The organism is Halomonas sp. XH26 (genome assembly GCF_024138895.1).
Classification (GTDB): domain Bacteria; phylum Pseudomonadota; class Gammaproteobacteria; order Pseudomonadales; family Halomonadaceae; genus Vreelandella; species Vreelandella alkaliphila.
The window spans coordinates 1,610,678-1,726,020 of the sequence record NZ_CP071889.1; the positions used below are offsets into that span (position 1 = coordinate 1,610,678).

Genomic DNA, 115,343 nt, shown 5'->3' on the forward strand with positions numbered 1-115,343 from the left:
CAGATCTAAACGTACAAAGCGCGCGAGGATTTACGTTTGGCGCGGGTTACCTGTTCACCGATAAGCTTGGCGCTGAACTGAACAGCTCCGAGAAGTTCGAACACGACCTCAACACCAGCCCTGGTGGCAGCGCAGGCAGTGTAGACCGTCTGCCGATTAATCTGTTGGTTAACTACTATCCGATGGGTGGTTTAGACTCTAAGGTTCAGCCTTATGTAGGCGTTGGCTTGAACTATACCCGCTTCTCAGGCGAGCCCACTGGATTAAGCGTTGATGAAAGCTATGGCGCGATCGGCCAGGCGGGGGTTGATTTAGCGGTTACCGATAACGTCATGCTAAATGGTTACGTTAGCTATGCAGACGTGAATGCTGACATCAATGCAGGTGGTAACAAGGTCGGTAAAGTAAACATGGAACCCGTTACTATCGGTGGTGGCGTTACCTACCGCTTCTAACGAGAAGTGCGCAGGGTGATCTTGCCCTCGATCTGATAGTCGCCCGGCCTGGGGAGTTGATCCTTGGGTCGGGCGTTTTGTTGATCAGGGGGTCAAGTTTTTGAAGCCACTCTCTGTGACAACGACGTTATCTTCAATACGGATGCCGCCACAGTTGGCTAACGAATCAACGACTTTCCAGTTAATCGGTAGTGCCTTGTCGCGCAATGGAGCCAGCAACATAGGGATATAGTAGAACCCAGGCTCTATCGTTACTACCATGCCAGGGCGCAGCGTACGGGTTAAACGTAGCGCTGGGTGCTGTGCAGGAGCGGGTGAGGGCGTTCCATCTGGATGGCGAAGCCCGGCCACATCATGAACCTGCAGCCCTAACGAATGCCCTAAACCGTGTGGGCAAAAAGCTCGCGTGATTCCCTCATCAATTGCCTGTTCTGCGCTGCCCTGAAAAAGGTCATTGGCAATCAGAATATCTGCCAGCAAACGATGCATTTGCTCATGTAACGCAATGAACTCGACGCCTGGAGCAACGCTTTCGACCAGCGTGTCTTTTACATGATGAATGCCGTCAATTAAATCACGATAGATGCCTGGCGCGTCAGGGCCTGCATAAGTGCGTGTAATATCCGCGCAGTAACCGCGAAAACGGCGACCAGCGTCAACCAATAGGCTATGTCGTTGCGTGGGACTGTTTAGGTCATAGTGTTGGTAGTGTAATACGCCCGCATGATCATTTAGCCCAATAATGTTCTGGTAGGGGACATCAGACTCCCTCTGTCTGCTGGCAGCCAGGTAGGCCAGTTGAATATCTAGCTCAGCCGATGCGCCAATAAAAGCAGCCTGCGCGGCTTGATGTCCTGCTATGGCAAGCCGGTTGGCTTCGCTTAAACAAGCTATTTCATAAGCTGTCTTCAACATGCGCAGTTCATCGAGGGCCCTAACCAGAGGTTCGGGCTGATACTGTGCGTCTAGTGCTTGGCGTGTGGTGGCCTCAATATCACCGATCACTGCCGCGCGACCGGCTAACGTTGGTGTGGTCTTTTCGCTACACAGGTGGATATCAAACTCAGTTACCCATGGTTCTTCAGGCAGGCGAGTAGGCAAATGCCAGAAATCTGCTGGCGCATACAGATACAGCTGTGGGCGCTTGCCGGCTTGAATCACCAACCAACTGTGCTGAATATCGGCCATGCCTACCCAGTGCATAAAATGGCCGTAAGTTTGGAAGGTTGGCGTTTGGTCGTCGCCAAAGTGTGCGCTAGCGTGGCCGCTATAGATGGCTAAGCTATCGAGACTGTGACTGGTTAACAGGTCTGCATAAGCTTGCTGTAAATGCGCTAAGTGTTCGCGCTGCAGGTTAAACAAAGAGGCTGACATGCAGGTGGTGTCCTTTTTTTCAATGGCGGCTTGGCTAGTGTCTCAGGGTACGGTATCAAGTCGGGCTATTGCTTTAACTACGGGCTTAACTGCGGGGTGGAGCAAGCTCACTCCACAGGCTATCCAGCTCTGCGTGATGCTGGTTTTGGTGCCGATATAGTCGTAGCTCCATCGGAACATCCCAGCGGCTATCGCCGGCTCTGATTAATGTGCCGTTGGCGAGCTCAGCGGCTATGTTGCGTTCGGGTAACCAGCTCATGCCATAGCCGAGAAGCACCAGCTCTTTAATACCTGCCGCATAGAGATTTTCACTTTGCGCCGTGAGGTAGGTGCTTTGCGGTAAGCGAGCGAGATGCGCCTTTACTGCTGAGCCCAATAAGCCGCGCTTTGGATAGGCCAGCCATGGCGCTGGCTGCTGTCGCGAGCCGGGTAGCAACGCGCAAGGTGTGCCATTCGCATCTAGTCCTGTGACAGGAATCAAACGCTCGTGGCCAATGACCCGATACGTGCAGGCACTGGTATCAATATCTAGATCGCAACGCCCGATTGGCCAATAGCAGATTGCAAGATCGCACTCTGCCCGACCAAGCGCTTGAAAATAGTCGTTTGCCACCCAGCCAGTTGCACGCAAATAGGGCTGTATGCGCTCTTGCCAGCCCGTAGCAGCAAGCCATTCTGGCAAGAACTGCGGGAGTAAGCTCTGTGGAGCAGCCACCATGATGCGGCGCTGCTGCCCGGCGCTAATTTCGCGCACGCGGTCACGCGTTAAGCGCACGCGATCAGTTACCTGCTCGCACAGCGTCAGGAACTCCTCTCCCGCGGGGGTTAGCGAAAGTGGCAACGTCTGCCGGTTGATCAGCGTCACGCCCATCTCTTCCTCTAGCAATTTAATGCGTCGGGAAAAGGTGGGCTGTGTAACGTGCTGCTCATCCGCTGCGCGAGAGAAGTGTCGCGTTCTGGCCAGGGCGATAAAGTCTTCTAGCCAGCGAATTTCCATGTCTTACCTCGTCGTGCTGCCAAACGTGATGCTGTCGTTAAAATTGGCGTCATAGGCGGCCTTCTTCAACAGCGTGGCACGCAACGCGAGTGCCGTCATCCTGCGTTTGCAGGGTAGGGATTTCCTGACGGCAGCGGGCGTTGGCATAGGGGCAACGGCCATGGAATACGCAGCCGCTCGGTAAGTTGACCGGTGTAGGCACTTCTCCGGTAAGACGAATATGCTGGGGGCGATCATCTTTTAAGCGTGGAATAGCGGATAGTAGCGCCTGGGTATAGGGATGGCGCGGTTTCGCAAATAGCGTTGCAGTTGTGGCCACTTCACACACCGTGCCTAAATACATCACCGCTACGCGGGTACCAAAGTGCTCAACCACTGCCAAATCGTGGGTGATAAATAGATAGGTCAGGTTACGAGCTTGTTGGGCCTCCATCAGCAGGTTGAGCACTTGCGCCTGAATGGAGACATCCAGTGCCGAAATGGGCTCGTCGGCAACAATAAACTCAGGATCAACGGCTAGGGCGCGTGCTATGGCGATACGCTGGCGCTGACCGCCGGAAAACTCATGCCCAAAACGTTTGCCCCAATCGGGGTCTATCCCCACGGACCCCATAACGTCTTGGACCTTGTCGAGTATCTTCTCTCGGTTCCAGTCTGGGTGGTGCAAACGCAGTGGTTCTTCCAGCGTTTGCTGAATCGTCATCCGTGGATTAAGCGAGGCATAAGGATTTTGGAAAATCATCTGCATGCGCTTGCGATAAGGCAATAGCTGACGAGAGCTCAAATTATCAATGCGCTGCCCGTCATAGCGGATTTCACCCTCTGTGGGGGTGAGTAAGCCCATTACCGTGCGTGCCACGGTGGACTTACCGCAGCCAGACTCACCCACCACGCATAGCGCTTCACCGCGTTTAATATCAAGGTTAACGCCATTAATCGCGTGTACATGCTCCTGGTGACGCACCAGCTTGCCGCCTTTAAAGCGCAGCTGTTCCAAAAAATCCCCTGATAATGAAAAGCGCTTCTTAAGGCCACGAATTTGTAGTAACGATTCGCTGCTCTCTTCATTTTGCGTGGGCGTAGCGTGGCGAGTTTCGACCTGAGCACTCATTGTGTTTCCTCCTTCAGGCGACGATCTTCAAGCATTTCAGCCACCATATGGCAGGCGACACGGCAATTGCCGGATTCGACAAATTCAGGCACTTGCTGGGTGCAGGCCGGCCGTGGTTGACCATCTGCCCTATTGATGAAGTCGCAGCGAGGATGAAACGCGCAGCCGCTAGGTAAGTTAGAGAGTGATGGCATGCTGCCACGGATCTGGTTGAGCTTTTCACCTGGGGTCGCCATTTGTGGTAAGGCGTTGATCAGCCCTTGGGTATAGGGGTGCTGAGGATCGTTGATAATTTCCCGTGTGAGGCCTTGCTCAATAACACGACCGGCATACATAACCAGCATGCGCTGGGTGACCTGACTCACTACCCCCAGGTCGTGAGTGATAAGAATCAGGCCGACGTTGTGCTGTTCGCATAGCTCAAGCAACAGCGCCATGATTTCCGCTTGGATGGTTACGTCCAGGGCGGTAGTCGGTTCATCGGCAATGATAATATCGGGATCGAGCAGTAGGGCGATGGCGATAATAATACGCTGACGCATACCGCCAGAAAGCTCATGAGGGTACTGGTCCAAGCGTGTTTCTGGCGATGGGATTTGTACCTGTTGCAGCTTGTCCAGGGCAATCGCGCGGGCTTCTTTGGTAGAGATCCGTCGATGGGCTTTTAAACACTCGACCATCTGCTCACCAATCGAGAGCACGGGGTTCAGCGTCATCATCGGATCTTGGAAGATCATCGAGATGCGGTTACCGCGTATTTTGCGCAGGCCGCGCTCAGACATGGTGTTAAGCGTCTGACCTTCAAACGTTATGCTGCCACCCGCGATAAAGCCGGGTTTGGCGATTAGGTTAAGTAGCGAGAAGGCGGCAACGGATTTACCCGCGCCAGACTCGCCTACGATACCTAAGCGCTCGCCGCGCTCCAGGGTGAAGTTGACATCGCGTAGAGCGCGCACTTCACCTTGGCGAAGGGCAAAACGTACATCGAGTTGTGAGACTTCAAGTAGTGCCATGGTGTCCTCAGCCTTTATAGAGTCGTGGGTTCATGACATCACGTAGCCAATCGCCCAATAGATTGATAGACAGCACCAGCACAATGAGTACTGCTCCAGGAATTAGGGTGATCCACCAAGACCCCGATTGGATATAGTCAAAGCCCGATTTGATGAGTGACCCAAGCGATGGGTGGGTTTCGGGCATTCCCAAGCCTAAAAATGACAGCGCAGCCTCTGAAATAATCGCGTTGGCAATTTGCACCGTTGAGATAACAAAAATCGGCGACATGGTATTAGGCAGCACATGGCGGAACATAATGCGTTTGCTACGTAGCCCCATAACGCGTGCAGCATCGACGTACTCTTTGTTTTTCTCAGCCAGCACCGAAGCGCGCACCGTACGTGCATACTGAGGCCACTCGGCTAACCCGATAATCAAAATAAGCATGAGTACGGCATATTGGCTGTAGAACGCGCTGCCCATAGTGGCTTTCACTAGAGCGCCCACCACGATAGCGACCATCAAGGTGGAAAATGACAGCTGGATATCGGCTAAGCGCATTAAAAAAGCATCAATGCGGCCGCCTAGGTAGCCTGCCATTAAGCCGAATGTTACGCCGAGCAGTGCTTGAAGTATGACCGCGCCAAAGCCAATCAGTAGCGATACGCGGGTTCCGTAGAGAATAATCGACCATAAATCGCGCCCCTGGGCATCGGTGCCTAGGCTGTAACGCTCATCGGCACCATCAATCCAAAAGGGTGGCAGCTCGGACGACATAATGTCGATTTGAGCCAGATCATAAGGATCGGTAGGGGCTAGCAATGGGGCTGAAAACGCTGCGATCACTAAGCAAATAAATACTGCGAGGCACAGTTGAGCCGTGCGGTCGCGTTTGAAGCTGTACCATAAATAGGAGTCGCGCAGGCGTTCCCAGCGGCTGGGTGCAGTCGTTGTTGTGGGCGTTGTCATGCGGGCTTACCTGTTAGTTTTACGGTGGGGTTAACGAAGCCGTAGATCAAATCCACAATGGTGTTCGTCACCACGAAAATGACGCCGACAATCATCAGGTAGGTAACAATCAGCGGTATATCGGCTCGGTTAATCGCATCAAGGAACATCAGTCCCATGCCCGGCCATTGGAAAACGGTTTCGGTCAAAATGGTGTAAGCCACCATGGTGCCGATCTGTACGCCGCCAACGGTGATAACCGGCAGCATGGTGTTCTTAAGCGCGTGCACAAAGTAAACGCGTCGCATTGAAATGCCTTTGGCTCGGGCATACTTCACGTACTCTGACTGCAGTACTTCCATCATTTCTGCGCGAATCAGGCGGATAAACAGCGGCAACATAATCGATGCTAGTGAAATAGCGGGCAGTACCAAATGCTGTAAACCGTTCCAAGTCGCCAGGTTGGTGTCCCAGTGGCCTACCACATGTACTAAGTCATAGCCACGGCCAAACGATGGCATATTGCCTTCTGTCGACAGCAGGCCATTTAGCCAAGCTCCCCAACTGGTACTTTCAGGAAACAGAGTGATAGTGATGCCAATCGCAAAAATCTGAATCAATAAGATGGCGGTCAAAAACACCGGTATCGAAATGCCGATGATCGAAGCGCCCATAAAAAAACGTGATATAGGAGAGCGAGGTTTTATCGCGCTATAAACGCCAATCGGTACTGAGAAAAGCACAATAATCAGCGTAGCCGCAAACACCAGTTCAAGGGTTGCGGGCAAATGCCGGGCGATAACCTCCAGCGCAGGTTCACGATAAAAATAAGAGTCGCCAAAATCGCCTTGAACGGCGTTTTTCGCAAAGCGTGCATACTGAACTATAAACGGATCATTTAAGCCCAAGCGCTCGCGAATGGCTTCACGCTCGCTTTCGGGAACCGACTGACCGACCATCTGTTGTACAGGGTCACCCAGGTTATCCTGGATGGCGAAGGCCAGTACACTGATGACAAACATCACCAATATCGCGTGCATCAGGCGCTTGATTAAAAAAGCAATCATGGCGTACGCCACCTATGTCATAGGTTTAATAGAGAGTTAATTGCAAGTTAGGGCGAAGCCTATGATGAGGCTGTTGACCACATACAACGCTTCGTCCCCCAAAGCTTTGGGGAACGAAGCATCCTTGCACGTGTGAAAGTAAGCGTGGCAATTAGCGACTAATTACCAGATCACCTAGATAGGGGAAGTCTAGGGCGTTAACAACCGGCTCGATATCAACGCCGTTAGCTGCACCATAGGCAAGGTTCTGCCAATGCAGCGTGATGTAGCCCACGTCTTCATAAAGCATGGCTTCGGCTTCACGCAGCATTTCATTGCGTTTTTCGAGATCGGTTTCGCTATCTGCCGCAGTCACAAGTGCGTCGATTTCTTCGTTGCAGTAGCTGCCGTAGTTGTACTGGCCAGCGCCAGTCTCTTCATCAATACAGAAAGAGAGGTATTGGAAGAAGTTGGCGGTGTCTTCGGTGTCAGCGTGCCAGCCAATCATCGCCATGTCGGAAGCGCGCTCGTCATACTCAGGCCAGTACTGGGCAAGCGGCATGGTGCGCAGATTAACGTTAATGTTAATTTGTGCCAGCATGTTTGCCACTGCTTGAGCGATCTGAGCATCGTTCACATAGCGGTTATTGGGTGCGATCATGTCAACGCTGAACCCTTCCTCGTAGCCCGCTTCTGCCATCAGCTCTTTGGCGCGTTCAATGTCATAACGAGGCACTAAGTCAGGGTTGTGGCCGGAATAGCCTGCGGGAGAGAACTGGCTTGCTGGCGTCGCGAAGCCGCGCATTAAGCGGTCGGCAATACCTTCTTGGTTAATCGCCAGATCAACAGCTTGACGCACACGTGCATCCTGGAAGGCTTCAACGCGCTCTTCGTTCATTTGGAAGCCAATGATGCGCGTACCATCCACTTCTACTAGGTTGGCGTTACCGGCTTCGCGAACACGGTCCAGGTCGTTGGGCGGGACGGCATCGATAAAGTCAACGCCGCCTGACAGTAGTGCCGCCACGCGTGAGGCATTCTCAGCAATAGGTGTCAGGACAATTTTAGAAACGTTGCCTTCGCTTTCGGTATCCCAGTAATCCTCAAAGCGTTCAAAATCAACGCGGACACCTTGGCGGCGTTCAGTGATAATAAATGGGCCTGTGCCCGATGCATTACGCGATGCAAATGAGTTGCCCGCTTTGACGATTTCTGCTTTTTCATTGCCGCTGTCCGTTTCACCCGTGTAGAACTCGCTATCCATCGGGAAAATGTAAGTCGCAAGGTTGAGCAGTAGCGGGTAGGGCTCAGTGGTTGTAATTTCGACAGTGTAATCGTCAACTGCTTCGGCGCCTGCGACGGGCTCAAAAATAGCGCGATAATCGGGGCTCTCTTTCAGGCGCTCAATGGTCCATACCACGTCTTTGGCGGTGAAATCGTTACCTGAGTGAAACTTGACGCCTTCACGCAGCGTCATGCGTGTCGTGGTTTCGTCTACCTGTTCCCATTCGGTCGCCAGACGCGGCTCAAACTCGAAATCTTTTGTCCAACGTACCAACGGGTCAAACGCTAAGTGTGAAAGGCGCAACATGCCGCCAGATAACTGCTCGTGGATATCGAGGGTTTCAGGATCGGCAGAGTAACCAATGCGCAGGGTTTCTGCGCTCGCGGTCATGGGCAGCATCGTCGTGCCTGCAACCACAGCACCAATAACAGAAGCCAGTAGCGTTTTCTTAAACGTCATAATGTTTCCCTTTGTATTGTTTATTGTTCACTTTGCTGGCCAAAGCAAGTGTGTTTAAAAACAGTGTGTTTAAAAGCTAAGTGCTCTTAAAAACCAGCAAAACAGACACGGTCAGCTTGCAAGCTGTTCTAACAATATTCTGTTCTCTTTAAACATAGAGAGTGGGGGGCGCGTCATACAATCGAAATAATGAGAGGTATCATTCATCTGCTGAATGACAGGGCTGGGCACGGCATTAAGAGGAAAGGAGATTAGACGAAGGTGTAGGGAGTGTGAGCCGCTATTTAGGCGCTTCTGCTCAATAGCGGCATCTGTATAAAGGTGTTTTAAGCGAAATGTTGGTGCAACCAGCGGTTAATGGCATCTGACTCGTAGAGCCACTCTTCACGGCCGTCTTCATGATTAATTTTTAAACAAGGAACTTTAACCTTGCCACCGCCTTCTTGAAGGGCTTTTTTATGGGCAGGGTCTAGCTGAGCATCGCGCAATTCGATCTTTAGGCCCAGCCGAGCGATTTCTTTGCGTACTTTGATACAGAAAGGGCATGTCCGGAACTGGTAGAGGGCTAGGTGTTCACAGGCGGCATCGACTTTCGCTTGCTCTTCCTCGGTACGCTCTACCGATTTAGGGGTTGAAAGCTTCTCTGAGATCAACATGACGGGGGCTAGAATAAGGCGAACACCTCTGAAAAAATAGCGAATTAAAACGCGCATCGTAAGCTCCCTCGGTAGCACTGACACTGGTCAGCGATAAGATATGTATGAATGATCGTATTTAAGAGATCATGAGCAAAAAGGTAGCCGCATCCTGCATCAAACTGGGCGTTTTGTCACTTCTGAACGAGCTTAGGCGCTAGCTTTAAAGCCAAGACCTGCCTTGAACTAGATGAGCAAGTTAACGTTGCATGCTAGTCTCAGCAGCTTAGTTAACTGGTTAAGTAAGGAGCGCTTCACCTATGCGTCTGCATATTATGGGTATCTGCGGCACTTTTATGGGGAGCCTGGCTTTGCTAGCGCGGGAGTTAGGGCATCAGGTGAGCGGCTCAGATACGAACGTTTATCCTCCCATGAGTACCCAGTTGGAAGAGGCAGGGATCACCTTGATGGAAGGGTATCGCGCCGAAAACCTTGCTGATCAACCTGCACTTGTCATTGTAGGAAATGCGCTATCGCGGGGTAATCCCGAAGTCGAGGCGCTGCTAAATAGCGGTTTGCCCTATACCTCAGGTGCTCAGTGGTTGGCTGAACATGTACTGCCTGGCAGGCAAGTCATTGCTGTTGCAGGTACTCACGGTAAGACCACCACTGCCAGCCTTTTAGCATGGCTATTGGAAAGCGCTGGCTTAACGCCTGGGTTTTTAATTGGCGGCGTGCCGCGTAATTTTGGCGTGTCGGCACGCTTAGGTCATCACGACAGCCCCTTTATTGTCGAGGCTGACGAGTACGATACGGCGTTTTTTGATAAGCGCTCTAAGTTTGTTCACTACCGCCCCCAGATTGCGGTGATGAATAACTTGGAGTTTGACCATGCCGATATATTCCCTGACCTTGCAGCGATTGAGCGCCAGTTTCACCATTTGGTGCGAACTGTGCCGAGCCAAGGCTGCTTGCTGGTTGCTGATCAACAGCCAGCGCTGGAGCGTGTTCTGGCAATGGGGGCATGGTCGTCGGTCGAGCATTTCGGCACGTTAGAGAGCAGTGAGTGGCAACTGCGTTTGGAACGTGCTGATGGTAGTCGTTTTCAGGTACTCCACATCGGGGCAAACAGCGAAGAGGACGGCGTGGTCGAGTGGGCGTTAACCGGTGAGCACAACGCGCGCAATGCACTCGCGGCACTTGCTGCAGCGAGCCGTTGCGGTGTGAATCTCGCTCGCGCTTGTGCCGCTCTCGCGCGTTTTAAAACACCCCGTCGGCGTCAGGAAATCATCGGTGAAGTGGACGGCGTACAAGTTATTGATGACTTTGCTCACCATCCAACAGCAATTGCAGCGACGTTAAAAGGGTTGCGCGCAGCCACCACCAAAGGGCGACTACTCGCGGTGATTGAGCCTCGTTCCAACACCATGCGTTTAGGCGCTCTACGTGCCCGACTAAACGAGAGCGTTGCTGATGCGGATGCAGTGTTCTGGTTTCAACCGGCAGGGCTTGATTGGTCAATGGAGGCGTTAGTGGCTGAACAAGGCGAGAGCGCTGAGCTATATAGCGATATAGATGCACTTGTTAAGGCGGTTGTTGCTCAAGCGTCACCACTCGACCGTATTGTTGTTATGTCTAATGGTGGTTTCGAGGGCGTTCACCAGCGTCTATTGAGTGCGCTATCTGCCAAGGAGCAAACTGAGTGACAGACTTTAAACCTCCGGTGACGGTGGCGCTGACAGGTGCTTCAGGGGCGCAATATGGCCTGCGCTTGATCGACGTGCTGGTGGCCTCAGGGCATGAAGTGTGGGTAATGATCTCCAAAGCGGCACACATGGTTATTGCCACTGAGACTGATGTGTCGTTACCCGCTCAGCCAAAACGCTTAGTAGAGGCGCTTACTGAGCAGAGTGGTGCCAAGCCCGGTCAAATCCGCTGTTTTGGGCGTGAAGACTGGATGGCGCCCGTGGCATCGGGGTCCGGCGCTCCCTCTGCGATGGTAATTTGTCCCTGCTCTACAGGTACGTTGTCTGCCGTCGCAACTGGCGCGAGCAATAACTTAATTGAGCGTGCCGCTGACGTTGCCATCAAAGAGCGGCGGACATTAGTCATGGTGCCGCGTGAAAGTCCATTTTCCCCTATTCACCTAGAGCACATGCTGGCGCTAAGCCGCCTGGGTGTCGTGATTTTGCCTGCGGCCCCCGGCTTTTATCATCGCCCAGAACGGATAGAAGATTTGATCGACTTTGTGGTCGCCCGGATACTCAATCAGTTAGGTATTGCCCACTGCCTTGTACCGCGTTGGGGAGAGGGCCATGAAACCACGTCGAACGATACAGATAACGAAGTAAACAGCACGGAAGAGTAATGATGATGTCATGGGCGACGCTGTCAGTGTTTGTACCCACTTTTTTGTTCGTTTCACTAACGCCGGGAATGTGTATGACGCTGGCCATGGTGCTGGGCATGACCCAGGGAGTGAAGCGAACGCTGTGGATGATGATAGGCGAGTTAGTTGGTGTTGGTATTGTGGCCGCCGCTGCAGGTGCTGGTGTGGCCGCGTTAATGCTACGACAGCCAGAGCTGTTCATTGCGTTTAAGTGGGTAGGCGGCGCTTACTTAGCTTATTTGGGCATTATGATGTGGCGCTCTAGAGGGCGTATGGCTATTCCTGCCGAACTGAATGCCGGACCTGCTGCAGGGAGAGTGCAGTTGGCTACTCAGGGATTAGTCACGGCAGTGGCCAACCCTAAAGGCTGGGCCTTTTTCATGGTGCTGTTGCCGCCGTTTTTAGATGGCAGTCGGCCACTTGCGCCTCAGTTAACCCTGCTGATTGCGGTTATTTTAGTGATCGAGTTTGCCAGCATGCTGGTGTACGCCACTGGGGGGAAAACGCTGCGTAACGTGCTAGGCAAAAGCGGCAATGTACGGTTGCTTAACCGTATTGCAGGGACACTAATGATTGGGGTGGGTGTCTGGCTGGCCCTGGGATAGCACCGAATGGCTAGACAGGTGGCATCAGGATAATTCGCAGGACTACCAGCGCGATGGTGGATGCCATTAGTCTGCCCCACGGGCAATGAGGTAAAGGAGCTCTAACGCGTCGCTGCCAATTCAGCCGAATGAGGGCGCATACCAGCAAGCCCAAGAGCGCGCCGCCGATGAGATCACTTAGCCAATGAACGCCTAATATCAAGCGCGATAACGCCATGGGTGTTGCTAAGATAATGGCCAGCCAATAAACCCAAACTCGTTGTTTGCGGTGCAATTCTGCTGCAATGAAAGCCGCTGCTAGCCCTACAACAACAACCGTCGTGGAGGTGTGTGCACTTGGGTATGAAAATGAGCCAATTAAGTACTCTGGTGTTGCTGGTCGAGCACGCTCAAAAACCATTTTTCCTATTGTGTTGAGCAGCGCAACGCCACCGATGGCAAAGACCCAATGGCAGAGAGCATCGATGCGTTTATGATGGATCAGCCAAACGACCAAAGGCAAAAGTAGTGCGCTAATCCCAAGTGCATCCCCTATTTTAGCTAAAACTAAGCTGATTAACTGAAGTGGTTCATTGGTTAACCAGCTAAACAGTCGCTGAGCTTGTAGGTCTATTGCCAGCGGGTCTTGATGATTGATTACTAGCAGAGTCCAGGCGGAGACACTTGCCAACGTGATCAAAAACAGCAGTAACGAGGCTAGTGGCACTTCATCATTAAGGCTCATTGAGAGCCACGATCGACGCATAAAGGGGATGCGGCGAATAAGGCGTGCTGTTGCCAAGTAGATAAAGCCATGGCGCCCAACCTGAGCTCTTCCCCAGGAAAAAACCACCGCAAGCACGACGATGCTGGCGCCTAATGTAATGATTGCCGTTTCAATGTTTTGGGGGAGGTTGAGGTGCTGTTGCCAGGTTCTTCCTAGTAAGTAGCCAGGCAGCACATAAGCGGGAGCCCACAGGGCTGCGGAGGTGATATTGGCCCACAAAAAAGTGCGCTTTGGCATCCGCATCATACCTGCAATAAGCGGAATAATGGGGCGGACTGGGCCTACGAACCGGCCAATAAATACTGAATGGATACCATAACGGTTAAAAAAACGTGCGCCGCGTTCCAGCCATTCTGGGTGCATGGATAAAGGCCAACGGTTAGTGACCTGTTCACGATGGTGATAGCCAAGCAGGTAGCTAATGCTATCCCCCAAAATTGCGCCTAGTAACGCAGCGCCGATTAGCCATGGTAGGGCAATGGCTTCATGTCCCGCCACGGACGAAGCTGCGGTAATTAACACAACACCAGGCACCAATAAGCCAACCAGCGCAAGGGATTCAAGCAGTGAAATCAGTGCAACCAGCAGTAATAACATGACTGGCGAGAGTGGCAGGGCAAAAAGCGTATCAGCCATGACGAGTACTGCTCCATTTTTTTATAAGCATCAAGCGATAGATAATGCCTTCGCACGTGCTTCCAAGCGATTTATATAGCGTTCAAAGCTCTCATTTCGGCATGGTAGGCAAACAGCAATGCGGGTTTCTAGCAGCCCAGTTTCCACTAGAACACGTTGTGATAGTGCGCGTTGAAGCCGCTCGCGCACCAACATAGCACCGCTCTCACTTGTGTCGGGCAGCACTAGCCAGAACGTGGCGTTGTCTGCCCGGCCTAACAGATCGTGGTCGCGGCAACGGCTATTGACTTCGTTACAGAGAGCGCCCAACAGTGCCGTTTGCGCGCGTGAGCCAAATTGCTCTTCCGCCATATCAAGCTGAGGTAAATGCATCACTAAGACTGCCAAGCGTTTGTTAAGCATTGCAGCGCGCAGAAACTCATTGTGAAGCCGCTCTTTTAGCGTATCAATATGGTAAGCATTGCAATCATTGTCGTTTGGGTCTGTCGCCCTCAGCAATGCTCTTTGTCGTGCGTGCTCCCATGGTGGTAAGGCCATCAGCAGAATGAGAGCGGTATAAGCAATAATTATCTCTGAGGATGCATCGCTGTGACGGGTTAGTAGCCACCACAAGGGGCTGGAAAATACCGTTAGCAAGAAAGCGTTCGATAGCGGTAGTAAAAAAAATGCAGCGGCCGTGGGCAGTCCGATCCAAATTGTCGAGATGCTAGGATGACTGTAGAAGGCAGCCAGGGTAATGATATAACTACTACCCAGCAAAATAGCACGGGGAAGAACCGGGTTTAACGCCTGACTGTGGTGCATTAGCAACGCAGTAAGTAGCAGCAGTGTCACAAACATTGGCACTAAAAGGTCGTGATATTTTCCCATGCCATAAAGCCAGAATGTGTACCCTGCTACTAGGATCACACTGGCAGTGTAGGCAAAAGTCATCAGGTGTCTTTGCCGCGGTTGATCAATCATCGTTACCTTCCCGTTGTTGAGGCGGGGGCTGAACCAGCGTTTCGATGGATAGGCCTGATAGCTCTATATCCATTAGTGGTAGATGGTGGGAGTGCTGTGTTTCTGGGAGGCCTGCACAGAGAAGCTTGCGGCGGTGGGCGGCTTCCTTTGGGTTATGCGACAAGGTCAAGGCGGCAAGCGTCTGATTATTTAAGCGATAAACGTGTTCAAAACTGTATATGAGGTTGCATAATTTTTGCGCCGCCGACCAAAGCTGATGGCGTTTTACTTGGATAATTAACAACTCTGCATAGATGGCTTCACGTTCAGATCGGGTTTGTTCTCGGCTCAGGTCTCTCAGCAGCTGTCCACTTGGCCATAGATTTAATCCGGGGATTAGCCGAAGGCGTTTGCGAATGGAGCCGTTAATATCGATTAACTGGCACGCTTTTGCACTGGACAGCACACCTAGCGTGATCAATGCCGCCAACAGTAGTAGCGCTTCGGGTAAGTTAAGAAGGGGGGCAATGAATGACCAGCTAATCAACGCAGCGCAGGTATTGAACACGGCCACCCAGCGTTTCTGAGGCAGCATAAACATTGCCGCCCAAGCCCATATTAAAAAGCTATGGCGCTCTGGAGCCACGGCAATAAGCCCCAGCAGTAGCGCCCCGGAGAGTGCTTGCCAAGGTAGGCCTTTAGAACGACGATGGCTAAAATCGAGCAATAGTGCAGTAACAAAAAGCCAGCCTACAGATAACCAAAGTACTAGCGCGGCCGCGGGCTGCGCCATATATGTCCAGGACGCTAATGCTAACGCCGCTGCGAACAAGTTGGCTCTTAATAGGCGTATTTTGTACTTGCTTTGCATGGTGGCTTACTATTCACCTTTAATTCAGGATTGCCCATGGAGCACTTTGACTAGGCGTGGGCGTCGAAATGTAATTATTAGTAGCGTCAGTATAACGCCCTAATGGCGTAACATACTGCCAAACACCTAGTACCACTACCATAGAATGCAACTTGCCTTGCATACGCAATAAGACAGGGAGAAAGTATGAGCGGTTCAAACGCACACCAAAACATAGCCCTACAGCAATTAGCTGCGGGGAATGTGCCCGCTTATATCCAGGTGCTCGGTCAAGGCGCTAGGGCAGCCGCCAGAGAGCTGCGTCGTGCTGATACAGGATTGAAAAATCGTGCGCTTGAAGCAATGGCATCGCGCCTGACGGCATCTAAACAATTAATACTAGAAGCTAATGCGCTTGATTTACAGCGTGGCAAAGAAGCCGGCCTAGACGCTGCATTGCTTGATCGTCTGGCGCTTAATGATGCGCGAATTGATGCCATGGTCGAAGGTCTTCACCAAGTGGCTGCACTACCTGATCCCGTTGGCGAAATTGACGATATGCGCTATCGCCCAAGCGGAATTCAAGTTGGCAAAATGCGCGTGCCTCTAGGGGTTATTGGCATTATTTATGAATCTCGCCCAAACGTTACCCTTGAGGCAGCAAGCCTGTGCTTAAAATCGGGTAATGCTTGCTTGCTGCGCGGAGGTTCTGAGGCCAGTGCGTCAAATGCGGCGATTAGTAGTTGTATCCAAGAGGGGCTAGCTGACGCTGGCTTGCCAGCTGAATCAGTGCAGGTTGTTGCCACCACCGATCGCGCTGCGGTGGGTGCGATGATTAGTATGCCCGAGTACGTCGACGTCATTATTCCAAGAGGTGGTAAGTCTCTGATCGAACGCATTTCCCGCGAAGCAACGGTGCCGGTCATTAAACATCTTGATGGGGTTTGTCACGTTTACATCGACACTACGGCAGATCCCGCTAAAGCGCTGGCCATCGCGGTAAATGCGAAAACGCATCGCTATGGCACCTGCAATACGATGGAAACGCTGCTGGTGGATGCGCCGATTGCTGATATCGTGCTGCCAGAGTTGGCTCGTGCCTACGCCGAGCACCATGTAGAGCTACGTGGTTGCGAGCGTACACGAGCATTGCTGCCCCAAGTGGCGTTGGCCACCGAAGAAGACTGGGGCGCTGAGTACCTTGCACCTATTTTAGCGATTAAAGTCGTCGATGGTATGGATGAGGCGATTCAGCATATCGAGCAATATGGCTCCCATCATACTGATGCCATTGTGACTCAAGACATCAGTCTAGCGAGACGCTTCATGGCTGAGGTCGACTCAAGCTCAGTCATCGTAAATGCCTCTACGCGCTTTGCTGATGGCTTTGAGTATGGACTGGGCGCAGAAATTGGTATCTCAACCGATAAGCTGCATGCGCGAGGGCCGGTTGGATTAGAAGGGCTTACAACGCAGAAATATGTGGTCTTTGGTGATGGGCAAATCAGGCAATGAGTTCAACACCCATGCGAATAGGCATGCTGGGGGGCACATTTGATCCTGTGCATCTGGGGCATTTGCGAAGCGCTGTTGAGGTTCGTGAAGCCCTTAAGCTTGATCGTTTGCACATGATTCCCGCACCTCAGCCGCCTCTGCGTGATACGCCTCAGGTGTCACCGGAACAGCGTTTTGAGTTGTTAAGGCTAGGTATTAGCGACACACCAGGGGTGGTGGCAGATGATCGGGAGCTACGCCGAGAAGGGCCTTCTTATAGCGTGGATACGCTTGCCGAGCTGCGGCAAGCGTATGGCGATAGCGCGAGTCTAGTGATGATTATCGGGTTCGATGCTTTTCTAAGGTTAGCCAAATGGCACAAAGCTAATCAGATATTCTCTTTAGCACATCTCGTTGTGATCGCTCGACCTGGCTATAACGCGCGGTGGCCTGAGGAATTAAGGGAACTGGTGGGTAATCGTGAAGTCGATAGTGTGGATGAACTGATGCGAAGCCCTAATGGTAATGTTCTGACGCTGGCCTTGCCCTCCATGATGGCGATTTCGGCTACTTATATAAGAGAGCGTTTAGAAAAGGGCAAAAGCGTTCGTTATCTACTGCCTGAGGCCGTCGAGGAAGCCATTCTGCGGCATGGTTTCTATCATTCTGGTGAATAGCGCTGGCAGTCAGGAAAGAAGCCGTTACAATGGCCGGCTAATTGACTGAATATCACTGAGCTTGCTTTTGCTGAGCTTACGACAACAAGGGGTTGCCTTTAGGAGCCATGCACATCGATACACTTAAAAATCTAGCGGTTGACGCCCTAGAAGAACTTAAAGCACGAGATATTACGCAGTTAGATGTTTCCAAACTGACTGAAGTTACTGATTTGATGCTGATCGCCAGTGGTACGTCTACTCGCCACGTGGCTGCCTTAGCGCAAAATGTTGTGGAAAAGGCCAAAGCGTCAGGCCTTGCGCCCCGAGGTGTTGAAGGTGGCGATAATGCTGACTGGGTATTGGTCGATTTAGGCGATGTGGTTGTCCATATTATGTTGCCTGAAGCGAGAGCCCTCTATGATCTTGAGCGCTTATGGGCAGACCTACCCAATGACGCTGGGGCTATTAGTGAGTCGCTCAAACGGTTTGAAGAGCGAGCCACGATGTCATGAAGATCCGGCTGTTAGCGGTGGGCACCAAAATGCCTGCGTGGGTTGAGGAGGGCATTGAGACCTACCGCAAACGGCTGCCTCGAGACTTCTCGCTTGAAATTGAAGAGATTCCACTCGGTCAGCGTGGCAAAAATGCTGATATAGCCAAAGCGCGTGCGCAAGAGGCTCAGCGTATACGTGACAAGCTTCGTGGCGACGAGTATATCGTGGCACTTGAGGTTAAGGGTAAAACCTGGAGTACCGAGCAACTTGCTGACGAGGCCGACGCTTGGCGCATGTTGGGCAAAGATATTGTGTTGTTGGTGGGAGGACCAGATGGCTTAGAGCCATCCCTTTCAGCAATGGCGGATAAAGCGTGGTCTTTATCGCCTCTCACGTTGCCGCACCCACTGGTACGTATAATGCTGGCTGAGCAACTTTACCGGGCGTGGACACTGTTAGTAGGTCATCCCTATCATCGATAATTGCTTTTTGTCTGATTTGAGAGTCATCGTTACCCATGCCTAAGCGCCGTGACACGCTTAAAAACCCTGAGCAAGAATTGCGTATTTTTCGTGTCAGGGCGCTACTTGCCGTTTTGGTGGTGGTTGTTTTGACGGGATTGCTGACTGGACGATTAGCATACTTGCAGATCGTTCAGCACGATTTATACAGTACTCGCTCCGAAAAAAACCGTGTCCGTGTCGAACCGCTGCCCCCCAATCGGGGGTTGATTTATGACCGCAATGGCGTCCTCCTTGCCGAAAATCGCCCTACCTATAACCTCACGTTGGTGCGCGAACGCGTTGATGATTTAGATGAAACGCTGGCGCTGTTAGTTGAGCTTCTAGACTTGCCCGAAGATGATATTGAAGCGTTCAATGTCCGTTCCCGGCAACGCCAACGCCCGTTTCAGCCTGCGCTTTTAATGAGTGATTTGAGCGAAGACCAAATCGCACGGTTAGCGGTGAATCGGCATCGTCTACCAGGGGTTGAAGTAGAGGCACAACTGCTCCGTTATTATCCTGATGCCGAAATGATGGCCCACTCACTGGGCTACGTAGGGCGCATCAACGCAGAAGAGATGCAAACTCTAGATGCTGGGCGATATGCGGGAACACACTTTATTGGTAAAACAGGGATTGAGCGCTTTTACGAGACGGAATTGCACGGGCAGGCGGGGCTGCGTAAAGTTGAAACGAATGCACGTGGGCGTGTACTTAGAGAGCTTGGTCGTACTGATCCGGTACCTGGGGAAAACCTTACTTTAACGCTTGATAAGTCAATGCAAATGCTGGCTTACGAGCTGTTAGATGGCAGGCGTGGATCTATCGTCGCGATCGTTCCTGGGACGGGTGAAATCCTCGCCATGGTATCGACGCCTGGCTTTGATAGTAATCAGTTCGTGACGGGAATTGATGTCGCTTCTTATCGCGGCTTGCAGGAAAATATCGACCTCCCGCTGTTTAATCGAGCAATTCGTGGCCATTATCCGCCAGGTTCGACCATTAAACCTTTTTTGGCGCTTGCGGGGCTGGTCGAGGGTGTTATCACTCCCGATAGCACGATTAATGATCCTGGTTTCTATCAGTTGCCCAACGACTCTCGTCGCTATCGTAATTGGTTGCGTTGGGGGCATGGTCGGGTAGACATGGAGCGGTCTATTGCTGTTTCAAACAATACTTACTATTACACCTTAGCTCATGATTTGGGTATCGATAATCTGCATGAACAAATGACCAACTTTGGTTTTGGCCAACGTGTTGCTCATGACGTGCAAGGTGAAAGCACTGGCCTGATGCCGTCTCGTGACTGGAAGCGGGCACGCTTTAATCAGCCTTGGTATCCCGGTGAAACACTCTCTGTGGGAATTGGGCAGGGTTACTGGCAAGTAACTCCGTTACAACTGGCTAGTGCAACGGCTACATTGGCTAATCGCGGTCATTGGGTAAAGCCACGTCTTGCGTTAGCAATAGGTGAAGAGCCCTTAGCGTTGGATTTGCCGGATACGCTGCCCGATATTCAGTTGGATAATGACAACTGGTGGGACCGTGTTTTCAGTGGCATGGAAAAAGTTATTAGCGGTAATGAAGGTACAGCACGCCGCACGGGAGTAGGGCTAGAGTACCGTATGGGGGGGAAATCAGGCACCGCCCAGGTGTTCTCGCTTGGACAAGATCAGCGTTACAACGCCGCAGAACTTGAGGAGCGCTTACGCGATCACGCTCTTTTTATGGCGTTTGCGCCAATCGACGACCCTCAAATTGCGGTCTCAGTCATTGTTGAAAATGCTGGAGGCGGGAGTACGCATGCCGCTCATTTGGCGCGTGCGATGACCGATGCATGGATATTAAGAGACGATGCGCCAGACGTTGAAGAAGTTAAAGAAGTATTGGAAGAAGATACTGCCAACGTGGAGGGTAACTAATGAGGTCATGGCAAACCCTCTCTCGCCCATTACGTCGTTATCCAGTACGCCCACCCGATAGTGGTATTGCTCGGCGCAAAAGCATCTGGGAGCGGATTCACCTTGATCCGTGGCTGTTAGGTTTGCTGCTGTTGCTGATGGGTGGTGGTCTATTAGTGCTTTATAGCGCTTCCGGGCAGCGTATTGATACCGTGATTGCTCAAGCTATACGTTTTGGTGTTGCCATCGCTGTTATGGTGGTTATTGCCCAATTATCGCCTTCCACGTTTCTGCGCTGGGCTCCCTTGGCTTACGGCTTGGGTCTAGCTATGTTGTTGGCAGTTGAAATAGCGGGTGATGTGGGTATGGGGGCAAAGCGGTGGCTTGAAATACCGGGTGTTATTCGGTTTCAACCATCTGAAATGATGAAATTAGCGGTGCCACTGATGGTGGCTGCCTATCTGAATCGTTGCCAATTACCGCCACGTTTCAAGCATATTTTTGTATGCGCGGTGATAATCGGCTTGCCGGTGGTGCTTACAGCTATTCAACCGGATCTTGGGACGTCGCTTTTAGTGGCCAGCGCGGCGGTTATTGTCGTGCTTTTGGCAGGTTTGTCCTGGCGCCTAATTGGTTTGATTGCTGCCTTAATTGCAGCAGGGCTTCCTGTTCTATGGATGAATATGCACAACTATCAGCGTCAACGGGTTTTAACATTCCTGGATCCAGATAGCGACCCCTTAGGGTCGGGTTGGAATATTATTCAATCAACAACAGCGATAGGCAGCGGTGGCTTATGGGGGAAAGGCTGGCTTGAGGGTACTCAGTCTCAATTAGAATTCCTGCCTGAGCGCCATACGGATTTTATTATTGCCGTGCTGGGTGAAGAGTTTGGTCTGGTGGGAATGCTCGTGCTGCTATCCCTCTATGTCATGATTGTGGGGCGAGGTCTTTGGCTGGCAACCTCTGCTCAGGACACCTTCGGGCGACTTTTTGCAGGCAGTATTATCCTGACGTTTTTTATATATGTGTTTGTCAATGTCGGCATGGTAAGTGGTATTTTGCCAGTTGTTGGCGTACCGCTGCCGCTAGTGAGCTATGGCGGGACTTCTAGCGTGACCTTGCTGGCAGGGTTCGGTATTCTCATGTCAATACATGCCCATCGGCGGTTGTTGCCGCGCTAGTATCGAATAGATAAGTAGCGGTGCTTTTTCACAGGAGTGGTTAGTTAATGAAATGGGCCCGAAATAAAGCAAGCGGCTGCATGGCAGCTATGTTACTGGCGTGTGCTTACACGGTTGCATGGGCTGACGACGCGTCGCCTTTTGATCCTCAGCAGCACGAAGGTACTCAACAGCTAGTTGACGAGTTAGCAGAACAAGGAATTCCTCGGCAATGGCTAACAGATGCTCTGAATCAAGCCAGCTTTAGCCAATCTGTTTTGGACGCTATGGAAGGTGCTGCTGAACGTCGCTTACGTTGGTATGAGTATCGCGATATCTTCTTAACTCAGCAACGTATTGAGGAGGGAGCCGACTTCATCAGTGAGTATGAGGATGCGTTTGCTCGGGCTGAGGATGTGTATGGTGTCCCACCAGAGATCATTGCTGCCATTATTGGTGTTGAAACCTATTACGGTAAGCATAAAGGGCGTCACCTTGTATTAGACTCATTGGCAACATTAGCCTTCAACCATCCTGTCCGTGGTGGCTTTTTCCGGGGCGAACTGGCGGCTTTTTTGAAAATCGCTCATGAGCAAGGCGTTGAGGTTGACGAGCTTTATGGTTCGTATGCAGGCGCAATGGGGTATCCCCAGTTTATTCCCACGAGTTATCAAGCCTATGCCGTCGATTTTGACGGTGATGGTAAACGAGATTTATGGGAGAATCCGGTTGATGCCATTGGCAGCGTGGCGAACTACTTTGCTGTACATGGTTGGCAGCGTGATGGGGCAATTTATCATGAGGCCGATGGCCCTGATTCAGCGCCTGAAACGCTTCCTATTAACCAAACCAGTAAGCCTGATGTGACTGTATCTGAGGCGATTGAAGCTGGCATTGAACCACAAAGTGCGCTTGATCCAGAGTTACTTGTGGTGCCTTTAAGGCTCGAGCTTGCCGATGATAGTATCCAATATCGCTTGGGGGAATATAACTTTTACGTTATTACCCGCTATAACCACAGCCATCTCTATGCAATGGCAGTGACAGAGCTATCAGAAGCGATTGCACGGCAGGTTGAGGGCTAAATATGAGAACAGTGCTGTCTGAGGCTCGTGGCATAGGTGGTGCGGTGATCATCATGGCGTTGGTTAGCGGCTGTGCCAGCCATGAAGCTCAACAAAATAGCGCCAATCAGCCTGCTAGTAAGCCTGCTGAAAGTGCGAGCGGGGCGCTCAGCAGTGGAGCAAGTAGTGGTGGTGAATCGACGGGGGAGCGCTATGCAATGACCGGCGACGCGTATCCGTTAGAGCCGCCGGATGTGAGCAAGGTGCCAAACGCTGAGCCTCGCATAGAACCGCTATCGCGTTCCGGTAATCGCTCCACTTATGAAGTGTGGGGTGAAACCTATCATGTATTGCCGGATGCAACGGGCTACGTGAAGCAAGGGACGGCCTCCTGGTACGGTGAAAAATTCCATGGCTATGCCACATCAAACGGTGAAATTTATGACATGTATAAAATGTCTGCGGCTCACCGTTCGTTGCCACTGCCAACATTCGCCCGTGTCACCAGTTTAGACAGCGGTCAATCTGTTATCGTGCGCGTCAATGATAGGGGGCCTTTTCATAGCGACCGTGAAATAGATCTTTCCTATGCAGCGGCTGCACGGCTAGGCTTTTTAGATAATGGTACTGGCGCCGTTCGGGTTGAGGCTATCGAGCCTGAACAATGGCTGGCTCAGCAAGGTAGGAGTAGCCGTCCAGTCGATGAGGTGCCTTCGGCATCTTCTACTGTGAATGCACGGCCTGTTCCAAATATTGCTGTTCAGCGACCAATGGCAGCGGATGACGCGATTTATCTACAAATTGCGGCACTGGGCAGTGAAGAAGGAGCCCAGCAGTTGCAGCAACGTTTGGTTAGTGAGCTCCCTCATAAAGTACGGGTGATGAGTGATGCAGATGTGCATCGTGTGCAGGTTGGGCCAGTGAGCCCTAATCAGGAAACCCAAGCACGTGAAGAACTCCGTCGGGCGGGCTTCCCACAAGTGTTTATCGTGAGATAGTTCACCCCATTTATTAGCTAAAATAACGTGCTTCGTTGACGTTTTTTCTTTGTTGTGAGAAGTAAGAGATGAATGTATTGATGTCTATTCGCCGTACCGCTGGGCTTTGTTTGTTTGCGGTTTTTGCCGTGGTGTCTTCACCGGCCGTAGCTCAGGTGATACCTCAGCCGCAAACGATTATTCCCTCCGCTCCTCAGCTAGCGGCGAGCTCATGGATTCTGATGGATGCCAACAGCGGTCGTATTCTTGCTGAGCATAATTCTGATGAACGCTTACCGCCAGCCAGCCTGACTAAACTCATGACCGCTTATTTGGTCGAGCGTGAGTTAGATCGCGGCACAATTAGCTTGACTGATATGGTTAATATCAGTGAGAAAGCTTGGCGTACCGGTGGCTCCAAGATGTTCATCGAGGTAGGCGATCAAGTCTCGGTCGATAATCTGCTGCATGGCATTATTATTGTATCCGGTAATGATGCTAGCGTGGCGATGGCAGAGCATCTAGCTGGTGGCGAAACGCCATTTGCCGATTTGATGAATCAGCATGCTACGCGCTTAGGAATGCACAATACTAATTTCCAAAATCCGACAGGTCTTCCTGGCGATAATCACTACTCCACCGCTCACGATATGGCGTTGTTGTCACAGCATATTATTAACGACTACCCTGAGCACTATACTATTTACTCTCAACGCAACTTCGCGTTTGGTGGCATCGACCAGCCAAACCGTAACCGGTTGCTATGGCGCGACCCGAGTGTCGATGGTTTGAAAACCGGTTGGACAACGGAGGCGGGCTACTGTCTTGTCTCTTCGGCCGAGCGTGATGGCATGCGGCTAATTTCAGTTGTGATGGGCACTAACTCAGAAGAGGCGCGAGCGCAGGAAACGCAAAAGCTACTCAGCTACGGCTTCCGCTTCTATGAAACGATGAAGCTCTATGAGCGTGGTGCAGTGCTTGCAACGCCACGGGTATGGGGCGGTGATAGTAATGAGTTGCGTGTTGGCGTTGATGATGAAGTGTTTATGACACTTCCGCGCAACCGTAATGAAGAGTTGCGTGCTCGCTTGAACCTGGATAGCGATCTTCAAGCGCCGATTGCCGTGGGTGATGATGTCGGTACGTTAGAAGTATATTTAGGTGAAGAAATGGTTGGTGAGCGCCAGCTAGTGGCGCTAGAAAATGTTGAAGAGGGTGGCTTGTTTAAGCGCCTATTTGACCAAGTAAGGCGTTTCTTCAGTGGTTTGATTAGCAACTTTACTGATAAGTAGCCACGAGCTTAAGCGCAGGATTTTTAGTATTTTGCGCTTAAGTTATTAATCTTATAAGGCTGTACTGCACTCGTACCCTGAGCAGAAGTATCTATATATTCCCGTGTAAAGGCGAGCTATGAAAAAAGGCGCGAAAAATGGGCTAAGAGATTTACGTCAGCCTGAAGTAAACGAGCCACCTAAAATCACTTTTCCCTGTGATTACTCATTGAAAGTGGTTGGCGATGCTGCTGAGGATTTTCCAGCCTGCGTGTGCCAAGTGATTGTTAAACATTCCCCAGAGTTTGATGAGACGTCGCTTCAAGTCATCGACAGCCGTAACGGCCGTTTTCAATCTGTGCGTGTCACTATTGTAGCCACTGGCGAACAGCAATTACGCCAGCTGTTTGATGATCTGAAGGCTACAGGTCGCGTACACATGGTGGTATGACCTTGGCTAGTCAACCTATTGAGTTGCATCAGCTTGGCCATCGTGCCTACTTGCCTGTGTGGAGCGCGATGCGCGAACTCACCGACACGCGAGACGAGACAACGCCTGATCAATTCTGGCTAGTTGAGCACGATCCCGTTTTTACTCAGGGGCAGGCGGGTAAGCCCGAACATGTGTTAATGCCAGGTGATATCCCTGTCGTGAAAACGGATCGTGGGGGGCAGGTAACCTACCATGGCCCAGGCCAAATTGTATTATATCCATTGCTGGACGTTAGGCGTGGCAAGATTGGTGTTCGTGAGCTAGTAACTGCGCTAGAAAATTCGGTGATTGACGTACTTGCGCTTTATGGCGTTTCTGCCTGGGCGAAACCAGATGCACCTGGCGTCTATGTCGACACGCAGCAAGGTGAGGCGAAAATTGCCTCGCTAGGGTTACGAATTCGGCGGGGCGCAAGCTATCACGGGGTTGCGCTAAACGTAGACGGTGACTTATCCCCCTTTGGGCGCATCAATCCCTGTGGCTATGCAGGTATGCAGGTAACGCGATTGGCTGATTTAGTGGCGCTGCCTGTCGCTCACCAAGTGGGGAGTCAACTAGCGTCTGCATTAGCTCAGCGGTTGGATCGTCAGTTGGTGGATGTATCCTTTACCCAATAATAAGCGATCTGCACGCAAGGCACTGTTGGAACTGATTTAGCTGTGCCAATTGCGTGCAGCTAGCCTAGACGATTTATCCGACGTTAAACGCAGGAATGCGGTTAGCGTCAGGCTCATGACCAGGAACCGCAGCAGGCGACGCGAGACCAAGATTGTTTTTCTCAAAAACACGGTCAGCGCGATAGCTAGAGCGAACCAGCGGCCCGGACGGCACTTCCATAAAGCCTTTTTCAAGACCAAGCACACGATAGCGATCAAACTCTTCTGGGGTGACCCAGCGCTCTACGGCTAGATGGTTTTTGGTTGGGCGCAAATATTGTCCAAGCGTCACGATATCAACGCCAATCTCTCTCAGGTCATCAAAGGTTTTAAGAATCTCTTCGTCTGTCTCACCTAATCCAAGCATCAAGCTTGTTTTGGTAATTATATCTGGCCGATACTGTTTGGCATGCGCTAAGACATTCAGCGTTTTGCGATAACCTGCACGTGGGTCGCGTACTTTGCTGGTTAGTCGCTCTACCGTCTCTACGTTCTGTGCAAACACTTCCAAGCCCGAATCGACTACCCGCTCAATGGCGGCTTTATCAGCGTCAAAGTCGGGTGTTAGGGCTTCTACAACTACTTCCGGCGTGCGGGATTTGATAGCCTTAATACAGTTGGCGTAGTGCGTAGCGCCGCCGTCGTCCAGGTCGTCTCGGTCAACGGAGGTCAATACGATGTAGCGCAGCCCCATCAACTCGACTGATTTTGCTGTGTTTTCCGGCTCATCTAGATCCAGCCAGCCTTTCGGATTGCCTGTATCCACTGCACAGAATCGGCAGGCGCGTGTGCATACAGACCCCATTAACATGATGGTGGCGGTGCCATTGCTCCAGCATTCGCCCATGTTAGGGCAGTGCGACTCTGCACAAACAGTGCTAAGACGGTGTGTAGAGACATTCTTTTTGACGGCTTCGAAGCGTTCGCCCCCAGGGATCTGTGCGCGCAACCATTTAGGTTTACGGTCAAGACTGGGAGACGCCTCATCTGACGACGTTTTACGCTGTTTCATGCCGTCTTTAATGACCGACATGCCATGCTCATTGCGGAATTTTTCGCCGCTAGGGACGCGCGTTGTGGGGTTATTGCTCATAGGAAAGAGCCTCTCTACTGTGCGGCAGGCAATGCCCAAACGTCGTGGCGTCTAACCATATGCTGTGGCGATGGCGTTTAAACGCCATGGCGTTGACAGTTGGATCGCCTGCGCGAATACATGCCAAACCCTGAAGATTCTGAATGATACGTAGGTAGTAGGCTAATGTAACATATCTGTTGGTTAACAAGACACTAAGCCCTCTTCATCGAACCGCCAAACAGACAGTCCAGCCAATCGATAGCCCACTATAGTGACAGTAAAGGTAGGCAGGAAACGCCGTGGCTAGGTAGTGGGCTAGATGGGGCTTGGAAATACCGACGAAAATCTGGCAGGTGTTCCCGTGTAAAGCGTAAAAAAAGATCAGCGACTGGTGTCGGAAAATGATCGCGACGATACACCGTGCACCACGAGCGCCGAATGGGGAAGTTAGGTAGCGGGAGCGCTGATAGCAGCCCTTGTTCTAGTTCAAGTTGAACCGCCAAGCGGGGCAAGACGGCAACGCCTAAGTGGGCCATAACGCCTTGTTTAATGGCTTCATTAGTGCCTAATTCAATGCGGTGGGGAAGGCCGACTTCTTGGTCAACAGCCAGTTGCTCAAATGCGATACGCACCCCAGAACCTGGCTCACGCATCAATACATAATGGCGCGCAAAGTCGGCTAATGTTGGTGCTTCCATGTGAAGTAGTGGGTGGTCTGGCCATACGAGAGCGATGAGTTCATTTTCAAGAATGGGCATGACTATCAGGTCGTCGTCTTCAGGCACCATGGCCATAATCACGACATCATCTTTTTGTTCTGCCAGTCTTTCCAGCGCTTGGCTGCGGTTGCATACCTTTAGACGAATACGTACGTCGGGATAGCGTGCTCGAAACCGTGCTAGTAAATAAGGCACCACATACTGGGCTGAGGAGACTGCTGCGATGTTCAGCTCACCGCTAATGCTGCCATTAATCTCCGAGAGATTCATTTGCAGTCTAGAGAGCTGTCCGAAAATCTCGCGTGTGGAGAGCGCTAGGGTATCCGCGGCAGGTAGCACGTGAAGGGTTTTACCGGCATATTTAAACAGCGGCTGACCAAGAGCGAGTTCTAACTGGCGAATTTGTGCGCTAACCGCAGGTTGTGTAAGCCCTAGCTGCTCGGCTGCGCGCGAGTAAGAGCGCTGGCGGTGAACTGCCTGAAATACCTGTAATTGTCGGAAGGTCAAACGGTTGAGTAGTGTAAGGGATGACATAACAACCTCTAGGTATACACCCTCCGAAGATAGAAAGTGCCACAAAACAAAAAAGTTTCAGCATTACGCTGGAAATGCTACCACCGATGATGTGCGGCGTCTTTATGACAACAATGATGAATTTGCAAAGGTAGGCATCGACGTTATGCAGTGAGTGGCCTAAACTATATTGCATTGCAGCATCAACGCTTCGGGACAGATGCTTTGCATCAACCCAATGGGAGAATTTATGAACTTTCTCGCTCATCCTTTGTTGCCTGGCAGCGCGCTGAAAAGCCTGTGGCCAGGAGCGTCTGATCAAATGGCTCCATTACCGGTCGGCGAGGCCTTTGCTAGCATGGTAGATCCGTTCGGATTCGGACGGGCTGCAGCGGGCTATTGGCGCGACAGTATTGAGCGTAGCGTCCTGTATTGGGATGTTATGCGCGAACGCGGAAATCAATATCTTGAGCATATGGAGCAAACCAAGCCGAACGTGCTTGGATTTGATACAGAGGTGCTCATTGATGGACGTACGCTTCCCCATCCAACCAATTATGAGCTGCTGAGAGTTCTTCCCCCCAGCCATATTCAGATTGACCCTGAGAAACGACCGTTTGTTGTCGTGGATCCTAGGGCAGGTCATGGCCCTGGTATCGGCGGGTTCAAGCCTGATAGCGAGCTTGGGGTTGCTCTAAAGGCTGGTCACCCTTGCTATTTTATTGGTTTTTTGCCTTTTCCTGAACCGGGGCAAACCGTTGAGGATGTGGTAGAAGCGGAAATTGCGTTTTTGCGTCATGTTATCGCTCTGCACCCAGAAACAGCTGAAAAACCAATGGTGGTGGGGAACTGTCAGGCGGGTTGGCAAATAATGATGGCTGCGGCACTTGAGCCGGATGTGTTTGGTCCGATTCTTATTGCCGGTGCTCCGCTTTCTTACTGGGCCGGGGAGCACGGTAAAGCGCCCATGCGCTATACCGGTGGTATGACCGGTGGAAGCTGGATTACTGCTTTAACTAGCGACATTGGTAACGGCCTGTTTGATGGTGCTTGGCTAGTGCAGAACTTCGAGCGTCTCAACCCAGCCAATACCTACTGGAAAAAGCAGTACCATCTGTATGACAACATTGATACCGAATCCAAACGCTATTTAGAGTTCGAGCGCTGGTGGGGTGGTCACGTTGTTTTAGGTGGCCAAGAGATCCAATATATTGTCGATAACCTATTTGTTGGTAATCGTCTCTCGACGGCCCAACTGGTGACTCGCGATGGCCGCCGGATTGATCTTCGCAATGTGCGCTCACCTGTTGTCGTATTCTGCTCGCGTGGTGACGACATAACGCCGCCGCCTCAGGCGCTGGGTTGGATTCGTGATTTATACGAAGGCGAAGAAGATATCATCGCCAACGAGCAGACGATCGTGTACTGCATGCACGACACAACAGGGCACTTAGGGATCTTTGTTTCCGGTAGTGTGTCGCGCAAAGAGCATGCTGAGTTCACGGCCAACATGGACTATATCGATGTTATGCCGCCCGGACTGTATGAGACAACGGTCTCGCATGTCAGCGAGCGAGATGATGCGGAGTTACTTGAGCGTGATTATTTGCTTGAGTTTACATCGCGTAACTTTGAGGAGCTGGATCAGGATGTAATGCATATCCCAGAGGATGATCGTCGGTTTGCAACGGTTGCACGTATTTCCGAAATCAACCTTGGTTTCTATCGGTTATACGTTCAACCCTGGGTGCAGGCCATGATGACGCCAGAAGCGGCACGCTGGATTCGTCGTATGCATCCTATCCGGTTAGGCTACAAGCTTCTATCTGATCGTAATCCGCTGACTGTTCCGCTGCCGGTGATGGCTGAAGCAGTACGCTGCAATCGTCAGCAAGTAGGTCAAGATAATGTTTTCAAAGCATTAGAAACGATGTGCTCCGATCAAATCGTTGCCAATCTCAATGCAGTACGAGATTTGCGCGATAGCACGACGGAAAGGCTGTTTATGGACATTTACGGACAGCCACTATTGCAAGCAGCGGTAGGTTTGTATGGCGATGCGCATGTGCATCGTCGTCGTCCTGGAGCCGAGCCAGAGCATCAACGTTTTGTTGAAAACCGCAAAAATGAGCTGCGCAATAAAATAGCCCAGGGTGGCGCTCATGAAGCCGTCATGCGCTCAGTTATCTATGTGCTAGGTGGAGCGCCAGCGACAGATGAGCGCAATTTCAAACGGTTACGTGCTTCCCGTGCTGAGTTAGAGCCTAGTTCAACGTTGAGTGAATTTAAGCGTTTGGTACGCGATCAGTTCTTTATCCTGAAATTAGATCGTGAGCGAGCGCTATCGTCATTGCCCGAGCTGTTAAAAGGGCAAAGCAGCAGTGACATCGACGGGCATATCGAGCACCTTAAACATGTGTTCGCTGCGAGTGGTGAATTATCCGAGCACGCAGCAGAGCGTTTTGAGCAGGTGAAGATGCTATTTGATCAAGCGAGGCCGCCGAAAGCCGCTCAACCAAAATCTACTCAGCCAAAAGCCTTGAGCGCACCCGCTACTGACACTAAGCAAGCAGGTGACCAGAAGGCGGCTATTGATACGCAAACCGCTGCAAGCTCTCTAGCTGAAAGCGTGTCGACAGAGACAGTATCGACGGAAAAGGAGGCTACCCAACGCGCATCTACTGAAAGTGTTCCTGCTACTAATAATGTAGCAGCAGATGCAGCTAAAGAAGCAAGCAAGCCTCAGCCAAGAGCGGCGTCGCGTAGGAAATCACCGCGCAAGCACTAAGCTTTGTAGCGTTTGTCTGCGCCCCTGTTTTGATACAGGGGCGTTTTTTTGTTTCCGTATTTTGGGTTGCCGTCTGCGTATTGGCAGTCTAGTGTCTAGCTACTTCATTATGAAAAATAGTACGGATAGACACCTTGCGCTTCAGCATTAGTTTGTTACTTATGCGTCGGTTGTTACTGGCGCTTGTTGCAGGCCTGGGGTAGGGTAGGCGCATTTTTCTCATGGTCGTCAAGTGGTAACGACAGGCGACAACGTATTCAGAGCATGGGCGATAGCGCCTGAGCATTAGGAAAGTGGAGCACTATGGGCAAGTCACTGGTCATCGTCGAGTCGCCTGCGAAAGCGAAGACGATCAATAAGTATCTCGGCAACGATTTCATCGTAAAGTCGAGCGTGGGTCACATCCGTGACCTGCCGACCAGCGGCTCAGGTAAGGCAGCCTCCGACCCGAAGGAGCGCGCTCGCCAGGCTGCGGCAACACGCAAGATGTCGGCGGAAGAGAAAGCAGAGTACAAAAAACGTAAGGCTCATGATCAGTTAATTCGGCGGATGGGCATTGACCCGGATAACGGCTGGGAAGCGCGCTATGAAGTGCTCCCTGGTAAGGAAAAAGTCGTTGCTGAATTAAAGAAGCTGGCTGAAAAAGCTGATGCTGTTTATCTCGCAACGGATTTGGACCGCGAAGGGGAAGCAATTGCCTGGCATTTGCGCGAGACGATTGGTGGTGATAACAGTCGTTATAAGCGCGTTGTATTTAATGAAATAACCAAAAATGCCATTCAGGATGCGTTTAAGTCGCCAGGGGCGCTAAATATTCCCCGGGTGGAAGCGCAGCAAGCGCGCCGCTTCTTGGACCGTGTTGTTGGTTTTATGCTTTCACCGTTGCTGTGGGCCAAGATTGCCAGGGGCTTATCAGCAGGTCGTGTTCAATCTGTCGCGGTTCGCCTGATCGTTGAGCGTGAACGCGAAATTCGTGCGTTTATTCCTGAAGAGTTTTGGGATGTCCATGCAGATCTCGCTTCCCCGGATGGCGAGCTGGTTAGATTTGCGTTGGTGCGTCAGGATGGTAAGCCCTTCCGTCCTACCTCCGAAAAGGACACGCTTGCACGCATTGAGCAACTGCGCAAAGCCAAGCTTGCGATTACCTCCCGTGAAGACAAACCGACGAGCTCCAAGCCTACTGCGCCGTTTATTACCTCAACATTGCAGCAGGCTGCCAGTGGCCGGTTAGGGTTCTCTGTTAAGAAAACCATGACCATGGCTCAGCGTCTCTACGAGGCTGGTTACATTACCTACATGCGTACCGACTCCACCAATCTTTCAAAGGATGCGGTAGAGAGTGTTCGCTCGTTTATTGGTGATGAGTACGGAGCACGCTATTTACCAGACTCTGCTAACCGTTACAGCAGCAAGGAGAGCGCCCAAGAAGCCCACGAGGCGATCAGGCCCTCTAGCGTTGAGCGCAAGGCCAGTGACCTCTCTGGAATGGAGCGTGATGCAGAGCGTCTCTACGAGCTGATTTGGCGTCAATTTGTGGCTTGTCAGATGACGCCTGCTGAGTACCTTTCCAGTACGCTGAGTGTTGAGGTTGATGGCTACGACTTGCGCGGCAAAGGGCGAGTGCTCAAGTTTGATGGTTACACGCGGGTGATGAAGCCATCAGGTAAAAATGAAGACCAAAGCCTGCCTGATTTGCCGAAGGGCACGGCGATGGCGCTTGAAAAGCTTGACCCGCAACAGCACTTTACTAAACCGGCCCCGCGTTATACGGAAGCCAGCTTAGTAAAAGAGCTCGAGAAGCAGGGCATTGGCCGTCCTTCTACCTATGCTGCCATCATTTCCACGATTCAGGATCGTGGTTACGTGAAGTTAGAAAGTCGCCGTTTTTATGCTGAAAAATTGGGTGATATTGTCACCGAACGGCTGAAAGAGTCTTTCCCCGATTTGATGGATTATTCGTTTACGGCTCGGATGGAAGATAGCCTGGATGAAGTTGCGGAAGGCGAGCGTAACTGGCAAGCCTTGCTGGATGCTTTCTATGGTGAATTCAGTCAGGAGCTTAGCAAAGCCGAAAGCGACGAAGGAATGCGCCCTAATCAGCCGGTTCCTACGGATATTGACTGCCCAAGTTGCGGTCGCAAAATGCAAATTCGGACGGCTTCCACCGGTGTGTTCTTGGGTTGCAGTGGTTATAACTTGCCGCCCAAAGAGCGCTGTAAAACCACCATTGATTTAATCCCTGGTGAAGAAGCTGTTGCAGAAGATGCAGGCGAAGAAGCAGAAACCAACGCACTCCGTGCCAAGCGTCGTTGCCAGAAGTGCGGAACCGCCATGGATAACTATCTCATCGATGAGGGTCGCAAACTGCATATTTGTGGCAATAGCCCTGATTGTGATGGTTATGAGGTGGAAGCGGGCAAGTTCAAAATCAAAGGGTACGACGGCCCCATTATCGAATGCGACAAGTGTGGTTCTGAGATGCAGCTTAAGTCAGGTCGATTTGGCAAATATTTCGGCTGCACCAACAGTGAGTGTAAAAACACCCGCAAGTTGCTTCGTAGTGGTGAAGTGGCACCGCCCAAAATGGACCCCATTCCCATGCCGGAACTGGCCTGCCAGAAGGTAGAGGATCACTACGTGCTGCGTGATGGTGCCAGTGGCTTGTTCTTAGCGGCCAGCAAGTTTCCTAAAAATCGTGAAACCCGTCCGCCGCTGGTAAAAGAGCTAAAAGCCCACGCCGACGAACTACCGGAAAAGTATCACTTTATCTTAAAGGCGCCCAGCGAAGACCCGGATGGCCGTCCTGCGCAAATTCGCTACTCACGGAAAAATAAAGAGCAGTACGTGATGACCGATGAAGAAGGTAAAGCAACCGGCTGGAAGGCGACATTTGAGGCGGGTAAATGGCACGTGGAGGATAAGCGCAAGTGAGCCCACGTTCTCGTACCAACCAACTGCTTTATCAAGCTGAGCTTTTGGTTGGTCTTCCAGCAGGTAATGACGAACATGCTCAGGCTCGTCAAATGGCGATTGAAGAGAGCGCCTTGGCGCTCTTTGAGCTGGCATTAAACTCGCTGCTCAAAGAAGTGACCGAGCATGCGCGTCTTAACGAGCATGGCTGGCAAGTGCTCCTTAATGAGAAGGGGCCTGCCGTTGCTGAGCTGCAGCGCTTAAGAGATATGCTGCACCAGCCGGATAGCTGGTTGCACTGGCTGGTAGGGCAAATTGAGAAACTGCACAGTGACGAGGGGGCTAGTAAACGCGCAGTTCAGAACCCCTCAATGATCGCTGTCGGCAGCCAAGTGAGTGTTGCTGACCAGCTGTTAGCTAACCTTCATGCTGCAAAACGGGATATTGCTGCGTTACGTGAAACTAGCCAAGAGTGGTAATTATAACGACAAACGTATTGCCTAGAGAGAGTGAATCGCAAGAGGAGATATAGATGCGCTATAACCAAGTCAAAGACTTCGTTGAATGGGCCGCGGATTATCATGGGCGCATGGCGCGTCAGTATCGTGCTGCGGCTGATTCAAGCGACCAACAACGTCTTGTCATGGCGTTAACGTATTTAGCCGACAGCGAACTCCGGATGAAGACTGGGCTGGAGGCGCTTTTTAGTGATGGCTTTAATCATAAAGAAGTGTTGGAAATATGGTTTGATGACCCTAATGACTTTCCTCAGCCTCCAGCCCTTGAGGCACTTGCTCAACAAACGATTGCAGACTCAATTGATGAGCTGACTCGTGTAGCGGTTGAGTCGCATCGCAAGCTACAGGATCTCTATGAGCATCGTGCATCACGGGCAAAAATAGAGCCAGAGGAAACTTTTTTTAACGCCTTGGCGGAAGGGCATCATGCTGAAGCGCGCAAGCTAGTAACGAGTATGCAAGAATTCGAAGATATCTAGGCAGGCATTTGAGGTGATTTAGATAGCGTTTAATAATGGCGCGGTTGCCATATTGTCGCACTGGCTTATTTTTTGGCTTTTTTGAAAGCACTGACATTTGGTGTGAGAATAAGGTATAACAACCGCCACAAATGCTTTGTTGGCTGGTGATACTGGCCTATATAGAGAACGATAATGATGCCTGTAAACCGTCGCCGTTTTTTAGCGTTGGCGCTGGGCTGGCCTGCTGTGGCCAGTGCAGCGACTTCCGGTACCTTAAATAATTATGAGCCCACAGATCTGGTTGAGACGCTGCTTTCGCGTGCGAGTATTCCGCGTCACAGCAATGAACTTTGGGTATTAATTGATGATAAAGACGCCACGTTGAGTGTTTACCGTGGTAATGCGTTGGTTGAGCACTACGCGCCCATATCCCTTGGGCGAGGTGGGGCGAAAACCCAGCGGATCCGCGGTGATAATGTGACACCACTTGGCGAGTTTCGAATTAATCGATTTAATTACGAAAGTCAGTGGCATATCTTTATTGGTATCGATTATCCTACGCCACCTCATGCGAGGATGGCGCTCGAAAAAGGCATTTATTCCCAAGCGGATTATGATGCTTATTTTGATCACTATCAGCGCCACGGCTCACCGCCGCAGAATACGGCATTGGGCGGTGCCATTGGCATACATGGTATTGGCGAGGGTGATCCAGATATTCATGGCCAGTACCACTGGACTCAGGGTTGTGTTGCTGTCACCAACGAGCAAATTGAACGCGTTGCGTCGCTGGTAGGTGTTGGCACTCGCGTAGTGATCCGATAAGCTATGTCGTTGAAGGAAGTTAAAGGTTTTAAATGCGTGGCTATAGACAACCGCTGTGGTCTATTATAAAACAGCGTTTGACTTGCGTGCATTGGTGTAATGCCATGGTACAAGTCGCTGTAAAGAACCTGCACCGCAGGTAGACAAAATTGAGCTAACGCTTTAGCCTTAAATTTGTCATACCCTTAACGTTGTACCCAAGGAAGACTCAAGGAGAACATTATGACTCTGAAGACTGCTCTGAAGATGACTGCCGCTGCTGCTTCACTGGCAATCCTGGCTGGCTGTGCTTCTACCAGCGCCCTGGAAGAAGTTCGCATGACTGCTGAATCTGCACAGGCTGACGCCGCAGAAGCACGCAGCATGGCTTCACAAGCAATGAACACTGCTAACCAAGCTCAGCGCGATGCGCAAGCTGCTCTGCAGATGTCTCAGCAGAACCGTGAAGAAATGAACCGCATGTTCCAGCGTTCCATGCAGAAGTAATTCTGCCTGGGCTCTAAGTGTTAAAACTTAGGGTTGCTGTAGATGTAAAAAAACCCCGCCTCGGCGGGGTTTTTTTATTTTGACTAAGGTTATGCTTCTTCCTCGGCTTGTGTCGCTGTTGTGAGCTCAATTTCTTCTAATAATCCATCAAGCTCCACAGGCTCTTCAACAGGGGCTGGTGCTGGTGCTTGGGGGCCATAAAGCGCTATAAGGCGACCATCCGGATTTTCTACTGCTAGTTTTACCTGGGCATAGTCAACTTCTGCTTGGTCTTCAGCAAGCTCGCTTACTCGTTCGATGGCATTAAGCAGTGGCTCAAAATCGCCAACGTTTTCTTCAAGCTGAGGGTAAGACTGCACAAACAGTGTGCCGTCCGCTGCCCAGCCTGCTTTAAACGGTGCATCCATCAAGTTGACTTGAGTGCCGGTAGGCATGCGCTCGTAGAGCGACTTGATATCTTCGGGGAACATGCGGATGCAGCCGCGGCTGACCCGCATGCCGACGCCTTCAGGGCGGTTGGTGCCATGAATCAGGTAGCTAGGCATCGCCAGTAATATAGCGTGACGACCCAGCGGGTTGTTAGGGCCAGCAGGCACAATAGAAGGGGCTGGCTCGCCACGTGCAGCTGCTTCACGACGCATAGAGGCTGGCGGCGCCCAGGCAGGATCTTTTACCTTCACTGTCGTGCGGGTAATGCCGATCGGTGTGGCAAATTCCTCACGGCCAACACTGACGGGATAGGTTTCAACAATGCCAGGGTTGTCGGCCGGGTAATAATAGAGTCGCAGTTCAGACAAATTTACGACCACGCCTTCGCGGGGTGCAGGCGGTAAAATATAGCGCGCAGGTATAACGATTTCTGTGCCTTCCCCAGGTACCCACATGCTGACGCCTGGATTGGCCATGCGAATCTCTTCGTAGCCAATGTTATGGCGTCGCGCTATATCGATGAGTGTGTCTTCAGGATCTTCTACGACGACGGTGTAGTGTTCTCCAATAATGTCGCCTTCTTCAGGAAGACGAAAATGGCCGCGGGGTAGTTCTCTTTGCTCAGCGAGCTGGTCAGCGCTGGTAAGCGCCTCTTCTGTAGCAGGGGCTGAGCCTTCAGCTGTATCGGCTGAAGACTGTGCATAAATAGGGGTAGAGAGGCTTGCTGTAAGTAAGACAGCTAAGCTCGTCGGGCCCCAGGCGTTACATAACTTACGAATATTCATGGTGGTTCCTAATTAATTTATGCGCCACATTGCTGCAAACTAGCATTGTCAAGGGCGGCAGTTAGAGGGCCGTGCGTAGGGCTTTCATACAAGTTTGCCCCAAGGTTCACGCCGCCGCTACTTTTTGATTGAGTGTTGTAAGCAGAGCTTCGACTTTATCAAAACGCTGTTCGGTGGTTTCCATTGGGAATTCAAATCGTAAAGTGTCTGAGCCATCCAGTCGGTAGTGCTGTGGCGATTTTTGAATGAGCGTCACAAGGGTTAACGGATCGACCTGGGTAGAGCCGTTGAAAAGCACTCGTCCACGGTTCTCACCGGCTTCAATGCGCGCTACACCCAGTTTTTCAGCGCGGTGGCGAAGCCTAGTCTGACGTATCAGGTTCTTCAAGGGCTGAGGAAGGAGCCCAAAGCGATCAATAAGCTCGACTTGTAGCTCCTTAAGCTCAGCGTCGCTCTGGGTATTGGCGATACGTTTATACATCACCAGGCGCTGCTGTACGTCGTGAATATAGTCGTCAGGAATCAGCGCCGGCAGATTGAGGCTAATCTCGACACCGGTGTTGAAGGGGGCGTCAATGTTAGGCGTTTTGCCCGCACGGATAGCCTTCACCGCGCGATCCAGCATTTCCATGTAAAGCGTGTAGCCGATGGTTTCCATTTGGCCGCTCTGCTCGTCGCCTAGAAGCTCGCCTGCGCCACGTATCTCCATGTCGTGGCTTGCTAAGGTGAAGCCAGCACCGAGATCATCAGAGGCGCTAATCGCTTCCAGACGTTTCACGGCATCTCGTGTCATTGCCTTGGGGGGCGGCGTTAGTAGGTAAGCGTATGCTTGGTGGTGGCTGCGTCCAACACGGCCACGCAGTTGGTGTAGCTGGGCCAAGCCGAACTTATCGGCGCGCTCAATTAGAATCGTGTTGGCGCTGGGCACGTCAATGCCGGTTTCGATAATGGTAGAGCACACCAGCACATTGAAGCGACGATGGTAGAAGTCTGACATGACTCGCTCAAGGCTGCGCTCGGGTAATTGGCCGTGAGCGACAGCAACCCGTGCCTCTGGCACCAGTTCGCGGATTTGTTCGGCAGCGTTTTCAATCGTTTTGACTTCATTGTGCAAAAAGTAGACTTGTCCGCCGCGTAATATTTCACGCAGCAGGGCTTCTTTAATGACGCTGCTATCTCGCTGTTGCACAAACGTTTTGACCGATAAGCGCCGTGCTGGCGGGGTGGCAATAATCGAAAGGTCTCGGATGCCGCTCATGGCCATGTTCAAGGTGCGCGGAATCGGTGTTGCCGTTAGCGTCAGAATGTCGATTTCGGCGCGCAGCGTTTTGAGTTTCTCTTTCTGCGCGACCCCAAAGCGGTGCTCTTCGTCGATAATTAAAAGCCCCATTTTGGGCAGCTCAACGCTTTTAGATAGCAGTTTATGAGTACCGATTACAATGTCGGTTTGGCCATTTTTGATGCTTTCCAAGGTTTGCGTCATTTCCTTGCCGCCTGTGAAGCGTGAAATAAGGCTAATATTCACAGCGGTGTCGGCAAAGCGGTCGCGGAAGTTTTCAAAGTGCTGGCGAGCTAATAGCGTAGTGGGCACAAGCACCACTACTTGGCGACCAGTCTGAACGGCTAGGAATGCAGCACGCATGGCGACTTCGGTCTTGCCAAACCCTACATCGCCACAAACGACGCGATCCATTGGCTGAGGAGAGATCATGTCGCTTATTACCGCTTCAATGGCTGCCTGCTGGTCAGGGGTTTCTTCAAACGGGAAGCTGGCAGAGAAGCGAACGTATTCATCGCCCGGCGTATCATAAATGAACCCTTCCTGAGCCTCCCGCCGGGCGTAGATATCGAGTAGCTCAGCGGCAGTGTCGCGGATTTTCTCAGCCGCTTTACGTCGTGCCTTTTCCCACTGATCTGAGCCTAACCGATGCAGCGGAGCGAGTTCGTCATCAGCGCCGCTATAGCGAGAAATAAGATGCAGGCTATCGACCGGGACATAAAGCTTGGCACCGTCGGCATATGAAAGCGCCAGGAATTCGTTAGCTTGACCGCCAGCTTCAAGGGTTTCCAGCCCCAAGTAGCGGCCGACGCCATGTGCTTGGTGAACAACCGGTGCGCCTTCTCGTAACTCAGATAAATGGCGCACGGCCAATTCGTTGTCGTCGGTCGCTTTTTCTCGCCGCCGACTCTGGCGCACGACATCGCCAAAGAGCTCAGTCTCGCTGATCACCACGACATTCGGTTCGGTAAGCCACAAGCCGCTGCCTACCAAGCTTTCAGTAATGGCAATGCGATCAGTGCTGCTTAAAAAGTCTTGGAAGCTGTCAATATGGGGCAGGTTTAATTTAAGCGGCGCCAGTACTTCTTCTAACGCTTCTCTGCGTCCCCGTGACTCGGCAACAAACAGTACCCGTGTAGCTTGCTGTGCATCCAGAAAGGTAGCCAGTTCGTTAAGAGGGTGTTTGGCGCGAGCGTTAATTGCCAGCGAGGGTAGTGCTTGGGCCTTCGGCGCCAGGGCATGGCGTTGCGTGTTGTCTTCGGTTAGTTCGATTCGGGGGCGGGCTTTTATCGCCGAAAAAACGTCATTAACGGGAATGAACGCGCGAAGCGGTGGTAAAAGGGGGCGTGTTGGATCAACACCCAAATTCTCGTAGCGTGATTCAATGGACTGCCAGTGTTGCTCAGCTGCTTCGAATACACTAGGCAACAGTGCTACACGGGTGTCATCGGTAACGTGCTCAAATAAAGAAGCGGTTTCGTCGAAGAACAGTGGCAAATATTGTTCCAAGCCCGGGGAGGGGATGGCTTTCAGTGCATCGTTATAGAGAGGGCACTGGCGCGGATCAACATCAAAAAGCGTTTCAAACTGTTCTCGGAAGCAAGCAATAGCGCTGCGACTGAGTGAATACTCATGAGCTGGGAGTAGCTCAATCACATCGACTTTATTGGTAGAGCGCTGATTGCCAGGGTCAAAATGGCGTAGCGTATCGATTTCGTCATCAAACAAATCGATACGAATTGGCTCATCCATACCCATGGCGAAAAGGTCGATAATTGCGCCGCGCATGGCGTATTCGCCAGGCTCGTAGACCGTTTCTACGGCACGATAACCTGCCCGCGATAGCGATTCGCGAAATGTTTCCCGATTTAGCTTGGCGCCCGCTTTTAGCGTCATCACGCGCCCAGCGATGTATGATACGGGAGGCAGACGCTGCATCAGCGTATTGATTGGCACCAGCACAATGCCGCGTACGCCATCCTGCAGTAAGCGCAGCGTACGCAGGCGTGACGAGATAATATCCTGGTGCGGGGAGAAGCTGTCATAAGGCAGTGTTTCCCAGTCTGGAAAGGGTAGAACGGGAACATTGCTATAGAATGCCAGATCCTGCTCCAGGCGCTGTGCGCTGGCAGTGTTCGGCGTAATAACCAATAATGGTGCGCTTAACGCGACCTGAGCCAGCGCCAGGGCAGTTGCACTGCCCGGCGGCGCTGTTAGGTAGAGCGTGTCGCGAATCCCTTTGGGTTGGGGCGGTTCGAGCAGAGAAAAAGAGGACATAGTCACGGTATCGTTTTGCGCTGAAACGGAATCTGGATCATACACGATCAGTACTTTCAGGCAGAGGCCTGCGCAAAGCAACCACTGGTAGTTAAGTAAGCCTTGTGGTTCCGATACACTATTGTGGTTTGTAGTCAATCCGCTTTTTCTGTAATACCCCTACATGTTGTGCGACTATCCATTCATTGCGGCATGTAGGTAAGCCCAGGATAATGCTCCAGGAAATTTCTTTTCACTACCCAATGAGGCCGCACGTGAGTCAGCAAGCTCTCGAAAACGTTTTTCAGGAATGGCAAAGCAACGAAGCTCTGGCTGAGCAAATGATTCCGCTAGTGGGTCAGCTGTATCGCCAAAATAATGTTGTCGCCACTATGTTTGGTCGTTCCTTGATTAAGCGGTCCGTCATTCGCATCCTCAAAGATCACCGCTTTGTACGCAAAATTGAAGGCACTGAGCTATCTGTTGAAGATACGTTCCCCATCGTAAAAGCGATGAGTGAGATGAACCTCGGCCCTGCCCATGTTGACGTTGGAAAGTTGGCGGTTAATTTTAAACGCCAGGGCGGTGGTGACCTTGATGCTTTCCTGCGTAAAGAACTTGCTGAGATCATTGATGGCTTTCAGCCAAACGGCAGCAAAGGTGAGCCTCAAGACGTTGTGCTGTACGGGTTCGGTCGTATCGGTCGTTTGCTGGCACGTGTAATGGTCGAAAAAGCGGGCGGCGGCAATCTGTTGCGCTTGCGAGCCATTGTCGTTCGTGGCCGCGGCGATGTGGCAAAAGACCTTGAGAAACGCGCCAGTCTGCTGCGTCGTGACTCGGTACATGGGCCTTTCGACGGCACAATTACTGTCGATGTTGAAGCGCGTACACTTATTGTCAACGGTAACGTGATTCAGGTTATTTACGCCGACTCGCCTAGTGAAATTGATTACACTGCTTACGGTATCGACAACGCGGTGATTGTTGATAACACCGGTATCTGGCGCGACGAGGCTGGATTGGGTCAGCATCTTGAGTGCAAGGGCGCTAAGAAAGCATTGTTAACGGCCCCCGGCAAAGGCGATATCAAAAATATCGTATTCGGCATTAATCATGAAACGATTGGCGATAATGACCGTATCGTGTCGGCAGCGTCCTGTACTACCAACGCCATCGTGCCAGTGCTAAAAGCGCTAAATGATGAATATGGCGTAGTGACAGGCCACGTAGAGACCGTGCACGCCTACACCAACGACCAAAACCTTATCGATAATTACCACAAAGGCGACCGTCGTGGGCGTAGTGCGGCGCTGAATATGGTATTGACCGAAACAGGTGCAGCAAAAGCGGTCGCAAAAGCGCTACCTGAACTTGAAGGTAAGCTCACAGGTAACGCCATTCGCGTGCCTACGCCCAATGTTTCTATGGCTATTTTGAATTTAACCTTGGAAAAGGGCACTGATGCAGAGGCGTTGAACGATTATCTGCGTCGCGTATCGATTGATTCCTCCTATCAGAAGCAGATTGACTTCGTGGATTCAGCAGAAGTTGTATCATCTGACTTTGTTGGCAATCGTCATGCGGGTATTGTCGATGCTAAAGCCACCATCGCAAACGGTAACCACGCCGTCGTTTATGTGTGGTATGACAATGAATTTGGCTATAGTTGCCAAGTTATTCGTATTCTTCAGCATATGTCTAATGTGAAGTTTTTGAAGCTGCCGCATTAAGCTGTTTGAGCATTAATGGCGTTTAAGCAGCAGTTAATGCGCTTTTAACCGCTAAGTTGTGCCAAAAGCCACCTCCGGGTGGCTTTTTTGTGTTGAAAGCGAGATCAGCTCAAGCGTCTATAGCACTTTAGGAGGCTGTCAGGGATGTGGTCATTGGCCGCGCTTATCTTTATAATACGATGGATTTTTCGGGGTGGTTCAAGCGTGCTTGAGCCTGACTGGTAACAATCTGAACAGACAATAAAAATTTACTGAACAGAAATAAGCATTCGAACCCCTTACCTTCGTATATCCGATCCATCAACTGGGCGAGACTATGATCGAAGTCAAAAAAGGCCTGGATCTCCCCATCACGGGAGCGCCCGAGCAGCGTATTGAAGATGCGCGGCCTGTGCGCCACGTGGCAATCCTGGGCACCGACTACGTTGGCATGAAGCCGACGATGGAAGTTCAGGAAGGGGATAAGGTCAAACTGGGCCAATTACTCTTCACCGATAAGAAAATTGATGGTGTACGCTTTACAGCGCCCGCCAGCGGTGAAGTAGTTGCTATTAACCGTGGCGAAAAGAGACGTCTGCTGTCTGTCGTTATTAAAGTCGATGAAAATGAAGAAGCGATGACATTTGCTTCTCATGATCGTGACGCTTTAGGGCAGCTTGAACGTCAATCTGTTGTTGATCAACTGGTTGAGTCAGGGCTTTGGACTGCTTTGCGCACCCGGCCTTTCTCTCGCACGCCAGCTATCGACAGCACACCTACCGATATTTTTGTTACTGCTGTGGATACTCATCCACTTAGCGCTGACCCTGCGGTAGTGATCAATGAAAACTCCCAAGCATTTGAAGACGGCCTCAAGGTGCTAACCCGCCTGACCGAGGGCAACGTTTTTCTGTGTACGGGTGCTAATGCTTCCATTCCTGGTGGTAATGTCAGCGGCGTAAAGACTGAGAGCTTTGCTGGCCCGCATCCGGCAGGTTTGGTAGGAACGCATATTCATTACCTTTCACCGGTAGCCCTGCACAAAAAAGTGTGGCACATCGGTTATCAGGATGTGATTGCGTTCGGCAAGCTGTTTGTAGAAGGCAAGCTTGATACGAGCCGTATCATTGCTGTCGGCGGCCCGCGTGCTGAAAATCCTCGTTTATTGCGCACCCGTATTGGTGCCAGTACGGAGGAACTCTTAGCAGGTGAGGTCATCAAACCCGATGACACCCGTGTTATTTCAGGTTCTGTGTTCTCTGGTGCCTCTGCTGAAGGGAGCTTGACTTACTTGGGACGTTTCCATAACCAAGTAAGCTTGCTTGAGGAAGGTAACAAGCGCACCTTCTTGGGATGGATGTCTACGGGCGCTAATCGGCACTCAGTCATGGGCATTTACATTTCTAAGATTAAAGGCCTGAGCAATTATGCACCAACCACGTCAACCAATGGCTCTGAACGTGCCATGGTGCCGATCGGTGCATATGAAGCCATTATGCCTCTGGATGTTATGCCAACACAGCTGCTGCGCACGCTGATCGTGGGTGACATTGAAGTTGCCATGCAACTTGGGTGTCTTGAGTTAGACGAAGAGGATTTGGCACTGTGTACCTATGTTTGCCCAGGCAAATACGAGTACGGCCCTATCCTGCGTGACAATCTCACCATGATCGAGAAAGAGGCCTGATGATGGGTATTCGACAAACACTCGATAATCTCGAGCCGCACTTCCATAAAGGTGGTAAGTACGAAAAGTTCTACCCGCTCTACGAAGCGGTAGATACTATTTTCTACTCTCCCCCCAGTGTTGCAAAAACCACCGCCCACGTGCGTGACGGTATCGATCTAAAACGCATCATGATCACCGTTTGGCTGTGTACTTTCCCGGCGATGTTCTTCGGTATGTGGAACGCTGGCTGGCAGGCCAACACCGCCATTGATGCAGGCTATGCATCAATGAACGGTTGGCGTGAAGCGATCATGATGACCCTGGCGGGTGGACATGACCCCAGCAGTTTATGGGCTAACTTTGTCCTAGGTGCGACCTACTTCCTGCCTATCTATCTTGTCACGTTTGCGGTGGGTGGTTTTTGGGAAGTACTGTTCGCCATCAAGCGCGGCCATGAGGTTAACGAAGGGTTCTTCGTGACCTCCGTGCTGTTTGCGCTGATTCTGCCGGCCACGATTCCGCTTTGGCAGGTTGCCTTGGGTATTACCTTTGGTGTCGTGATCGGTAAAGAGATCTTCGGCGGCACGGGTAAGAACTTCTTGAACCCTGCGCTGACTGGCCGTGCCTTTCTCTACTTCGCGTATCCAGCGCAAATCTCCGGTGACGCGGTATGGGTAGCAGCCGACGGCTATACGGGTGCAACGGCGCTCTCCATGGCGTTCCAAGACGGTATGAGCGCGCTGACTGATACCATGAGCTGGTGGGATGCCTTCCTTGGCTTTATCCCTGGTTCAGTGGGTGAGGTCTCGACACTGGCGATCTTCATTGGTGCGGCAGTGCTGTTGTGGACGCGTATTGCATCATGGCGAATCATGCTGGGTGTTCTTCTGGGCATGGTCGTCACCAGTACGCTGTTTAATCTGATTGGTTCTGACAGCAACCCCATGTTTGCAATGCCCTGGTACTGGCATTTGGTGATTGGTGGCTTCGCTTTCGGCATGGTGTTTATGGCAACGGACCCTGTGTCTGCTTCCATGACTAACCAGGGGCGCTTGGTGTTTGGTGCGTTGATCGGTGTGATGACCGTGCTGATCCGCGTGGTAAACCCGGCCTTTCCTGAGGGCATCATGCTGGCCATTCTGTTCGCTAACTTATTTGCACCGCTGATTGACCACATGTTCGTCCAGGCCAATATTAGACGCCGTCTCAAGCGGACTGGCGTAGCGGCCGAGGAGAATGCCTAATGGCACAAGGTAACAACTCCATCAAGAAGATCCTGATCGTAGCGTTTTCGCTGTGTATCGTGTGCTCGGTAATCGTTTCGACGGCTGCCGTTGCGCTGCGCCCTATGCAGCAGCTCAACCAGGAATTGGATCGTAAAACCAACATTCTTAACGTGGCAGGTCTTTATGAGCCCGGCATGGATGTTGAGGAAGCGTTCCGCACGCAAATTACTGCACGTGTAGTTGAGCTTGATACTGGTGAGTACACCGATCAGTTCGACCCAGCAACCTTCGATGGTTTCGAAGCCTCGAGTGATCCTGCAACGGGTCGTACGCTATCCGGCGATCGCGACATTGCAGGTCTGTCTCGTGTTGAAAACTTCGCGACTGTTTATCTTGTCGGTGATGCTGAAAATCCCGAGCAGATTGTTCTGCCCATTCGTGGGCAGGGCCTCTGGGGCCGCATGATGGGCTTCCTCGCGGTTGAGGGCGACGGTAACACCATCGTCAGTATCACTTACTACGACCACAGCGAAACGCCGGGTCTTGGTGCTGAGGTAAATAATCCGCGTTGGCAAGCTCAATGGGAAGGTAAGAAGATTTACGACGAAGAGGGCGACCTCTCACCGGAAATCCACCTGACCAAAGGCGGCGCAAGCAACGAGTACGAGGTTGATGCGCTTTCTGGTGCGACGCTAACCAGTAACGGCGTGACCAACATGTTGCAGTTCTGGTTCAGCGAAGAGGCTTTCGCTCCGTATTTGGCTAACTTCCGTAGTGGTACTGAACCAGAAGATGCCGAAGACACCGATACCGACTTCGACGACGTTGAGGGGGCCTGATCATGGCGGATGTAAATGCAAAAAGTGTTTTAACGGCGCCGATTTTTAAGAACAACCCCATTGCGCTACAAATTTTGGGGATCTGTTCTGCTCTAGCGGTTACCACCAGCATGAGCGTATCGCTGGTAATGGCGCTAGCGGTTATTTTTGTGACGGCCTTTTCGAACCTGTTCGTATCGCTGATCCGGAACCATATTCCGTCTTCGATTCGTATCATTGTTCAAATGACCATTATTGCGTCGCTGGTTATCGTGGTTGACCAGATCCTCAAAGCTTACGCATATGAAATGTCTAAGCAGCTGTCAGTATTTGTGGGTCTGATCATCACCAACTGCATCGTAATGGGTCGTGCGGAAGGTTTTGCGATGTCCAATACGCCGGGCATGTCGTTCCTTGACGGTATCGGAAACGGCTTGGGCTACGGCTTTATCTTAATGGTCGTTGGCTTCTTCCGTGAGTTACTGGGTGCTGGCAGTATCTTTGGTTTTACCATCCTGCCAACAGTGCAGAATGGTGGTTGGTATGTGCCCAACGGTCTGCTGCTCCTGCCGCCCTCTGCCTTCTTTATTATCGGTTTGCTGATCTGGGTTTTACGTTCAGTCAATCCTGAGCAGGTAGAAGAGAACGAGTTCAAAATGAAGCACAACACCAAGCCGAAGGAGGCCGTGTAACATGGAACACTATCTAAGCCTTTTCGTTGCTTCGGTTTTTGTTGAAAACTTGGCACTGGCCTTCTTCTTGGGGATGTGTACATTCCTTGCGGTATCTAAGAAGGTTTCCGCTGCATTTGGTCTCGGGATTGCCGTTATTGTCGTACTGACAATCTCGGTTCCGGTCAACAATCTAGTGTTTAACCTGCTGCTGGCTGAAGGCGCTTTGTCTTGGACTGGCATAAGCGGTGCTGAAAACATCGATCTTTCATTCCTGGGTCTTCTGAGCTACATCGGCGTTATTGCCGCACTTGTTCAGATTCTGGAAATGTTTCTCGATAAATATGTTCCTGCGCTATACAACGCGCTGGGCGTATTCCTGCCGCTGATTACCGTTAACTGCGCCATCCTAGGTGGCGTACTGTTCATGGTTGAGCGTAACTACAACTTCGGTGAATCCGTAATCTACGGTTTCGGTTCTGGTGTTGGCTGGGCGCTTGCGATTACAGCGTTGGCTGGTATCCGTGAAAAGCTGAAGTATAGCGACGTGCCTGGCGGTCTTCAGGGTCTTGGCATCACGTTTATTACCGTTGGCTTAATGTCGTTGGGCTTTATGTCCTTCTCAGGCATTCAGCTTTAATCGGAGCCGGTTTTCTCGGCAGCTCAGGCTGCCGAGGTATAGAAAACCTTCAGCAATAGGAAACCGACATGGTTGATACATCTGTCATCTTGCTCGGTGTTGTCATGTTCACGATCATCGTTATTAGCTTAACGGCGATCATTCTGGCAGCGCGCAGCAAGCTAGTGAGTAGCGGGGACGTGACGATTGAAGTCAACGGCGACCCCGAGCACACCCTGCAGACTCAGGCTGGTGGTAAGCTTCTTAACACCCTAGCTGCAAACGGAATCTTTCTTTCCTCTGCCTGTGGTGGCGGCGGTTCTTGCGCTCAGTGTAAGTGCCGAGTAGAAGAGGGCGGCGGCTCTATTTTGCCGACGGAAGAGTCTCACTTCACTATGCGTGAAAAGAAAGAAGGCTGGCGTCTGTCTTGTCAGGTTCCTGTGAAGCAGGACATGAAAGTAGAAGTGCCTGAAGAAGTCTTCGGCGTTAAGAAGTGGGAGTGTGAAGTTACCGCGAATCCTAACGTCGCGACCTTCATTAAAGAGTTGAACCTGAAGCTGCCCGAAGGTGAGGAGGTTGCCTTCCGCGCCGGTGGTTATGTGCAACTGGTAGCGCCGCCTTACGATATTAAGTTCTCCGATTTTGACATCGAAGAAGAGTATCGTGGCGATTGGGAAAAATTTGATATGTTCAAAATTTCCCATAAGAATAACGAGGAAGTTATTCGCGCTTACTCCATGGCTAACTACCCGGATGAAAAGGGCCTCCTCAAGTTCAACATTCGTATCGCGACGCCGCCTCCGGGTACAAGCCACCCGCCGGGCCTTATGTCGACCTATGTCTTCAGTTTGAAGCCTGGCGACAAGGTTACCGTTATGGGGCCGTTTGGTGAGTTCTTTGCCAAAGACACAGATGCGGAAATGATCTTTGTCGGTGGTGGTGCGGGTATGGCGCCAATGCGTAGCCATATTTTCGATCAGCTCAAACGCTTGAAGTCAGATCGTAAAATTACTTTCTGGTACGGTGCGCGCTCCTGGCGTGAAACCTTCTACAACGAAGAGTATGATCAGCTAGCCGAAGAGTTCCCGAACTTTGAGTGGCACCTGGCGCTTTCTGACCCGCAGCCAGAAGATAATTGGGAAGGGCCGACAGGCTTTATCCACAATGTATTGTACGAAAACTATCTGAAGGACCACCCAGCTCCTGAAGATTGTGAGTACTACATGTGTGGGCCACCCATGATGAACGCGTCTGTTATCAAGCTATTGCTCGATATGGGCGTGGAGCCGGAAAACATCCTACTGGATGACTTCGGCGGTTAACAACGTGATTGTGTAAGTTGCCTTCGGGCATGAGCGGGGCTGGCCTTTTGGTCAGCCCCGTTTGTATGTGAATGTTTGAAAAACGATGAGTTGCCTGATCATTTTGAAGTGGCTGAGGTACAATAGGCATTAAAATTCTACGGCACTTAACGACATGACCGTTGTCGGCAGGTGAGCAGTTAATGCAATGCTGGGAGGTGAGCATGACAATCTGGCTACTGGTATTTGGTTTTATGGCGCTGGTAATGACGGCAATGGCCGTTGGCGTATTAATGGGCCGCAAGCCTATTGCTGGTTCCTGTGGTGGATTAAATCAGTTAGGTCTAAAAGAAGGCTGTGACATCTGCGGCGGCAAAGATGAGGTTTGCGAAGAAGAAAACCGCAAGCGTGGAAGTGTACGTCGGCGTAGCGATGAAAGCCGTGGAGCTGACCTAGGTTATGACGCAACGCGTCGTTAATCTAGCAATTGGCTGCTCAGACGCTCGCTCACCGCGAGCGTTTATGTAAATGCCATTGTTGAGAGCGCTTTTAAGTCAGGAATAAGGAGATCCAAGTCGTATGGCCGTTCACAATTACGATGTTGTGGTGATAGGTACTGGTCCCGCTGGGGAAAGCGCTGCTATTAACGCCGCAAAGCATGGCAAGCGAGTGGCGATTATTGAAAAGCAGGCCCAGGTGGGGGGCAACTGCACCCATTGGGGCACGATCCCTTCAAAAGCGCTGCGCCATCAGGTCAAACAGATCATGGCGTTCAATACCAACCGCATGTTCCGCGATATCGGTGAACCCCGCTGGTTTTCTTTTCCTAAAGTGATGGAACGCTCGCGTGGCACCATCGATAAACAGGTCGAAATGCGCACAACGTTTTACGCGCGTAACCGTATTGATCTGTTTCATGGTGTGGCTCGTTTTAAAGATGAGCATACCGTGGTGGTGCGAGACCGGCAGGAAGGCGTGGAAGAGCTGATAGCTAAGAAAATTGTTATTTCTACCGGCTCTCGGCCTTATCGTCCGGCGGATATTAACTTTCGTCATCCACGTATTTACTGCTCTGATACGATCCTCAGCCTTTCCCATACCCCGCGGACACTGGTGATCTTTGGGGCAGGTGTTATCGGTTGCGAGTACGCCTCTATCTTTTCGGGGCTTGGTGTTAAGGTTGATTTAATCAACAACCGCGATAGCCTGCTGTCATTTTTGGATGATGAAATCAGTGATGCGCTTTCCTACCATCTGCGTAAACATGGTGTGCTGATTCGCCATAACGAAGACTATAAAAGTGTCGAAGGTGACGAAGCTGGCGTAACCGTGAATCTGAAGTCGGGCAAGAAAATCCGCGCCGATGCGTTTCTTTGGGCGAATGGCCGTACCGGTAATACCGATAGCCTTGGACTTGAGAACATTGGCTTAGAGGCAAATGGCCGAGGCCAGCTTAGCGTTGATGAGCACTACCGCACCGCGATTCCGCATATTTACGCTGCAGGCGATGTGATTGGTTGGCCGAGTCTCGCCAGTGCTGCCTACGACCAGGGATTAAACTCCTGTAACGAGCTACTGGAAAAAGAGTATCGCTTCGTTAGCGATGTACCCACTGGGATCTACACTATTCCCGAAATCAGCTCTTTCGGCCCCAATGAGCGTGAACTGACCGAAGCCAAAGTGCCCTACGAAGTGGGTAAGGCCTTCTTTAAAGATACTGCTCGTGCGCAAATCACCGGCGATACAGTGGGAATGCTGAAGATTTTGTTCCACCAAGACACGCTGGAGATTCTGGGTATCCATTGTTTTGGTGACCAGGCGTCGGAAATTCTACACATCGGCCAGGCCATTATGCAGCAGGAAGGGGATGCGAATACCGTGAAGTACTTCATCAATACGACCTTCAATTACCCCACCATGGCCGAAGCGTACCGGGTGGCGGCGCAAAATGGCTTAAACCGAGTGTTTTGAAATGTTTTAAGCATGGGGGCTATGCCCCCTACTTACGCCTCACAAACCATCCAGCAGTTGCTGAGCGCGTGGCTGCCAGTCACCGTCTAAGGTGGCAGCCTGAGTGAGTGCTTCGCGCGCACCCTCCCTATTTTCCTTCTGAAGCCTGAGTATAGCTACATTGAGCCATGCAGCGCCCATGGCAGGGTCAAGCTGTGTGGCTGATTCGAAGGCTTCCAGCGCTGCTTGAGGTTGTTGATCTGCGTATAGCGCATTGCCGAGTGCAAATTGACCCAGCGGATTGGCTGGGAAGCGTTCTACAAAAGCTTGCCAGCTGGAAAGTGTTGCAACAGGCCCATGCTGCTCCTCGTATGCGCTAATGGCTTCCAGTGCATTGCGGGCGGTAACGCCTTCGGGCAGGCTGCCAGGTTCGCTAACCACAAATCCCCAGCGCTCACTGCGTGCCCAGGTAGCATCAAAGCGGCGAAACGACATCGTATGCCGTTCGATTTCGCCACTACGTAAAATCAGCGTTTCATTAGGTAAATCAAAACCAATGGCCATCGCGTAGTGCCACATCGGGAAAGCTGGCAAGGCGAGGTTTTGCATCACCACCACGGGGTCACCTGCTTCCAGGTGGCCAAGCAATGCATCCATGGTGCCACGAACGGGAATCGCCAACTGCTTATAACGGCGCACAGTGGCTAGCATTTCAGGTTGGACGCTACCCTCTCGCCCAGGCAGAAATACCTGTGGGATTAATCGCTCAAGCCCTGCATCTACCCCCTGGTGATTGAGCACCATTGCCAGCGTTGCTGGGCCACACTGATACGCCGTCTGGGCGTAAAACGGTACTTCGGTCAGCTCAGTTTGCGGTGGTAGGCTAGCTTTAGTGCTTTCTAGCAGCACCGGGTTGCGGGCGCAGCCGCTAAGCAGAGTGGGCAGCAGTAAGGCAAGCAGTAAAACGCCCGCAAAGCGGGCGTTTAAAAGGTGTTTCATCATGGCAGTCAAATCAGCGAGTGAACGGATAAACATCGGTCAGGCCGAGAATGTCAGTCACTAGTAGGATAACGAATACCGCAAACAGGGCGCCAATCACGCCGGCGCCGGCGGGCAGCTGTTCGAGTTGTTCGGCCATTTGCTGCGCTTCTGCATCGCTTAGTGCGGCAACGCGGGCTTCAACGTCATCTAGATCAACACCTTGCTTGAGGAGCTCTTCTTGCACATCTGCACGGGCGAGAATTTCATTGATACGCTCGCGGTCAGCACCTGCGCGGTCGCCTGCTAAAACAGATTGCGTAGAGACCAAGTTTGTAGAGACTAAGTCTGTAGAGGTAGCGTCCATACTCTGCGGGGCTGTGGGCGCAGCGGCAACAGGTAGGCTGGTAATGACTAACGCAGCGATCAGTAAGCTTGAGAGGTAAGCGCGCACTTTTTTCATTGTCTTCATCCTTAGACGTATCGGGGAGCAAACTAATTTGTAACCTGAATCAATAGTATAGAAATAAACCGTACTGGATTTAAGGCGAAAACGAAAAGTGCTAATTATTTGCACTAATGCGGTAGGTCCAAGGGGATTCAGCTAAAAGCCCCTTGCCACCCGCCATGGTCATGGCTAGGTCATGTAGTCCTGGCCATAAGGGCACCGCAGAAGCCCCTTTCACAGCAAGATCTAACCGTTGGGCCATCAGCAGGAGTTTGTGTAAACGTTTCATTGATAGGCGACTGATCGCTTTTTGGTAAGCGGGGCGGCGTTTATCAAAAATCATTGGTTTCTGGGTTTTACACGCGTGCTCAAAGCTTTGTCCCTGATCCAAATGCTGGTGTAGCGATAGCAGGGTGCGTAGTTCGCGACTGAGTGCCCAAAGCACGATGGGAGCTTCAACCCCTTCACTGCGCAGCCCATTAACGATACGCGAGGTACGGCTTGGCTCTCCTTTTAAACAGGCATCCGCAAGGTTAAACACATCAAAGCGGGTGCTGTCTTCCACGCCTTGGGCAATGCTTTCAACATTAAGGCGAGTGTTAGGTGGATGAATCAGCGCGAGTTTTTGCAGCTCTTGATCAGCGGCCAACAGATTACCTTCGGTGCGCTCACCCAATAAGCGAGCCGCTTCTAGGTCGATTTGCAAACCATGCAGCGATGCGCGATCCCTCAGCCAGTAGCCTAAGCGCGAAGCATCAACGGGCCATACAGGTACAAATAAACCGTGTTTATCGAGTGCTTTAAACCAAGCGCTTTTTTGTTGCTTGGCGTCTAACTTGCCCATGCTGATCAGCAGTAAGTCGTCACTGCCATCCATCAATTCAGCATACTTTGCCAGTGCTTTACTGCCATCTTGGCCGAGTTTGTGCGTCCCCAGCCTAAGTTCCAGAAGCTTATTAGAGGCGAATAAAGAGAGGTTACTGGCGGTTTCCAGCAGCCGACCCCAGGCAAAATTAGGCTCTACATCAAGCACTTCCCGCTCTTCGACACCCGCTTGCCGCGCGACTGAGCGCACGGCATCACAGGCATCACGATGTTGCAGTGGCTCATCACCGGCAACAATCACCACCTTAGGCAATTTTTTTGCTAAGGCCGCGGGAAGCTGATCCGAAAATACCTTCACTGAATGGCCTCAAGGTTCGCCAGTCTTTCGATAATGCGCTCAGCCAATTGTCGCGTTAGCGTTTGTTCAGCTTCTTGAAAGAGGGTTTCTCTATTGAGCAGATCATCATCGCTGACCCGAATGCGTGTATCGGTCGTTATCGTTGCATTATTAAGCACATAAGCATTGTCCTCTCGCTGCTGTACGGAGAGAGACGTGCTTAGCGTTAGCTCATGTTCTTGGCTGGCGCGTCCTTCGCTGCCAATACGGCGTTGGCGAAGCGTTGGTGAGCCCAGCGTCACCCGCCAGGGGGCGCCATCAGAAACCTCGCTGCTTTGCTGTAGTAATCGGATGCGTAGCTGTTGGGCCAGGGCGCTTTTGTCGTCACCCTCTAGTGACAGAGCAGGCAAGCGCGGCATTGAATCCAAACCGCGCAGGCGAAACCCGCAGCCGCTGAGCAGCACCGCCGCTGAGGCGGCGATGCTGGTAGCGAGGAAACGACGGCGTGTAACGTGTTGGGATGGTTTCATCCACTCACCACAATGTTAACCAGCTTGCCGGGTACAACGATGACTTTACGAACCGTTTTACCTTCCAGATGGCGCTGGACGTTTTCGTTCTCCATCGCCAGTTGCTCGATGGCGGCTTTATCTGCGCTGGCCGGGGCTTCTAGGCGCGCGCGCAGCTTTCCGTTCACTTGCACGACTAGTTCGATACTGTCGCGGGTGAGTGCGGCTTCATCCACCTTCGGCCACTGAGCTTCAATGGCGGGCTGGTCATAGCCTAATTGTTGCCACAGCGTGTGGCATAGGTGCGGTGTAATGGGTGCCAGCAGCAGCACACATGCCTCAAGCGCTTCGCGACTGACCGCTAGGCCGAGCTCGGACGTGTCGTCGAACTTGGCCACTGCGTTAGAGAGTTCCATTACCGCGGCAATGGCGGTATTAAAGGTGGTGCGGCGGCCAATGTCATCGCTGGCTTTCTTGATAGTCTCGTGGGTCTTACGACGCAGCGCTTTTTGGTCGTCGTTTAACGCATCAAGGGTCAGTTCGCCCGGTGTACCAGCAGCAAGGTGCTCGGTCACCTGACGCCAAATCCGTTTCAAGAAGCGGTGCGCACCTTCAACGCCTGAATCCGACCACTCCAGTGACTGCTCGGGCGGTGCGGCAAACATCATAAACAGACGGACAGTATCGGCACCAAACTTGTCGATCATCGACTGAGGATCAACACCGTTGTTTTTCGATTTAGACATCTTCTCGATGCCGCCCATTTCCACCGGCAGGCCGTCGCTGATTAGAACAGCGCTTAACGGACGACCTTTCTCATCGCGTTTGACTTCTACATCAGCGGGATTGAACCACTCCTTACCACCATTATCTTTAAAGCGGTAGAAGGTTTCCGCGATGACCATGCCCTGGGTGAGCAGCTGCTGGAACGGCTCATCGGAATCCAACATGCCGAAATCGCGCAGCAGTTTATGGAAGAAACGGGCGTAGAGCAGATGCAGAATCGCGTGTTCGATACCGCCGATATACAGGTCAACGGGCAGCCAGTAATTGGCGCGCTCGTCCAACATTGCTTCGTGGTTATCCGCGCAGCAGAAGCGGGCGAAGTACCAGGACGATTCCATAAAGGTATCGAAGGTATCGGTTTCGCGCACCCAGCCATCGCCCAGTTCAGAAAACTCGGGCATCTTCTTCAGCGGTGAACCAGAAGCATCCACGGTGACTTCCATGGGCAGTGCTACCGGCAGCTCATCATCAGAGAGCGGCACGGTTTGGCCTTCCGGGCCGTATTTCACAGGAATTGGCGCACCCCAATAACGCTGGCGTGCAATACCCCAGTCACGCAGACGGTAATTGGTTTTTACTTCACCGCGGCCAAGCTCAGTAAGCTTCGCGGCAATCGCATCAAACGCCGCCTGGAATTCCAGGCCATCAAATTCGCCTGAGTTAATCAGCGTGCCGTGCTCAACATAAGCACCTTCGGAAATATCCGGCTGGTTGCCGTTGGCATCGGCCACCACAGGCTTGAGTTCTACGCCGTACTTGGTCGCAAATTCCCAGTCGCGCTGATCGTGGGCAGGTACCGCCATAACCGCACCGGTGCCAAACTCCATTAATACGAAGTTGGCCACAAACACCGGCACTTCATCACCGGTAAGCGGGTGAATCGCTTTGTGCCCGGTGAGCATGCCCAGCTTTTCTTTGGTAGCCATTTCGGCTTCCGACGTGCCACCTTTGGCGCACTCGTCACAAAATGACGCCAGTTCGCTGTTTTGTGCGGCAGCCTGCTTGGCCAGGGGGTGACCAGCGGCGACGGCCACGTAGGTGACACCCAGCAGCGTATCCGGGCGGGTGGTATACACCGCCAACGGCTCGCAGGCGCTGCCGTCTTCCGCCTGAATATCAAAGGTCATCTCAACGCCGCGGGATTTACCAATCCAGTTGCGTTGCATGGTTTTGACCTGTTCGGGCCACTCGACATTATCAAGATCTGCCAACAGCTCGTCGGCGTAGTCGGTAATTTTCAAGAACCACAGCGGGATTTCTTTACGCTCTACCGGTGCACCAGAACGCCAGCCGCAGCCGTCAATCACTTGCTCGTTAGCCAGTACCGTTTGGTCAACCGGGTCCCAGTTCACCGTGGACATTTTCTTATAGACCAAGCCTTTTTCGACCAGCTTGGTAAAGAACCACTGCTCCCAGCGGTAATAGCTGGTATCGCAGGTAGCGAATTCGCGGCTCCAGTCGTAGGCAAAGCCAAGTGCCTTCAACTGGTTACGCATGTAATCAATGTTTTGATAGGTCCACTTCGCGGGCGGTACCTGGTTTTGAATCGCGGCATTTTCCGCAGGCATACCGAACGCATCCCAGCCCATGGGCTGCATGACATTTTTACCCTGCATGCGCTGGAAACGGGACACAACGTCGCCGATAGTGTAGTTACGCACGTGGCCCATATGCAGCTTGCCGCTGGGGTAGGGGAACATGGATAGGCAGTAGAACTTTTCGCGGTTAGCGTCTTCTACTGCTTTGAAGCACTGGTGTTTATCCCAGTACTGCTGAGCGTCACGTTCAATCTCACGGGGGCTGTAATGTGCGTCCATCGGTGTTTTCAATGCCTTGGGGTAATTCGCCCAAAAAGGGCGCAAAGTGAATAATGGATGACGGCTGTCAGATAAGTAACGTCGATTGTATCCTATGCAGGTGTATCCTTGAACGGTTAGCCGATGATAGGCCGCACCTTGGGTCGACAAAAGGAGAGGTACCATGGAACAACATAACGATCACCGTTTGCGCGAAGGCTACGAGCGCCTGCTAGAACGCATGCAGGACGGGGCCAACGATCTTACCTGGGATAATCTACAAAAGGATTTGGACGACGCCGTTGCTTTTGAAGCGGAGCTGGAAGAGTACACCAAAGACGAGCTAGCACTGCTGCGTGCCTGGGTAGAGCGTGACCTGAAAGATATGCGCTACTACATGGCAGATACCGGTAAGCAGGTTGCTAGCTGGTTGGGCATTGATATCGACAGCCTTTCACGGCGTGTGGCGGAATCGCTGCTTTCAATCGCCGACCGCAGCGTGGTGGAGCGCGAACGCTTCGAAGATGACCTGGAAGCCGCCCGCGCCGACTACTGCGAAGGTGAAGTTGCTGCGCCGGGCCTGATGGCGTGCGTACACTGCGATGCCCAGGTGATGCTAGAAAGCGTCTCGCGCCTGGAACCATGCCACCAGTGTGGCCACCGCTATTTCTACCGCTTTCCCAGTAAAATCGTCGAAACCTAAGAGGCTAGCGCACTCATCACTTAATTGACCCAGATGCTCAGGCCTGCGATCGCGCCCAGCGAGAGCAGGCTCATCATGGCGGCATACAGTAAATTGTTTTTCATCATGCGGTAGCCGCTGATTCCGTAGCGCCCCTGCAGCGAAAGGTTTATGCCAGATAACGGCCCAACGCTGGTACCCACCGCCCAAGCGCTCAGCGCAACAAAGGCAAACAGCGTTTGCTCACCGCTGGCTAAATTCAAAATAGATGCCAGCACGGAAACGCCAATGATCGGGTGTAATCCCGCCAGCGCACTCAGTGTAATCGCCGCAAAGCTTACCATGGCTTGCCACATGCCAAAGGTAGCAAATAGCGTCCATTCGTCACCTGCTGCGGCCGCTACCAGGGTAGAAAGCCCCAGCGTTAATAAGCCCGCCGCTAAAAATAGCGAAATTTCCCCGCGCATGGCGGGTAGTCGTGTGGTGGTGTGTTGGCGAATGCGCCGCAGGGTAAAGCGTGTGCCTTCCCGTAAGTTGCTCAGCACCGCTACCACTGGCAGTAAAAAGGTAATAATACTGACAATGGTGAGCGACGGCGTCAGCCAAAAATGAAACAGCATCACCAGTGCTGCCATGCTCGCCGGCATTAACAGGCTGCGTGGCGAAAGTGAAAAGCCGTCGACCTCGGTTAAATCAAACCGACGCCTCAACTCTAGGGTGGTTAATAGCCCCGATAGCATCGCCAACGGAAACCCTATCAGCGCAATCTGGCCGTACTGAACTTCAGGCGCCAAGGCAATCACCACCGCCATAGAGGCAAAGAAGGGTGACCACAATGCCGCACTTGAAAGCCCACGATTTAAGGCCAACAGCTGGGGCATGGTTAACGGAGAGCGCCTAGCTAAGCGGTCGCCCACCATAAAAATCGTCGAAAGATTCAGAATAGTGCCAAGAAAGTGCACTCCCAGCCACGTGCGCAGCACGCCATCTGCACCGGTCACCCGTTTGCCCAGTGGGCGCTTATTACCCTGGGTGCCAATCAACGAAATAAAGCTAACGCCCACCAGCATCGTGGCCACAAACACATTGCCTTGAAGCATGGCAGGCCAATTTACATTGGCACCATAAATCACCCGTGCCACCACTAGCATCAGCACTCCAATGGTAATCAATACCCCCGCCTGAATGCGCGAACGGCGCGGAATGTCCCGCCACAGCAGCGCCACCGCTGCCCACAGCACATAGCTCACTGCCTGCGCCGTCGGCACCACGCCGATAAAGCCAATAATTTGAGCAAACAGCCCAAGCAGAATCAAAACACCCGCCACCCGCTGCCGCATCGTTGTCTCTTGCATCTCAATCCCTTGCTGGTTGAGTTAGCAGGCTAATCGGGTTTTCAACAATTGGCTAGCGGAAGAGAAGCTAAGAGGGCGTTTACCGAAAGAAAAGTCGAATTTTCGTAGCGCGGAGCCTGATGCTACCCATAGGCTGTGCCGTTATTACCAATGAAAGCAACTTGTAGCGCGAGGTAACGAATTTCGCGAGGAACGAGCGAATGAGGCACCCGCGAAAAGGATCAATTTTGTTCCTCCACGATTTAGCTGTGTCGAGTAATTCGTTTGGCAAAGGTATTGGCTCAAAAATGATGGCGCATTTAGGAACGTTGCCATTGTCTCAGGCCGGCGTCACCCTATTGCAGACGATCTTCGCTCTGACCTGAAAATACTTCGAAAATACCGGAATAAATGGGTTCATGTGAATGACCCATGGGATGATCAATGCCTTATCGACACACCGGAAGAGGCCGAAACAGATTACAGGTTCTACTGTTGTACTCAATTAAAGCACGTAAAATCGCAAAACAAGGCGTTTAGGAGTGATTTCAAATGCTTGTCGGGTTCGCTTCGCTCAAGTATGGCAAGCGCTGGTGACACATTAATACTGCGTTATGTGAGGCCGTGAAAGGAGTTCTTATGACTGATTATTTTGGTTCTTGCCTGTGTGGCACCGTGAGATTTGAGGTAAAAGGCGAGTTTGACAGCTTTTATCTGTGTCATTGTCAGCACTGTCAAAAAGATACAGGCTCGGCTCATGCGGCAAATCTATTCTCAAATTCAGCTAAATTGGTCTGGCAGTCAGGTGCCGATGCAGTGACTTCCTTTGCGCTTCCAGGCTCTCGTCATAATAAGAGTTTTTGTAAGTTGTGTGGTTCAGCATTACCCAATACTCAGATCGCGGGTTTGCTCGTCGTTCCTGCTGGGTGTTTGGACACTGAAATCACTATGTTGCCAACTGCACACATCTTTTTATCTAGCAAAGCTGCTTGGGATGGGGAGTTAGGGGAGGTGCCAAAGTTCGAGGGGCTGCCAGATTGAGCTATCATCACATAACCAGCGGCTGTTGGCAGATGCACCTACGTTGTGCTCTGGCAAGTCGCAAAGCCAAGCGTTAGACCTGGAATTGCCATGAGTTTAGTTGAAATATTAGCTCTGTTTACAGTGATGGCAGCTTTAGCGCTAGTTCCCAGCACTAGTGTCGCTTTGGTCGTTGCTCGCGCTTCTTCTGCCGGATTCTCGAACGGCTGTGCCGTTGCGGCGGGAATTGTAGCCGGTGATCTTATCTTGGTATTGCTAGCTGTTTTAGGGATGACTGCGCTGGCAGAAGCTGTGGGTAGTTTTTTCTTGATACTGAGATATTTGGCAGGCGCGTATTTGATCTGGTTTGGTATAAGTCTTATGAGATCGAAAGCTCCATTGCAGGTGGAGCATTCCGGCCGATCAGTATCGAAATTATCAGCAAGCTTTTTCTCTGGTCTACTTCTCACCCTTGGTGATGTAAAGGCAATATTCTTCTACGCGAGTTTGTTCCCTACTTTTGTTGATTTGGCCACTATCCGGACATTGGATATCGCAGCAATTGCGATGATAACCATAGTCGCCGTTGGTGGTGTCAAATTAGGCTATGCATATTTCGCGGGGGGGCGTTGCGTCATTTGGCACTAACCATAGAGCAGAACGAGCAGTTAAAGTGACGGCTGGTGGTTTAATGGTTGGAGCCGGATCGTATCTGATAGCAAAGGCTTATTGAGCTTCTCTTAGGATGATCGTTAATCAATGACCTTTCCCCCAAAACTAACCAACATGGAAGGTGGCAGATAGGGCTCGAAAATGGATTTTCTACAGCTTGTTGAGCCACTATAATGACAGCATTTAGACAGTAAGGAAGTCGAATGAAAAAAATGTTTTTAGCTTCATCTTTCGTAGATGTTGCAGACCTATTTGTGAAATTTACCAGCGCAAAATGTGTAGGAAAAACGGTTACATTCATTCCTACTGCAAGCCTAGTCGAAGAGGTCAATTTTTATGTGGCCGCAGGCAGAGATGCACTCGAGAAGTGTGGGCTAATTGTTGATGAGCTTGAGATTTCAACTGCTCCAAGTGAAGAGATAAACAGCAAGCTTCAAGAAAATGACTATATCTATGTCACTGGTGGAAATACTTTCTTTTTACTTCAAGAGTTGAAAAGAACTGGTGCAGATAAAATCATAAAGGAACAAATAAGTTCAGGGAAAATGTATATCGGAGAGTCTGCCGGCTCTATTGTTATGTCGCGTAACATCGAGTATGTGAAAGATATGGACGATTTCACGGCGGCACCTAATGTAGGCTCTTTTTCATCATTAGGCATGGTTGGCTTTTATCCAGTGCCACACCATACCAACGCTCCTTTCAAGCAAGTCGTTGAAGGCATAATCACTAGCTATGATGAAAAAATAGACCTTTGCCCAATTAGTAATACACAAGCCATTATCGTCAATGGTGATGAGTTTGAAGTCTGGACGGCCCAGACTTAATAAGGAGCTGGAGGCCATTCAACCCAATAAGGCATTGCCTCTGCAAGGCATGCTCAATAAATACAACTCCGACGTGGGGTATAGGGAGTCCGATTTGGGGAATGGCTGTAGGCCGGTGTTGTTGGTGTACTGAAAAGGCTCGAAGGATCACCAGTTCCCTGCCGCCAAGGATGTCCTGGGTGTTGTGGCTGAGTTCGTGATTTCTGTTTGTACCAGGAGCACTTTATAGCCTGTTTGTTCAGGCAATTCAGCGCCGGATGAAGGGACTTGGTATGAAGTTTTTTGGGGTTTTATATTAATATTCACTGCTTTTTTATACTTTGGTTGTATTTGAGGTTTTTTTCTTGCACTGATTTATTTGTATGGGCTATACAGGAAGAGCTTAGATTTTAAAACATCAAAGGCGATGTGGCGAAGTCGGCCAAAATACTCAGCACCCATAATGTAGCTAGTCTGCATAGTGCTGACATGCGAACAGAGCAAATAGGCTCTCTCAGGATTCGTCCTGAGAGAGCTTTTTTTTTTACAAGAATAAAAGGGGTGAAGTTATGCGTCACGGCGATATCTCAAGTAGCAATGATACAGTTGGTGTTGCAGTAGTAAACTATAGAATGCCTCGTCTACACACTAAGAAAGAGGTGATTGAAAACGCCCACAAAATTTCTGAAATGATTATTGGGATGAAAAAAGGGCTTCCAGGCATGGATCTAGTCATCTTTCCAGAATATAGCCTTCAGGGAATTATGTATGATCCAGAAGAAATGATGGAAACCGCTGTCACCATCCCAGGAGAAGAAACAGAAATTTTTTCTCGAGCATGCCGTAAAGCAAATACCTGGGGTATCTTCTCTTTGACAGGTGAACGTCATGAAAATCATCCCAAGAAGAATCCATATAACACTTTAATTCTGATGGATAATAAAGGGGAAGTTGTACAGAAATACCGCAAAATAATACCTTGGTGTCCTATTGAAGGATGGTACCCAGGTGGCGAGACTTTCGTTTCAGAAGGGCCTAAGGGTATGAAGCTTAGTCTTATAATTTGTGATGATGGTAACTACCCTGAAATCTGGCGTGACTGCTCAATGAAGGGAGCAGAGCTGATAGTTCGTTGTCAGGGATATATGTATCCATCGAAAGAACAGCAAATCATGATGTCTAAAACTATGGCCTGGGCAAATAACTCATACGTTGCAGTTGCTAATGCCGCAGGTTTCGATGGCGTGTATAGCTATTTTGGGCATTCAGCAATCATTGGTTTTGACGGACGTACACTCGGTGAGTGCGGTGAAGAGGAAATGGGTATTCAGTATGCCCAACTATCCATTTCACAGATCCGCGATGCTCGTGCCAATGATCAGTCTCAAAACCATCTATTTAAAATACTGCACCGTGGCTATACCGGAATGCAGGCGTCTGGAGATGGTGATAAAGGGCTCGCTGAGTGTCCATTTGAATTTTATAAGACTTGGGTAAATGACGCAGAAAAAGCTAGAGAAGATGTAGAGAGCATGACACGGCGTACTCCAGGTGTTGCTCAGTGCCCAGTTGGAAACCTTTCTTATGAAGGAAAAGAGAAGGAAGCTTAATTAGATTGCTTTGAAGCTTCTTAGCCCCGGACAAATCTTTCGGGGCTTCAAGATAAAAAAATAATGAGATGCTTTTATGCCATTTTTAAATGAAATGCTAGCTGAAACAGAAAGAAAAAATAAAAATGCTGAAGCATTAAAGGATGAAAATACCTCAGGACAAGATATAGAGAGTCTACATTTAGCCAGTAAAGCTAGACTCAGTAGCCGTTTCCAGTTTGATATTGAGGCGGTTATGTCAGCAATTAGATCTGAGATTATAGGTCAAGAGCAGGCAGTGCAAGCAGTAGAAGATATGCTTAAAGTAGTGAGGGCCGATATTGCCGATCCTAGAAGGCCACTCTATACGGCTTTGCTCCTTGGTCCTACGGGCGTAGGTAAAACAGAATTAGTAAGGTCTTTAGCACGTTCATTGTATGGTGATGCTGATTCCTTTTGTCGTGTGGACATGAATACTTTGTCTCAAGAGCATTATGCAGCTTCTTTGACAGGAGCTCCTCCTGGTTACGTTGGTGCCAAGGAAGGTAAAACTATTCTTGATGAGGAAATGATTGAGGGTAGAAATAGTATACCTGGAATTGTTTTATTAGATGAAGTTGAAAAAGCAAGCAAAGAAGTTCTTCATGCTCTGTTAAACGTATTTGATAATGGCATGTTGACTGTAGCATCGGGAGAAAAGACGTACAGCTTTAGAAATTCTATCATTTTTATGACTAGTAATTTAGCTGCTTATGAGATTCAGAATTATGAAGAAAATCATAGAAAAATGTTGTTAAAAATTATTCATAGATATTCGAAAGAGAAGGGTAAAGGTCTTGAGAGTATTGTAAAAAAAAAGCTGTTGAATACATTCTCTCCTGAATTTGTAAATCGTATAGATAATATAACCGTATTTAACTGGATAGGAGAAGATGCTGTTGGGCGTATTGTGGAGCTTGAATTGGAAAAGCTAAATCGTCGGTTGATTAAGCATAGTTGCTTATTAACATTCGACTCTGATGTAGTAAAATTTATTTCAAATGCAGGCTATGATCGGCAGTTTGGTGCGAGGTCTATAAGGCGCTCTGTAAGGAAAAATCTCGAGGTTTTCCTAGCTGAGTATCTGTTAGATAATCATAAATTCACCCTTGAAGATAATGACCCTGTTAAATATCATGCATCTATTTTTAATGGTAAGGTTTTTTTTAAAAGGTTGATTGATAATGTTAAATAGAATGGAAGAGCCGGTAATTGGTTTATTGTTCTCAGATACTGGTGTTACAGCTGATATCGAACGCTCACAAAGATTTGGAGCACAGCTGGCTATTAAACAGATTAATGAATCAGGTGGCATTGGAGGAAAACCTATAAAATATATGCACCGAGACTTAGGTGGAGATCCTGATAGATTTCGTGCATATGCTGAGGAGCTTATTAAAAATAATAAAGTTGATTTTTTTGTTGGTTGTTACATGTCGCATACAAGAAAGGCTATCATGGCGACAATCGAGAGGTCTGATGTGTTACTTTTCTATCCAACTCCTTATGAGGGGTTTGAATACTCTCCAAATATATTTTATGGCGGTCCGGCACCTAATCAAAATAGTGCTCCGCTTGCTGCATATCTAATAAAAAACTATGGTTCAAATATAGTTTTTGTAGGCTCTGATTATATTTACCCGCGCGAAAGTAATCATGTAATGCGGCTATTATATAAGCAACATGGTGGCACTATTCTTGATGAGTTTTATATGCCTCTTTACCCGTCTTTCAATGAGGTAAAGGATATTGCTAATAAAGTGGCTAATTTGCAGCCTGATGTGGTTTTTTCTACTGTAGTGGGTCATGGGACAGCCGAGTTTTACACGGAATTTGCAAATTGTTATTTGTCAGGTCAAAAACCTCCCATCGCAAGCCTGACGACAAGTGAGGCTGAAATAAATAAAATGTCATTAGAGACGGCTAAAGGGAATATTGTTGTAGCGCCTTACTTTTCTTCTGATAAAAGTGAAAAAAGTATTCTGTTTTTATCTGAATGTAAAAGTTACTTTCCTAGCGATGTATCAGTTACGGCTTGGACTGAAGCAGCCTATCACCAAACTTTGTTGTTGTGCCAAGCGATGCAGGCTGCTGGAAGTGTCGAATTAGAAAAAGTGAGAGAGCAACTCTACTTGACTGAGATCCATGCTCCCCAAGGCCCTGTGTGGATAGAAAAGCAAAATAACCATTCACATTTAACGTCAAGAATAGCAGAAATAGATCACGATGGAGCTTTTAATGTTAAGTGGATATCCCCTTCACCTATTTGTCCAGATCCATATGTGGTTGTGCACCGGCTCGAAAACTGGACTGAATTAATGCCCAGGGTTTTGTGATATGAGTAACTCTTCGATCCTTGGAAAACTTCGAGACCTGCAGGTTTTAGTATTGAATCCTGAAGGTGAAGTTAGCGATTCATTAGTATTGCAACTAATTAGAATTGGTTGTCCTGTTCGGCATTTATGGCCATTGCCGGAAACTCTCGACTTTCCTGTCGATATCATATTTTCAGGCGTCTTTCAAGATGGTAGTCACGCCCGGTTGAAAAAAATAATACGTGATTCTACTGACGCTGTGACATTAATTTTTATCGTTGAGTACGCAAGCCCTTCTACTTTATCACAGCTTTTAGAGATTGAGTCTCATGGGGTCGTAACCGTTCCTCTAAAGTCGCATGACGTTCTTCCAAGCTTGGTGGTTGCAAGGAGGAATAGTGAAGATTTGCTAAAATCTAGGAAAGAAATTAATAAGGCTCATAATAAATTGTCTTCTATGTCCTTATTGAATAAAGCGAAAGTGATTCTCATTAAAAATACACCTATGACAGAAGAGGAGGCTCATCAGTTTTTGTCCAAAAGTGCAATGGAAGAGAGGAAAAGTATAGCTGAAATAGCTGAAATGATTATTGATAAGTCTGAATAATAAATTCAAAAGGAGAAAATCAATGATGTTAGGCCTGACGCTTTTATATGTTGGAGCTGTTCTCTTTGTTAATGGTATATGGTTGCTAGGCAAAATAGGTGATAGAGAAGTTTCGGTGATAAATATTTTAGTGGGTGCTCTAAGCTTTCTTGTAGCTGTGTTCTTGATTTTTAATGATCCAGGAAATTCAACGGCTGTCAGTGCGGGAGCATTTACATTTTTATTTTCCTTTACTTATCTTTGGGTTGGAGCGAATCAGTTGTTAAAAGTAGATGGCAGAGGCTTGGGGTGGTTCTGCTTATTCGTTAGCATTACGGCCGCAGTAGTTGGTATTAACTCAGTTTCCAGCATTAGTTGGACATTTGGTTTCTGGAATACAATCAACTGGTTCGCATGGGCAGTTCTATGGTTCGGTTTTTTTGCTCTTCTTGCTTTGGCCAAAAATATAAAGAAAAGTGTCGCCATTTATACACTTTTCTGTGCAATATTTACTGGATGGGTTCCAGGCGTTTTGATTCTCCATGGGATCATTTCTACTTGATTTAATGGTGCCCTTACCGTAGTAACTCTTGCGTAACGACGGCTTTTCCGTTGCGGCTTTATCTTAGCTACAAAGCCGTACGTATTAACAGCGTTATATTTTGGAGTAGTTCGTGCCACATTGCATTGTTGAGCATTCCGCATCACTGGATGGTGAGTTGATATTACCATTGGTATTTTCAGGAGCCATGACGTCAGCGCTATTTGAGGCAGATGGTAGTGATATAAAAGTCAGGTCAATCGCCTATCAAAGCTATATGACGGGGAAGGCAAGGTCTGATTTTGTGCATGTGGTGCTAAAGATTCTGTCAGGTAGAACCGCTGCCCAAAAGCAAATGCTTTCAAGATCGGTATTAGCGCAATTGCAAACACTTGAGCTTCCACGTTGCTCGTTAACCGTCGAGGTTGTGGATATTGAGCGTGCCAGTTATTCAAAGTGGGTGAGTGAGTCATAATAGCAGAATGAGTTATCGTAAGATGCGGCCTGTGGTCATTATAATGCCCACAAGTTTGCATGCGGGTGTTAACCAGAATTAGAGAGCCATATGAGTACCAAGAAATATCTCGTTGTTAGTTCACATGAAAGTGAGTTTCCTAACCCCATCACTTTCAGAAAAGGTGATCCTCTTGTTGTTGGCGAGGAGTATGAGGGAACTGAAGAGTGGGATAACTGGTTTTTGTGCAGTTCTCCCGGGCAAGAACCAGGCTGGGTGCCTGGGCAAGTTATTGAGCGACTGGAAGGTTCAGAGGGGCGTGCACTTGATGACTACACCGCCAGAGAACTTAATGTGCTGGAAGGTGAGCGACTAACTGGCGCAAGAAGTTTGAATGGCTGGCTATGGTGTGAAAAATCTACCAGCAAAGAATCAGGCTGGGTTCCATTAGAGAATTTGAAAGAGATTGAAGAGTAGTCGCGGTGCCGGCAAAGCCATCAGTTCGCCGCCGGACGCTTGTTCCACGCGCCGTTTATGATGGCAGCCCAGTCGCTGGCTTTTGGGTGTGGCTATAGCGTCACTACCATACATATGTCTTCAGGCTGACGTTGAGTAGCAGGTGGAAGCTGATATGGGTGAGGTCATCACGAGACTTTATTTCCATCTGAATCAAGATCCATAATTGCTAATCTCAGGTGTTCCAAAAATACTCTCACTTTTTCCAGCGGGTATTTTTTTCCCGAGTAAAACGCATATAACACGAGATCCTCTGGCTGGCAGTTAAGATCAATCTTGATAAGCGATCCATTTTCTATATCTGCTTGGCATGCATGAGTGGGTAAAATAGCAAAGCCAAGCCCCTTCAGCGCGGCAGCTTTAGCCATGTAGCCACTGTTGACCTTATAGCTGGATTGCACCTGAATGGTCTGGTTATTCTTGAATCGCCAGGGCATGCCTTGTAGGACAGACAGGCTGGTAATGCAGGGCGCTTTGCTCAGTTCATCCAGTGAGCCCGGCAATCGGTGATGCTCAAGAAGTTGCGGTGCGGCAACTACGCAACTCGGCCAGCGTTGGATTTCTTTAGCGACCCAGCCAGAATCCTCCAATGGCCCTCTACCGAAGCGTAACACCAGGTCGAATCCTTCTAACAAACCTTCCGAAGGGTTTAATTGGGTGTCACAACTTAGTTGTATTTGAGGATGCTGGAGGCAAAAGTTTGCGGTGATTTCGGCCAGAAAGGGGAGGTCAGGCATGATGATCTTAAGGTGGCCGGATAGGGCGTCACCGTGTAGTGAGGCTTCTTCAAGTGCGTCATTCATCGCCCGTGTGAGCGGCGTGATGGCCTGATAAAGTTGCTTGCCTGCGGCGGTTGGAATCATCTTACGGGTGGTGCGTTCCAATAGTCGCAAACTAAGTTGTTGTTCCAATAACGCGACATGGCGACTGACATTGGATGTTGGCAATTGACGTTGCTCCGCTGCACGCTTAAAGCTTAGTTGTTCATATACCGCCTGAAAGCTAAGTAGCCATTGAAGTTCGATTTTCTCAATCATAGATTCTCTCAGAAAATGGGATTAATAACGCAATAATAGCGTGTTTATCCCTGTGAGTGGATTTGTGACAATCTCTACCGAATTTAACTATTGAGGTAGGGTCGATGAAAAACACTAATCGTATTGCCATTGTTGGTGCAGGGGTTGCTGGAATAGCGCTGGCAATACTCGCCACACAACAAGGCTATCAAGTGAGCGTGTATGAGCGTGACAGTAAGGTCTCGTCCATTGGTGCTGGCGTGACTTTATGGCCAAATGCAATTTTTGTACTGCAACAGATGGGGGTGGAAAAAGAGCTAAAACGCCTGGGTGGTGCTCCCCGTTTAATGCGTCAGTTTGATCAATTTGGCGTTTGGCAGGGTGAGCTTGATATTGAGGAAGTGAACCTGCTGAGTGGTTTCCCCAGTATAACAATATTGCGCCGTGATCTTATGGGCATACTGGCCAAGAGGTTGGATGATTTGGGTGTAAAAATACACCTTGGTTGCCCAATGACGGCGCAGGATATTGACCGATTAAAGCAAGAGTTTGACGTGGTAGTAGGAGCCGATGGGAGAATGAATTCGGTGGTGCGTCACACGCTATATGCCGAAAAGGTGAGCCCCCGTTTTCAAGGATTCATTAATATCATTGGTATCAGTCAGTTGAATGAAGGTGTTTTAGATAACGCCATCCATGATTTTCGTGGCTTGGGTGAGCGGTTTGGAATTGTCCCTATGAATAATGGGCTATGTTTCTGGGCTGGCGCATGGAATGCCGATATTGATAAACAACGGCCCTTATCTGCTTGGTATGATGAGCTGCATCAGCGTTTTCGCTGCTGGCCTGACCCGGTACGCAACGTGCTGAAATTCTATGATGCAGCATCGCTCAATCGCATTTTTGTTCATGATCTTGATCCCCTGCCTTATTGGCATCAAGACAATGTTGTCATTATTGGAGATGCGGCCCATGCGTCTTTACCAACATCTGGGCAGGGAGCATGTCAGGCGCTGGAAGATGCGTGGCATCTTGTCCGGCTTTTGGGAGAGCAAGGTGAGTTGGAAAGTGTTCTGACAAGTTTTTATCAGCAGCGAATCGTTAAGACATCCTCAGCTCAAACCGTTGGAAGACAGGTGGCCGAGAGGATTTTTGGAACACAACTTGCGTCTCAGCCAGCGACTTTAGGCATTTCTGCTGAGCAATTAAGCCTGTTATGGATGCAGGGATTAGAAACGCAGTAGGCGTAATTAAAGGAGCAGATAATGAGTTCTTACGGAACGTTGATATTCTTCTGTGGAAAGATGGGCGCTGGAAAAAGCACGCTGTCTGTCAGCATTGCGCGTGAGCGCGGCGCCGTGCTTCTTTCAGAGGACGACTGGTTAGCTACTCTTTTCCCAGGCGAAATCAACGATTTCAACGACTACATCAGTTACTCGTCACGCCTTAAGCCATTGCTTAGGAAACACGTTGAGCAAATACTCTTGGCAGGCACCACTGTGGTTCTAGATTTCCCCGGCAATACCAGGAAGCAAAGGGCATGGTTCAAGGATATCTACTCGCAACGAGGGATATCTCACGAACTGTACTATGTGATGGCAGAAGACGAGGTTTGTCTAAAACAGCTGAAACAGCGCCAAAGGGAGCAGCCTGAGCGGGCGAGCTTCGATACCGAGGAAGTTTTCAGGATGGTAAAGGGTTTCTTTGAGTCACCTGAAGAGTCTGAGGGATTCAATGTCGAGGTTGTAGAGCGGACGTTCACATAACCTTCATATTGCCGATTTAGATGCTTGTGATACCGTTTTAGCAGCGTTTTGAAAGCATATGCTTAAAGCCTCATTATGGCCTAAAAGGAATTAGAATATGACTCAAAAAAGCGATGATAGAACAGTTAAAATGGGGATGCTGCTAGGATTTGTTGGAACAATAGTGGTGTTTGTCTCTTTCTATAGTTTTTTGCCTCAAGTTGCTGAGGAGCTTGTCGTAGTAGAGCGACTAAAGCTCGCAATAATGTGCCTTGTTTTTCCTGTTGCACTGTTTTTTTTGATGATTGTTAGAATCGGCTCTCAACGTTACGGAAACCCGTCAGCGGATCCCACTAAGTGTGAAGCAAATACAGAGGGGATGAAGGTTGATCTAAGAGTTCTATCTAATACTCATGAACAGCTTATGATATTCGCTATTAATATACTGGCGCTATCTGTTTTAATTCCTTATCAATTATTGAGCTTGCTGCCCATCTATTCTGGAGTTTTTGTTGCTGGTCGCGTCATGTTTTGGATAGGTTACAGGCGTAATGTGTTATGGAGAGCGCCAGGGTTTGCAATGTCTACACTGCCTGCAGTGGTAGGAGTAGGGTATAGCTGTGTTGCGGTTTTATTATCTGCATTCGCAGTTTTTTAATAAAATTGAACTTGATGTTGTGTATGTTTTTTTCTTTTTATTGTCGATTTTAATTCGAGTTTGTGATTTTTACTAAAGAAGGAAGGTCTATGCTCGCACTTTCAATAGTAAGCCCGCATGGCTCTAATATAGCTTCGGGAAAAAAGACGCTGGAGGTTCGCTCGTGGCGCCCAGAATCTTTACCTATCCGTGATCTTTTGATTGTAGAAAATTCTCACTTCTTATCTGCTGATAACCCCGTTGACCCTGATGGCAGGGCTGTTGCAATTGTGGATGTTGAAGAGATACATGAATGGCAGCCTTCAGAAGTGAAGGCTGCTTGTTCAAATGGCTGGGAACCTGGTTATTTGGCTTGGTGTTTGTCAAATGTTCGTCCTATTACCAACAACCCGGTTTTTAACAACGTGGCTGTGCCAGCCAAGAGAAAGCTCTATGAGGTCGAGCTGCTGCAAATTTCACAGCTCGGCTTTGGATAGCCTGAACAAAAACACTTGCCCTACCGTATTAAGGCACTAAGTGCCAACGCAGGAGCCTTGGTGGGGCTGGTTCGGCGCCACAGTGACCGGACGGGAGTGCATGGCCATGGTGATTTTTGATCAGGTTGATAGAGCAAGGGATAGCGACGATGGATGAAGCAGAGTCCCTTAACAGGGCGATTAATGAGGAAGTGGTAATCTTCCCATCTGATGCTAACTGGCAACGAATGTTCGAGGAGGAGCGAGAGCGTCTCTTTGATTTGTTTCCAGATGATTTTTTGGCGATCGAACACGTTGGGAGTACAGCCGTACCGGGGCTTTCTGCCAAACCAGTTATCGATATCTTGGCTGGCGTGGATTCGATGTCACGTGCCGACAAATTAATGGAACCGTTGTGCCGCGCAGGCTATGCAACATCAATGGCGTTCAACGCTTCGCTAGTTGGTCGGCGTTGGCTTATGCGGTGGGCCGAGGGGCGTAGGACGCATCACTTACACCTCATTGTCTACGGTAGCCGTGAGTGGGATCAGCGCTTGGCATTTCGAAACATACTACTTACCAATGCTGAGCTAGCCCAACGGTATGAGAAGAATAAGCGGTTATGGGCGGCAGAATTTAAGTCAGATAGAGAAGCCTATACGGCTGCCAAAGCGGGTTTTATCCTGGAGGCCTTAGAGAGCTCTCTATAGGCCATATAGATAGGCGAAGTGATCAATTTACCTCTCGTTATAGATTTTATGATTTTAAAAGGATGATGAAAGTGGATTGCAAACAACGAGTTTCGCGCTGGATTATGTTGATTTGCTTAATAGCGGTTCCTGCTGTGTTGATGGCTCAGGATGATAATTTGCTTACAGAGGTTGAGCGTATAGAGAGACAGTTGGATGCACGCGTTGGTTTTGCAGCCTATGACCTGGAAACTGAGCAGCGCTGGGAATACAACGCAGACCAACTGTTCGCTATGTCCAGCACTTTTAAAACCTTAGCGTGTGCATCGCTGCTGCAGCGTGTGGATGAAGGAAGTGAGCAACTCGGAAGACGAGTGAAAGTATCTGCTTCTGACATTGTCACCTATTCACCCGTTACCGAAGCGTATGCGGATAACCGGGAAATATCGCTGTTTGAACTCTGCGAAGCGACGATGACAACCAGCGATAACACCGCAGCTAACCTGATTTTACAGGCGATTGGTGGACCACAGGCCGTGACGGCGTTTGTGAGAGACTTGGGGGATAGTGTCACGCGTTTGGACCGTTGGGAGACAGAGCTAAACGAGGCTGCTCCACATGATGAGCGTGATACCACCACGCCCAATGCAATGGTAAGTAACCTTGAGAAGCTGGTAGTGGGAAACGCGTTATCGCCCCAGTCGAAAAACCAACTGCGTGAATGGTTGGTTAATAATGAAGTGGCTGATGGCTTGTTTAGGTCACAAATGCCTGATGAGTGGGTGATTGGAGATCGGACGGGAGCCGGTGGTTTTGGTTCAAGATCGATTACCGCTGTTATATGGCCGCCTGAGCGCGAGCCTACCATTGTGGCGTTTTATATCACCGAAACTGACGCATCCTTTGAAGAACGAAATACCGCGATAGCTGAACTGGGAAGTGTGATCAGAGATGCCATTGATACGAGTGGCGCTTTGTAGTTGTCCAGGCATCGCCTCACAGGTGCCTGGTAGGCTCGCGTATCGCTTTCCCGCAACACTGGTGCGCGCGGCTAAATGTTGAGAGTGGCGTGGCGGGCGCTTTCCAGCTCTTCAATCATTTTTTTAGCGGCATTAGAAAGCGTACGACTGGTGTGGACGAGATATCCCAACGGGCGCTGGATGGGGGCGGTGTCTACATTGAGCTCTATGAGTTCGCTATCGATCATGTTTTCAGGTAGCAGGCTCCAGCCCAGGCCCACGCTACACATCATTTTCAGCGTTTCTAAATAGTTTGTTGCCATGCTGACGGGAAGCTGTAGGCCCACTTCGGCAAAACGTTGGCCAATCAAGGTGCGAGTAAAGGTTTTTGCACCTGGCAGCACGCAATTGAATTCACATAATTCAGTCAAGCTGAGCGGGCTGCTGGTGTGGCGGGTACGCTGCGCCAGTGGGTGGTCGGTGGCGCAGACAAAACACAGCCGGTCGCGCCATAGCTCTACCACGTGAAGCTGTTCAACGGGGTGGGGGGCGAGAGTGACTATCGCCATCTCCAGCGTGCCGTCGACCACTCCTTGGTAGGCTAGCTCTGAGTCCAGAAAGTGCAGGTCTAACGCCACTTCTGGGTGGCGGTGAGTGTACTGCTTTAATAGCGGCGGTAGACGGTGCAGGCCGATGTGGTGACTGGTAGCGAGCGTAAGCTTACCGCCTACTTGGCCGGAAAGATTGGCGAGTGCGCGGCGGCTATCTTCCACGGTAAACAGTATGTGCTGTGCTTTGGGAAGCAACACATTGCCCGCTTCGGTCAGCGCGATGCGCCGCCCGATGCGGTCAAATAACCGGGTGCCAAGTTGGTCTTCCAGAGTAGCGATGCGTTTGCTTACTGCAGGCTGCGTTAAATACAACTGTTCCGCCGCGCGGGAAAAGCTCTGGGTTTCGGCAACGGCCAGAAATGCTTGCAGGCTTTGAGTATCCACTTGCGACTCCCTGAACAGGTATTTATCACTAGGTATTTAATAGGTGCTACTGAATAAGCATTCCAGTTTGGAATCTAATCTATGAATAACATGAATTGCTTTTATGCGCGACTCGCGTGACACTGCCCATATAGTCACATAAGCAGCACGCAGAGGCTGCCATACCGAACTAGCAGGGCAATGCCCAGGAGAGCAACATGTCAGGTCAAACGCTTTACGACAAACTCTGGAATCAACATTTGGTGAAACAGCGTGACGACGGCACGGCGTTGATCTATATCGACCGCCAGTTGCTTCACGAAGTCACCTCGCCCCAGGCGTTTGAAGGACTGCGCTTGGCTAATCGCAAGCCCTGGCGTTTGGATGCTAACTTGGCAACGCCTGACCACAACGTGCCTACGACGGTAAAAGAGCGCGCTGAAGGCAATAGCGGTATTAAAGACCCGGTGTCGTTAATCCAAGTACAAACCTTGGACGATAACTGCCTTGAGTACGGCATCGAAGAGTTCAAAATTAACGACCCGCGCCAGGGTATCGTTCACGTGGTAGGCCCAGAGCAGGGCGCAACGTTGCCCGGTATGACCGTGGTGTGCGGCGACTCCCACACCGCTACCCACGGTGCGTTTGGTGCCTTGGCCCATGGTATTGGCACCTCAGAAGTTGAACACGTTATGGCGACCCAGTGCTTGCTGGCGCAAAAAATGAAGAACATGCAGGTGCGCGTAGAAGGTGAGCTTGGCCTGGGCGTGACCGCTAAAGACGTGGTGTTGGCGATTATTGGCAAGATTGGCACCGCTGGTGGTACGGGCTATGCCATTGAGTTTGCCGGTAGTGCGATTGAGTCGCTCTCTATGGAAGGCCGCATGACCGTATGCAACATGGCCATTGAAGCGGGTGCCCGTGTAGGCCTGATTGCCGTCGATGACACGACGATTGATTATCTGGCCGAGCGTCCCTTTGCGCCCACCGCACAGCAGTGGGAAGCCGCCGTAGCCGACTGGCGCACTCTGGTTTCCGATGCCGACGCGCAGTTCGATAAAGTGGTTACTCTGCAAGCTGAAGAGATCGAGCCCCAGGTCAGTTGGGGGACTAGCCCGGAAATGGTCACCGGTATTTCCGGCCAAGTGCCAGACCCCCAAGCCGCGTTGGATGACACCGTGCAGCGCAGTCACGCGCGCGCCCTCGAATATATGGGCTTGCAGGCAAACCAGAAAATTACCGATATCAAGCTCGATAAAGTATTTATCGGCTCCTGTACTAACTCGCGTATTGAAGATTTACGCGAAGCGGCCAAGGTAGCGAAAGGTAATAAAGTTGCTGGCTCTATTAAGCTTGCCATGGTGGTGCCGGGTTCTGGTTTGGTGAAACGCCAGGCAGAAGCAGAAGGCTTAGATAAAATCTTTATTGAAGCTGGCTTTGAGTGGCGTGAGCCGGGTTGTTCAATGTGCTTGGCAATGAATGCCGACAAGTTGGGCGCTGGTGAACACTGTGCATCAACGTCTAACCGCAATTTTGAAGGTCGCCAGGGTTACGGTGGTCGCACACATCTGGTGAGCCCTGCGATGGCCGCGGCGGCAGCGATTGCTGGTCACTTTGTTGATGTACGTACCTTACCCGCTAACGACACTAGCCACGCGCAGGAGGCCTAAGCCATGAAAAAGTTTGAACGTTTAGAAGGAATCGTAGCGCCGCTTGACCGTGCTAATGTCGATACCGACCTGATTATTCCGAAGCAGTTTTTGAAGTCGATTAAGCGCACAGGCTTTGGCGTGAACTTGTTTGATGAACTGCGCTACCTGGATGAAGGCCAGCCAGGACAAGACTGTTCGCAGCGTCCGCTGAACCCAGATTTTGTGTTGAACCAACCGCGTTACCAAGGTGCTGAAGTATTGCTGGCGCGCCGCAACTTTGGCTGTGGTAGTTCCCGTGAGCACGCCCCGTGGGCGCTGGAAGATTTTGGTTTCAAAGCAGTGATTGCGCCAAGCTTTGCCGATATTTTCTACAACAATGCTTTCAAAAACGGCATTCTGCTGATTACGCTAGAAGAAGACGTTGTTGACCGTCTGTTTACGGAAGTAGCAGGCAGCGAAGGCTATCAATTAGACGTAGATTTAGAAAATCAGCGGGTCATTACGCCCAGTGGCGAAATTCTCGAATTTGAGGTGGATGCGTTCCGGAAGCACTGCCTGCTGAACGGTCTGGACGATATTGGGATTACCCTGCAGGACGAAGACGCTATTCGCGCGTTTGAAGAAAAACATCGCCAGCAGCGCCCGTGGTTATTCCGTCAGCCTGCGTAAGTGTTCATTCACCTTCAACGTTTGAAATGCTAAGGAAATTGCATGACTCATAAGGTATTACTGCTGCCGGGTGACGGTATTGGCCCTGAAATTGCGGCCCAGGCGGCTCGCTTGCTGAAGGCCTGCCAGGAAGCTGGTTTGGATATCGACGTCGAAGAAGGCCTTGTCGGTGGCTCTGCTTACGATGTTCACGGTGAGCCACTGCCTGCTGAAACTCTTGAAAAAGCCAAGGCAGCCAGTGCTATTTTGCTGGGCGCTGTTGGTGGCCCCAAATGGGATACACTCGAAGACCTTTCCAAGCGTCCTGAAAAAGGCCTGTTAGGTCTGCGTAAAAACTTGGGTTTGTTCGGCAACCTGCGTCCGGCCATGCTTTATCCGCAGTTGGCTAGCGCTTCTAGCTTGAAGCCGGAGTTAGTGGCTGGGCTGGATATTATGATTGTCCGTGAGCTTACCGGTGGCATTTATTTCGGCCAGCCACGTGGCATTGAAGAGCGCAACGGCGAGCGGGTGGGTTTTAACACCTACATCTACTCTGAAAGCGAAATTGAGCGTATTGGTCGCGTCGCCTTTGAAATGGCTCAGAAGCGCGGCAAAAAACTCTGCTCGGTAGATAAAGCCAACGTGTTGGAAGTCACTATTCTGTGGCGTGAAGTGATGGAGCGTTTGGCACCAGAGTACCCGGATGTTGAGCTTTCCCATATGTACGTGGATAACGCCGCCATGCAGCTGGTGCGCGCGCCGAAACAGTTTGATGTGGTAGTGACGGGCAATATGTTTGGCGATATTCTTTCCGATGCCGCTGCCATGCTTACCGGCTCTATTGGCATGTTGCCTTCAGCATCGCTAAACGAGAGTGGGCAGGGCATGTACGAGCCTTGCCACGGTAGCGCGCCAGATATCGCTGGGCAGAATATTGCTAACCCGTTAGCGATGATGCTATCGGTCGCGATGATGTTGCGCTATTCATTGAATGAAACCGCCATGGCTGAGCGCATTGAAGCCGCTGTTGGCAGTGTGTTAGATGATGGCTTGCGTACTGCTGACATCGCCTCTGAAGGAACGCGCCGTGTCTCTACCGATGAGATGGGTGATGCCGTATTGGCGGCCTTCGCAAAAAATTAAATTATGTGTAAAGCGTGCTAACTAATTGACGCTGAAAGGTATTAACAGTCGGCCACCCTAAGGGTGGCCGACGTTGTGTCTAATATTTGTGTATAATATCGCTCTCATTCTTAGTTGGAGGACTTCACATGTTGAAAGTCGGTTTCGTGGGATGGCGTGGCATGGTTGGCTCAGTGCTGATGCAGCGCATGCAGGAAGATGGTGATTTTAACGGTATTGAACCGGTATTTTTCACCACCTCCCAAGTTGGTCAGCCTGGCCCCGATATCGGCGTGGACGTGCCTCCACTGAAAGATGCGTTTGATATTGATGCGTTAAAAGCACTGGACGTGGTGGTCACCTGTCAAGGTGGCGACTATACCAAGCCGGTTTATAAAGACTTACGTGAGGCGGGCTGGAAAGGCTACTGGATTGATGCGGCCAGCACCCTGCGTATGGAAGACGAAGCGACCATTATTCTGGATCCGGTCAATCGTAAGGTGATCGATAACCAGTTAGCGAAGGGTGCTAAAACCTTTGTCGGCGGCAACTGCACCGTGAGCCTGATGCTGATGGGCTTGGGTGGCTTGTTCGAAGCAGACATGGTCGAGTGGATGACTTCCATGACGTACCAAGCAGCTTCCGGTTCAGGCGCTAAGCACATGCGCGAGCTGTTGAACCAGATGGGTCAACTGCGCGACAGCGTAGGCGAAGAGCTTAAAGATACCTCTAGCGCGATTCTGGATATCGACCGTAAAGTGACTGCTGCGATGCGCAGTGGTGACTTTCCCACGGATAATTTCGGTGCACCGCTAGCGGGTAGCTTGCTGCCATGGATCGATACCAAGCTTGATAACGGCCAAAGCCGTGAAGAGTGGAAGGGCAGCGTTGAGACTAACAAGATCTTAGGTTTGCAAAACAACCCGATCCCCATCGATGGCCTTTGTGTGCGCATCGGTGCAATGCGTTCTCACAGCCAAGCGTTCACTATTAAGCTGAAGCAGGATGTGCCGCTTGATGAGATCGAAGACCGTATTGCTAAGCATAATGAGTGGGTTCAACTGATCCCGAACGACAAAGACGCTACAGTTGCTGGCCTAACGCCCGCTGCTGCGACTGGCACGCTGCAAGTACCGGTCGGTCGTATTCGCAAGCTGAATATGGGCGGCGAATACTTGTCAGCCTTCAGTGTTGGTGACCAGTTGTTATGGGGTGCTGCCGAGCCGCTCAAGCGTATGCTAAAGATCTTACGCGAGCAGTAGAGCACGCCACGCTTAAATAAAGGCGTTGATAAAAACGGGAAGCTGTTCGCAGCTTCCCGTTTTTTTATTCTCTGGGTGTGGTAAAAAGGAGGCAGAGTGTGATTTTGCTAAGTAAATGTAAGAAAGTGTGGCTTGGCCGCAACCAAATAAAAGGCAGCAGAGGCCTTTATGAGAAAACAGTTAACAGGGATGTTGGGGCTATCGCTGAGCGCTATTAGCCCGCTGGCAGTGGCGCTTGGGTTGGGCCAGGCAACGGTAAGTTCGCCGTTAGATGCGCCGCTTGAGGCCACTGTGCCGCTTCAGGAAAGCGAGCATTTCGCGCTGAGTGATTTACGTGTCGACCTGGCAAACGAATCGGCGTTTAGAGCGCTGGGGTTGGAGTGGACACCCCTTACGGCAAGTATCAGTGTTCAGGTTCAAGAGCAGCCAGCTGGGCATCGACTTTTGCTGCGCTCTTCCCAGGCAGTTCATGAGCCATGGTTGGATCTACTGTTAACGATTTCTTCGCCAGAAGGGCGGCAGACGCGCGCTTTAACGCTGTTGTTTGATCCACCTGAATACGCGTTAGGTAGCCCTGTTGACGCCATTGGCTCGGCCGAAGCGACCAGCAGCGCAGCCGCTTCTATGGCATCGGCCGCACGCGATATTGTCTACGTAGCCAGTGGCGATACTCTTTGGAGCGTTGCCGCAAGGGTGAAGCCAGCCGATGTAACCATTCAACAAATGATGACGGCGCTCTTAGCAGCTAATCCCGCTGCGTTTCCCACTGGCAATGTAGATGAACTCCGTGCGGGCCAGACGCTCAATATCCCTACCCGTCAACAGGTTGCGTCACGAACGTCCAGCAATGCTGCCCCGGCGATTCAAGCGATGCGTCAGCCTGTAGACCGTCAGGTTGAGCCCCAAGAAAAACCTGAAAGCCATAGTGATTCGAGCGTGGAGCAGGCAGGCGAGCCAACCATGGAAAGTGTCGACCAGGGCACTAATCCATCCCCGCAAACATCCGATACTGTCGCCATCGAGCAAATGCTCGCTGAACAGCTGTTGGAGAGCCAGGATAGGCTGCTAGCGGCGCTTGACGAGCGCGAAGAAATGCGTGATGAGCTAGTCATGCTGCGTCAAGAGGTGGTGTCGCTAACACAAGCATTGAGTGCGTCTCAGCGCGAGCTTCAGCAAGCTCAAGAAATATCTGATGCGCTGGCGGGGAGTGCCGCGCTGATGGCAAACAGCCATACACCTAACGAGATGCCTAACCTGAACCGTTCGCAGAGTGCGTCAGACACGATTGTTGAGCGCATTACCGCCTATCAATGGCCGCTTGCTAGTACTGCGTTAGCGCTTTTGTTGGGAGCGCTAGTATGGTCTCGCAGACGTCGCGAACGGCAGTGGGAAGATGTTCCGCCCACTTCATTAGTTTATAACGCTGATACGATGCCAACTGCTACGTTTTCACCTACTACGTCTTCACCTACTACGTCTTCATCTACTACGTCTTCATCTACTACAGAACCACCCGCGCGGGATTCATCAACAGCCGATACAGTACCGGCTAACAGTGAGCCAGTACCGATAGTTGAGGCCGGACGGCAGGAGAAGACGTCTTCGCCTTCAGTCATGGGGAGCAGCCAATATGGGCGGAAGAGCGTCGAGGAACGCTGGGAAATCGAAGAGGTGGCATTTGAGCCACGACGTCGGGATAATGGCACACCCTAACTATCTTCTATGTGACGTGGCTTCATGACGCTGTTTTACCATTTTGACGAAACAAAGCCCTTAACGGGGCGCCTAGCGATGGGCATTGAATATGATGGTACGCGCTTTTGCGGCTTTCAGCGTTTGAAGCACGCAGCTTCAGTTCAGCAAGCGGTGGAAGATGCGCTGGAAAAAGTGGCCAGCGCCCCAGTGCGTATTCATGCCAGTGGTCGAACCGATTCTGGCGTGCATGCCACCCGTCAGATCATCCATTTTGACCCGCCTGTTCAGCGTTCTGAAAAAGCCTGGATTTTTGGCAGCAACACCAACCTTCCTAGAGACGTCGCTGTGCGCTGGGTAAAACCTGTGTCCGATGACTTCCATTCCCGCCTGGGCGCACTTGGGCGTCGCTATCGTTATATTTTGTTGAATCAAATTAGCCGTCCGGTGTTAGAACGCCACAACGTAACTTGGTGTCGAGATCCGCTAGATGCCGATGCTATGCATCGGGCGGCACAGGCTTTAGTAGGCGAACATGACTTCAGCAGCTTTCGAGCGGCGGGCTGCCAGTCCAAAACGCCTTGGCGGCAAATGCACTTTGTAGAAGTGAAACGCTATGGGCCAATAGTGGTCATTGATATTCAGGGCAATGCTTTTTTGCACCACATGATTCGCAATATTGCGGGGGCGCTGGTCAGCGTAGGGCGCGGCTCACAAGATGAAGGGCACATTGCGCGCCTGCTGGCACTGAAGAATCGCCGAAAAGGCGATGTCACTGCACCAGCCTGTGGCCTTCATTTCGTAGACTCACTTTATGACGAACGATTTGATCTGCCCAAAGAGCCGTTAGGCCCCAACCTGCTCGCATTTACCGGTGAGTGGACCGGGGAACGTCAGTTACCTGATAATCCGCGCATTGCGGCACGGCGCAAGTTGACGTTTAAGAGTCAGACGCCTTTAAACCAAGAGTCAGCGCCTTCAGAGCAGCAGGAGACCCCATTATGAACGCGCGTTCTGGTCGTACACGGATTAAATTCTGTGGCTTAACTCGCCATGAGGACGTCGCGCTGGCAGCATCGCTTGGTGTGGATGCGCTTGGCTTCGTGATGTGGCCTAAGAGCGCCCGCAGCATAACGCCTGCTGTGCTGGAAGAGTTGGCAGTGGAAGTACCTGCCTTTGTGACGCGTGTGGGGTTGTTTGTTAATCAGCCCGCTGAATTCATTGAGCAGTGCTTACCTTACTTGGATTTAATTCAGTTTCATGGTGAAGAGCCTGCCTCGTTCTGTCAGCAGTTTGGACGGCCTTGGATTAAAGCACTGCGCATGCGTGATGATATCGACCTGCATCAGGCGGCGGCTGACTACTCGCTTGCGCAGGCGCTGCTATTAGATGCCTATCGACCTGGTATCCCAGGGGGAACGGGAGAGACGTTTGATTGGTCTAGAATCCCCGCAACCTTAGAAAAACCTGTTATCCTGGCTGGTGGGTTAACGGCTGATAATGTGGCTTCTGCGGTTAACCAAGTAATGCCTTATGCTATTGATGTCTCTGGTGGTATAGAAATATCTCATGGCATAAAAGATGCCGAGTTAATGGCATCTTTTGTTCAAAATGTGGCGTTAGCCTGCGCCCATTAAGCTCATTGCGTAGCGTACCCGACAGGGTGACTACGCCTCATTGTTAGTTCATTTATTGTTTGCCTGTTCTGGCGATCTTGTGAGGTATGCCTGTGACTGTCTCAGCGACTGAAACCAAGTTCAGCGACCTGACCCGAATGCCGGATGCCCGTGGTCATTTTGGCCCCTACGGCGGCCGGTTTGTGTCGGAAACCCTGAGCTTTGCCCTGGAAGAGTTAGAGCAGACCTACCTGAGTCTGCGTGATGATCCCGATTTCCAGGCTGAGTTTGACCGTGATCTTGCCCATTATGTGGGGCGTCCTTCGCCGCTTTACCATGCAGAGCGTTGGTCACAGTCGTTAGGTGGCGCGCAAATTTGGTTGAAGCGTGAAGACTTGAACCACACAGGTGCCCACAAGGTTAATAACACCATTGGCCAAGCGCTGTTAGCCAAAAAAACCGGCAAGCCCAGGGTTATTGCTGAAACCGGAGCAGGCCAGCACGGTGTTGCTACGGCGACTGTGGCAGCTCGCTTAGGCCTGGAATGTGACGTTTATATGGGGGCGGCAGACGTTCAGCGCCAGAAGCTGAACGTTTATCGTATGCGCCTGTTGGGTGCACGTGTAATTCCGGTCGAATCAGGCACTCGTACGCTTAAAGACGCAATGAATGAAGCCTTGCGTGATTGGGTCACCAATGTTGATAACACGTTTTACATTATCGGCACCGTGGCGGGTCCGCACCCTTATCCGCAGTTGGTGCGTGATTTCAACTCGGTAGTGGGGCGTGAGGCGCGCCAACAGTCATTAGCGCAAATTGGGCGTTTGCCAGATGCGCTAATTGCCTGTGTGGGCGGTGGTTCCAACGCCTTGGGCCTATTCTATCCCTTCGTCGAAGATGATGCGGTGGCGATGTACGGTGTCGAAGCCGGTGGCGATGGTATCGAAACAGGCCGACATGCCGCGCCGCTTTCGACTAATGCGCCGCGTGGTGTTTTGCATGGCAACCGAACTTACTTGATGTCTGACGAAGCGGGACAAGTGTCTGACACGCACTCGATTTCTGCTGGCCTCGACTACCCAGGGGTTGGGCCTGAACACGCGCTGTGGAAAGATGTTGGGCGAGTTAACTACGTAGCCGCAAACGATAAAGAAGTGCTGGAAGCGTTTCGTGAACTGACGCACATGGAAGGGATTATGCCAGCATTGGAATCGGCCCATGCGCTTGCTCATGCGAAGGTGCTGGCACCGACCATGCGCCCTGACCAGCATATCGTGGTCAACCTTTCTGGTCGTGGTGATAAAGATATCATGACCGTTGCGAACATCGATGGCATTGAGTTTTAAGGGCTAGCATGAACCGTATTGACCAGCGTTTTTCCGAATTAAAAGAGCAGGGTCGTAAGGCCCTGATTCCTTATATTACCGCCGGTGACCCTGCGCCTCAGTACACTGTGGGCTTTATGCATGCCCTAGTAGAGGCGGGGGCTGATATTATTGAGCTTGGCGTGCCGTTTTCAGACCCAATGGCCGATGGCCCGGTGATTCAAAAGGCCTGTGAGCGCGCGCTTAAGCAGGGCACTCGCTTGGTTGACCTGCTGGATATGGTCGCTGAGTTCCGCCAAGTGGATGCTAAAACGCCTATCGTGTTGATGGGGTATCTCAATCCGATAGAGCGGATTGGCTATGAAACGTTTGCTGATAAAGCGGCAAGCGTTGGCGTTGATGGCGTGCTCGTGGTAGATATGCCGCCTGAAGAGGCTGATGAGTTCGGCCCGCTGTTAAAAGCCCGCGATTTAGCAGCGATTTTCTTGGTTGCGCCTACCACTTCCAATGCTCGTGCCGCTACAATATGCGCCCACGGTGAGGGCTATCTCTATTATGTTTCGCTTAAGGGCGTTACCGGTGCTGCTACACTCAATGCTGACGATGTGGCAGAGCATCTCGCGCCCTTGCGCGAAATGACCGATTTGCCATTATGTGTTGGCTTCGGTATCCGCGATGGTGTGACTGCCGCTGAAGTGGCGAAAGTCGCTGATGGTGTGATTGTTGGCAGTGCGCTAGTGAACCGCATTGCAGAGAGCGTTGACGCACCTGAAACCATTGCTGGTCAGCTTAAAAGCGTGTTGGGCGAAATGCGCACCGCGATGGATGCCTAAGCGCATTCCCTCATCGTCTACACTGAATTGATTGACGACACTCATCAAGCTTGGCGTTGCTAAGCATGACGTATACGGAAACTTTTTGATATGAGCTGGTTAGACAAGATTGTGCCCTCCATGGGGCGTATCCAGCGTAAAGACCGTCGCGCCAGCGTGCCCGATGGCCTCTGGCGTAAATGTCCCAAGTGCGAAGCGGTTCTCTATCTCCCTGAGCTTGAGAAGCACCACAGCGTCTGTCCCAAGTGCGACCACCATTTACGGTTGACCGCGCGTAAACGTTTGGACTGGTTTTTGGATAAAGAGGGGCGACAAGAGATCGCGGCTGAGATTGAGCCTAATGATCGCTTGAAATTTCGCGACTCTAAAAAATACAAAGACCGCTTAACGGCTGCCCAAAAAGAGACCGGTGAAAAAGATGCGCTGGTCGCTATGCGTGGCGAGCTAGACGGGCTCCCGGTTGTGGCTGTTGCTTTTGAATTTACCTTTATGGGTGGCTCAATGGGGGCGGTTGTGGGCGAGAAGTTTGTCCGCGCGGCAACCATTGCACTTGAAGAGCGACTTCCGCTGATCTGCTTTGCCGCTTCTGGTGGGGCACGGATGCAAGAAGCACTGTTTTCACTCATGCAGATGGCCAAAACCTCGGCAGCGCTTGAAAAGCTTAAGCAGTCGGGTGTGCCTTACATTTCTGTTCTGACAGATCCAGTGTTTGGCGGGGTATCCGCATCGCTAGCGATGCTGGGCGATCTAAATATCGCCGAGCCCAATGCCTTGATTGGTTTTGCTGGCCCGCGCGTTATTGAACAAACCGTCCGTGAAACGCTGCCGGAAGGTTTTCAGCGCAGTGAATTTCTGCTGGAACACGGCACCGTAGATATGATTGTGCATCGTCATGAAATGCGTGCTCGTGTTGGTGGTGTGCTGCGTAAGCTGACTCATAATATCGCGCTACCTACCGAAGGTGATGTCAGTGACGACGCATCGATTGACGAGCCGTTGGTTGATGAAGCGCCAATAGCCGATGCTGTAGATGCAACAGACGTTGATACGCCTGAAACGCATAGCGAAGCCAGCACCGTTAAGAGCGACGATTCGACCCGCAATGCCTAAGTCTATAGCCCCTGAATCTTTAGCTTCTGACTCTTTAACTCCAGGGTCTTTAGCCGAATGGCTGCACTACCTTGAAACCCTACACCCCGTAGGGATTGATATGGGGCTTGAGCGCGTAGCAGAAGTTGCCAAGCGCATGGGGTTACTAAACAGCCCGATTGCACCACAGGTGATTACGGTGGCAGGTACGAATGGCAAGGGGTCAACCCTTGCCATGATGGATGCTGTCGCACGCACGCACGGTTTGCGGGTGGGGACTTATACTTCGCCCCATCTAGTACGCTATAACGAGCGTGTCACGATCAATGGTGACCATGCTGACGACCAGCGGCTAATGACTGGTTTCTCTCGCGTAGAGGAAGCTAGGCTACAAACGCCTGAAATTAGCTTAACCTATTTTGAGGCGGGAACGCTGTGCGCCCTCTGGTGCCTAGCACAGGAAAACCTCGACTTAGCGCTGCTCGAAGTTGGTCTGGGTGGGCGATTAGATGCTGTCAATATCATTGATGCAGACGTTGCTATTGTTACCACCATTGCTCAGGATCATGCCAATTTTTTGGGGTCTGATATTGCCCAAATTGGCCGAGAAAAAGCAGGCATCTTTCGTGCTGCAAAACCCGCTGTATTGGGCAGTCGACTGCTTCCCAGCAGTGTAGCAGAGGCTGCCAATGCAATTGCCGCTCCTGTTTACTGTCTTGGTGAAGCTTTTAGCCACTCAATTACTGATGACTCTGCCGCTGATAGCCTGTCTGAATGGAGCTGGAGTGGGCTGAGCTGCCAGGGAGAGGTTATTTCTCTGGCAGGCCTTCCTGATCCCGGTTTGCCAATTGATAATGCAGCAACGGCTCTCCAAGCATTGACACTTAGCGGATTAGTGGTGAATGCAGACGCATGCCGCCGTGCGTTTCATGGGGTGCAAGTGCCAGGACGTATGCAGTGGATAGGGCAGTGGTGCTTGGATGTCGGGCATAATCCTCATGCAGCCGATTATGTCGCTAGGCGACTCCCATCGGTGCCTGAGGGTGGTCGGCAGTGGGCGTTGATCGGCATGCTCAATGATAAAGACGCTGATGGTGTTATTAGTGCTTTGCTACCCCGCATTACTGACTGGGTATGCGTGACGTTGGAGGGCGAGCGTGGTCGGTCAGCTGCCGAGCTGGCGGGGCGTATCACATCTTTGGGTGGGCGTGTGCATCATTGCGCCAGTTCCCCAGAGGCCGGAGTACAGATAATGGCTGAGCAGTTGGCACCCTCCGACCGAGTGTTAGTTACCGGCTCGTTTTTTACAGTTGCGGCCTTGTTGGAAATAACACTGCCGCAAGCTTAATCGGCCTAACCGTTGTGCTCGCTAAGCTTGATGGAGAGGGATATGAAATACGGTAAAACGGAACGCATCAGTGGTATTGTCATTTTACTCGCGTTGCTGGCGATTTTCGTGCCGTGGTTGATGAGTGATCCTGCTCCCCGAGAAGAGCGCCCTCAGCCTACGTTTGTTATTGAACGGCCTGTAGAGGCAACACAGCAAGATGTTCCGGCTCCGCAAATGCCGTCATCCATCAACACGTCCTCAAGTGAAGGTCGTTCTGTAGATAGCGCGGTCAATAGTGTGCCAATTGATGCCAATCCAAGGCAGCCTCAAACCGGTCAAGCCAGTAGCTCTAACGCGCAGAGTGCTGGAGCAAATGATCCAATTGCTGAGTTAATGGCTGCAAATAACCGTAATAACGCGTCTACAAGTTCTTCTGCCAGCTCTTCTAGCACTGCTGCTGGTCCAGCATCTTCTTCCCAAGGCGAGTGGGCCGTTCAAGTGGGAAGCTTTGGTAATGCGGATAACGCGCAGCGGCTAAGTGATCAGCTTACTCAGGCGGGGTTTAGCGCTTATCTACGCGAGCGTGATAATAACCTCACCTCTGTTTATGTTGGGCCATATGCGACGTCTGAAGATGGTGAGTCTGCGATGGCGATTATTAAGCAGCGTGCCAATGTACAGGGCTTGTTAGTGCGAGTGAGAAATTAACTTATGGCACTTACTTGGATAGACGCGCTTTTCCTGGCGGTGCTAGCACTTTCCATGCTGGCCGGCTTTACGCGCGGATTTGTCAGGGAAGCTCTTGGGCTGGCCGCATGGGTAGTCGCCTTGTTGGTAGCGCGGGTCTTGGCAGAGCCGGTGGCGGATCTAATGAGCGGGTTCATCGACAGTTTCGATGCGCGCTTAGTGTTGGCATTTATTTTAGTGATTTTTGCAGTCATTTTACTTTGTGGGATTGTGATCCGCCTCGTTCATGCGGCGGTAGAGTGGGTCGGTATGGGGTTGCTTAACCGCTTTGCGGGAGCTGCCTTTGGGCTTGCTCGTGGCGCTGTCATTTTATTGGTGGCAACCGTCCTTATTACACTAACGCCCTTAGCTGAGCTACAGGCTTGGCAAGAAGCTGAGCTACGGCCGACGTTTATTGAGCTGCGCGATTGGGCGGTAAGCCAGTTAGATCAATGGGAGCGGGAGCTGCCACAAGCACCTGACTCGCTTCGCGATATTTCGTTGCCAGATTTCCGCGCTCAGGAAGAGCTAGTTCCACAGCCTTTTACGCCAACATCTGAGAATGGTGGCCAGTGAGTCACTGCTTAATGTTGGCTCAACGCGACGTGATGTTTAGTTAGTAATACAGTTAGCTGCTGTCTACCAATGCCCGCTTTTGCGATCGAAAAATAGGCAGTGGCTCACATTCGTTTGATGAACGTACGGGTTTGCTACGGTGAACCATGGCACTAAAGCGAGGTAACTTGAATGTGCGGTATAGTGGGCCTTCTGGCCAAGCAGGCGGTAAATCAGGGAATCTACGATGCTCTGACCGTACTTCAGCATCGGGGCCAGGACGCTGCCGGCATGATGACTTGGAGCGAGGGACGCTTCCTACTGCGCAAGAGTAACGGGCTGGTGCGAGATGTGTTCCATACCCGCCACATGGCTCGCCTAAAAGGTAACCTTGGCATTGGTCACGTACGTTATCCAACCGCTGGTTCCTCTAGTGAAGCTGAGTCTCAGCCGTTTTATGTCAATTCCCCCTACGGTATTGCGCTGGCTCACAACGGTAACCTGACTAACTCTGAGCAGTTAAAGCAAGAACTTTTCTCGACTGACCTTCGTCACATCAATACCAGCTCTGATTCTGAAGTTTTGCTAAACGTATTTGCCCATGAGCTGGGTAAGCAGGGTCTGCACCTGGAAGCCGAGGATATTTTTGATGCCGTTCGTAGAGTGCACCGGCGCTGCAAAGGCGGCTACGCGGCGGTCGCGATCATTAACGGTTTTGGCATGGTGGCATTTCGGGATCCTCATGGTATTCGTCCCGTGGTATTTGGTACTCGCCAAAGTGACGAGGGCCAGGAGGTCATGATTGCTTCGGAATCCGTCGCCCTAGATGTAGGTGGCTTTGAGCTGGAGCGTGACCTTTCACCAGGTGAAGCGATTTTCGTCGACATGCAGGGACAGATTCACACCCAGGTGTGTGCTGATCGACCTGTGTTGACTTCCTGTATTTTTGAGCATGTTTACCTGGCGCGCCCCGACTCTATTCTTGATGGTGCCTACGTGTATGGCACGCGTATGCAAATGGGACGCAAACTTGGCGACCGCATTCTTAACGAATGGCCTGATCACGATATTGACGTTGTCATTCCAATTCCCGATACGTCGCGCACCTCTGCCCTTGAGATGGCTCAGCACTTGGGTGTGACCTACCGCGAAGGGTTTATGAAGAACCGCTATATTGGCCGTACGTTTATTATGCCGGGCCAAACGCAGCGTAGAAAATCGGTGCGTCAAAAATTGAACGCCATTGATGTCGAATTCAAAGGCAAAAATGTGCTGCTGGTGGATGACTCTATTGTGCGAGGAACCACCTGTAAGCAGATTATTCAGATGGCTCGCGATGCAGGGGCTCGTAAAGTGTATTTCGCTTCTGCTGCTCCGCCCGTTCGCTACCCCAATGTCTATGGCATTGATATGCCAGCAGCAAAAGAACTGATTGCGCATGGCCGCACAGAAGAAGAGGTTGGCCAACTGATTGGTGCAGATCGAATTTTCTATCAAGACCTGGAAGATTTGAAAGCAGCTTGCCGTGAGGTTAATCCTGAGATGGATGAGTTTGATTGCTCAGTCTTCGACGGTAACTACGTCACTGGCGATATTGATGATGCCTACTTGGCGGTGCTTGAAGCGAGTCGTAATGACGCGGCTAAAGATCAAAGTGCGGGCGACCATGCGCTAGTGGATATGCATAACCAAGATGATGATGATCTTGACGACTAATGCCGCTTAATAGCTCGTATTACAACTTTTATTGACGTTTTAAAAGGTGCTCAGCCATGCATGATGATAGTCACCAGGATGATTGGTCGCTAGAGACCCTTGCCATTCGCGCGGGCCATCACCGTACGTTTGAGCAAGAGCATGCCGAGCCCATTTTTCCCACTTCAAGCTTTGTTTACGAAAGCGCGGCTGAAGCCGCGCGCAAGTTTGGGGGGCAGGAGCCGGGCAACGTCTATTCGCGCTTTACTAATCCTACTGTGCATACGTTCGAGCGCCGTTTGGCGGCGCTTGAAGGTGGTGAGCGGTGCGTGGCAACAAGTTCGGGTATGTCGGCCATTTTATCGACGGCGTTGGCACTGCTAAGTGCCGGCGATGAAATTGTTGCATCTCGGTCGCTGTTTGGTTCTACCGTGAGTTTGTTTGACAAATACCTGGGAAAATTTGGCATCACGACTCGTTATGTAGAGCTATCTAACGTTTCTGCCTGGGAAGAGGCCATCGGCCCAAATACTAAACTGTTGTTTGCGGAAACACCTTCCAATCCACTGTCTGAAGTCGCAGATATTCCAGCATTAGCTGAACTTGCTAAGCGTAGTGGTGCACTTTTGGCGATTGATAACTGCTTCTTAACACCGGCACTTCAGCAGCCAATTGCACTTGGCGCTGACTTAGTTATCCATTCAGCAACGAAGTATCTGGATGGCCAGGGACGTGCTGTGGGTGGCGCAGTGGTTGGTAAACACGACGTATTGGAAGAAGTGTTTGGTGTGGTACGTACTTGCGGGCCTTGCCTGAGCCCCTTTAATGCGTGGATTTTCACCAAAGGTCTTGAAACCTTATCGTTGCGCATGAAAGCGCATTGCGAAAATGCGCTGACTTTGGCGCTCTGGTTAGATCAACACCCGGCCGTTAATAAAGTGTATTACAGTGGTTTAGAAGCCCACCCTCAGCATGCGCTTGCCAAAAAACAGCAGCAAGGGTTTGGGGCCGTATTAGGCTTTGAAGTGATAGGTGGCCAAAAAGGGGCTTGGCAAGTGATTGATGCAACGCGCATGCTGTCCATCACTGGCAATCTAGGGGATGTTAAAACGACGATTACCCATCCGGCTACCACCACCCATGGGCGTCTTTCTGATGCGCAGAAAGATGCTGCGGGCATCACGCCAGGGCTGATTCGCGTAGCGGTAGGGTTGGAAAGCCAAGCTGATATTCAGCATGATCTTGCCGCTGGCCTGGATGCTTTGGCGGCTAGCTGAGCGATTCAAATAGCGTTTTGATAATCCGGCCATTCGTGGCCGGTTTTTTATTGCTTGTTTGGCTAACGATATTGTTTTTAATACGGCTTTTTACGAATGGTTTTTAACAAACGTTTTTTACGAATGGTGTGTTCTGCTTTTTTCAGCAGTGTTTTGATTAGCAAGACGGTATGCTTTATATAAGTATGTACTTACAGCGGGCATGAGCTATCGCTGTTGTAAATGAGGAAATCAAGGATGTGGCGGAACACGCAGAGTGGTTGGGGAGTCATTAGTATTACTCTTCACTGGCTAAGTGCATTAACCATTGTAGGGTTGTTTGCTTTAGGTTGGTGGATGACAGATCTTGGCTACTACGATACATGGTATAACCAAGCGCCGTGGGTGCATCGCTCGATTGGTATCTTGTTATTAATAGCTACCTTTGCTCGCTTGGTATGGCGCTTGATTCAACCAACGCCTCATGCAGAGGGTAGTCGCTTTGAACGTCTAGCTGCCCATGCTGGGCATATAATGTTATATGTCTTGTTATTGTTAGTGCTTGTTAGTGGCTATTTGATTTCTACTGCCAACGGGCGCGGAATTAGTGTGTTTGATTGGTTTGAAGTGCCAGCGCTGCTCCACGGGCTTCCTGATCAAGCTAGTCTGGCAGGCGATGTTCACTGGTACAGCGCCCTGGCACTTATGGTATTGGCCGCAGGGCACGCGCTAGCCGCTATGAAGCATCATTGGTGGGATCGCCATTCGACACTCGTGCGGATGGTTAACCCTGCTCATGGCCGCAAGCGGTAATGGAATTTTTTTGTCCACTGCGCTGATAGTTTGCTCGTAGTGTTTATTAGGAAAATAAAGGAGATTTCCACGATGTTAAAGAAAACCGCTTTTGCTACTGCAATTGCCGCCGCTTCGCTAGCGACGTTCAGCCAAGCGCAAGCAGCAGAATATCAAATTGACACTGAAGGCCAGCACGCCTTTGTTCAATTCAAAATTAGCCACCTCGGCTTTTCCTATATTCTGGGTACTTTCGAAGAGTTTGACGGTCAATTCTCTTATGACCCAGAAGATTTAGAGGCCTCTTCTGTAGAAATGGAAGTGCAGGTGAGCAGCCTGAACACTAATCATGCAGAGCGTGATCGTCACTTCTTGAGCAGCGATTTTCTTGATGCCAGCGAATATCCTACGGCAACTTTCACTTCAACAGGTTTTGAATCAACGGGTGAAAATGAAGGCGTCGTAACCGGTGAGCTAACGCTTCATGGTGAGACACAAGAAATTGAAATGCCTGTTACCTTAATGGGTGAAGGTGATGACCCCTGGGGCAATTACCGTGCAGGTTTTGAAGGCAGCACCATGTTAACACTGGATGATTTCGGCATTGATATGAACGACTTCCCAGAATCAATGCACGAGCTGGAGCTTTACGTGACGTTTGAAGGCATTCGTCAGTAAGCGAGTGTAAGCAAAAAGCGCCATCACCCTTGCCTGGGTGATGGCGCTTTTGCGTTGGGAGTTACTAGAAACAACTTACATCTCGTAGGTTGTAAGTATTGTTAACTAGGTGGCGTTCACCGTTATCTACTCTGTTTTGAGGATTTCTCTTTGGCAGCGGTCATTATGCAGCAACGCGAGCTGGCGATAACCTTATGGCGTCAAACGTGGCCGATGGCCATTGGCGTGTTGGCGCTATTGGGTTTCCAGCTTGTAGATAGTGCTTTTATTGCCCGTTTGGGAACAGCGCCCTTGGCCGCTCAGTCGTTTACCTTTCCTTTGTCATTTCTGATTATTGGTATTCAAGTGGGAATGGGGATCGCGATTGCGGCGCTGATTTCCCGAGCTCTAGGGGCTGGAGAAGAGAGTAGAGCGAAGCAGTTAGGTAGTCTGGTGCTAATTGCCGGTGGGCTTGTCATCGGTCTATTAACTGTAGTGCTCTGGTTTCTTCAAGTACCCATATTCAGGTTGCTAGGTGCCGATGATAGCGCGCTGGTCTATATTCGCGCTTACTGGGGGCCACAGCTATTTTCGGCTTGGCTAGGCGCGCTGCTCTATTTTATCTATAGCGTGTTTCGTGCTCACGGCGATACACGGCTGCCAGGTAAGATGATGGTGCTTAGTAGCCTTGTTAATCTGGGATTGGATCCGCTATTTATTTTTGGTATTGGTTCTTGGCAGGGGTGGGGGCTAGCGGGCGCGGCTTGGGCGACCGCCATTGCATTTTTTGTGGGGCTGTTATTCAGCAGTATTAAACTAAAGCATCGAAAGTGGACGACGAATACCGCACTATGGCAAGAAGCTAGGCGCTCGTGGCGGCTTTTTACCGGTATTGCTGCTCCTGCTATGGTTAGCCAGTTGATGCCGCCACTGGCGGCGATGTTGGCGATTGCGGCTGTTGCTAGCCTAGGAGATACCCAAGTGGCGGCTTGGGGACTTGCCAGCCGCCTAGAAACGGTTTCGCTGATGGTGATATTGGCGATGACGATGTCGCTACCACCATGGCTTGGGCGTTGCTATGGCGCGGGCGACTGGGGACAGATTCAGCAACTGATGCGCTTGGCAGTGAATGTCGCGTTGATATGGCAGCTTAGCCTGGGGCTGTTGCTGGCGCTGGCTTCACCCTGGGTGGCTATGGTGTTAGCCGGGAACCAGGAGGTGCAAAGTGAGCTCGCGCTGCTAATTCGCTTTTTGTTGCCAAGTTATGCTGCGCTGGGCGTGTGTATGCTGGTGGTGTCTGCAGGTAACGCTCTTGGCTGGCCACTTAGAGCAATGCTGCTTTCAAGCGCACGCTTGTTTATTTGCTATCTACCTTGTTTATGGTTGGGTGCGCAGTTGTTTGGCTGGACAGGCTTAGCCGCTGGTGCGGCATTGGGTAACGTGTTGGCAGGTATGGTTGCTTGGATAGTGCTCAAGCGCATTTTATCCCGCCCGCATCGGCAGGCGGGATTCAGCAAGTAATGCAGTTTAGTGCTTCTTGGGGGCTTCCTGGAACGAGAAGTACATAAACAGTAATGCCATGCCCAAGTAACCCATGACAAATTCAGGCGCCGCGTTGAAGGCCAGTTTTGGGGCGTGCATCAGTCCTACAAATGAGAAGCCTGCCGCAATGGCGGCGAATGCGGCTGCACGCCGGAACTGATGATCGATCACCGATACTGTCATGGCCCCTAGGAAGATGGCCATAAACATCGCACCTTGTCCCATGACAACAATGGCACTGGAAATATCGCTGACGACGTCACCAGCACCCCGGTTGAAGCGTGTCATTACGTAGTTGGCAAAGTAGGGCAGCATCGCCAGCGCAATGGCCGGATAATAGCGGGTATCGTTCGCTTGAAATGCAGTGGCTATCATCGACATGCCGACAAATACCAAGATAGGGGCCACTACTGAGACCGGAATAATGGCCGCTAAGGCAGCGATCAGACCAAACATGGTGGCGAGGGCATAAACGGCACCGTTTAAAATGCTGTAGCCTCGTCCTGCCCCCATCCACTTCGCGCCCACCGTTGCGATATAAACAGTTGTCGGGAATACGCCGCCAAATAGAGCGCCGATCATCGTGCCTGCTCCATCCACTGCCTGGCACTCGCGCACATCGTATTTATCGCCAGCCGCTTCCATCGCTTCAACGTTATTCATGGTTTCAATAGCGTTATAGAGGGTGATGGGGAGCACGACGGTAAGTACGGCTAGCATGCCGGTAAACAGCAAGCCTAGCCCTTCATACCATGCCAAATTAGGCAGTAGGGGGTAGAACCCTAAATGTGTAAAAGCATCGCTAAAGCGTTCACTGCCCGCATCGCCAATCAAATATGCCATCGCAGTACCGACCACAATGGCAAACAGCGATGTCGGTAGCTTAAATGGCATGCTGACGCGGGCCACAAGACCAACAATGATAATGCCGAGCACCAGAAGTCCAATGATAGGCATTTCCAGGGTTTTAAATAGCATCTCACCGGCAATAAAGGTGAGTGCGACGCCAGCAACAGCGCCCAACATGGCCGCCCGTGGGAGGTGATACTGCACCCAGCGGCCAATAATGCTAATCAAGGCTTCTATTGCGCCGCTAATAAAGCAGGCGGCCACGGCAACTTTCCAGGCTAATTCCGCGTCACCGGTTAACTGCTTGGCGGGGAGCAATACGCCGAATAGAAACACAAACATGACCGGTGTGGAGATGCCGTAGGAGAGCGCGGTGACATCGCTGCGGTTTTCTTTGCGTGCGAGCCTAGCGGCACTCCATGCGTAATAAAAATTGCCTGCCATGACTGCCACTGCGGCACCAGGTAACACCTGACCATACACAATGGATGTGGGGAACCCCATGCCCAGCATGGTAATTGCGATAATGACAAAGTTGGCAATATTGTTTTGAAACAGCGCGAAGAACGCGTCGGTATCTTCTTTTTTGTACCACGGATAGTGAGTGCCGACAGCCGCCATGATAGGCCTCTTAGTTATGGTGTGTTGTATACAAGGCTATGCTGAGTGTGCCGAAGATTTGACTGATCGGTCAAGCATTGCGTTGTAGCGGACGCCGCACGGGCGCCCCAGGCTCTGGCGGCAAGCGGGCAATTGTACATAACAATCGCTTGCCTGTTCAGTGGCTTATCTTCAATTCATCTACAAAAACGCCCAGGCAATTTGCCTGGGCGTTTTAGCTGTTAACACTAAGGTTAACAACTCACTGGCGTTATTCGTTAACGGCAGCGATGGCTTTAGCGAGGTAAGGTAAATTCTCGTGTGAGAATCCTGCAACGTTGGCACGGCCAGAGCGCACCATGTAAATACCGAATTCGTCACGCAGGCGGTCTACTTGCTCGGGGGTTAAACCGGTGTAAGAGAACATGCCACGCTGTTCTGCAACGCATGCATACTTTTCATCAAGGCCGTAAGGCTTAAGGGCTTCAACGAAGTCGCGACGCAGCGTATTGATGCGATCACGCATTTCGGTCAGCTCTTCACGCCACATTGCAGACAGCTCAGCGTCGTGGAGAATTTCGCTAACAATCGCGCCGCCGTGGGCTGGAGGGTTAGAGTAGTTCTCACGGGCCACAATGGCAGCCTGAGAGCGAACGTTCTCCATCTGCTCGGCGTCTTTTGCAATCAGGATCAAGCAGCCAGTGCGTTCGCAGTAAATGCCAAAGTTCTTTGAGCAGGAACTGGTGATGATAACTTCATCAAGGTTTTCAGCCAGCAGACGAACACCATAGGCATCTTCGTCCAGGCCTTCCCCGAAACCTTGGTAAGCAAAGTCAACCAATGGCAGTAGTTTGCGCTCTCTCAGTACCGCCATTACTTCTTGCCACTGATCTTTGGACAGGTCAAAGCCGGTCGGGTTGTGGCAGCAAGCGTGAAGTACCACAACGTCGCCTTCAGGAATCTTTTTCAGTGCTGCTAACATACCATCGAAATCAAGGCGGTTGTCAGCATCAACGTAGGGGTACTTGTGAAGTTCGATACCTGCAGCGGTGAAAATGCCGTGATGGTTTGGCCAAGTAGGATCGCTGACCCAGATTCCTTTTCCAGGAAGCTGGTGAGCAATAAAGTCAGCGGCTAAGCGTAGTGCACCTGTTCCACCAGGAGACTGGGTAGCGCTCGCGCGGTTGGCTTTCAATACGGAAGAATCTGTACCTAATACCATAGGCAGCACAGCATCACCGTAAGCAGGGGCACCGTGAGAGCCAATATAGGTCTTGGTGGTTTCATTCTTGAGCAGGCGAGCTTCTGCTTCCTTGACAGCGCGCATGACCGGCGTATTGCCTTGTGCATCGCGATATACGCCAACCCCTAAATCGACTTTCTGGGGATTGGTGTCTTTTTTGAAAGCTTCGATCAGCCCGAGAATGGCATCTCCTGGGACTCGCTCAATTTGCTCAAACATTTATTCGGCTACCTCGTCGGTTCTGGCGGCAAGAATGAAATCATTAAGATGCAGGCCCTTTATTGCATGAGACCACCATGTCACGGTGGTTTTACCCCACTCAGTAACAATGACAGGATGGTGCCCAGCCTGCTCTGCTATATCGCCAACGCGCTGGGTGAATGCCAGGGCATCGGCAAAGTTGCGAAACGTAAACTGTCTCGTCAGCTTCATGATGCCATCGTGGTCAACAATCTGCCACTCTGAAAGTGCTTCTAGATGGGGTTGGCATGCGCTATAAGTGAGCGGTATGGCGTTGCTACTGCAAGGTTCACAGGTTTTCTGAGCAAGCGTTGTCATGTGTTGCCTCCTTTTAAAATTGCTCTTATTAGGGTAGAAGGCATACACAGTCGCGACCAACCTCTTTCGCGCTGTATAGAGCTTGATCAGCGCGCTCTATTAAGTTGGCTAAAGGCTCACCGCACCGATACTCCGCTACACCAATGCTCACGGTTACTTGGCCGGCACCGATTCCAAAATCGTAGCTTGCGATGGCATGTCGGAGACGGTCAGCGAGTTTATGGCATTGTTGCAGCGGTGTAAGCGGCAACACGACCATAAACTCTTCACCTCCAAGTCTTGCCACCATATCTTCGCAGCGCAGGAGTTGCTGAGTTTGCACGGCAAGTTGTTCAAGTACGCTATCGCCCTGCAAGTGTCCCCAACGATCATTGAGCTGTTTAAAATAATCTATATCTACCATCATGATAGATAAAGGCGTCCCATGCCGCGTGCTTAATGAGGCTAGGTGCGTTAAGTGCACCATGAGTTTGCGACGGTTAGGCAATCCCGTTAAAGGGTCGGTGTCGCAGAGTTTTCTTAGTCGCTGCTCTTCAGCGACTTGATCAGTAATATCCATCATGATGCCGCTCCAGCGAACACCATTGGATGCCGGGGAAGGGTTAGCACTTACCGCAATCCAGTGCGGTTTTCCTTTAGGGAAGGGGAGGCGGAAGCGAGTTGTGAGCGGTAGCATCCAGCGTGCAGATCGCTCAATAGACGACATGATTTTGGGGTGATCGTGACCGGTTAGGTGTTCAATAAGTTGGCCAGCGTCATGCGCTAATTGTTGTCGGTCGATGTGTGCCAGCGCCTCGCCCCCGCCTTCCAGATAGGGAAAGTGCATACGGCCGCAATGTGATCGATAGAATTGAAAAATAACCCCTGGTATCTGGGATATCAGACTATCAGTACTGTGCGGTACTGGGGCTGTATCATTCACGAGCATGCGTGAAGCTCCAAAGCATATGCCAAATAAAAGTTAATCGTAAAGGTTAGCCCTAAAAACGTAACTAATATGTAAGCCATTACTGACAATGCTTGCTTTTTTTAAAATCAATTGATCTATATATATTCTATAAAAGAATTTTAGTGTGACGTTAAGTGTCTTCCATAGAAACTTTGGCGCGACACGGGAAGGCCTATTGCATTTTAATAGATTGGATCATTTTTTATTGTCGGGGTGTTTCTTTGAGCGAAGTAAAGGCAGCCACTATAAAGACAGGCCATTCGGCTAGCGCTCAAAAAGTTGGCGGTGGTTTGGTAAGTTTGGTAGGTGCTGGCCCAGGGGATCCAGAGCTATTGACGTTGAAAGCGTATAAGCGGCTTCAGGTAGCAGAAGTGGTGCTCTACGACCGCCTCGTTAGCGATGAAGTGCTAGCCCTGATAGGGCCTAAGGCTGAGCGATTTTACGTTGGCAAGGCGAAGGCGTTGCACAGCGTCCCTCAAAATGAAATTAACCAAACATTGGTGGCTTGGGCCAGGCAAGGTAAGCAAGTTGTGCGTCTCAAGGGGGGAGATCCCTTCATTTTTGGCCGAGGTGGAGAAGAATTAGAAACGCTCATGGCTGAAAATGTGGCGGTAGAAGTCATCCCGGGTATTACCGCGGCATCCGGTTGTGCAGCTTATGCGGGCATTCCTCTGACACACCGAGATCATGCGCAGTCGGTTCGCTTAGTCACGGGCCACTTGCAACATGGAGAGAGCACGCTTGATTGGCAAGCGTTAGCTAGCCCTGGACAAACCTTGGTATTTTATATGGGGCTGAGTAACTTAGAGGCCATTTGCCAGGCTTTGATGGACCATGGTCTCGCACCCAGTACCCCTTTGGCGCTGATTGAACAGGGCACAACACAGCACCAATGTACGCATATTGGTTCTTTGCAACAGCTGCCTGAGGCATTTCACCAAGGTGAGATTACACCGCCTACATTATTGATTATTGGCAGTGTTGTGTCATTACATGCCACGCTTTCTTGGTTTGAGGTTGCCGCTGCCGATGCGATAGGCTTTAAGGAAAGTAAACACTAGGCTAACCAACAAACGGGTAACCGTATGGGCCGTTAGTCATATACGTTGATCGCTGGCTAGATGTTGCTAGATGTGTATGCTAGTAAAAGAATGTCAGGTGCTAAATGTCTATCAACGCTGCTGATATCGGTAGCCTAAAAAAGAAGAGAGGGACGCAGTATGCCAGAAGCAAACCACTCGGATAATCAAGCGCCAGCGAGTAAGCCAGGCATGAAAACGCTTTTTAAAGACAACCGTGTCAAAGGCATTGCTGGTATTGCCGCCATTGCTGTTATTTGGGCAATTATGGCGCAATCGAACTCGGGCACACGGCAAGAGCGTGTCGAAACGTTAGAAGGCCAGTTAGCCAGCATTGAGCAAGATAATAACCAGCTTAGCCAGCGGATTGCAGAAGTTGAGCAAGCTGAGACCGATTTAAGTGCAATGCGTGAGGAAATGGCAGCGCTGGAAGAGCAGCAGGCTCAGGCACAAAGCGATCTAGAGTCCGCTCAGCGTGATACAAGTGCGGTGCAATCGCGTCTTGAAGAGCTAGAAGCTGAGCGTGATGCACTTCAGCAAGAAGTCGATACGTTAAGTGAGCAAGTAGAAAGCGCTGAAGCCGACTTGCAAGCACTCAAAGAAGAACGTGATCAAGTGGTAAGCGCGCGTGACGAAGCTGAGTCTGCTCGCCAGGAAGCTGAAGAAGCTCGTCAAAGTGCCGAAGAGTCCCGCCAAGAAGCGGAGTCGGCACGTCAGCAAGCTGAACAAGAGCGTCAGGAGGCCGTTGACGCGCTTAGTGCCGCTCAAGAGGAACTGTCGGGTTTAGAAACCCAGATTAGTGAAGCTAGCGAACAACTGTCCGGTACTGAGGAAGAGGTGGCAGCCGTTCAAAGTGAATTAGATAATTTGCAAAGCGAGCGTGACTCGCTCACCAGTGAGCGGGATGAGTTGCAAAGCGAGGTTGATTCGTTAACTCAACTGCGTGAAGAAGAGCAACAGAGCCTCGACCAAGTGCGCAGCGAGATGGATGATCTTATGGTCGCGCTGGATATTGGTCGTGAAGAAGTAGCCAATGTTGAAAGTGATATTGAAGCCCGTGAAGAGCAGCTTGCACGCTTGGAAACCCAGCTTAGTGATTGGCGTGACGAGCTTTCATCTTTGGAGAGTCGTTTGCATGTAAGCGATGCGGCGAATGACGAAGTGCCTTCTCTTACTGATGAGCAGAGTGACAACGCTGATTCAAATGGTTCTGAGCAAGCTGAAGAAGCAAGTTCTGAAGAGCAGGATCAACAAAACAGTAACTGATCTATACACTTGATCGTGCGCTGATTGCTAGCGTAATAAAGCGGATGTAGGTACCCCCTGCATCCGCTTTTTGTATGTTGGTTTAGATTGTATGTTGGTTTAGAAATAGGCCGCCTAGGAGTATCATTCAAACCACGGATAGATTAGTCGCAATAGACAGGAGTGCCATTGATGGACGGTGTAAAACATATAGTAGCAGTGGCATCGGGGAAAGGTGGGGTCGGCAAATCGACCGTTACTGTGAACTTGGCACTAGCGCTTTCTGCCCAGGGGTATCGTGTTGGCGTACTGGATGCTGATATTTACGGCCCTAGCCAAGCGCAAATGCTGGGTGTTAAAGAAGGCGTACGGCCTCAGGCGACGGAGGACAATAAGTTTCTGCCGCTAGAAGCGCACGGCCTTCAAGCGATGTCGATGGCCTTTATGGTTAATACCCGTGAGGCGATGGTCTGGCGTGGCCCGATGGTCGTGGGTGCGTTTCAGCAAATGCTGACACAAACCCAATGGGATAATCTGGATTTCCTGCTGATTGATATGCCGCCAGGTACCGGCGATATCCAACTGACGCTGGCGCAAAAAGTGCCTGTTTCAGGCGCCGTGATTGTCACCACGCCTCAGGATATTGCGCTCCTTGATGCCCGCAAAGGCATTGAGATGTTCCGTAAGGTCAATGTGCCAGTGCTTGGCGTGGTAGAGAACATGAGTCTTTATCATTGTGAAAATTGCGGCCACGAAGCGGCTATTTTTGGTACCGGTGGCGGCGATCGCATCGCGGAAGAGTATGATACGACAGTTCTTGGGCGGTTGCCGTTAACGCTTTCTATTCGTGAGCTAGCTGACTCTGGTCGCCCCAGCGTGATTTCCGAACCCGATAGCTCAGTGAGTCGCACGTTTGCAGATATTGCCAAACAAGTGGCGCAATCGGTAAATGCCAGCCATAGCGGCGGCCCCACTATTTCTTTTAGCGAGTGATGACGTAACAAATGAGTATTAAATCTGATAAGTGGATTCGTCGCATGGCACAAAGCGATGCTATGATTGAACCGTTTGAAGCTGAGCAGGTGCGCTATGTGAATGATCAGCGCGTTATTTCTTATGGCACGTCGAGCTACGGTTACGATGTTCGCTGTGCCGATGAATTTAAAGTGTTTACCAACATACATTCGGCTATTGTCGATCCCAAAGCGTTTGATGACAAAAGCTTTGTCGATGTTAAGGGGGATGTGTGTATTATCCCGCCGAATTCCTTCGCATTAGCACGCACGGTTGAGTATTTTCGTATTCCGCGCAGTGTGCTGACGATTTGCCTTGGAAAATCCACTTACGCGCGCTGTGGCATTATTGTCAACGTAACGCCGCTTGAGCCAGAGTGGGAAGGGCATGTGACGCTTGAGTTTTCAAATACTACCAACCTGCCTGCCAAGATTTATGCCCATGAAGGGGTAGCTCAGATGCTATTCCTTGAGTCTGATGAGATGTGCGAAACATCTTATAAAGATCGCGGTGGTAAATATATGGGTCAACGAGGCGTTACGCTGCCTCGCACTTAATATCCGCAAGCTAAACGAAAAACGCCTTACGCGCTAATAGCGGTAAGGCGTTTCTTATGGTCAGAACAGTGACGTTTAGGTGTTTTCGTCAAACTCTTCGTCTAGCTCTTCTGCAGCATCTGTGTGGGAGAGCCGCATACCATGGGGGGGCAGGGGATGCCCATCCATGGTGGCGTTTTCAGCGCTATATTGCAGGCGGCCTTGCAGAAACCACTGCACGGCAATTGGGAAAATTAGGTGTTCACGAGCGTGCACCTTCTCCTTCAGCGTCTCAACGGTATCTTCATTTGTAACGTTCAGTTCTGCTTGCAGCACAACAGGCCCACCATCTAGCTCTTCAGTGACAAAGTGCACGCTGCAGCCATGCTGTTTGACACCATCTGCCAGCGCTCGAGCATGGGTATTTAACCCTTGATAGGCGGGCAGCAGTGAGGGGTGGATATTGAGCATTTTGCCTAAAAAACGCTGCACAAAGCGGGGCGTCAGAATGCGCATAAAGCCTGCTAAAACAATCAAGTCAGGCTCATGACGTTCGATGACTTTGATTAGCGCTCCGTCGTAAGCATCGCGGCTGTCATATTCGCGATGAGGTAGCGCAACGGCTTCAATACCCGCTTCTAAGGCGCGCTTCAAGCCATAGGCATCCGGCTCATTGGAAATAACAGCGACGATTTCCCCGCCGAGTCGATCATGGCTTTGTGCATCAATCAGCGCCTGTAAATTACTGCCACTGCCAGAAATTAGCACCACAATACGTCGCGCCGCTGCTGGTTCTGGCGCCATGTCGTTTATGGTGTCGTTGAACGTGCCACTATTGAAGTCGGTACTGCTCATGCGCGAAGGTTCTCCAAAACGACGGCTTCCTCCTGGCGCTGAATAATCTGACCAATTCGATATACGGTCTCGCCTTGAGCTTGCAGATGCGCCATAGCGTCTTCAGCTTGGGCCTGGGGAACTACAACCACCATGCCGATGCCGCAGTTCAGTACGCGGTGCATTTCCGTTTCACTGACATTGCCTTGGGCTTGTAACCAGTTAAATACTTCTGGGCGTTGCCAGGTAGAAAGATCAACGTGGGCTGCGAGGGTATCGGGTAGAACACGGGGAATGTTTTCCAGTAAACCACCACCCGTAATATGGGAGAGCGCGTGAACGGGAATATCTGTGTCGCGCATCATCGACAGTAACGACTTCACATAAATACGCGTCGGCGCCATTAACGCGTCGCCAAGCGGCTGCCCATCCACAGTATCATTGAGTGAAGCGTTGCTAACTTCCAGAATTTTGCGAATCAGTGAATAGCCATTGGAGTGCGGGCCAGAAGAGGCCAATCCCAGCAGTACATCGCCTTCGGCTACCTTGCTGCCGTCTAAAATATCGGCCTTCTCAACAACGCCAACGCAGAAGCCTGCCAAATCGTAGTCATTGCCCTCGTACATACCGGGCATTTCCGCAGTTTCGCCGCCTACTAGTGCGCAACCAGCCAGTTCGCAACCAGCGCCAATGCCGGTCACGACATCTGCAGCGATATCCACATCCAGCTTACCCGTGGCATAGTAGTCAAGGAATAGCAGTGGTTCAGCACCGGCAACGATCAAATCGTTGACACACATAGCGACCAAGTCAATGCCAATGGTGTCATGCTTACCAAGGTCCATGGCAAGACGCAGTTTAGTGCCGACACCATCCGTGCCGGAGACCAGGACTGGCTGTTTATAACCAGCGGGAAGCTCACACAGTGCGCCAAACCCGCCAAGGCCACCCAGGACTTCAGGGCGTGTCGTGCGTTTGGCAACGTGTTTGATGCGATCAACTAGCGCGTTGCCGGCATCAATATCGACACCTGCGTCTTTATAGCTGAGTGAGGGAGTGGCCTGAGAAGTGGAGGTATCGGTCATGACAGATCCTGTGAAGCCTATAGCAATACGGGTAGTGCTGGCGAAATGGCCAGTGCTGGGGCGATAACGGAACGGATTGTAACACCCAGAGACGTAAGTCGCATCGATGTGCGGCGTTAACCGATGTTCAATACGCTACTTTTGTTACTATTCAGTACGCTAAGGGCGCTAACCATCTTTCCAGGAGGGATATAAAGAGCATGCGACATTCATGGTGGGGCGTTGTTTTTTTGGTGGTATTGGTGGGCTGCCTCTACTTATTAGATGCGGTACTGATGCCATTTATTGCGGGTTTAATTTTGGCCTATTTGGCTGACCCGCTTGCTAATTATTTCCAGCGGTTAGGCATGAAGCGGCCCTGGGCAGTTAGTAGCGTCTTTTTTGTCCTGTTACTGATCCTTATTTTAAGCCTGCTTATTTTGATCCCGCTAGTTGTTCAGCAGACAAAACAGCTGGGAGAGGCGTTGCCGAGTGTCTTCAACTGGATTGAGAACATATTAGCGCCGCAAGTTCAGGAGTGGACGGGTTACGATTTGGGCGCTGAGCTAACGAACGTTAGAGAAACTTTGATCGAAAACTGGCGTGATGCGGGTAGCTATGCAGCTCAGGCGTTAAGTCAAATAGGCCGTTCTGGGATGGCTTTCGTTTCCTGGGTTACCTACGTCGCCCTGATTCCTGTCGTAACGTTCTATTTACTACTTGATTGGAGCAGGCTGATTTCTAGTCTTGCTGATTTAGTTCCTCGTCAATGGACAAGCGATGTTTCCCGTTTGGCTCAGCGCTGTGATGAAGTTCTATCAGCGTTTCTACGTGGGCAGTTACTGGTCATGCTGTGTTTAGGCATTATATATGCGGCGGGCCTAACGTTGATGGGGCTGAACTTCGGCCTGCTGATTGGTGTTGTGTCTGGGCTTGTCAGTATTGTGCCGTTCCTTGGTTTTATTGTGGGGTTAGTGGTGGCGCTTATCGTGGCGCTTTTCCAATTTGATACATGGTGGGCTGTGCTGGGCGTGATCGCGGTATTCGGTATCGGTCAGGCGGCAGAAAGTGTCATACTTCAGCCTAAGCTGTTAGGCGATAAGATAGGTTTGCATCCTGTTGCGGTTATCTTTGCGGTACTGGCGGGCGGTCATCTTTTCGGTCTGACGGGCGTACTCTTAGCATTGCCTGCCGCAGCGGTCATTATGGTGCTTTTAAGGGAAATTAAAGACCGCTATAAAGGCAGTGCTCTCTATGATGCCGAGCAACGTCCGCAAGAACAGCAACATTACAATGATGGACTGGGTCGTCACGACGAAAGGGAGTCACCATGAGCCGATTACCGGCACAGCTACCGCTTGGGGTAGGGTTGCGAGACGACGCGACATTTAATAATTACTATGCCTCACAAGCAAACGCTTCATTAATGGAGTACCTGAGCCGGCAGCTTAAGTCAGATGCTGAGCCGTTCTTATATTTATGGGGCGCGCCGGGCAGTGGCCGTAGCCATCTTTTACAGGCGGCGTGTCATGCCGCCTCGGATGCAGATAAGCGGGCACTTTATCTTCCATTGGCAGACCTTGGTCATTTTCCACCGCTGATGCTGGAGGATATCGAACGTTTGGATCTCGTCGCCATTGATGATCTTGAATATGTGATAGGGCGTAAGCGTTGGGAAGAGGCTCTGTTTCATGCCTTTAATCGGCTGCGTGATGCGGGAAAAGCCTTAGTGATTGCCGCCAATACGTCCCCACGTCAATTAGACGTTGCATTGCCGGACTTGGCGTCACGGCTAACCTGGGGAGTTACGTTTCATCTGCATCCGTTGGATGATAACGAACGCCTAGCAGCGTTAAAGCTTCGCGCCAACGTACGTGGAATGCAGTTGCCTGATGACGTAGGGCGCTACATTATGCATCGCGGGCCGAGGGAGTTGGGGGATTTGTGCCATGCGCTGGAAACGCTTGATCAAGCATCGTTATCCGCTAAACGGAAGCTGACTATTCCTTTCGTTAAGTCTGCCCTTAATTGGTAAAGCGCAATTGATAAAACGCCCCTGCCAGTGATCTGGCAGGGGCGTTTTAATGACAGCAAGTCAATAACTAACAGGATTAAGCAGTTTTGCTCATTTTGCTAGCAGCAGCTTGCGCTTGCTTAACATTATCTTCTGTCAGTTTTTGGCCTTTCTGCAAAAAGTCTTGCTGAAGAGCAACGACTTTATCTGCATCGCCTTTTACACGTTCAGCTAGTTCTTTAGCCACTTTTTGCTGGCCTTCCATGTAGCTACGCAGGCCGTTGGCGTCTTTCACGCTCATCAGCTGACGCATTTGGGCGATGCCGGTATCTACGTAAGATTTGTTGGCATCAAACTGTGCGTTAAGCATTTTTTCAGAGTAATCGATGCTTAGCGTCATGTATGCACGCACAGGTGCCATGAACATGTTGTCGAACTGCTGAGTCATTTCGTTGGTGTTAAATGTTTGCATGGTAAACACTCCTGTTCCATTGCCCACTAATCGGCCCATTGATTGACGGTGCCGTTAGTGTTGGTTGATCAGCAACGGTTTTGTTAAGCATCCACCGCAGCTGATATCTAGTTATCTTGCGTTGCAGCATAACAGGGGTTTTTGTGCAGTGCAACATTGTGGTGAAGTGAATTTAAGGATCGTGTGAGTGTGGCTGTGTGAGTCGATGATACGCGTGGATTTACCTAACGCGCCGGTAGGGCTAGGCTAAGCGTATAGATAACCGTTATCACTAAAATAATCGTTGGGAAACGTGACGCTAGTGATGTGAGTGGCGTTAGCTAAGCCGTTTTTAAAAAGGAGTGCCAGGATGGACACACGTATTGAACGGGATAGCATGGGTGAGCTCGATGTGCCTGCAAATGCGCTTTATGGCGCTCAAACCCAACGGGCTATCAACAACTTCCCTGTCTCGCATACCCCCATGCCCACGGCATTTATTCACGCTGTCGCGCGGATAAAGCTCGCTGCTGCGCGGAGTAACTGTCAGTTGGGTTTGTTAGATAAACCCCGCGCGGAGGCGATTGAGAATGCGGCTCGGGCGGTGATTAGTGGCCAGCATGATGGGCATTTTCCTATCGATGTTTTCCAGACAGGCTCTGGTACGTCGACCAATATGAACGTCAATGAAGTGCTAGCGACGCTTGCCAGTCGTAAAGGGGTCGAAGTAACGCCAAATGATCACGTTAATATGGGGCAGTCGAGTAACGACGTTATCCCAACGGCCATTCACCTATCGGCAGCGATAGCCGTTAATGAAACGCTTCGTCCCGCATTGGTGACGCTGCAGGCCACGATTGATCGTAGGGCGAGTGAGCTGGCCCATGTTGTTAAAACAGGTCGTACTCATCTGATGGATGCCATGCCGCTGCGTATGGATCAAGAACTAGGAGCGTGGTCGAGCCAAGTGGGGCAGGCCATCGAGCGTTTTGATAGCGCCATGACAAGGCTGTGTCGATTAGCGCAAGGCGGCACGGCGGTGGGCACCGGTATTAACGCGCCTGAGGGGTTTGCCGAGCTAATGGCTAGCGATTTAAGTCAGCAAACGGGCCTACCTTTTGTGCCTAATGATAGCTTTTTTGCCAGTTTGGCATCCCAGGATGCTGCCGTAGAGTTGTCGGGGCAGTTGAAAGGGTTGGCCTGTGTGGTTATGAAGATCGCTAACGATTTACGCTGGATGAATTCGGGGCCGTTGGCGGGGCTGGGCGAGATTGAACTTGAGGCACTACAGCCTGGTAGTTCCATTATGCCGGGTAAGGTAAATCCTGTGATTCCTGAGTCGGCCGCCCAAGCGGCAGCGCAAGTCATCGGTTTGGATGCCGCGGTAACAGTGGCGGGTCAGAGTGGAAACTTCCAGCTCAACGTGATGTTGCCGCTAGTGGCTTCGAATCTTCTCACATCGATTAGATTGATGAGTAACACAGCCACCTTGTTGGGTGAGCGTGCTATCGCCACATTCAAAGTGCGTGACGATAATTTACAGGGGCCGCTCGCACGGAATCCTATTTTAGTCACGGCTCTTAATAGCGTGATTGGCTATAACGCCGCCGCCGCGGTGGCTAAAAAAGCCTATCAAGCTGGGCGCCCAATCATCGACGTTGCGGAGGAAGAGACCGACCTAGATCGCTCAACGCTCGAACGTTTGCTAGACCCTACAGTACTAACGCAAGGAGGCATACCTGAGTAGCCTCTATTGAGATATTAAGAGGGTAGGCGGTTAGGTTTCTTGCGTTTCCGTTTTGCCCTTTTGAATGGTTTTGTTCGCCTCTTGACGCTCTTCTGCACTGGCGTCGGGCGTTTCGTGTTCATTTTGACGCGAAGGCCGATAGCAAAAAGTGGCTAATATAGGGAAGTGGTCAGATCCGAACGCCCCAAGTCGCTGCATGTTGACGAGGGTGAAATGCTCGCTTACAAACGCGTGGTCGAGAGGCCAGCGCAATAGGGGGTAATTAGCGTGAAAGGTGCTGTACAAGCCGCGACCACGGCGTGGGTCCAGCATACCCCCTATGCGACAAAAACGGCGTGTTGTACGTGACCAGGCAACATCATTCAGGTCGCCGGCAACGATAGTGGCCTTTGGGTGTCGATGTATCTCTTTGCCAATCCACAACAGCTCTGCGTCACGCCATAAAGATTTTTCGCTTTCATTGGGTGCTGGTGGTCTTGGGTGAACGGCAAATAAGCGAATATGCTGGCCGCTTTTAAGCTCTACCTGGGTGTGAATCGAAGGTATGTCATCCTGGATAAGCCACTTAATCTCAGTATCTTTCAGTGCTAGGCGAGAATAGAGGTGCATGCCATAAAGGTTATCTAGGGGGATCTTAACGCTATAAGGCCACAGCGCATCTAATGCTGGGTCAAGTCGTTCTTGCCACCATTGGTTGGATTCTAACGTGAGAATCATGTCGGGCTGGTGGCGCGTTATCATCGCCAGTAATTCTTCTGACTGACGGTTTGGTGTCAGTACATTGGCGATTAGCAGCGTAATCATCTGGTCTTTAGGGGCATTATGGGCGGCTTTTACCTGCACAGGCCAGAGCTTTGTCCATGGCAAAATGTAGCGCAGTTGAAGCGCTAGCGTGGCGAGTGAGACCAGTGTCGCGGTAACTCGCCACGGCCCTGGGTCTAGTAACCACAGGCTAGCTAAGCCACACGCTAAAGCCATTACGGCAATTTGCAGTCGGGGAAATTCAAAACTGCGCACCCACCACCAGCGCATAGGCACGCGGGCAATCAGTGTGGCGAGTAACAATGAGATGGCGATGCATCCTAGCAAAGGCCCAAGCAAGGTTTGCCTCCTGGTTTAACCGTGAATAGTGGTTAATCTACGTTTAGCTTAGCGGTAACCGTAGATAAGTGTCGATAAGACATTAAAATTGAGGGGAGTTAATTCATTTACGTCATTTCAAAATGCTAAAAACTACTTGCAATTCAGCTATGAAGCCGTAGAATACGCATCCGTTGCACAGCAGGACCATAGCTCAGTTGGTTAGAGCGCCACGTTGACATCGTGGAGGTCGGCGGTTCAAATCCGCCTGGTCCTACCATATTACGTGCAGTTGATTAGTTATATTTAGGACCATAGCTCAGTTGGTTAGAGCGCCACGTTGACATCGTGGAGGTCGGCGGTTCAAATCCGCCTGGTCCTACCAGATACTTAAAAGCCCCATGCTTCTTAGCATGGGGCTTTTTTTATGGCTAATCGATAAAGCTAGTCGATAAAAAAGCTAGTCGATAAAGAGAGGGAGGTCAGTCTGGCGAATAAACGTAGCCACCAGTGCCTCAATACCCGCCTGATCTTCTTGACTAAAGCGTGCGTGCTGAGGGCTGTCTAGGTCGAGTACTCCCCAGAGATAGCCGTCGATCACGATGGGAGCAACGAGCTCTGAGCGAGAGTCAGCATCGCAGGCGATGTGATCAGCAATAGAGTGAACGTCATCAACCCGTTGGGTAGCTTGTTGGCGGGCAGCAGCCCCGCAAACGCCTTTGCTGAAGGGGATTGGATGGCAGGCGGGTTTGCCCTGAAATGGGCCAAGGCTGAGCTGGTTGGGCTGGCGCTGCAAATAGAACCCCACCCAGTTGATGTCGCTCAGGGCATGTTGAATAAAGGCACAGGTTTGTGCGCTGTTGGTTAGCCAATCACGTGTGTCTAGCAGAGCTTCAAGCTGCCGATTAAGCAACGCATAATCAACACTATGCATACGAATTCCTTATAGGATTAAACACATCAGGCCAGCCCTAAGGCTGGCCTGATTATATCGATAGAGAAAACCGTACTGTTTATTCGATCCAGCCGGGTACAGCTGCGCCCTTAAACAATTCTTCTGCTTTTTCGATGACCTCGTCGCGCTGATAAGCGTCAACAAGTTGACGGATTTCTTCGCGATCTTCGTCTCCGCCCCGTACCGCAATCAAGTTGACGTAGGGAGATTCAGGACCTTCCTTGATTATCGCGTCACTCAGGCTCAAGCCAGCCGGTTGGGCGAACGTATTGTTAATGAACGCCATGTCGACGTCTGGTAGTACACGGGGTAGTTGTGCAGCTTCAATTTCGCGGAAACGGAAGTTGCGGGGATTTTCAGCGATGTCGATGGGGGTAGCTTCCAGGTTGCTCGGATCATTAAGTGTGATCAGGCCCTGGTTGTGCATCAGAATGAGTGCGCGCCCTTCATTAGATGGGTCGTTGGGCAGCGCGATTTGAGCGCCGTCGGGCAGTTCTTCAATGCTGTCGTATTTCTCAGAGTATGCGCCGATCGGGTAAACAAAAGTGTAGCCCGCAATGGCAAGATCATATCCACGGTCATTGACCATAGCCTGCAGGTACGGTTCGTGCTGATAAGCGTTCGCGTCTAAGCTGCCATCGGCGAGGGCAGCATTCGGCGTGACGTAGTCGGTGAACTCAATGATCTCGACGTTTAAGTCATACTCTTCTTTGGCAATTCGCGCTGCCACTTCCATGACTTCGGTTTCCGGACCTGCCACAGTGCCCATTTTGATGGTGCGTGTTTCTGCGTTGGCAACGTTAACTGCAAGGGCTAAGGCAGTCAGGCTGCCGATAAGTAGTTTTTGCATGGTGTCACTCCTGTGGCACAGTAAATGTTGGATGTGATTATGCGGCAATAAGAAATAAAATTCTAATGCGTTTTAGTTATATTCGACTATGCCGATAAAAGGTGCAGACTATCGTCACTTGCGATCACTTTTGCGCACCAAATAGTCGCCCAGGCTTTGGAAACCTTGAACCATCACCACCAGTATAACGACGGTAATTAACATAATGGTGGGGTTGAAGCGGTTATAGCCATAGCGAATGCCTAAATCGCCCAGGCCACCGCCACCTACGGCGCCCGCCATGGCAGAGTAACTGACCAGTGTCACTAACGTAATCGTCAGCCCCGTGATAATGCCGCCCCTTGCCTCAGGGATCAGTACCTTGGTAATGATCTGCCAAGGCGTTGCGCCCATTGATTGAGCAGACTCAATAAGCCCCGGGGATATCTCGTTAAGCGCACCTTCGATTAGCCGAGCTACAAATGGAATAGCAGCAATAGTTAACGGCACTGAGGCGGCATTAATACCAATAGAGGTGCCGACCAGCATGCGGGTGAACGGGATAATCGCCACCATCAAAATGATGAACGGAATTGAGCGGCCAACATTGGTAACAATGCCTAGTACTTGATTGAGTGCTGGCATCGCTAATATCTGACGAGGGCGAGTCACGTAGAGCATGACGCCAAGTGGCAGGCCGAGCAGGGTGGCGATCACGCCTGAAATAGCCACCATGTAGAGCGTATCCAGCGTGGCTTGTAAAATAAGATCAAACATTGCGCTGGACATGACCAAGTACCTCTACCTGTAGTTGATGTGCTTCTAAATAAGCCATTGCTTCCTGAGTTTGAGCGGGGCTGCCGAGCAGCTCTGCAATCATCAGCCCTAGGGTGCGGTCTTGAATGGACTCGACCTTTGCCTGGAGGATGCTGACATCAACGCTGCACTCCCGCGCTAAGCGTGAAATAAGGGGCGTCGAAACAGCATCACCGGAAAACGTTAGCCGAACGACGGGATGAGTATGTTCGCTCGGTGTATCGCTTAAACGCTCGATCAGTTCTTTAGGTGGGCTTAGCTGCAAAAAGTCGTTCAGGAACTCCCTACCCAGCTGTGTGATAGGCGCAGTGAAGAAATCACCGACCTCGGCGTCTTCTACTAGCTCACCATCGGAGATGAGGCTTACTCGATGGCAAATAGACTTCACAACTTCCATTTCGTGAGTGATCAACAAAATGGTGATGCCGAGCTGCTGATTAATTTCTCTCAACAGCTCAAGAATCGAACTGGTGGTCTGGGGGTCTAGTGCGGAAGTGGCTTCATCGCACAGTAAGACGTTGGGTTTGCTGGCCAGGGCGCGGGCGATGGCGACACGCTGCTTTTGACCACCAGAAAGCTGGGCTGGGTATTGTTTGGCTTTATCAGACAAGCCCACCAGCTCCAGCAGCGGCAATACGCGATCCTTTATAGCACTGCGGCTTTCGCCCATTAACTCAAGGGGAAGTGCCACATTATCAAATACAGTACGCGTTGTTAGCAGATTGAAATGCTGGAAAATCATTCCAATGCGGTGTCGGGCACGGTTTAATTCGCCGCGACTAAGGCGGGTCATTTCCTGGCCATCGACTGATACGCTGCCAGTGCTTGGGCGTTCAAGTAGGTTGACACAGCGAATAAGGGTCGACTTGCCTGCGCCCGAAAGACCAATAACGCCGTGAATGGTGCCTTTGGGAATCGTTAAATTGACATCTTTTAGGGCATGAACGGCACTATTGCCAGTGCCATAGGTTTTACTAACGTTGCTAATTTCAATCATAGCGTCTGCCTTAACGGTAGGCCGAAGACGGAGTGCGAGGGAGCAAGCGTAGGGCGGGAAATAAAAAAGGCCACCCTTGCGGGTGGCCATCAACGCTGGACACACCCTTTTAGCTGCACTTCACCAAGCCATTGGCTTGGTGGACGCCCGCAATCTGGGTACAAATCGGCGTCATTACATTTGCGGCGAAAGTCTAAAGAGTGGTGGGTGTCTTGTCAATTAGCGCCGTTCTATTTCATGTTTTAATGCGATAATTCAGGTTTATTTTCTGAGTCAATGATTTTTGTTAGTGATTGATTCTGATGAGTGCTAATGCGGCGCTTGTTATCAGAAAAAAAGCCGTTTCAACGTTTGTAGCAAGGCTTCTGGCTGCACACGGGTTGGGTATTAGTAGTAAGCTTGCACAGAATTTTAGGACCTGTTTTGACTTTAATGCGTTGAGAAAGAGGGCGTAGCAATATGTTTACTGGCATTGTGCAAGGCGTGGCTGAGGTCGTCGCTGTTAAAGAGCTGGAAGAGTTTCGCACCCACGTAGTCGCATTGCCGGAGGCGTTGCGTGAAGGGCTCACTATTGGTGCGTCGGTAGCCCATAATGGTGTTTGCCTGACGGTAACCGCGATAGAAGGTGAGAATGTCAGTTTTGATCTGATGCGTGAAACGTTGCGTTTGACAAATCTTGGTGCAATTGCACCAGGTCAGTGCGTCAACATAGAGCGCGCGGCGCGTTTTGGTGATGAAATTGGTGGGCACTCCATGTCAGGCCACATTATTTGTATGGCCAATGTGGTGGCAATCGAAGAGGCACCCAACAATCGTCGGCTTTGGTTTTCACTGCCTGAGAGAGTCGCTAAGTTTGTATTCGAGAAAGGGTACATTGGTGTTGATGGTATCAGCTTGACGGTAGGTGACGTACGTCCCGCCAGCGATAGTGCGGGGGTGGAGTTTAGCGTCAATCTGATACCAGAGACGCTGGCGCGTACAGTTTTAAAAGACCGGTTGCTAGGCGACAGGGTCAATATCGAGATTGATCCGCAAACCCAGGTGATTGTTGAAACAGTTGAAAGGGTGTTAGCGAGTCGTCTTTAGTCGTGTTTTTTGTCTTACCGTTGACCGATCGGTTAGCTCATGGCCTGAAGTTTGCTATTCATAATAGATAGGTGGGGGAGCTCCCATCAACGCTAGCGGCACACGGGGCACTCGCAACGCGTAGAGCCTTTAGGTAGTATGTGCGGCTTTTCTCGCATCAAGGGACGCATTCAGCGTAAGCGCGAAGGATAAAAACGACATGAAACTTCTGGACAACTACTTCAAGCTCACCGAGCAGAAGACCAACGTAAAGACCGAGGTGATCGCTGGATTCACCACGTTTCTTACGATGGCTTATATCATTTTCGTCAACCCGAGCATTCTCTCGGAAGCGGGGATGGATTACGGCGCGGTGTTTGTGGCTACCTGTATCGCCGCTGCCATTGGCTGTTTTGTCATGGGGCTTTGGGCAAACTATCCGATCGCGCAAGCACCAGGTATGGGGCTGAATGCCTTTTTTACCTACGGGGTGGTGCTGGGAATGGGCTATACCTGGGAGGCGGCATTGGGGGCTGTCTTCTTCTCCGGCCTGACGTTCTTCCTGCTAAGTATTTTTAAAATCCGCGAGTGGATCATTAATTCTATTCCACTCTCATTGCGTTTGGGGATTGCCGCGGGTATTGGCTTATTCCTTGCGATGATCGCACTCAAAAATGCCGGTATTGTGGTCGCTAATCCAGCCACCTATGTGGCACTGGGTGATCTATCCCAGCCACCCGCACTTTACGCCTTACTGGGCTTTTTCGTTATTACGGCGCTTTCTTATCTGCGTGTGACCGGTGCGGTAATGATCGGTATTTTGGGTATCACGATCCTTGCGATGCTGTTCGGCCATAACCAGTATGGCGGTATTATGTCGATGCCGCCTTCGATTGCACCTACCTTTATGGCAATGGATCTAATGGGCGCACTGGATGTGGCCATGCTAAGCGTCATTTTTGCCTTCTTGTTTGTGGATCTGTTTGATACGTCAGGCACGTTGGTAGGGGTGGCCCACCGCGGCAAACTGCTGGATGAAAATGGCAAGCTGCCGCGCATTGGTCGCGCTATGATGGCCGACAGTACCGCGTCTATGGCGGGTGCTGCATTGGGTACTTCGACAACGACTAGCTATATTGAATCAACTGCGGGTATCGCTTCCGGTGGTCGTACGGGGTTAACGGCGGTTGTGGTTGGTGTGCTGTTTTTAATTAGCCTTTTCTTTGCGCCGTTAGCAGGTTCTATTCCGGCCTATGCGACAGCAGGGGCGCTGCTTTACGTGGCCGTTTTGATGGCGGGTAGCTTAGCCCACGCAAACTGGGAAGACCCAACCGACGCTGCGCCGGTACTGATCGCTGCCCTGGCTATGCCGCTGACGTTCTCAATTGCTGAGGGAATTGCGCTTGGCTTTATTAGCTATGTTGCGATTAAAGCGCTTTCGGGACGGTTCAGCGATTTGAACCCCGCCGTCATAACGCTGGCGCTACTGTTTGCAGCAAAATTTCTTTTCCTGGGTTAATTACCCGCTTTATCTTTAATCAATGAGAGACGCGATGAGCATCTACGGCGACTACATTAAGTCCGTTATTCGCACGGTTCCTGACTGGCCAGAGCAGGGCGTAAATTTTCGTGATATCACACCGCTACTGCAAAATAGTGCTGCCTTTCGTAAGCTGATTGATAGCTTTGTGCATCGCTACCAGGAAATGAACTTAGATGCC

The 115,343-nt window shown here is 50.8% G+C and carries 110 protein-coding genes and 2 tRNA genes (2 of these 112 running past the window's edge); 77 read left to right on the forward strand and 35 right to left on the reverse strand.

From position 1 onward, the window contains the following. Positions 1-455, forward strand: partial view of an OmpW family protein gene (locus J4377_RS07435; protein ID WP_174412718.1) — the 3' portion only. It extends 154 nt beyond the left edge of the window; only the last 455 of its 609 coding nucleotides appear in the window; its start codon lies beyond the left edge, outside the window; its stop codon occupies positions 453-455. An 84-nt stretch (positions 456-539) separates the two neighbouring features. Here J4377_RS07435 and pepQ read toward each other — a convergent pair whose 3' ends face one another. The 8 genes from pepQ to J4377_RS07475 all read right to left on the reverse strand — a co-directional run bounded on the left by pepQ (position 540) and on the right by J4377_RS07475 (position 9,384). Then, on the reverse strand, positions 540-1,829 hold the full coding sequence (gene pepQ / locus J4377_RS07440; RefSeq protein WP_120387081.1) for a Xaa-Pro dipeptidase: 1,290 nt from the start codon (positions 1,827-1,829) through the stop codon (positions 540-542). Between the two features lie 85 nt (positions 1,830-1,914). After that, positions 1,915-2,826 (reverse strand): LysR family transcriptional regulator, encoded by a 912-nt coding sequence (locus J4377_RS07445; protein WP_038483571.1) that lies wholly within the window; start codon positions 2,824-2,826, stop codon positions 1,915-1,917. Positions 2,827-2,875: 49 nt separating this feature from the next. Then, positions 2,876-3,937, reverse strand: coding sequence for an ABC transporter ATP-binding protein (locus J4377_RS07450; RefSeq protein WP_038483573.1), 1,062 nt, complete (start codon positions 3,935-3,937; stop codon positions 2,876-2,878). After that, complete coding sequence (locus J4377_RS07455; protein WP_038483575.1) at positions 3,934-4,950, reverse strand: ABC transporter ATP-binding protein; 1,017 nt, start codon at positions 4,948-4,950, stop codon at positions 3,934-3,936. The genes J4377_RS07450 and J4377_RS07455 overlap by 4 nt, the downstream gene beginning before the upstream one ends. 7 nt (positions 4,951-4,957) lie before the next feature. Next, positions 4,958-5,902 (reverse strand): ABC transporter permease, encoded by a 945-nt coding sequence (locus tag J4377_RS07460; protein WP_038483577.1) that lies wholly within the window; start codon positions 5,900-5,902, stop codon positions 4,958-4,960. Next, positions 5,899-6,948 (reverse strand): ABC transporter permease, encoded by a 1,050-nt coding sequence (locus J4377_RS07465; RefSeq protein ID WP_120387078.1) that lies wholly within the window; start codon positions 6,946-6,948, stop codon positions 5,899-5,901. The genes J4377_RS07460 and J4377_RS07465 overlap by 4 nt, the downstream gene beginning before the upstream one ends. A 151-nt stretch (positions 6,949-7,099) precedes the next feature. Then, entirely contained in the window at positions 7,100-8,671 is a 1,572-nt protein-coding gene (locus J4377_RS07470) for an ABC transporter substrate-binding protein (RefSeq protein ID WP_120387077.1), read from the reverse strand. Positions 8,672-8,997: 326 nt separating this feature from the next. Continuing rightward, on the reverse strand, positions 8,998-9,384 hold the full coding sequence (locus J4377_RS07475; RefSeq protein ID WP_083003374.1) for a glutaredoxin: 387 nt from the start codon (positions 9,382-9,384) through the stop codon (positions 8,998-9,000). A gap of 242 nt (positions 9,385-9,626) precedes the next feature. Between J4377_RS07475 and mpl the strand changes: the two genes are divergently transcribed. Genes mpl through J4377_RS07490 form a run of 3 tightly spaced genes read left to right on the forward strand, consistent with a single transcriptional unit; the run spans position 9,627 to position 12,300 of the window. Continuing rightward, complete coding sequence (gene mpl, locus J4377_RS07480) at positions 9,627-11,012, forward strand: UDP-N-acetylmuramate:L-alanyl-gamma-D-glutamyl-meso-diaminopimelate ligase (RefSeq protein ID WP_253487789.1); 1,386 nt, start codon at positions 9,627-9,629, stop codon at positions 11,010-11,012. Further along, positions 11,009-11,674 (forward strand): flavin prenyltransferase UbiX, encoded by a 666-nt coding sequence (locus J4377_RS07485; protein ID WP_253487797.1) that lies wholly within the window; start codon positions 11,009-11,011, stop codon positions 11,672-11,674. Before mpl ends, J4377_RS07485 begins: the two co-directional genes overlap by 4 nt. A gap of 2 nt (positions 11,675-11,676) precedes the next feature. Then, positions 11,677-12,300 carry a LysE family translocator gene (locus J4377_RS07490; protein ID WP_198349847.1) on the forward strand — a complete coding sequence of 208 codons (624 nt, stop codon included), beginning with the start codon at positions 11,677-11,679 and terminating at the stop codon, positions 12,298-12,300. A gap of 10 nt (positions 12,301-12,310) precedes the next feature. Here J4377_RS07490 and J4377_RS07495 read toward each other — a convergent pair whose 3' ends face one another. From J4377_RS07495 to J4377_RS07505, 3 genes are read right to left on the reverse strand one after another with little or no spacing between them, the layout of a single operon-like run. Next, complete coding sequence (locus tag J4377_RS07495; protein WP_198349804.1) at positions 12,311-13,702, reverse strand: bifunctional DedA family/phosphatase PAP2 family protein; 1,392 nt, start codon at positions 13,700-13,702, stop codon at positions 12,311-12,313. Positions 13,703-13,732: 30 nt separating this feature from the next. Beyond that, positions 13,733-14,665 (reverse strand): diguanylate cyclase domain-containing protein, encoded by a 933-nt coding sequence (locus J4377_RS07500; protein ID WP_253487806.1) that lies wholly within the window; start codon positions 14,663-14,665, stop codon positions 13,733-13,735. Continuing rightward, positions 14,658-15,437: a hypothetical protein gene (locus tag J4377_RS07505; RefSeq protein ID WP_370687198.1), complete on the reverse strand. Its 780-nt coding sequence runs from the start codon at positions 15,435-15,437 to the stop codon at positions 14,658-14,660. Before J4377_RS07505 ends, J4377_RS07500 begins: the two co-directional genes overlap by 8 nt. Positions 15,438-15,701: 264 nt before the next feature. Here J4377_RS07505 and J4377_RS07510 point away from each other — a divergent pair, with 264 nt between their 5' ends. The 11 genes from J4377_RS07510 to lipB all read left to right on the forward strand — a co-directional run bounded on the left by J4377_RS07510 (position 15,702) and on the right by lipB (position 26,130). Continuing rightward, positions 15,702-17,009: a glutamate-5-semialdehyde dehydrogenase gene (locus J4377_RS07510; RefSeq protein ID WP_253487808.1), complete on the forward strand. Its 1,308-nt coding sequence runs from the start codon at positions 15,702-15,704 to the stop codon at positions 17,007-17,009. Beyond that, a complete protein-coding gene (nadD, locus tag J4377_RS07515) occupies positions 17,006-17,665 on the forward strand; it encodes a nicotinate-nucleotide adenylyltransferase (RefSeq protein WP_176472123.1) in 660 nt (219 codons plus the stop codon). Before J4377_RS07510 ends, nadD begins: the two co-directional genes overlap by 4 nt. Before the next feature lie 107 nt (positions 17,666-17,772). After that, positions 17,773-18,159: a ribosome silencing factor gene (gene rsfS / locus J4377_RS07520; RefSeq protein ID WP_038483599.1), complete on the forward strand. Its 387-nt coding sequence runs from the start codon at positions 17,773-17,775 to the stop codon at positions 18,157-18,159. Beyond that, positions 18,156-18,623, forward strand: coding sequence for a 23S rRNA (pseudouridine(1915)-N(3))-methyltransferase RlmH (gene rlmH, locus J4377_RS07525; protein WP_038483601.1), 468 nt, complete (start codon positions 18,156-18,158; stop codon positions 18,621-18,623). Before rsfS ends, rlmH begins: the two co-directional genes overlap by 4 nt. Before the next feature lie 35 nt (positions 18,624-18,658). Further along, entirely contained in the window at positions 18,659-20,566 is a 1,908-nt protein-coding gene (gene mrdA / locus J4377_RS07530) for a penicillin-binding protein 2 (protein WP_038483603.1), read from the forward strand. Continuing rightward, positions 20,566-21,729 carry a rod shape-determining protein RodA gene (rodA, locus tag J4377_RS07535; protein WP_198349805.1) on the forward strand — a complete coding sequence of 388 codons (1,164 nt, stop codon included), beginning with the start codon at positions 20,566-20,568 and terminating at the stop codon, positions 21,727-21,729. The genes mrdA and rodA overlap by 1 nt, the downstream gene beginning before the upstream one ends. 47 nt (positions 21,730-21,776) lie before the next feature. Further along, on the forward strand, positions 21,777-22,793 hold the full coding sequence (mltB, locus tag J4377_RS07540) for a lytic murein transglycosylase B (protein ID WP_198349806.1): 1,017 nt from the start codon (positions 21,777-21,779) through the stop codon (positions 22,791-22,793). Positions 22,794-22,795: 2 nt separating this feature from the next. Further along, positions 22,796-23,770: a septal ring lytic transglycosylase RlpA family protein gene (locus tag J4377_RS07545; protein WP_253487810.1), complete on the forward strand. Its 975-nt coding sequence runs from the start codon at positions 22,796-22,798 to the stop codon at positions 23,768-23,770. A 68-nt stretch (positions 23,771-23,838) separates the two neighbouring features. Then, positions 23,839-25,041 carry a D-alanyl-D-alanine carboxypeptidase family protein gene (locus tag J4377_RS07550; protein WP_120387069.1) on the forward strand — a complete coding sequence of 401 codons (1,203 nt, stop codon included), beginning with the start codon at positions 23,839-23,841 and terminating at the stop codon, positions 25,039-25,041. Positions 25,042-25,159: 118 nt separating this feature from the next. After that, a complete protein-coding gene (locus J4377_RS07555; RefSeq protein WP_231658508.1) occupies positions 25,160-25,471 on the forward strand; it encodes a YbeD family protein in 312 nt (103 codons plus the stop codon). A gap of 2 nt (positions 25,472-25,473) precedes the next feature. Further along, a complete protein-coding gene (lipB, locus tag J4377_RS07560) occupies positions 25,474-26,130 on the forward strand; it encodes a lipoyl(octanoyl) transferase LipB (RefSeq protein WP_231658509.1) in 657 nt (218 codons plus the stop codon). A 73-nt stretch (positions 26,131-26,203) separates the two neighbouring features. On the opposite strand, the gene lipA is transcribed toward lipB, so the two are convergent. Next, positions 26,204-27,262: a lipoyl synthase gene (gene lipA / locus J4377_RS07565; RefSeq protein ID WP_038483617.1), complete on the reverse strand. Its 1,059-nt coding sequence runs from the start codon at positions 27,260-27,262 to the stop codon at positions 26,204-26,206. Positions 27,263-27,510: 248 nt separating this feature from the next. After that, the gene (locus J4377_RS07570) at positions 27,511-28,497 is read right to left on the reverse strand and encodes a LysR family transcriptional regulator (protein WP_253487812.1); all 987 of its coding nucleotides are present in this window, start codon (positions 28,495-28,497) and stop codon (positions 27,511-27,513) included. A gap of 229 nt (positions 28,498-28,726) precedes the next feature. Between J4377_RS07570 and J4377_RS07575 the strand changes: the two genes are divergently transcribed. The 6 genes from J4377_RS07575 to J4377_RS07600 all read left to right on the forward strand — a co-directional run bounded on the left by J4377_RS07575 (position 28,727) and on the right by J4377_RS07600 (position 36,464). Then, positions 28,727-31,264, forward strand: a complete 2,538-nt coding sequence (locus tag J4377_RS07575; protein ID WP_253487814.1) for a DUF3141 domain-containing protein — start codon at positions 28,727-28,729, stop codon at positions 31,262-31,264. Positions 31,265-31,567: 303 nt separating this feature from the next. Further along, entirely contained in the window at positions 31,568-34,195 is a 2,628-nt protein-coding gene (gene topA / locus J4377_RS07580) for a type I DNA topoisomerase (RefSeq protein ID WP_253487816.1), read from the forward strand. Continuing rightward, positions 34,192-34,653: a DUF6586 family protein gene (locus J4377_RS07585; RefSeq protein ID WP_038483624.1), complete on the forward strand. Its 462-nt coding sequence runs from the start codon at positions 34,192-34,194 to the stop codon at positions 34,651-34,653. Before topA ends, J4377_RS07585 begins: the two co-directional genes overlap by 4 nt. 53 nt (positions 34,654-34,706) lie before the next feature. Beyond that, on the forward strand, positions 34,707-35,171 hold the full coding sequence (locus J4377_RS07590; RefSeq protein ID WP_198349811.1) for a 2-hydroxyacyl-CoA dehydratase: 465 nt from the start codon (positions 34,707-34,709) through the stop codon (positions 35,169-35,171). Positions 35,172-35,345: 174 nt separating this feature from the next. Next, positions 35,346-35,978, forward strand: coding sequence for a murein L,D-transpeptidase family protein (locus J4377_RS07595; protein WP_038483627.1), 633 nt, complete (start codon positions 35,346-35,348; stop codon positions 35,976-35,978). A 222-nt stretch (positions 35,979-36,200) separates the two neighbouring features. Next, a complete protein-coding gene (locus J4377_RS07600) occupies positions 36,201-36,464 on the forward strand; it encodes an Lpp/OprI family alanine-zipper lipoprotein (RefSeq protein WP_009723517.1) in 264 nt (87 codons plus the stop codon). Between the two features lie 89 nt (positions 36,465-36,553). Here J4377_RS07600 and J4377_RS07605 read toward each other — a convergent pair whose 3' ends face one another. Continuing rightward, a complete protein-coding gene (locus J4377_RS07605; RefSeq protein WP_253487818.1) occupies positions 36,554-37,678 on the reverse strand; it encodes a L,D-transpeptidase family protein in 1,125 nt (374 codons plus the stop codon). 106 nt (positions 37,679-37,784) lie between these two features. Further along, positions 37,785-41,234, reverse strand: coding sequence for a transcription-repair coupling factor (gene mfd / locus J4377_RS07610; RefSeq protein WP_253487820.1), 3,450 nt, complete (start codon positions 41,232-41,234; stop codon positions 37,785-37,787). Positions 41,235-41,488: 254 nt separating this feature from the next. Here mfd and J4377_RS07615 point away from each other — a divergent pair, with 254 nt between their 5' ends. The 9 genes from J4377_RS07615 to sthA all read left to right on the forward strand — a co-directional run bounded on the left by J4377_RS07615 (position 41,489) and on the right by sthA (position 51,197). After that, a complete protein-coding gene (locus J4377_RS07615; protein ID WP_038483633.1) occupies positions 41,489-42,943 on the forward strand; it encodes a glyceraldehyde-3-phosphate dehydrogenase in 1,455 nt (484 codons plus the stop codon). Positions 42,944-43,259: 316 nt separating this feature from the next. Further along, positions 43,260-44,609, forward strand: coding sequence for a Na(+)-translocating NADH-quinone reductase subunit A (locus J4377_RS07620; protein WP_038483635.1), 1,350 nt, complete (start codon positions 43,260-43,262; stop codon positions 44,607-44,609). Next, entirely contained in the window at positions 44,609-45,835 is a 1,227-nt protein-coding gene (locus J4377_RS07625) for an NADH:ubiquinone reductase (Na(+)-transporting) subunit B (protein ID WP_038483637.1), read from the forward strand. Before J4377_RS07620 ends, J4377_RS07625 begins: the two co-directional genes overlap by 1 nt. Next, entirely contained in the window at positions 45,835-46,656 is an 822-nt protein-coding gene (locus J4377_RS07630; RefSeq protein WP_038483639.1) for a Na(+)-translocating NADH-quinone reductase subunit C, read from the forward strand. Before J4377_RS07625 ends, J4377_RS07630 begins: the two co-directional genes overlap by 1 nt. Before the next feature lie 2 nt (positions 46,657-46,658). Next, entirely contained in the window at positions 46,659-47,327 is a 669-nt protein-coding gene (locus tag J4377_RS07635; RefSeq protein ID WP_038483642.1) for an NADH:ubiquinone reductase (Na(+)-transporting) subunit D, read from the forward strand. A gap of 1 nt (position 47,328) precedes the next feature. Then, positions 47,329-47,946, forward strand: a complete 618-nt coding sequence (gene nqrE, locus J4377_RS07640) for an NADH:ubiquinone reductase (Na(+)-transporting) subunit E (RefSeq protein ID WP_009723509.1) — start codon at positions 47,329-47,331, stop codon at positions 47,944-47,946. A gap of 68 nt (positions 47,947-48,014) precedes the next feature. Beyond that, the gene (nqrF, locus tag J4377_RS07645) at positions 48,015-49,247 is read left to right on the forward strand and encodes an NADH:ubiquinone reductase (Na(+)-transporting) subunit F (protein WP_038483644.1); all 1,233 of its coding nucleotides are present in this window, start codon (positions 48,015-48,017) and stop codon (positions 49,245-49,247) included. Between the two features lie 203 nt (positions 49,248-49,450). Further along, the gene (gene nqrM / locus J4377_RS07650) at positions 49,451-49,705 is read left to right on the forward strand and encodes a (Na+)-NQR maturation NqrM (RefSeq protein WP_009723507.1); all 255 of its coding nucleotides are present in this window, start codon (positions 49,451-49,453) and stop codon (positions 49,703-49,705) included. Between the two features lie 100 nt (positions 49,706-49,805). Beyond that, a complete protein-coding gene (sthA, locus tag J4377_RS07655; RefSeq protein WP_253487822.1) occupies positions 49,806-51,197 on the forward strand; it encodes a Si-specific NAD(P)(+) transhydrogenase in 1,392 nt (463 codons plus the stop codon). A 39-nt stretch (positions 51,198-51,236) separates the two neighbouring features. On the opposite strand, the gene J4377_RS07660 is transcribed toward sthA, so the two are convergent. The 5 genes from J4377_RS07660 to leuS form a co-directional block, all read right to left on the reverse strand. Further along, a complete protein-coding gene (locus tag J4377_RS07660; protein ID WP_370687199.1) occupies positions 51,237-52,178 on the reverse strand; it encodes a PA2778 family cysteine peptidase in 942 nt (313 codons plus the stop codon). Between the two features lie 10 nt (positions 52,179-52,188). After that, positions 52,189-52,617 carry a PA2779 family protein gene (locus tag J4377_RS07665; protein WP_038483649.1) on the reverse strand — a complete coding sequence of 143 codons (429 nt, stop codon included), beginning with the start codon at positions 52,615-52,617 and terminating at the stop codon, positions 52,189-52,191. 100 nt (positions 52,618-52,717) lie between these two features. Further along, positions 52,718-53,785, reverse strand: a complete 1,068-nt coding sequence (gene holA, locus J4377_RS07670; RefSeq protein ID WP_038483651.1) for a DNA polymerase III subunit delta — start codon at positions 53,783-53,785, stop codon at positions 52,718-52,720. Beyond that, entirely contained in the window at positions 53,782-54,294 is a 513-nt protein-coding gene (locus tag J4377_RS07675) for a twin-arginine translocation signal domain-containing protein (protein ID WP_120387059.1), read from the reverse strand. Before J4377_RS07675 ends, holA begins: the two co-directional genes overlap by 4 nt. Continuing rightward, the gene (leuS, locus tag J4377_RS07680) at positions 54,291-56,876 is read right to left on the reverse strand and encodes a leucine--tRNA ligase (protein ID WP_038483655.1); all 2,586 of its coding nucleotides are present in this window, start codon (positions 56,874-56,876) and stop codon (positions 54,291-54,293) included. The genes J4377_RS07675 and leuS overlap by 4 nt, the downstream gene beginning before the upstream one ends. A 163-nt stretch (positions 56,877-57,039) precedes the next feature. On the opposite strand from leuS, the gene J4377_RS07685 reads away from it, so the two are divergent. Beyond that, the gene (locus J4377_RS07685) at positions 57,040-57,558 is read left to right on the forward strand and encodes a zinc ribbon-containing protein (RefSeq protein ID WP_009723500.1); all 519 of its coding nucleotides are present in this window, start codon (positions 57,040-57,042) and stop codon (positions 57,556-57,558) included. A gap of 20 nt (positions 57,559-57,578) precedes the next feature. Here J4377_RS07685 and J4377_RS07690 read toward each other — a convergent pair whose 3' ends face one another. Further along, positions 57,579-58,892 carry a hypothetical protein gene (locus J4377_RS07690; RefSeq protein ID WP_253487824.1) on the reverse strand — a complete coding sequence of 438 codons (1,314 nt, stop codon included), beginning with the start codon at positions 58,890-58,892 and terminating at the stop codon, positions 57,579-57,581. A gap of 618 nt (positions 58,893-59,510) precedes the next feature. Here J4377_RS07690 and J4377_RS07695 point away from each other — a divergent pair. The 10 genes from J4377_RS07695 to J4377_RS07740 all read left to right on the forward strand — a co-directional run bounded on the left by J4377_RS07695 (position 59,511) and on the right by J4377_RS07740 (position 67,370). After that, on the forward strand, positions 59,511-59,912 hold the full coding sequence (locus J4377_RS07695) for a GFA family protein (protein WP_038486724.1): 402 nt from the start codon (positions 59,511-59,513) through the stop codon (positions 59,910-59,912). Between the two features lie 90 nt (positions 59,913-60,002). Beyond that, entirely contained in the window at positions 60,003-60,539 is a 537-nt protein-coding gene (locus J4377_RS07700) for a LysE family translocator (RefSeq protein WP_253487832.1), read from the forward strand. A gap of 227 nt (positions 60,540-60,766) precedes the next feature. Continuing rightward, complete coding sequence (locus tag J4377_RS07705) at positions 60,767-61,390, forward strand: peptidase E (protein ID WP_253487834.1); 624 nt, start codon at positions 60,767-60,769, stop codon at positions 61,388-61,390. 548 nt (positions 61,391-61,938) lie between these two features. Then, on the forward strand, positions 61,939-62,979 hold the full coding sequence (locus J4377_RS07710) for an aliphatic amidase (protein ID WP_038483667.1): 1,041 nt from the start codon (positions 61,939-61,941) through the stop codon (positions 62,977-62,979). 76 nt (positions 62,980-63,055) lie between these two features. Continuing rightward, positions 63,056-64,192 (forward strand): AAA family ATPase, encoded by a 1,137-nt coding sequence (locus J4377_RS07715; RefSeq protein WP_038483668.1) that lies wholly within the window; start codon positions 63,056-63,058, stop codon positions 64,190-64,192. Beyond that, positions 64,182-65,333: a transporter substrate-binding domain-containing protein gene (locus tag J4377_RS07720; protein WP_038483670.1), complete on the forward strand. Its 1,152-nt coding sequence runs from the start codon at positions 64,182-64,184 to the stop codon at positions 65,331-65,333. Before J4377_RS07715 ends, J4377_RS07720 begins: the two co-directional genes overlap by 11 nt. A gap of 1 nt (position 65,334) precedes the next feature. Continuing rightward, a complete protein-coding gene (locus tag J4377_RS07725) occupies positions 65,335-65,919 on the forward strand; it encodes an ANTAR domain-containing response regulator (protein WP_253487835.1) in 585 nt (194 codons plus the stop codon). 22 nt (positions 65,920-65,941) lie between these two features. Then, entirely contained in the window at positions 65,942-66,460 is a 519-nt protein-coding gene (locus tag J4377_RS07730) for an AmiS/UreI family transporter (protein ID WP_038483674.1), read from the forward strand. A 112-nt stretch (positions 66,461-66,572) separates the two neighbouring features. Next, positions 66,573-66,914 carry a 5-carboxymethyl-2-hydroxymuconate Delta-isomerase gene (locus J4377_RS07735; RefSeq protein ID WP_038483676.1) on the forward strand — a complete coding sequence of 114 codons (342 nt, stop codon included), beginning with the start codon at positions 66,573-66,575 and terminating at the stop codon, positions 66,912-66,914. 90 nt (positions 66,915-67,004) lie between these two features. Further along, on the forward strand, positions 67,005-67,370 hold the full coding sequence (locus tag J4377_RS07740) for an SH3 domain-containing protein (RefSeq protein WP_038483678.1): 366 nt from the start codon (positions 67,005-67,007) through the stop codon (positions 67,368-67,370). A gap of 167 nt (positions 67,371-67,537) precedes the next feature. On the opposite strand, the gene J4377_RS07745 is transcribed toward J4377_RS07740, so the two are convergent. Next, the gene (locus J4377_RS07745; protein ID WP_120387055.1) at positions 67,538-68,446 is read right to left on the reverse strand and encodes a LysR family transcriptional regulator; all 909 of its coding nucleotides are present in this window, start codon (positions 68,444-68,446) and stop codon (positions 67,538-67,540) included. A 104-nt stretch (positions 68,447-68,550) separates the two neighbouring features. Between J4377_RS07745 and J4377_RS07750 the strand changes: the two genes are divergently transcribed. The 6 genes from J4377_RS07750 (at position 68,551) to bla (ending at position 72,952) form a co-directional block, all read left to right on the forward strand. Further along, entirely contained in the window at positions 68,551-69,669 is a 1,119-nt protein-coding gene (locus J4377_RS07750; RefSeq protein WP_038483683.1) for an FAD-dependent monooxygenase, read from the forward strand. Positions 69,670-69,690: 21 nt separating this feature from the next. After that, positions 69,691-70,191 (forward strand): ATP-binding protein, encoded by a 501-nt coding sequence (locus J4377_RS07755; protein WP_038483685.1) that lies wholly within the window; start codon positions 69,691-69,693, stop codon positions 70,189-70,191. Between the two features lie 97 nt (positions 70,192-70,288). Next, positions 70,289-70,828 carry an MAPEG family protein gene (locus J4377_RS07760; protein WP_038483687.1) on the forward strand — a complete coding sequence of 180 codons (540 nt, stop codon included), beginning with the start codon at positions 70,289-70,291 and terminating at the stop codon, positions 70,826-70,828. An 89-nt stretch (positions 70,829-70,917) separates the two neighbouring features. Beyond that, entirely contained in the window at positions 70,918-71,304 is a 387-nt protein-coding gene (locus tag J4377_RS07765; RefSeq protein WP_253487837.1) for an ASCH domain-containing protein, read from the forward strand. 149 nt (positions 71,305-71,453) lie between these two features. Further along, on the forward strand, positions 71,454-71,993 hold the full coding sequence (locus J4377_RS07770) for a GrpB family protein (protein WP_253487839.1): 540 nt from the start codon (positions 71,454-71,456) through the stop codon (positions 71,991-71,993). A gap of 65 nt (positions 71,994-72,058) precedes the next feature. Beyond that, positions 72,059-72,952 carry a class A beta-lactamase gene (gene bla, locus J4377_RS07775; RefSeq protein ID WP_038483697.1) on the forward strand — a complete coding sequence of 298 codons (894 nt, stop codon included), beginning with the start codon at positions 72,059-72,061 and terminating at the stop codon, positions 72,950-72,952. A 71-nt stretch (positions 72,953-73,023) separates the two neighbouring features. On the opposite strand, the gene J4377_RS07780 is transcribed toward bla, so the two are convergent. Continuing rightward, a complete protein-coding gene (locus J4377_RS07780; RefSeq protein ID WP_038483699.1) occupies positions 73,024-73,926 on the reverse strand; it encodes a LysR family transcriptional regulator in 903 nt (300 codons plus the stop codon). A 197-nt stretch (positions 73,927-74,123) separates the two neighbouring features. On the opposite strand from J4377_RS07780, the gene leuC reads away from it, so the two are divergent. The 18 genes from leuC to J4377_RS07870 all read left to right on the forward strand — a co-directional run bounded on the left by leuC (position 74,124) and on the right by J4377_RS07870 (position 93,676). Then, the gene (gene leuC, locus J4377_RS07785; protein ID WP_038483701.1) at positions 74,124-75,575 is read left to right on the forward strand and encodes a 3-isopropylmalate dehydratase large subunit; all 1,452 of its coding nucleotides are present in this window, start codon (positions 74,124-74,126) and stop codon (positions 75,573-75,575) included. Between the two features lie 3 nt (positions 75,576-75,578). Further along, on the forward strand, positions 75,579-76,226 hold the full coding sequence (gene leuD, locus J4377_RS07790; RefSeq protein ID WP_038483703.1) for a 3-isopropylmalate dehydratase small subunit: 648 nt from the start codon (positions 75,579-75,581) through the stop codon (positions 76,224-76,226). Positions 76,227-76,268: 42 nt separating this feature from the next. Next, the gene (gene leuB, locus J4377_RS07795) at positions 76,269-77,348 is read left to right on the forward strand and encodes a 3-isopropylmalate dehydrogenase (RefSeq protein ID WP_038483705.1); all 1,080 of its coding nucleotides are present in this window, start codon (positions 76,269-76,271) and stop codon (positions 77,346-77,348) included. 128 nt (positions 77,349-77,476) lie between these two features. Beyond that, the gene (gene asd / locus J4377_RS07800) at positions 77,477-78,589 is read left to right on the forward strand and encodes an aspartate-semialdehyde dehydrogenase (protein WP_038483707.1); all 1,113 of its coding nucleotides are present in this window, start codon (positions 77,477-77,479) and stop codon (positions 78,587-78,589) included. 168 nt (positions 78,590-78,757) lie between these two features. Then, on the forward strand, positions 78,758-80,302 hold the full coding sequence (locus J4377_RS07805; RefSeq protein WP_253487841.1) for a FimV family protein: 1,545 nt from the start codon (positions 78,758-78,760) through the stop codon (positions 80,300-80,302). 24 nt (positions 80,303-80,326) lie between these two features. Beyond that, positions 80,327-81,286 carry a tRNA pseudouridine(38-40) synthase TruA gene (gene truA / locus J4377_RS07810; RefSeq protein WP_038483709.1) on the forward strand — a complete coding sequence of 320 codons (960 nt, stop codon included), beginning with the start codon at positions 80,327-80,329 and terminating at the stop codon, positions 81,284-81,286. Beyond that, positions 81,283-81,918 (forward strand): phosphoribosylanthranilate isomerase, encoded by a 636-nt coding sequence (locus tag J4377_RS07815; protein WP_038483711.1) that lies wholly within the window; start codon positions 81,283-81,285, stop codon positions 81,916-81,918. The genes truA and J4377_RS07815 overlap by 4 nt, the downstream gene beginning before the upstream one ends. Positions 81,919-82,004: 86 nt before the next feature. Next, positions 82,005-83,243: a tryptophan synthase subunit beta gene (trpB, locus tag J4377_RS07820; protein ID WP_038483713.1), complete on the forward strand. Its 1,239-nt coding sequence runs from the start codon at positions 82,005-82,007 to the stop codon at positions 83,241-83,243. 8 nt (positions 83,244-83,251) lie between these two features. After that, complete coding sequence (gene trpA, locus J4377_RS07825) at positions 83,252-84,055, forward strand: tryptophan synthase subunit alpha (protein ID WP_009723460.1); 804 nt, start codon at positions 83,252-83,254, stop codon at positions 84,053-84,055. Positions 84,056-84,145: 90 nt separating this feature from the next. Continuing rightward, complete coding sequence (gene accD / locus J4377_RS07830; RefSeq protein WP_038483715.1) at positions 84,146-85,165, forward strand: acetyl-CoA carboxylase, carboxyltransferase subunit beta; 1,020 nt, start codon at positions 84,146-84,148, stop codon at positions 85,163-85,165. Next, positions 85,158-86,492 carry a bifunctional tetrahydrofolate synthase/dihydrofolate synthase gene (gene folC / locus J4377_RS07835; protein WP_120387044.1) on the forward strand — a complete coding sequence of 445 codons (1,335 nt, stop codon included), beginning with the start codon at positions 85,158-85,160 and terminating at the stop codon, positions 86,490-86,492. The genes accD and folC overlap by 8 nt, the downstream gene beginning before the upstream one ends. A gap of 42 nt (positions 86,493-86,534) precedes the next feature. Beyond that, positions 86,535-87,182 carry an SPOR domain-containing protein gene (locus J4377_RS07840; protein WP_120387043.1) on the forward strand — a complete coding sequence of 216 codons (648 nt, stop codon included), beginning with the start codon at positions 86,535-86,537 and terminating at the stop codon, positions 87,180-87,182. Between the two features lie 3 nt (positions 87,183-87,185). Further along, positions 87,186-87,776, forward strand: coding sequence for a CvpA family protein (locus tag J4377_RS07845; RefSeq protein WP_038483719.1), 591 nt, complete (start codon positions 87,186-87,188; stop codon positions 87,774-87,776). A 171-nt stretch (positions 87,777-87,947) separates the two neighbouring features. After that, positions 87,948-89,471, forward strand: a complete 1,524-nt coding sequence (gene purF / locus J4377_RS07850; RefSeq protein ID WP_038483721.1) for an amidophosphoribosyltransferase — start codon at positions 87,948-87,950, stop codon at positions 89,469-89,471. Positions 89,472-89,527: 56 nt separating this feature from the next. Next, the gene (locus tag J4377_RS07855; RefSeq protein ID WP_120387042.1) at positions 89,528-90,727 is read left to right on the forward strand and encodes an O-succinylhomoserine sulfhydrylase; all 1,200 of its coding nucleotides are present in this window, start codon (positions 89,528-89,530) and stop codon (positions 90,725-90,727) included. A 237-nt stretch (positions 90,728-90,964) separates the two neighbouring features. Continuing rightward, positions 90,965-91,519: a cytochrome b gene (locus J4377_RS07860; RefSeq protein WP_038483725.1), complete on the forward strand. Its 555-nt coding sequence runs from the start codon at positions 90,965-90,967 to the stop codon at positions 91,517-91,519. A gap of 72 nt (positions 91,520-91,591) precedes the next feature. Continuing rightward, entirely contained in the window at positions 91,592-92,176 is a 585-nt protein-coding gene (locus tag J4377_RS07865; RefSeq protein ID WP_253487843.1) for a YceI family protein, read from the forward strand. A gap of 165 nt (positions 92,177-92,341) precedes the next feature. Next, the gene (locus J4377_RS07870) at positions 92,342-93,676 is read left to right on the forward strand and encodes an MATE family efflux transporter (protein ID WP_253488125.1); all 1,335 of its coding nucleotides are present in this window, start codon (positions 92,342-92,344) and stop codon (positions 93,674-93,676) included. Positions 93,677-93,682: 6 nt separating this feature from the next. Here J4377_RS07870 and J4377_RS07875 read toward each other — a convergent pair whose 3' ends face one another. From J4377_RS07875 to J4377_RS07890, 4 genes are all read right to left on the reverse strand, one after another. After that, positions 93,683-95,167 carry a uracil permease gene (locus J4377_RS07875; RefSeq protein ID WP_038483730.1) on the reverse strand — a complete coding sequence of 495 codons (1,485 nt, stop codon included), beginning with the start codon at positions 95,165-95,167 and terminating at the stop codon, positions 93,683-93,685. Positions 95,168-95,417: 250 nt separating this feature from the next. Next, positions 95,418-96,608 (reverse strand): amino acid aminotransferase, encoded by a 1,191-nt coding sequence (locus J4377_RS07880; RefSeq protein ID WP_253487845.1) that lies wholly within the window; start codon positions 96,606-96,608, stop codon positions 95,418-95,420. Further along, entirely contained in the window at positions 96,609-96,947 is a 339-nt protein-coding gene (locus J4377_RS07885) for a 4a-hydroxytetrahydrobiopterin dehydratase (protein WP_038483733.1), read from the reverse strand. Positions 96,948-96,975: 28 nt separating this feature from the next. Beyond that, positions 96,976-97,875 (reverse strand): GGDEF domain-containing protein, encoded by a 900-nt coding sequence (locus J4377_RS07890; protein ID WP_038483735.1) that lies wholly within the window; start codon positions 97,873-97,875, stop codon positions 96,976-96,978. Positions 97,876-98,186: 311 nt separating this feature from the next. Here J4377_RS07890 and cobA point away from each other — a divergent pair, with 311 nt between their 5' ends. The 4 genes from cobA (at position 98,187) to dcd (ending at position 101,791) form a co-directional block, all read left to right on the forward strand. After that, positions 98,187-98,957 (forward strand): uroporphyrinogen-III C-methyltransferase, encoded by a 771-nt coding sequence (gene cobA, locus J4377_RS07895; RefSeq protein ID WP_038486736.1) that lies wholly within the window; start codon positions 98,187-98,189, stop codon positions 98,955-98,957. Positions 98,958-99,116: 159 nt separating this feature from the next. Further along, positions 99,117-100,241: a kinesin gene (locus tag J4377_RS07900; protein ID WP_253487847.1), complete on the forward strand. Its 1,125-nt coding sequence runs from the start codon at positions 99,117-99,119 to the stop codon at positions 100,239-100,241. A gap of 171 nt (positions 100,242-100,412) precedes the next feature. Continuing rightward, positions 100,413-101,213: an iron-sulfur cluster carrier protein ApbC gene (gene apbC / locus J4377_RS07905; RefSeq protein WP_051626459.1), complete on the forward strand. Its 801-nt coding sequence runs from the start codon at positions 100,413-100,415 to the stop codon at positions 101,211-101,213. Between the two features lie 11 nt (positions 101,214-101,224). Next, complete coding sequence (gene dcd / locus J4377_RS07910; RefSeq protein WP_038483741.1) at positions 101,225-101,791, forward strand: dCTP deaminase; 567 nt, start codon at positions 101,225-101,227, stop codon at positions 101,789-101,791. Between the two features lie 75 nt (positions 101,792-101,866). Here the strand turns inward: dcd and purN are convergent, their stop codons facing one another. Beyond that, on the reverse strand, positions 101,867-102,625 hold the full coding sequence (gene purN, locus J4377_RS07915) for a phosphoribosylglycinamide formyltransferase (RefSeq protein WP_038483743.1): 759 nt from the start codon (positions 102,623-102,625) through the stop codon (positions 101,867-101,869). Continuing rightward, positions 102,622-103,689, reverse strand: a complete 1,068-nt coding sequence (gene purM / locus J4377_RS07920) for a phosphoribosylformylglycinamidine cyclo-ligase (protein WP_038483745.1) — start codon at positions 103,687-103,689, stop codon at positions 102,622-102,624. The genes purN and purM overlap by 4 nt, the downstream gene beginning before the upstream one ends. Before the next feature lie 200 nt (positions 103,690-103,889). Here purM and J4377_RS07925 point away from each other — a divergent pair, with 200 nt between their 5' ends. Both J4377_RS07925 and hda read left to right on the forward strand, forming a co-directional pair. Further along, positions 103,890-105,002, forward strand: a complete 1,113-nt coding sequence (locus J4377_RS07925; RefSeq protein WP_038483747.1) for an AI-2E family transporter — start codon at positions 103,890-103,892, stop codon at positions 105,000-105,002. Continuing rightward, on the forward strand, positions 104,999-105,703 hold the full coding sequence (gene hda / locus J4377_RS07930; protein WP_038483749.1) for a DnaA regulatory inactivator Hda: 705 nt from the start codon (positions 104,999-105,001) through the stop codon (positions 105,701-105,703). Before J4377_RS07925 ends, hda begins: the two co-directional genes overlap by 4 nt. A gap of 76 nt (positions 105,704-105,779) precedes the next feature. Here the strand turns inward: hda and J4377_RS07935 are convergent, their stop codons facing one another. After that, positions 105,780-106,154 carry a phasin family protein gene (locus J4377_RS07935; protein WP_038483751.1) on the reverse strand — a complete coding sequence of 125 codons (375 nt, stop codon included), beginning with the start codon at positions 106,152-106,154 and terminating at the stop codon, positions 105,780-105,782. A 349-nt stretch (positions 106,155-106,503) separates the two neighbouring features. Between J4377_RS07935 and J4377_RS07940 the strand changes: the two genes are divergently transcribed. After that, positions 106,504-107,880: a lyase family protein gene (locus J4377_RS07940; RefSeq protein WP_253487849.1), complete on the forward strand. Its 1,377-nt coding sequence runs from the start codon at positions 106,504-106,506 to the stop codon at positions 107,878-107,880. Between the two features lie 30 nt (positions 107,881-107,910). Here the strand turns inward: J4377_RS07940 and J4377_RS07945 are convergent, their stop codons facing one another. Then, complete coding sequence (locus tag J4377_RS07945) at positions 107,911-108,981, reverse strand: endonuclease/exonuclease/phosphatase family protein (RefSeq protein WP_095604130.1); 1,071 nt, start codon at positions 108,979-108,981, stop codon at positions 107,911-107,913. A 182-nt stretch (positions 108,982-109,163) separates the two neighbouring features. Between J4377_RS07945 and J4377_RS07950 the strand changes: the two genes are divergently transcribed. Both J4377_RS07950 and J4377_RS07955 read left to right on the forward strand, forming a co-directional pair. Continuing rightward, positions 109,164-109,240 (forward strand) — tRNA-Val (locus tag J4377_RS07950). A gap of 28 nt (positions 109,241-109,268) precedes the next feature. Continuing rightward, positions 109,269-109,345 (forward strand) — tRNA-Val (locus tag J4377_RS07955). A gap of 75 nt (positions 109,346-109,420) precedes the next feature. Here the strand turns inward: J4377_RS07955 and J4377_RS07960 are convergent. The 4 genes from J4377_RS07960 to J4377_RS07975 form a co-directional block, all read right to left on the reverse strand. Continuing rightward, on the reverse strand, positions 109,421-109,894 hold the full coding sequence (locus J4377_RS07960) for a GAF domain-containing protein (RefSeq protein ID WP_038483757.1): 474 nt from the start codon (positions 109,892-109,894) through the stop codon (positions 109,421-109,423). A gap of 79 nt (positions 109,895-109,973) precedes the next feature. Further along, positions 109,974-110,765, reverse strand: coding sequence for a MetQ/NlpA family ABC transporter substrate-binding protein (locus J4377_RS07965; protein ID WP_038483758.1), 792 nt, complete (start codon positions 110,763-110,765; stop codon positions 109,974-109,976). 114 nt (positions 110,766-110,879) lie between these two features. Then, positions 110,880-111,533 carry a methionine ABC transporter permease gene (locus tag J4377_RS07970; RefSeq protein ID WP_089038188.1) on the reverse strand — a complete coding sequence of 218 codons (654 nt, stop codon included), beginning with the start codon at positions 111,531-111,533 and terminating at the stop codon, positions 110,880-110,882. Continuing rightward, on the reverse strand, positions 111,514-112,557 hold the full coding sequence (locus J4377_RS07975) for a methionine ABC transporter ATP-binding protein (protein ID WP_038483762.1): 1,044 nt from the start codon (positions 112,555-112,557) through the stop codon (positions 111,514-111,516). Before J4377_RS07975 ends, J4377_RS07970 begins: the two co-directional genes overlap by 20 nt. 459 nt (positions 112,558-113,016) lie before the next feature. Here J4377_RS07975 and J4377_RS07980 point away from each other — a divergent pair, with 459 nt between their 5' ends. The 3 genes from J4377_RS07980 to J4377_RS07990 all read left to right on the forward strand — a co-directional run. Continuing rightward, positions 113,017-113,643 carry a riboflavin synthase subunit alpha gene (locus J4377_RS07980; protein WP_120387033.1) on the forward strand — a complete coding sequence of 209 codons (627 nt, stop codon included), beginning with the start codon at positions 113,017-113,019 and terminating at the stop codon, positions 113,641-113,643. Between the two features lie 199 nt (positions 113,644-113,842). Then, positions 113,843-115,141 (forward strand): NCS2 family permease, encoded by a 1,299-nt coding sequence (locus J4377_RS07985; protein WP_038483766.1) that lies wholly within the window; start codon positions 113,843-113,845, stop codon positions 115,139-115,141. Between the two features lie 34 nt (positions 115,142-115,175). Continuing rightward, a protein-coding gene (locus J4377_RS07990; protein WP_038483768.1) for an adenine phosphoribosyltransferase crosses the window boundary here: on the forward strand, positions 115,176-115,343 show its beginning. 378 nt of this gene lie beyond the right edge of the window; only the first 168 of its 546 coding nucleotides appear in the window; the start codon lies at positions 115,176-115,178; the stop codon falls past the right edge of the window.

Coding starts and splice junctions, on each gene's coding strand:
- J4377_RS07925 (WP_038483747.1), top strand. CDS start 103,890: ATGCGACATTCATGGTGGGGCGTTGTTTTTTTGGTGGTATTGGTGGGC.
- nqrE (WP_009723509.1), top strand. CDS start 47,329: ATGGAACACTATCTAAGCCTTTTCGTTGCTTCGGTTTTTGTTGAAAAC.
- lipA (WP_038483617.1), bottom strand. CDS start 27,262: ATGAGCAATAACCCCACAACGCGCGTCCCTAGCGGCGAAAAATTCCGC.
- J4377_RS07870 (WP_253488125.1), top strand. CDS start 92,342: ATGCAGCAACGCGAGCTGGCGATAACCTTATGGCGTCAAACGTGGCCG.
- J4377_RS07815 (WP_038483711.1), top strand. CDS start 81,283: ATGAACGCGCGTTCTGGTCGTACACGGATTAAATTCTGTGGCTTAACT.
- apbC (WP_051626459.1), top strand. CDS start 100,413: ATGGACGGTGTAAAACATATAGTAGCAGTGGCATCGGGGAAAGGTGGG.
- rlmH (WP_038483601.1), top strand. CDS start 18,156: ATGAAGATCCGGCTGTTAGCGGTGGGCACCAAAATGCCTGCGTGGGTT.
- purN (WP_038483743.1), bottom strand. CDS start 102,625: ATGAGCAGTACCGACTTCAATAGTGGCACGTTCAACGACACCATAAAC.
- J4377_RS07500 (WP_253487806.1), bottom strand. CDS start 14,665: ATGATTGATCAACCGCGGCAAAGACACCTGATGACTTTTGCCTACACT.
- J4377_RS07965 (WP_038483758.1), bottom strand. CDS start 110,765: ATGCAAAAACTACTTATCGGCAGCCTGACTGCCTTAGCCCTTGCAGTT.
- mfd (WP_253487820.1), bottom strand. CDS start 41,234: ATGTCCTCTTTTTCTCTGCTCGAACCGCCCCAACCCAAAGGGATTCGC.
- J4377_RS07570 (WP_253487812.1), bottom strand. CDS start 28,497: ATGTCATCCCTTACACTACTCAACCGTTTGACCTTCCGACAATTACAG.
- leuS (WP_038483655.1), bottom strand. CDS start 56,876: ATGGACGCACATTACAGCCCCCGTGAGATTGAACGTGACGCTCAGCAG.
- J4377_RS07970 (WP_089038188.1), bottom strand. CDS start 111,533: ATGTCCAGCGCAATGTTTGATCTTATTTTACAAGCCACGCTGGATACG.
- J4377_RS07450 (WP_038483573.1), bottom strand. CDS start 3,937: ATGAGTGCTCAGGTCGAAACTCGCCACGCTACGCCCACGCAAAATGAA.
- J4377_RS07460 (WP_038483577.1), bottom strand. CDS start 5,902: ATGACAACGCCCACAACAACGACTGCACCCAGCCGCTGGGAACGCCTG.
- J4377_RS07890 (WP_038483735.1), bottom strand. CDS start 97,875: ATGCTCGTGAATGATACAGCCCCAGTACCGCACAGTACTGATAGTCTG.
- J4377_RS07740 (WP_038483678.1), top strand. CDS start 67,005: ATGAGTACCAAGAAATATCTCGTTGTTAGTTCACATGAAAGTGAGTTT.
- folC (WP_120387044.1), top strand. CDS start 85,158: ATGCCTAAGTCTATAGCCCCTGAATCTTTAGCTTCTGACTCTTTAACT.
- J4377_RS07770 (WP_253487839.1), top strand. CDS start 71,454: ATGGATGAAGCAGAGTCCCTTAACAGGGCGATTAATGAGGAAGTGGTA.
- J4377_RS07595 (WP_038483627.1), top strand. CDS start 35,346: ATGATGCCTGTAAACCGTCGCCGTTTTTTAGCGTTGGCGCTGGGCTGG.
- J4377_RS07455 (WP_038483575.1), bottom strand. CDS start 4,950: ATGGCACTACTTGAAGTCTCACAACTCGATGTACGTTTTGCCCTTCGC.
- J4377_RS07635 (WP_038483642.1), top strand. CDS start 46,659: ATGGCGGATGTAAATGCAAAAAGTGTTTTAACGGCGCCGATTTTTAAG.
- J4377_RS07900 (WP_253487847.1), top strand. CDS start 99,117: ATGCCAGAAGCAAACCACTCGGATAATCAAGCGCCAGCGAGTAAGCCA.
- J4377_RS07490 (WP_198349847.1), top strand. CDS start 11,677: ATGATGTCATGGGCGACGCTGTCAGTGTTTGTACCCACTTTTTTGTTC.
- nadD (WP_176472123.1), top strand. CDS start 17,006: ATGAGTTCAACACCCATGCGAATAGGCATGCTGGGGGGCACATTTGAT.
- J4377_RS07700 (WP_253487832.1), top strand. CDS start 60,003: ATGAGTTTAGTTGAAATATTAGCTCTGTTTACAGTGATGGCAGCTTTA.
- J4377_RS07765 (WP_253487837.1), top strand. CDS start 70,918: ATGCTCGCACTTTCAATAGTAAGCCCGCATGGCTCTAATATAGCTTCG.
- J4377_RS07975 (WP_038483762.1), bottom strand. CDS start 112,557: ATGATTGAAATTAGCAACGTTAGTAAAACCTATGGCACTGGCAATAGT.
- J4377_RS07510 (WP_253487808.1), top strand. CDS start 15,702: ATGAGCGGTTCAAACGCACACCAAAACATAGCCCTACAGCAATTAGCT.
- J4377_RS07805 (WP_253487841.1), top strand. CDS start 78,758: ATGAGAAAACAGTTAACAGGGATGTTGGGGCTATCGCTGAGCGCTATT.
- J4377_RS07845 (WP_038483719.1), top strand. CDS start 87,186: ATGGCACTTACTTGGATAGACGCGCTTTTCCTGGCGGTGCTAGCACTT.
- J4377_RS07620 (WP_038483635.1), top strand. CDS start 43,260: ATGATCGAAGTCAAAAAAGGCCTGGATCTCCCCATCACGGGAGCGCCC.
- J4377_RS07940 (WP_253487849.1), top strand. CDS start 106,504: ATGGACACACGTATTGAACGGGATAGCATGGGTGAGCTCGATGTGCCT.
- J4377_RS07860 (WP_038483725.1), top strand. CDS start 90,965: ATGTGGCGGAACACGCAGAGTGGTTGGGGAGTCATTAGTATTACTCTT.
- J4377_RS07880 (WP_253487845.1), bottom strand. CDS start 96,608: ATGTTTGAGCAAATTGAGCGAGTCCCAGGAGATGCCATTCTCGGGCTG.
- J4377_RS07715 (WP_038483668.1), top strand. CDS start 63,056: ATGCCATTTTTAAATGAAATGCTAGCTGAAACAGAAAGAAAAAATAAA.
- J4377_RS07665 (WP_038483649.1), bottom strand. CDS start 52,617: ATGAAAAAAGTGCGCGCTTACCTCTCAAGCTTACTGATCGCTGCGTTA.
- J4377_RS07660 (WP_370687199.1), bottom strand. CDS start 52,178: ATGATGAAACACCTTTTAAACGCCCGCTTTGCGGGCGTTTTACTGCTT.
- purM (WP_038483745.1), bottom strand. CDS start 103,689: ATGACCGATACCTCCACTTCTCAGGCCACTCCCTCACTCAGCTATAAA.
- pepQ (WP_120387081.1), bottom strand. CDS start 1,829: ATGTCAGCCTCTTTGTTTAACCTGCAGCGCGAACACTTAGCGCATTTA.
- mrdA (WP_038483603.1), top strand. CDS start 18,659: ATGCCTAAGCGCCGTGACACGCTTAAAAACCCTGAGCAAGAATTGCGT.
- hda (WP_038483749.1), top strand. CDS start 104,999: ATGAGCCGATTACCGGCACAGCTACCGCTTGGGGTAGGGTTGCGAGAC.
- J4377_RS07555 (WP_231658508.1), top strand. CDS start 25,160: ATGAAAAAAGGCGCGAAAAATGGGCTAAGAGATTTACGTCAGCCTGAA.
- J4377_RS07690 (WP_253487824.1), bottom strand. CDS start 58,892: ATGCAAGAGACAACGATGCGGCAGCGGGTGGCGGGTGTTTTGATTCTG.
- J4377_RS07685 (WP_009723500.1), top strand. CDS start 57,040: ATGGAACAACATAACGATCACCGTTTGCGCGAAGGCTACGAGCGCCTG.
- trpA (WP_009723460.1), top strand. CDS start 83,252: ATGAACCGTATTGACCAGCGTTTTTCCGAATTAAAAGAGCAGGGTCGT.
- mltB (WP_198349806.1), top strand. CDS start 21,777: ATGAAATGGGCCCGAAATAAAGCAAGCGGCTGCATGGCAGCTATGTTA.
- trpB (WP_038483713.1), top strand. CDS start 82,005: ATGCCTGTGACTGTCTCAGCGACTGAAACCAAGTTCAGCGACCTGACC.
- J4377_RS07705 (WP_253487834.1), top strand. CDS start 60,767: ATGAAAAAAATGTTTTTAGCTTCATCTTTCGTAGATGTTGCAGACCTA.
- asd (WP_038483707.1), top strand. CDS start 77,477: ATGTTGAAAGTCGGTTTCGTGGGATGGCGTGGCATGGTTGGCTCAGTG.
- J4377_RS07675 (WP_120387059.1), bottom strand. CDS start 54,294: ATGAAACCATCCCAACACGTTACACGCCGTCGTTTCCTCGCTACCAGC.
- J4377_RS07545 (WP_253487810.1), top strand. CDS start 22,796: ATGAGAACAGTGCTGTCTGAGGCTCGTGGCATAGGTGGTGCGGTGATC.
- J4377_RS07720 (WP_038483670.1), top strand. CDS start 64,182: ATGTTAAATAGAATGGAAGAGCCGGTAATTGGTTTATTGTTCTCAGAT.
- J4377_RS07980 (WP_120387033.1), top strand. CDS start 113,017: ATGTTTACTGGCATTGTGCAAGGCGTGGCTGAGGTCGTCGCTGTTAAA.
- leuD (WP_038483703.1), top strand. CDS start 75,579: ATGAAAAAGTTTGAACGTTTAGAAGGAATCGTAGCGCCGCTTGACCGT.
- J4377_RS07935 (WP_038483751.1), bottom strand. CDS start 106,154: ATGCAAACATTTAACACCAACGAAATGACTCAGCAGTTCGACAACATG.
- J4377_RS07605 (WP_253487818.1), bottom strand. CDS start 37,678: ATGAATATTCGTAAGTTATGTAACGCCTGGGGCCCGACGAGCTTAGCT.
- J4377_RS07885 (WP_038483733.1), bottom strand. CDS start 96,947: ATGACAACGCTTGCTCAGAAAACCTGTGAACCTTGCAGTAGCAACGCC.
- J4377_RS07755 (WP_038483685.1), top strand. CDS start 69,691: ATGAGTTCTTACGGAACGTTGATATTCTTCTGTGGAAAGATGGGCGCT.
- sthA (WP_253487822.1), top strand. CDS start 49,806: ATGGCCGTTCACAATTACGATGTTGTGGTGATAGGTACTGGTCCCGCT.
- J4377_RS07730 (WP_038483674.1), top strand. CDS start 65,942: ATGATGTTAGGCCTGACGCTTTTATATGTTGGAGCTGTTCTCTTTGTT.
- J4377_RS07550 (WP_120387069.1), top strand. CDS start 23,839: ATGAATGTATTGATGTCTATTCGCCGTACCGCTGGGCTTTGTTTGTTT.
- J4377_RS07760 (WP_038483687.1), top strand. CDS start 70,289: ATGACTCAAAAAAGCGATGATAGAACAGTTAAAATGGGGATGCTGCTA.
- J4377_RS07475 (WP_083003374.1), bottom strand. CDS start 9,384: ATGCGCGTTTTAATTCGCTATTTTTTCAGAGGTGTTCGCCTTATTCTA.
- J4377_RS07495 (WP_198349804.1), bottom strand. CDS start 13,702: ATGGCTGATACGCTTTTTGCCCTGCCACTCTCGCCAGTCATGTTATTA.
- J4377_RS07630 (WP_038483639.1), top strand. CDS start 45,835: ATGGCACAAGGTAACAACTCCATCAAGAAGATCCTGATCGTAGCGTTT.
- J4377_RS07590 (WP_198349811.1), top strand. CDS start 34,707: ATGCGCTATAACCAAGTCAAAGACTTCGTTGAATGGGCCGCGGATTAT.
- nqrM (WP_009723507.1), top strand. CDS start 49,451: ATGACAATCTGGCTACTGGTATTTGGTTTTATGGCGCTGGTAATGACG.
- J4377_RS07960 (WP_038483757.1), bottom strand. CDS start 109,894: ATGCATAGTGTTGATTATGCGTTGCTTAATCGGCAGCTTGAAGCTCTG.
- leuC (WP_038483701.1), top strand. CDS start 74,124: ATGTCAGGTCAAACGCTTTACGACAAACTCTGGAATCAACATTTGGTG.
- J4377_RS07865 (WP_253487843.1), top strand. CDS start 91,592: ATGTTAAAGAAAACCGCTTTTGCTACTGCAATTGCCGCCGCTTCGCTA.
- J4377_RS07840 (WP_120387043.1), top strand. CDS start 86,535: ATGAAATACGGTAAAACGGAACGCATCAGTGGTATTGTCATTTTACTC.
- J4377_RS07710 (WP_038483667.1), top strand. CDS start 61,939: ATGCGTCACGGCGATATCTCAAGTAGCAATGATACAGTTGGTGTTGCA.
- rodA (WP_198349805.1), top strand. CDS start 20,566: ATGAGGTCATGGCAAACCCTCTCTCGCCCATTACGTCGTTATCCAGTA.
- J4377_RS07445 (WP_038483571.1), bottom strand. CDS start 2,826: ATGGAAATTCGCTGGCTAGAAGACTTTATCGCCCTGGCCAGAACGCGA.
- J4377_RS07625 (WP_038483637.1), top strand. CDS start 44,609: ATGATGGGTATTCGACAAACACTCGATAATCTCGAGCCGCACTTCCAT.
- bla (WP_038483697.1), top strand. CDS start 72,059: ATGAAAGTGGATTGCAAACAACGAGTTTCGCGCTGGATTATGTTGATT.
- accD (WP_038483715.1), top strand. CDS start 84,146: ATGAGCTGGTTAGACAAGATTGTGCCCTCCATGGGGCGTATCCAGCGT.
- J4377_RS07470 (WP_120387077.1), bottom strand. CDS start 8,671: ATGACGTTTAAGAAAACGCTACTGGCTTCTGTTATTGGTGCTGTGGTT.
- dcd (WP_038483741.1), top strand. CDS start 101,225: ATGAGTATTAAATCTGATAAGTGGATTCGTCGCATGGCACAAAGCGAT.
- J4377_RS07695 (WP_038486724.1), top strand. CDS start 59,511: ATGACTGATTATTTTGGTTCTTGCCTGTGTGGCACCGTGAGATTTGAG.
- purF (WP_038483721.1), top strand. CDS start 87,948: ATGTGCGGTATAGTGGGCCTTCTGGCCAAGCAGGCGGTAAATCAGGGA.
- truA (WP_038483709.1), top strand. CDS start 80,327: ATGACGCTGTTTTACCATTTTGACGAAACAAAGCCCTTAACGGGGCGC.
- J4377_RS07575 (WP_253487814.1), top strand. CDS start 28,727: ATGAACTTTCTCGCTCATCCTTTGTTGCCTGGCAGCGCGCTGAAAAGC.
- leuB (WP_038483705.1), top strand. CDS start 76,269: ATGACTCATAAGGTATTACTGCTGCCGGGTGACGGTATTGGCCCTGAA.
- J4377_RS07725 (WP_253487835.1), top strand. CDS start 65,335: ATGAGTAACTCTTCGATCCTTGGAAAACTTCGAGACCTGCAGGTTTTA.
- rsfS (WP_038483599.1), top strand. CDS start 17,773: ATGCACATCGATACACTTAAAAATCTAGCGGTTGACGCCCTAGAAGAA.
- mpl (WP_253487789.1), top strand. CDS start 9,627: ATGCGTCTGCATATTATGGGTATCTGCGGCACTTTTATGGGGAGCCTG.
- J4377_RS07750 (WP_038483683.1), top strand. CDS start 68,551: ATGAAAAACACTAATCGTATTGCCATTGTTGGTGCAGGGGTTGCTGGA.
- J4377_RS07745 (WP_120387055.1), bottom strand. CDS start 68,446: ATGATTGAGAAAATCGAACTTCAATGGCTACTTAGCTTTCAGGCGGTA.
- nqrF (WP_038483644.1), top strand. CDS start 48,015: ATGGTTGATACATCTGTCATCTTGCTCGGTGTTGTCATGTTCACGATC.
- J4377_RS07875 (WP_038483730.1), bottom strand. CDS start 95,167: ATGGCGGCTGTCGGCACTCACTATCCGTGGTACAAAAAAGAAGATACC.
- topA (WP_253487816.1), top strand. CDS start 31,568: ATGGGCAAGTCACTGGTCATCGTCGAGTCGCCTGCGAAAGCGAAGACG.
- J4377_RS07505 (WP_370687198.1), bottom strand. CDS start 15,437: ATGGCGCAGCCCGCGGCCGCGCTAGTACTTTGGTTATCTGTAGGCTGG.
- J4377_RS07855 (WP_120387042.1), top strand. CDS start 89,528: ATGCATGATGATAGTCACCAGGATGATTGGTCGCTAGAGACCCTTGCC.
- J4377_RS07600 (WP_009723517.1), top strand. CDS start 36,201: ATGACTCTGAAGACTGCTCTGAAGATGACTGCCGCTGCTGCTTCACTG.
- J4377_RS07465 (WP_120387078.1), bottom strand. CDS start 6,948: ATGATTGCTTTTTTAATCAAGCGCCTGATGCACGCGATATTGGTGATG.
- J4377_RS07985 (WP_038483766.1), top strand. CDS start 113,843: ATGAAACTTCTGGACAACTACTTCAAGCTCACCGAGCAGAAGACCAAC.